The following is a 115,343-nucleotide window of genomic DNA, read 5'->3' on the forward strand; positions in this document are numbered from 1 at the left end:
GATCAGGTAGGCCACCGCCTGCTTCATGACCCGTGCCGACTTGACCACCTGGGGCAGGAACATCTTGCCGGCACCGAACAGGTCGCCGACCACGTTCATGCCATCCATCAGCGGCCCCTCGATCACCTCGATGGGGCGGGCGGCCCGCTGGCGAGCCAGTTCGGTGTCGTCCTCGATATAGGCGGTGATGCCCTTGACCAGGGCGTGCTCGATGCGTTTCTCGACTTCCCAGCTGCGCCACTCGAGATCTTCTTGCCTGGCGCCGCCGGAGCCGTCGCCCTTGTACTTGTCGGCGAGCTCGAGCAGCCGCTCGGTGGAGTCGCTGCGCCGGTTGAGCACCACGTCCTCGACCGCCTCGCGAAGCTCCTCGGGGAGGTCGTCGTAGACCGCCAGCTGGCCGGCGTTGACGATGCCCATGGTCAGGCCGGCGCGGATGGCATGGTAGAGGAACACCGAGTGGATGGCCTCGCGCACCGGGTTATTGCCGCGGAACGAGAAGGAAACGTTGGACACGCCACCGGAGACCATGGCGTGGGGCAGGTGCTCGCGGATCCAGCGGGTGGCCTCGATGAAGTCCACCGCGTAGTTGTCGTGCTCCTCGATGCCGGTGGCGATGGCGAAGATGTTGGGGTCGAAGATGATGTCCTCGGCCGGGAAGCCGATCTCGTCGACCATCAGCCGGTAGGCCCGCTGGCAGATCTCGGTCTTGCGCGCGAAGGTATCGGCCTGGCCGGCCTCGTCGAAGGCCATCACCACCACGGCGGCGCCGTAGCGACGGCACTTGGTGGCCTGCTCGCGGAAGGCGTCCTCGCCCTCCTTGAGGGAGATGGAGTTGACCACCGCCTTGCCCTGAATGCACTTGAGGCCGGCCTCGATGATCTCCCACTTGGAGGAGTCGACCATGATCGGCACCCGGGCGATGTCCGGCTCGCCGGCGATCAGGTTGAGGAAGCGCACCATGGCCTCCTCGGACTCGAGCATCCCCTCGTCCATGTTGATGTCGATGACCTGGGCGCCGTTTTCCACCTGCTCGAGGGCCACCTCCAGGGCGGTGGTGTAGTCCTCCTCCTTGATCAGCCGCTTGAAGCGGGCGGAGCCGGTGACATTGGTGCGCTCGCCGACGTTGACGAACAGCGAGTCGTGCTCGATGTTGAACGGCTCGAGGCCCGACAGGCGGCAGGCCAGGGCCCGCTCCGGCAGCCGCCGCGGCGGGAGCTCGCGGATCGCCCGGTGGATGGCGGCGATATGCTCCGGGGTGCTGCCGCAGCAGCCGCCGATGATGTTGACCAGGCCGCTTGCGGCGAACTCGGCGACGATGGCCGCCATCTCCTCGGGGGTCTGGTCGTACTCGCCGAACTCGTTGGGCAGTCCGGCGTTGGGGTGGGCCGAGACGAAGGTGTCCGCCTTCTTGGCCAGCTCCTCGACGTAGGGGCGCAGCTCCTCGGCGCCCAGGGCGCAGTTCAGGCCCACCGACAGCGGCTGGGCGTGGCGCACCGAGTTCCAGAAGGCCTCGGTGGTCTGGCCGGAGAGGGTGCGCCCCGAGGCATCGGTGATGGTGCCGGAGATCATCACCGGCAAGCGCTCGCCGCGAGCCTCGAACACTTCTTCCAGGGCGTAGATGGCCGCCTTGGCGTTCAGGGTGTCGAAGATCGTCTCGATCAGGATCAGGTCGCTGCCGCCCGCGATCAGCGCCTCGGCGGCCTCGCGGTAGTTGTCCCGCAACTCGTCGAAGGTCACGTTGCGCTTGGCGGGGTCGTTGACGTCCGGAGACAGCGAGGCCGTGCGCGAGGTCGGGCCCAGCACCCCGGCGACATAGCGGGGCACGCCGGTCTCCTCGGCCACGGCGTCACAGACGGCCCGCGCCAGCCGGGCCGATTCGCGGTTGAGCTCGGGGACCAGCGCCTGCATGCCGTAGTCCGCCTGGGACAGCCGCGTGCTGTTGAAGGTGTTGGTCTCGACGATGTCGGCTCCTGCCAGGAGGTAATCCCGATGGATCCGCATGACCAGGTCCGGGCAGGTCAGCGCCAGCAGGTCGTTGTTGCCCTTGAGGTCGCTGGGCCAGTCCGCGAAGCGCTCGCCGCGAAACTCCTCCTCGGTCAGCGCGGCGTTCTGCAGCATGGTGCCCATGCCCCCGTCCAGCATGAGGATATGCTGGCCGAGGCGTTCGGTAAGCGTGGCGGTGAGGGGAGTCGGGGCGGCAGCCATGGGTCGGGTCAATCTCCAGCGTGAAGGCGTCGGGGCGCCTCGACGGCGCGGCACCTGAGGTGTCTTGTAATACGAGCGACCGTCGAGAATCGGCGGGGCGAGGGCCCTATCGAGCAAGGCTGCTATGGTAGCAAAAGCCGGCATGCGGCGGCAGGGGGCCTAGAGCGCGTTAGCAATCGCATGCAGGTAGCGCCGGAACCGGTGGTTGTGCAGATCGCACGTGGCTTGGTGGTGCCAAGTGCGTCGTGAACAACAAAGAGCTGCGCAGCCCTCGGCCCACGATGGTGAACGCGCCCTAAAACCCAGCAAATCACTCGGGATTGTCTCGCGCAGGCCGCTCGCTTACCATGGGCTCATCACCTCATTCCGGCCCTCGGCCGCGGCGGTCGACCCGCGGCGGCCCGGCTCGAACAGCGAGAGCATCATGAGCGACAGTATCCAGATTACCGACAGTGCCCAGGACTACCTCGCCGAACTGCTGGCCAAGCAGAACGTCGAGGGCATCGCCGTGCGCATCTTCATCACCCAGCCCGGCACGCCCTATGCCGAGACCTGCCTGGCCTACTGCCGGCCCGGCGAGGAAGAGCCCAGCGACGAGCGCCTCGAGCTCGACAAGATCGCCGTCTACCTGGACAAGCACAGCCTGCCGTTCCTCGAGGAGGCGGTGGTCGACTTCAATGCCGATCGCATGGGCGGCCAGCTGACCATCAAGGCCCCCAACGCCAAGATGCCCAAGGTCAACGCCGACAGCCCGCTGGCCGACCGCGTCAACTACGTGCTCTACAGCGAGATCAACCCGGGGCTGGCCGCCCACGGCGGCGAGATCAAGCTGGTCGAGCTGACCGAGGAGCAGGTCGCCGTGCTGGCCTTCGGCGGCGGCTGCCAGGGCTGCGCCGCCGTGGACCTGACCCTCAAGGAGGGGGTGGAGAAGACCCTGATGGAGCGCATTCCGGAGCTGGCCGGCATCCGCGACGTCACCGACCATACCGATACCACCAACGCCTACTACCGCTAGGCAACCAGCGCTTCCTCAGTTCTCGGCAGCACCTTCCTTCTCGGGCCCCGCATCGTCGGGGCCCGTCGCGTTCTCGGACGCGTCGCGCAACTGGGCCTGGGTCTCGCGGATCGCCTCCAGCGACGACCACAGGCGATCCTCCAGCCGTCTCTCCAGGGCCTCCACGCGCCCCTGGCGGGATGCCAGCGCCTGCTGGCTGTCTTCCAGCCGCGCCGCCAGCCGCGCCTTCTCCTCCTCCAGTGCCAGGCGGGCCGCCTCGGCGTCGCGACCCGCCTGCTCCGCCTCGCGCCGCCGGCGCTGTTCCTCGACGAACTCCGCGCGCAGCGCCTTCTGCTCGTCCTGCAGCGTCTCCAGGCGCTTCTCCAGCTTGTCCTGGCGGCCGGCATGGGCCTTCTCGGCGGCCTGGCGCTCCCGGCGGGCCTCGTCGAGCAGTCCCATCAGTCGGGCCTCGGCGCTCTCGTGGCGCTGCTCCTCCTGGCGGAGCCATGCCTGGTGGGCCGCCTCCTGGTCGGCCAGCGCCTGGCGGTGGGCCTGGGCCTGGGTCTCGAGCTCCGACTGCAGTTCCTCGAGCCGGGCTTCCAGCCGCGTCCGTATCTCCCGCTGCCGCGCCTCCCGGCTGGCCAGGGCCTCGTGGTCGGCCTGTAGCCGGGCCAGCTCGGTGGTCTGGGCCTCGAGGCGCGCCTCGGTGCGCGTCAGGTGTCCGGACAGGGCGGCTTCGCGCTGTTCGGCATCCTCGGCGCGGCGTTCCGCCTCGGCGGCCTGCTCTCCCGCCTCGGCCACCTTGCCATCGGCCTCGCGGCGATAGTGGGTCAGGGCCTCGTTGGCCGCCTCCTGAGCCTGCTGCCACAGCGCCTCGGCGAGTTCCTGCAAGGCGACCGGCATGCCCCGGGGCGGGGGCACGTCGCGGTTCTCCTCGCGGCGCTTGCGCCACTCCCGGAGGTGTTCGCTGATGGTGGTGAAGCTGCCGGTGCCCAGCGCCTCGCGGATCTTCTGCACGCTGGGCGCCTCGCCCCTGGCCATCAGGGTGTCGATCGCCCGCTGCACATCCTCGTACTGCACCCCGCTGCGTGCCATGCCGTTCTCCCTGCCTGTGCTTTCGCCGCCCGCAGGCGACGCCGATGGCGCAGCATACCCCGGCGGGGTGGGAAAATGAAGAGAATTACATATTACGTAATACGTAACCTACATTATGGTATTGGTAGATAAGTCAAGATTACCCGGCTTATCTTGATTAGTGGCGCCATGACGGGGGACACTGGAGCCAGTCGTCATACGCCGGATTGCGCAGGGAGCGGAGAGGGGATGTCGGAGACCATCATGGGACAGGCGGTCATGCGGGGGCTTTACGAGGCGGCCCCCGCCGCGCCGGCCACGCCGCCCGTCCAGGGCGCCAGCCATATCGCGGCCCGCGACGATATCGAGGCGGTGGGACTGTGGCTCGCGGAGTACCGCGCCAGCCCCAATACCCGGCGCGCCTACCGGCGCGAGGCCGAGCGCCTGTTGCTATGGCTGGCGACCCAGGGCCTGGGGCTCGCCGAGGTGCGTCGCGACCACCTCGACGCCTTCGAGGCGTTTCTCGGCGACCCGCAGCCGCGGGCGCGCTGGGTGGGCGCGACCCGGCCCCGCCGGGATCCGCGGTGGCGTCCCTTTCGCGGTCCGCTGTCACCGGCCAGCCGTCGCCAGAGCCTGGTCATCCTGCAGGGGCTGTTCGCCTGGCTGGCCGAGGCGGGCTGGATCGCCCACAACCCCTTTCGGCTGATGCGCGACAAGCGCCGCCGCCTGGATAATCGCCAGACGCGAGTCGAGCGCTACCTGGAGCGCCCCCTGTGGGACTGGCTCTGGCAGTGGCTCGCGCGCGAGCCACTGCCAGACGCCTCGCCACGGGCGCGCTTCGAGAGCGCGCGCCGACGGATGCTGTTTGGCTTTGCCTATCTGCTGGCCCCGCGGATCTCGGAGATGGCGGCGGCACGCATGAGCGACTTCCAGCGGCGCGAGGGGCGCTGGTGGTGGGACGTGGTGGGGAAGGGCGGCAAGGCGGCGCGCATCCCGGTGCCGCCAGACATGATGCGCCTGCTCGGCGAGTGGCGAGACCATCTTGGCCTGGCAGCCGCGCCGGGCGAGGACGAGGCCACGCCGCTGCTGCGCGGACTGGACGGCCGCCGTGGCCTGGGCGAGAACCGGCTCTACCGGCTGATGCGTGGCGTCTTCGACGAGGCGGCCACGGCCCTGGCGGCCGAGCTCGGCGATGCCGCGACCCGAGAGGTGGCTCAGCTGCGCCGCGCCACGCCCCACTGGCTGCGCCACACGGCCCTGACCCACCAGGCCCAGGCCGGCATCGAGCTGCGTTACCTGGCCGAGACGGCGCGGCATGCCCGGCTCGACACCACGGCGCGCTACCTGCATGCCGAAGACGAGGAGTGGCACCGCCAGCAGTCCCGGCATGGGCTGGCGGGCGGTGCGGCGCGCGTCCCTGCCGGGGAGGGGGCGGACGCGGGCGGCGCCCAGACGTTATAATCGCCACCAATTCACCGAGGAGGCCGCATGAGCACACAGACCACCGCCGAACAGGCTCAGCAGGAACTGCTGGACGAGTTCGATATGTTCGACAACTGGATGGATCGCTACCAGTACATCATCGACCTGGGCAAGCAGCTGCCGTCCTTTCCCGAGGAATGGAAGGTCGCGGAGCTGAAGATTCAAGGCTGCCAGTCCAATGTCTGGATGCACCATGCCCGGGAGGGCGAGCGGCTGCACTTTCAGGCGATCTCCGATGCGGCCATCGTCTCGGGATTGATCGCCGTGCTGATGCGCATCTACAACGACCGTCGCCCCGAGGACATCCGCGCCACCAGCCCGCACTTCCTCCAGGATCTGGGGCTCGACAAGCACCTGTCGCCGACCCGCAGCAACGGCCTCAACGCCATGCTGGAGCGGATCTATCGGGTCGCCGAGCAGGAGGCGGCCTCGGCCTGACGGGCCGCGCTCGCCCCGGCCAGAAAGTCCCCGGCAGTCAGGTCGGCGATGCGTGCCTCCGCAGGGTCGGGAAGAGGATCGTGGCCTCGCTCTGGCGTGGGGGGATAAAAGGGTTGCCCACTACGACTCCCGCTCTGAGTCCGCTCGGCCCGGCCCGGGGCGGCAGCGGAAGTGCTCGTCGAGGTCGGGGTCGTCGCGACACAGCGCCTCGCTGGGCCCACCCGGGACGGGGTCGAGCCCCCCGGCGCAGCCCGGGTGACAGCGCAGCAACCGGCGCAGGGCCAGCCAGCCGCCCCGGGCCGGGCCATGCACCCGAATGGCCTCGATGGCGTAGTGCGAGCAGCTCGGCCAGTAGCGGCAGCGCGGGCCGAGCAGGGGGCTCAGCACCAGCTGGTAGCCCCGCACCAGGCCGATCATCGCCCGGCCCGCCCAGCGTCTCACGCCGCGATCGTGCGGTGCCGACACGAGGGGCTCAGCGCGGCGTCCCGGCGCCGTAGAGGGTGGCGGGATCGACCAGGGGCGCGCTGGTCACACGCGCCTCGTCTCCCTCGAGGGCCACATAGAAGCAGCTGCGCCGCCCGCTGTGGCAGGCCGGTCCCGTCTGGTCGACCTGCAGCAGCAGGGTGTCACCATCGCAATCCAGGGCCGCGGCCCGCAGCCGCTGCTGCTGGCCGGACGACTCGCCCTTGCGCCACAGCCGGCCGCGCGAGCGCGACCAGTAGCAGACCCGGCCGGTCCGCAGGGTCTCGTCCAGGGCCTCGCGGTTCATCCAGGCCATCATCAGCACCTCGCCGCTGTCATGCTGCTGGGCGATGGCGGGAATCAGCCCGTCGGCATTGAAACGGATGGCGGCGAGGATCTCGGGCAGCGGGTGGCGGCTGTCGCGGGCGGCGCCTTCCAGCGCCTTGAAGGTATCGGACATGCGGTCTCCGGCAACGACGGTCAGAGGGCCTCGGCGGCCGAGCGACAGGTATCGCACTGGCCAAGCAGCTCGATGGTCTGGCGCTGGACGGCGAAGCCCAGTTCGCGGGCCCGCGCGCCCAGCTGCGCGTTGATGTCATCCAGGTGCAGCTCCTCGACGCGGCCACAGTCGCGGCAGATCAGCAACTGGAAGCCGTGAGCATGTTCGGGACAGGGGCAGGCGACATAGGCATTGAGCGACTCGATGCGGTGCACCAGCCCCTGGTCGATCAGAAACTCCAGGGCGCGATACACCGTCGGTGGGCGTGCCGCGGCATGCTCCGTGGCAAGGCGGTCCAGCAGGTCATAGGCCTTGAGGCCGCCGCGGGTGTCCGCGATCATCTGCAGCACCCGCTGACGGATGGGGGTGAAGCGCACGCCGCGGCGACGGCACTGTCGCTCGGCCTGGCGCATCAGGTCACGGGAATCGGTCATGCTGGCCATGCGGGTCTCGGGGTGAAGGCCATATTCTACGCGTCACGCCCGCAGGGAGCCAGCCACTGCGCCGCGCCGGCCCCCTCAGCCGGAGGGCTGGCCGGGCAGTCGCCTGGCCCCCGCCAGCCAGCCCCGGGGCCAGTCGCGGGAGGCCAGTCGGGCATCCTCGGCCTCCTGCCCGTCATACGCCGTCACCAGCTCGGCGAGGATGTGCCGCTCGGCCTGCTTCTGGGCAAGCAGGCCGAGCAGTAGCGGCTGCAGGCATGGGGTGGCATTGACCTCCTGCAGGTGCATCGCCACCCGGACCGCATACTCGGCCCAGGCTTCTGCGTGCTTCAGCACGGCCAGCGCCTGGCCTCGGCCGGTAATCAGGCAGATGGTCTTGCCGCTGCCCGCTCGCCCCGCGCGGTCAGGTCCCGCCGAGGACTCGCTGGCCGATGCCCCCGCTGCGAGATCGCGAGCTTGCCGGTGGATATCGCCCAGGCGCCGTTCGCACTCGATCCCCAGGGTGGCCATCAAGCGGCTGATACCGCGTCCGAAGGGCAGGAAGCCGAAGGCCAGGCGGCGATAGTGACCCATCTCCTGACGCTCTTGATCGCTGGCCAGGGCCAGGAGCTCATCGGGCAGCAGGGCGGCAGGTAACGCGGGGGAATGCGGGTGTGACATGAAGCGGCCTCCCATGGATGCGACGTTGTTGTTCTGGGAGGCAAGGGTAGAGGGCAGGGGAGCCGGACTCCTTGATAAAGATCAGGTTTACCCAACGAAGCTAGGGTACTACCTGGATTTAATGCCTGGGTATGAGATTTCTCATACCCAGGCAGGGTCACTCCTGCGGGAAGAGCATTCAGGCACTGGAGGCGGCCACGGGGGGCTCCTCGGTGCTGGCAAGCTCGCTGCGCCGGGCGAAGTGGCGCTGGGCGAAGGTCACCCGCTCCTCGGCGCCGATGCCCTCGGGCTGTTGCTCGATAAGGTCGAGCCGCTGGCGAAGCCCCTCGCCGTTGGCCATCTGGATCGCCAGGCCGGGGCGGGCATTGAGTTCGAGCAGCATGGGGCCATGGTCACGATCGAGTACCATGTCGGTGCCCAGATAGCCCAGCGAGGTCATCTCGTAGCAGCCCGCCGCCAGCAGCAGCAGGGTCCGCCAGTCCGGGATGCACAGGCTGGCCAGCTCATGACCGGTATCCGGATGGTCGTGCCGGGCCCGGTCGAACTGGACCCCGCGGATGGCCGTGCCGGTGGCGATATCGATGCCCACGCCCACCGCCCCCTGGTGAAGGTTGGCCTTGCCGTCCGAGGCGGCCGTGGACAGCCGCATCATCGCCATCACCGGGTAGCCCTTGAAGACGATGACCCGGATGTCGGGCACACCCTCGTAGGTGTACTCGCCGAAGGTCTCGTCGAAGTTGATCAGGGACTCGATCAGCGCCACATCGGGAGAGCCGCCCAGGGAATACAGGCCCGAGAGGATGTTGGAAACGTGCCGCTCCACGTCCTCGAGGGACAGCCGGCTGCCGCTGGGCTTGATGTAGTCGCCGCCATCGACCCGCTCGACGACCAGGATCCCCTTGCCGCCGCTGCCCTTGGCCGGCTTGATCACGAAGCCGGCATGTCCCGTGAGCATCTCGCGAATATGCTTGACGCCGAACTGGGTGGTCACCGTGCCGATCAGTGCCGGCGTGGTGATCGCATGCTGCTGGGCCAGCAGCTTGGTCTTCAGCTTGTCGTCGACCAGCGGATACAGGCGGCGGTCGTTGTAGCGACCGATATAGCGGATGTTGCGGCGATTCATGCCGATGATGCCCTTGGCCCTCAGGCGACCGGGAGAGGTCCACATGGCGTCAGTCCTCCGTGACCGGCTTGAAGCGGCGCAGCTCGAGCAGTCGATAGCCGGTATAGTTGCCCAGCAGCAGGATCAACGCCATCAGGATCAGCTGCACCCCGAGGAAGTTGAAGGTGATATGCCGGATCCAGGGATTGTTCATGGCCAGGTAGGCCAGCACCGCGGTCAGCAGGCTGCCGCCCCCCTGGATCAGCACCTCCTTGGGGCCTTCCTCCTCCCAGAGAATCGACATGCGCTCGATCGTCCAGGAGAGGATGATCATCGGGAAGAAGGTGATCTGCAGCCCCGCATTCAGCCCGAAGCGATAGGACAGCACCGAGAACAGCGAGATGATGGCGATGACCGTGATGATCACCGCCGTGACTCGCGCCACCAGCAAGAGGTTGAGGTAGGACAGGTAGTTGCGGATCACCAGGCCCACCGCCACGACCAGCAGGAAGCCGACCAGCCCGGTCACCAGGGTGGTCTGGATGAAGGCCAGGGCGATCAGCACCGGCATGAAGGTGCCCGAGGTCTTGATGCCCACCAGCACCCGCAGCAGGACCACCACCAGGGCGCCGATCGGCAGCAGCAGGATCGTCTGGAACAGCGCCTGTTCTTCCAGGGGCAGGCTGTGGATCGAGAAGTTCAGCAGCGTGTCCGAGCCCCTGGCCAGCTGGCTGCGCACGGCGGCAGCGGCGGGCTGGTTGCGTGACAGCATGGAGAAGGTCACCCGCGAGTTGGTGCCCCCCTGGACCTCCAGCACCGACTGGCCCGAGGCTTCCCACAGCAGCAGGTTGTCGGGCCGGCCCTGGGCACCGTCGACGGGATTGAACAGCGCCCGCTGGTCGCCGTCATAGACCTGGATCCAGGACGTCAGGCTCTGGCGGCGGCGGCCATGCTCGAGCATCAGGCCATTCACCTCACGGGCCGCCACGCCGGCCTGGTTGAGCAACCGCACCAGCAGCGGCACGCGATCGAACTGCGTCAGCAGCAGCCGGGTGTTCTCGCTCTGGCGCTCGTCGGTGAAATCGCTGATCAGCTCCCGGGTAAAGGTGAACGGATCGGCACTGCGCGACCAGGCGCGCTCGATGACCTCGCTGGCCGCGGTATCATAGGGACGCTCCCAGACTACCGCCGGCAGGGGCTCTGGCGTCGGCCGGTCGGCGTCCCGGGCCTGGGGCGCGACCAGCAGCTGGGCACTGTAGTAGAGCTGCTGGCTGCCGCGCGCCTCACGGACCGACCACTGGGCGCGCCGGCTGCCATTCTCCTCGAGGAAGGTCAGCCCATAGCCCGGCGAGGCCGTATGCTCGGTGAGGACGCGATAGCCGTCCTGGGTGGAAGGCAGGGCCATCTCCACCTTGGCGGGGCCGCCGTCGGCGCGAAAGTTGACCTGCGCCTCGATCTCCCACACCTGGCGCTGTTCGCCGGGCGTCCAGGGCACCTCGAACTCGACATGACGATGCACGCTCATGCCGATACCGATGACAAGCAGCAGGGCGACGACCAGATAGAAGGGCAGTCGGGACATTACGTCTTCCTTGGGGATCAGGGGGAGGCGGAGCCGGTGTCCTGCTCGGCCTCACCGTCGGATTCGTTGGCACCGTCTTCCGTTGCCGGGCCATTGTCGGGGTAGCTGGGACGCTCATGGATATGCTCCTGGGCCACGTCGACCACGGCGATATCCATCAGGAAGCGACGCCCCAGCAACACGGGGTAGTCCAGAGGAATGCGATCGGTCAGGGTGAACTCGACGGTCTCGCGAATCGATCCCAGGGTCATCAGCAGGCGGATGACCGGGCGCGACTGCTCGCCATTGGCCTGGACGATCCGCACGCGGCGCTCCACCGGCGCCTCGATCCAGTCATCGCGCACGGCGACGACGGCGCCGTCGTCGTCGTTCAGGCCCAGCTTGAAGCGCACCCAGTCCTCGCCGTCGCGTTCGAAGGCGGTGATCTCGGTGGCAGACAGCGACGAGGTCCTGGCGCCGGAATCGATGCGCGCCTCGAGATAGGTGCCGACACTGGGCAGGCCGATCCATTCCGTGCGCCCCAGCAAGGTCTTGTTGGCCAGGCGCTCATCGCTCGCCGGGCAGTCGGCGACCACCGGCGACTCGGCGGCGTCGGCGCTGAGGCCCGCGACGTCTTCGCGCAGTCCGCGCAGGACATGGCTCACATCGTGCACATCGCTGGTCAGCCGTTGCTGGTGCTGCTGTTGCTGCCGAACGAGGTTTTCCAGACGGGCATCACAGCGCGCCGACAGGGACGCCTCCAGGCGGTCGATTCGCGCCTCGAAGGCCGGCGTGGTCAGGGGCTCGGGAGGTGCCGGGCGATCCGTTGGCACGAGCGCACATCCCCCAAGCCACGTCAGTCCGAGAAGAGACAGCATCAACGGGGGGCGTAACGGCATGTCGGAAACGTCCTTTATGCAAAGCAGGGAATCGAGCGCCACGGCGCTCGAGCGAACACACGGATGCGGCGATGATAAGGAGACGACCCTTGGCTGTCCACGGCGAGCCGTCATGCCGGCCATCGGCCCAAGGCGAATGAGGGGGTAGTTGCGACACCTCGGAATTCGCCCACCCATAATTTAACATGTATGCACACCATATTATGTACATTCTTTTAAAAACAAAGGCTTACACTGAGATCATCGTCAACTGAGTGGTGGTCAAATTTCCTCCCAGCTAATGGAATACTCATCATGAGAAAACCATCAAATCGGTGAATCAGATCTTCTTTATCATTTCACACAAGCGACAAAAGGCGATTAGGTTGCAAGACATTTTTAAAGATGCTAATTAATATAAAATATCAATGAGTCGATTTTGCGGTCAGTTTTTTGCCACAGCCGCCCCAAGTCATTAACTTGGGTTGTGTGAAAAATGCACCGAAGAGATCTGCTCTTTGCAGATGTTTCTCCGGTGCAGTCTAATTAAAATAATATTAGCTACTGACCAAAGTCTTTCATCTGAGCCCATGACCCCGCAGCATCATTGACGTCATCCTCGCTCAGCAAAAGATATTTCCACTTCCCACTTACTTGCCCGCTATGATTGACTGTGTTAGACCATGTGCGAGCCGCTTTTTTCTTGGCAAGAACATCGGCAGACAGCATCTCCTTATTCATCTTTGTTTCAACAAGCCAGCAGGTGCGAACCCCGTCGATTTCTTCAATGACAACTAAGTCAGGATTGTATTCGCGTCCCTCCTGAGTCCATGTAATTGGGATGTCTCCTCTATGAAGTCGTGCCCACACCACAACATTCTCGTCTGCATCAATTGCTCCTGCGGCCTTATACTCCGGAGAGGAGTCAAACCAAGCATACTCGTAGGCTCCCTTCTGCCAGCCGTTGTAAGCCAGTGAGCGCTCGAAGGTATTCTCATGGTTCGGCTCGTGTCGGCGCCTGGCTTTACGAGGGGCTTTAAGCGTTGCTAGCCGCACTTCCTCACCGAATGTTACGCTTGTGCTAGCGAAGTCTCTTAGCTGATCAGTTACCTGGGCAGCAAGGCGTTTCGCGGCTCTCTCGAAGTAGGCAGAAAGATTTTGGGACGCTGAGCCACCCATGGCACCGATTACGGTATCTACAATGGAGCCTGCAGCACGGAGTTCGTTTGCTCTCTGCTCAACACCGCGAATTTTCATGACATGTTTGATAAGCCCATTCCGAGACGTCTCTAGTGGAGTATCTAGGAATAGGGCTTCTACTGTGTCTTCGGCCCTATGACCTCGAATCTTACCACTCTTAGACTTCAAGACTGTCCGGGTAAGAGTGTCCCCAGCTTCATGCGTCAGTGCTTTTCCTAGGTCCTCAAACGGCTTCATATCGTGAACTTGGTTTAGCGATATCGGCTGAGGTTGAGCTACTCTCTGAACATAGGGGATCTCGATCTGTTCACGAAAGGGGAGCGGCAAATGTGTTTGCTCCTCATGGGGTATGTCGACAGTACGATCTTCTGTCTCCTTCAGCCTTTCCTCAAGTGACCTGATCTTATCCTGGCTATCTGTGCGCTGCTCTTCGGTAGTCGCTGAGGGTGTCTCTTTAAAATGAAAAGAACTTTCCGCTTCGAAGGTTTTCTTACGTGCAACCTTCGTGCCTTCTCCAGTCGTACGTATCTCCGTGAGGATTCGATGATCGATCATCTGCTGTGTTAGGGTATTTCTCTTTGCGAGCAATGCCTCGTATCGCTCGTGAGCTAGGACCTCGACTGTATCGAGCATCTGCTCGCCAGTGTATGAACCATAGGGGAGACGCATGCCGCGTCCAAGCGTCTGCTCAGTGAGCACCTCTGAAACGGACGCTCGCATTGAGGCGATAACATAGACGTTTTTTACATCCCACCCTTCTTTCAGCATTCCGATAGACAAGATGATTCGGACAGGAGAGTCGGGATCTTCCACAGCATCTAGGTCTGCCAGGGCCTTCTCTTTCTCCTCACCTGTCAACTGTGAGTGGACGAGAAGAGTTTTACCGATCCATTTACCATCATCGAAGGCCTCGGAATCAAGAATGTCACGATAGGCTTTTGCGTCGTCAATCGTCTGTGCAATTACAAGCATGACCGGCCTGACTGGAATTCTACCATTCTCGGCCGCCCACGCTTCACTCATGCGCTCCTTATGGTGGAGTAATGTGACTCCATCGAGCAACTTGGTTCGATCATCACTACGGTCATCTTTCCTAGCCACGAGTACAGGCATCTTGACGTACTCGTCTTCAATTGCCTGAGCAAGCGGATAGCGATATACAACCAACTCCTCGTCTGCTGAGGCTGGCGTCGCAGTTACACCTACTACCACTTCCGGCTTGAGGTTCTTGATCGTTCTGGAAAACGCAGGGCCTCGGTAGCAGTGATGCTCATCAGCCAGAATCACCAAGTCATGCAAGTTGCCAAGCCACTCGTACAGGGATGCCCCAAGGAACTCTTGGTAGTCATGGGTCTCTCTGCCGTCCCCCGTCTGGGAGGTAAGAGCTTGGACAGTAAATATGTATATCTTGGTACGAGATGTGTTCTTTATCGCCGCAGCAACAGATGGGGAGTTAAAGTTTTCAGCAGTTACAATGACAGGCTCTGACCGCATTGTTCCTGTGATTGACTTATAATCACCCGGCGTAAAGTTCCGGATAGTTTTGTCACGAATTGTGCGACCCGGAGTAAGAATAAGAAAGTTCCTGGCAGGATTGTCTATGCCTGCAAGGTATTCGATGAGTCCGGCTAAAATGTAAGTCTTTCCAACGCCTGTAGCTGAGTCAACGACGCATTCGAAAGGACCTGCTTTGTTCTCAACATCATAGTGTTGGCTCATCATAAAGGCGACCGATTCCACAGCTTGAGCGTTCGGCTCGCGTAGATCGACACGATGGCGTATTTCCGCAAGGAGGTTGCTATCGACGGTCAATTTACTCATACGCCTTCTCCTTCTGGAAAGGACTTCCATTTGTGGCCTTACGGCGGTATCGGTCAAGCACTGAGTCAGGAATAGCCTCAAGTCGAGAGCCTGGGCGCTCAGTTCGAAGAAGATCGGACGCCACATCATCGTACTGCGTGGCCCATACCTCAACTATGTATCCATCCTGCAATTGGTCTAGGATAGAGAGGATTGTTGATTCTCCAACATGTCCGTCAATGACGATATATCGTGTTTTACCCCTAGATGCAGCAAAAATACCATCTGGTTGATACCAAACTTCTAGCTGAGCACACATAGCTTCTGCTAGTGCTCCGCGTGTTGCCCAGTCTGCGAGAAGGACTATTTCCTCAACCTGCTCGAACATTGACGGCCCTACCTCAAGGTGAGTAAAACTTCCTCCGCCATGCCATAACTTGGTTGTTTTGTTACGAGTTTTAGTGCGTTTGTAGAGTGCGGACTTCGCAGTTTTACCAATATCAACTGGGGCTCCGTCGGGGGCGAACTTCTTGAGAAGTCGGAGTAGCTCTTTCGATTCGTCCTTATCTAAGGGAGAATCTCCGTTCTTCTGAGCGGTTCGGGTCATTTTCGCAAGCTCTGTCGCAAACTGCACTTCGATGGAGTCGTCTGCCTCAGATATCTTGTTCAGAAGTTTGTTAAATTCCTGGGCCTGTTCAGGCGTAATGTCTTTGGGAAGCTCAACACCTTCAGCCTCAACTCGAATTGTCTCAGTGGTGATGCCGCCCGAATCATCTCCTTGTACCACGCGTGTAAGCCGTGATTTGGTAAATGCCTCAACTGTCTCTGAAAGTAGCTCAGAAGTGACCCAGCGACGGCCCATTTTGTGAGCTACCGCTGCAGTTGTGCCTGATCCCCCATAGCAGTCGAGAACTATATCTCCAGGCGAAGATCCAATCTGAAGGATGCGCTGAAGTAGCTTCTCGGGCTTGGGTGTTGCGAACGAAGCATCTTCAGGGAATAGGCGACGCATCTCGTTCTTAGAAGTACGGTTGCTACCAACGTCAGCATGTCGCCAAAGTGTTCTAGGAGTCATGCCTGTGACTTCAGAGAGATAGCGCTTTATACTCGGTCGAGCACTCTTGTCTGGACCCCAAAAAATCCTATTTTCAGCGTCTAATTCCCAGAACTTATCTTCACTAACTCGCCAGAAGCGTCCCTTAGGCGGTTTGAATGTTCTACCTGTGGGCCCAGTGATTTCGTAAAGGCCGAGGCTGTACGGTTTGTTTGCATACGGGTCGCCGGGATACCAGCGACCTCGGTGATCATTGTCTGGGTTTGTATAAATAGCATCAAATGCTGCGCTGCGTGGAAGCCGATTTGGGCGCCATGCTTTCTTATTACGAGCGTAGACAAGAATAGTGTCTGTATCCTTGCTCAGATATCTTGCGGAGTTATTAGGGGAATCAGCCTTTTCCCACATCACTTCTGCGATGAAGTTGTCTGCACCCATCTCCTCGTCAAGGACGACTCGGCAGCGGTGGACTTCTTTATCGTCAAGGTGCACCCATATAGAACCGTCATTCGTGAGAAGTGGCTTAATTTGCCGAATTCGGTCTCTGAGCATCGTGAGCCAGATAGAATGCTCTATGCTGTCCTCGTAATGAAGGAAAGTCTGCTCGGTGTTAAATGGGGGATCTATGTAGACAAGTCTGATCTTGCCCAAATACTTTTCAGCGTATTCAGGCACCTTGGCTAGCGCATCGAGTACGTGCATGGAATCGCCCGTGATGAGCAGATTATCGTTCGTCGGCTCTGGGAGTTCCTTCGGACGATCATAAGGCGTAGGAGCTTCTATTCTTGCGACTTCGTGAAGCAACCTGATTTCGGAGACGCGATAATCGGACGGTTGTACGAATGTGTAGTCGTACTGCCCGTCACCTGTCGAAAGGAGAGTCTTGTCCTTGTCTGTCCAGGTTAGTTCGAGCCGTCCTGTATGCTTATTGCCCATAGTGCTCCGTTTCCCTGTGTTACGTAGGCCTAATCTGGCTGTGTATCTTACCTGTCTCGTACCCTGCGTGTCCTCCGCCGCTATAGCAATCGCCAGGCAATCGTCCTGGAGCCCCTGCCGCTCGCTACAGCATCAGGCGGCTAGGCGGTTGCCTAGCACGGTGATCAGCCTCATCAAGCCTTGGTTGACCGGAGCTCGGACTTGTACCCTTCACAGATATCCTTGGGGAGGGGCTTGGCCCGTTCTTCATGCTAGGCCGGGCCCGATCCTACCAGCCCTTGCTAGAAGCGATCAGGTCATGCTGACGTATCATTCCAGATGCCGTAGTCTTGCCTTTGAAGGTGTCTATGAATAGGGCGGCCTGCGCTAGGAGGTCGGTAGGTACGATGCTCACAGCCTGTTCAGCTTTGGCGAGGCTCTTCACGCTGCAAACCCGGGATAGCAGCATCGACCGACTCAAGGGCTGTTTGATGTCGAGCGAGATACGGCTAGGGAGATCTTGAGGCGGATCGTGGATGGCACAATTTCTCAGTATCGTATGGACAATACGGTAGGGCGGCTGGTGAAGAAGTAGCCTGATAAGCTTAAGAAGAGACGGGAAAAGATGATGAATAAAAAGAATTCACCACTAAATCGGCTGCGGGGAAGTGTGGTCGATTATAAGGGACCATTTGAGCCAGTCGAAGAGGGCTCTTGGGAAGCCCTTAATCCGCCAAACCGTAACATCACTGAAAAAATGAAAGCCGAAAAGAATAATAAGCGCCCTCATAGAGGGCGCAATAATCACTCGGACTAAACTATCCCTTATCAGGAAGCTTAAACCTTCCTACCAAGCCTTTGATATCGACGTTCAAACGCCTCCTTTCCTCCCTCCATTATCTGGCAAACCTCATCTCTCATACGTGTGTCTTGCAAAGATCCGATGTTTTTAATGAAGCACTGGTTGTTAAAGTCAAGAACGTGTATAAGCTCCGCATCCCCATTAACGACTACATTAGGGTTGTGTGTTACAACAATAAGCTGTCGATGAAGCTTGTTAGAACGAATCTGCTGTACCACTAAGTCATATATCAAGTGGTTGTCTAAATCATCTTCAGGCTGATCGAGAACTAAGGGTTCATCTCCGTGGGCTAGTAGAAACGCAAGCATGGCAGCTGCCCGCTGTCCTGCTGAAGCTTGACCAATAGATTGAAAGTCACGACCATCACCTTTACGGCTATACTCTACCTTCAACCCATCTTCTGGAAACCAGCAAAGGATATGATCGATTAGTTCAGGGCGCTTCTCTGATTCTGACTTAAGGAATTTATTAAACCATCCCCCAAACTCAGGCTCCCCTCGAGCTGCATTAATTAACCGATTTTTGACAGTTTGAATGGCCGCCTCTATTTTTTCGACACCTTGGTCATCAGCATTGTTTTGATCAATGCTGGACATTATATCTGAAACCAGTCCTTTTTTGGGACTGCCATCAGAGGGTTCTTGATAAATATCCTCTGCATATTTCCCATCGGATATTCCAAGCATGTCTCTTAGAGACCGCTCAATAACGTATGGATCATTGCCATAAGGAACTAGCTCTATTTTTACGTATGGATTACCTTCGAGAGTAGAGCTTAGAAAATTATGCCTTATCTCACTTTTTGACCTTCTGGCACACTTAACCCCTTCGTACTGCGTTTTCACTTCTCCAAGAACTTGATCGTGCTCTTTTTGGAGTGACTCTAAGCGTAGAGCTTCTTGTTGAATTTTCTGCTTTTCTTCAACTAAGCGCCCATGTTCACTAGGATCATTAACACCTTGTTGCTGCAAATCTTCTTTAAGTTTTTCATATGCTGAAACTGTGTCATTAGCATTTGTTGACCATGGCGAAGCTTTCAACTCTGTTACCAGTGCATGACTTTGCTGTTCAAGCTGTGATGCTATTTGATTAATTTCAGTGCGTGAGCTAGATATCTTATCATGTAGTGCCCTTATTGATTGCAATGCTGCCGCATCATCTGGATCTTGAAATATTCCATCAGGAATATCAGCAGGGACCAGCTCCTCAGACATCTGCTTCAATCTTTTGATGATTGTGTCTGCTGACTGGAATTGTCGATTCAACTCCTGCCGTTTTTGAATTACTACATGATATTTGTTTAGAAGGGAAGCATGGTCAGTTCCTTTAAACTTCGCCAACTTCGCCTCAACATCTTGTAGACTTATAGATAGCGCGTCACGCCCTTTAAGCTTTGTTTGAATTTCACGCAGCTTGCTTAGGGTGACGAAGAATGAGTGTTTTGAGTTCTCAATCTCAGATGTTGTCTCAGCGGTCCCAGCAGCATCATCAATAACTTTCAATAATGACTCTTGACTATCTCCAGCTAATGCAGCAATTTGGCCTTGGCTGAAAAGCCTAATAGGGAAACGCTGTTCATTCACGAGTTGGCTGCCAGAATCTTCAAAGCTGCCAGTGACATCATTCCATTCACTGACTCTGTTGCTGGTCCCATTTTTCTCCCATCTTAAGCAGTGCAAATCCCCATGCCGATTAATATTGACGTCGATGCGCGTTTCATCCCGCAGTCCACCTATGTCGTTTCGGTTCTTTGCTACCTTACTGAAACGATCAAATGTATGTGAAGCATCAGAGTTATCGGGTAGCTCGTGAGTCCGGTTGTAAGCTAATCTCAATGCATGGATTATCGTAGACTTTCCTGTTCCTCGCCCGCCAACAAGAGCGTTAAAATATGGGCTTAACTCAATTTTACTAGGTTTTCCTCGCCCCATAAAGCGAGCGCCAGCTACTTTGATAGACTCAATAAAATGATCAGGTTTTTCGAACGGAGAAAAATTGTTGTCGTCGCTACGCCAGACAGAGACACCTTGCCCATCCAAAAGAGATAAACGAAGTCCATCTATACTAGGCTTAGCCATTTTGATCCACGTGAATCGGGAGCCAGGAGTAGCTTTTCCTCTGAAAGAATGGCAATCGCTTCCAGCTACATATGCAAACTGAGGTGAGAGCTCATCAAGCAACTGGGGGAGTGCAGAATGCCTGTCACACTGCTCTAGTGCCAGTAAACCTGGTACTTGTAGGACCTGGCGGATTGTATTGGAATCTAAGCGGGAGCGACGAGTTCCTGGCTCTACCTGCAATAATCCCTTAGCGCTATCGACATGTGCTGGAATGGCTATGGCACCTACAGAAATTACTTTTTCAACTACTGTGGCAGCGCCATCTCTGGTGACTCCATCGCTATCGCCGTATGTTCCATCATAATCCACTCTAGAAAGTAAGTCATTAATCGTATGACTACTTTTTGATGGGTCAAAAATTGCTAATAGGTGGATACCATTTTGAACTGAAATCTCGACTCCAGGAAATAGGTGTAGCTCACGAAACCCGTCTGGAGGGTTTCCTTGATCAGCTAGCCCTTTCATCTGTGCATAAGAGGTTTTTAGCTTATCAATCCACTCACCACTGTTATGGTCAGTCACTGCTACACAGTCTACCTCAGCAGCCATATACTTTAGCAGCCACATTTCAGGCGTAAGCTCTTCAGGTGTCCCTATAGCTGCCTGCCATGCACTAGTATCTTTGGATGCTGGTGTATGCGTATGGAAGTCAAACTTCCACCACCGTGCCCCAGGATAAGTCCATTGTTCGGTCATATTCCCTCCAGTTGGTTAAGCTCTGCATAAACTAAGTATTGTTGTAATTTATCTTGAGCTTGCTGAGATCCAATTTTTCCTGAAATGTTCAGATCTTCCGCGCTCTTTCTCAAGCTCTTGCTTAAGCCGAAAATTTTCCTTTCGAATAGAACTAAGATCCTGCTTCAAACGATCCACCTTGTTGCGCAACACAGCCTCTATATGACGGTATTCCTCAGGAGTGCGTGAAGGGACGGTCACGCCATCTATCTCTGATGAAGATGAACGTGCATTATCACGCTCAGCTGATATGGATTCCTTGAAATTATTATATAGGTACTGCCTGCTAACCCCGGCGAGAGCAGCAATGTCTTTAAATGTTATGGCCTCATTACGCTCTTTCAAAGTCGCAATAGCTTCCTCTACAGCACGACGCTTCCGCAAACTTCGTTCTTCTCTAGCCTTAGCGAGGCCTTCAGTGGCTTTGTCGCTCATTCGACAAACTCCAGCTTTATCTGTTTGGCTTTCTGTTCAGCACCTTTGTAGATGCCGTCTTCTTCTATGGCTGAAACGATTTTGCCTAAAGAGTCGTAGACTTCTTTGTTCTTTCTGAGGCGTCGGCCTGTGATTTCTGACATTCTTGTTTTTCCTGACTCTGCAAGCTCTTGGGATTCTTCTTGCTGCTCTTGAATGAGAGCGTCAATGGCAAGTTTTTCAGACTTAAAAAATTCAACATCTTTTGCATCAGCCCTGAAATGTTTACATGTATAGCATGCGTTGGCGTGTTCACACCAATCGCCAATTTGAGCAGGCATTGAACAAGCTCCGCCACAGACACGAGTGGCTGCTAGTTGCTCCTTTCTGACAAGAAGCTCACCAATTTTATCATCGACACTGCCATGTATCGTAAAGAACCTTCCGCTACCTTTTTCCAGGAGAGCTTTTTTCTTCAATTCAAGTCTGTTGTTGACATAAACCGTCGCCATATCAGGACTGGTATGGCCAAGCTCCATCATGATATTAAGAATATCATGGCCGTTTTGTGCTAAAGATGTGCCCATTGTATGGCGAAGAGGATGCCAAGAAAAGGTGAGGGGGTTGCCTTCATCATCTCTCACCTGTTGACTTACAACTTTTTTCTTTATCTCACTCGCAGTCCAGTGTTGAGACACAAAACTTTCCCGAGTTCCCGTGACGTAAGGAAAAAGATACTTTGTTGGGCTGCCATGCTTCTGAACTATAGACTTCCTCTGTTCTTCAATGACTTTTATTAATGCCGCGTGAGATTTGTCGCTTTTGGAAAGCGGTTTTCTGTTCCACTTCCTGACCTTGTTCTGCCAGAAGTGGAGGATCATAAAGTTATCATCATCCGGATCATCCTTAAGGCAATCAAAGAGAACTGAATGGCCATCCTCAGCGCGCATGCCCGTGGCAAGGATTAGTATAAATATTTGAGGGATAGGGGAGGGGGCATCCTTGACAGCCATCTGAAGCTCGTCAATGATGCGCTGCGAGTAGGAGCGTCCCACGCCTTCGTTCGCATATCCTATTCGCCCCAGCCCTTCTTTATAGTGTGTCTTCTTGATTTTCTTGACTGCTCTTTTGGATACTGACAAAGAAGGCCATTTGTCAGAGAATTCCCTTGAGGCCGTTTGTAGCATCGCCACAGTGTCTGTAAACCAGTTTTTCCCAGATAAGCCTTTCCTATTACCCCATGCTAAATACTCATCTTCGATCAGCTCATCTGATATAAGAGCAGGAGAGGGGGTCTCAAATTTCTCGTGCATGAAGTCGCGGAAATTTATAAACCTTCCCATGTAACCAACAAGTGTGCTTGGGGCTAACTCACCATGCTGAATCTTTTTTATGACATGAAAGCGGACAGCATCACGCAACCATTCAGGGTAACGGTAAAAATTAAGGTACTTGTCTCTGGTACGCTGTGTGTCTTTGAATCTGTAGTCATCTTCGCTATAAATATCGTTGAGGTAGACAATCATTCGCCTCTGAAGAGGCTTGAATTGCTCCCTCTGCATTATAATGTTTTTGTGGATATCGCCAGCAACTGTAATTCGTGCTGGAAGATACTCCTTTTCAACAATGCTGTTGTCACTAACATAGCTCTGCTTGATTTTCTTTCTTTTAGAATTGTTCGAGTATCTCGAAAAAATATCTAAAAGTTCAGCGTTATGTTTTCTGGTAGTTTTTTCTTCGCTGCTCGAGGTATAACGAGTTGTGAACTCAGGGTGGGGTATATCTGCCAGGCAAGAAACTCCAAAGCGATTGGATATTTCTTTCCAGTCGGTGTTTAGCCATCTCATTGGCAAGCGCCTGCGCTCTACAGAAGAACGAGAGTTGTTGCGTTCATCTGAAAGAAATTTTGCCCAATAGCATTTCAGCTCAAGTTGTGGTGTCAGCGGCAGCCCGGTAAATTCAATAGGTCTGTTTATCCCAACGTGTTCATTCGTAAAGACTTCAATGTCTTTTACAAATCCGTCATCCCACACGTCATTAAAAAACAGTTTGCTGTCATAGGTTTCAATTTTTGCCAAGAGCTGCTCATCATACAAAACCTGGCTGTCGGCACTTCCCTGAATTACCTTTAGATCCATTTTACGCCTCTGTCAGTGATATGTGGCAACTTCCTGAATTCTTCGAGGCGTTTTTCCAGCTTTTCTGGGCCCGTCAGATGAAGCTTTCGCATCTCATGGCTAAACAAATGTTTATAAAAATCCATGGTTGTCTGTGGACTTGCGTGCCCCAGGCGATCCGCTACTTCGAGTAGTCCATAGCCGTCGACAATGGCTTCACTGGCATGCGTGTGCCTGAAATGATGCCAGGTGAAAGCCACAGCTGTTCGTTGCTTTAAGTAGTTCTTTAGATTCTCTGCATAACTACGGGAAAGGGCACGTCCAATGCTGCCTCGCTGAATATTACAAAATACATATTCGGTGCCCGCTTCAAAAGCGTCTTGATACTCATCGCTTGTGATGAAGTCTTCATACATATCGAGCAGGTAGTCCATGACCGGAATGGCACGAACACGTTGTCCCTTAGCCCTGGCACCATTCTCATTGTCGTCCCTAGGGATGATCCATATGATCTTGTCTTCGAGGTCAATGTCTGTGTGACGGAGCCCCAGAGCTTCGCCAATGCGCATCCCTGTGTTGTAGAGCAATGTCACCAGAAAAGCATCTCTCAGCCTATGGCAAGCTTTGATGAGTAATAGGACACTTTCTGGAGACAGGCGCTTTTCAGTGACCTGTTTCTGGATCTTCCCGATGTCACCGCGTAGGTAACGATCTTTCTGCTTGGTTGTGCGCCGGCTGTTGATGTGCTCGAGGAAGGGCTTATAGCTGTTGAGGCCCTGGTGATGCTGTGACTGCGTTCCTCGGACATGCCCGAATGGATCTCGTCCCTGGAGATAGCGATAGAAGGATTTGGTCGCCAAATGCAGCTGGTTTTTCAGCGATGGGGAAAGCTTTTGGAGGGAACGCGCATCAAAGGTTACGAGGTTTTCTGGCGGTGGCTCGTCTTTAGCGCTTAAGGCGTATGGCAGCCACTGAAGGAAGTGATCATAATCGCTCACCGAAATGTCATAGACCGATTTTCCGATCGCGTTGAGATAGCTACCTAGACGAGCCATGTGGCGTGCGTAAGCGACGATCGTATTCGGAGAGAGGTTGGTTTCCTCGAGATGGACGATCCAGTCACGCAGAGGGTCGACGGTACCGCCATCATGATCGAGCACGGTCCACGAGACCGCTGTGTCGCTGTAACGAATTTTGACGAGCCTCATGAGCATCACCATCCATGGAATGCTCCATATTTGACATGGTGAGCATATGAGTCAACCCGAAGGAGCTGATCTCAGCCCTGACACCTTAAGTAGACACAGTTGACATAGACACCCTTGGTGTTCGTATTAACATAATATATATTCTGCGAAGTCCTGGCCGGGAGCATGGCCAAGCCCTCTTAGCCACTATACCTCACGTCAGCCATCTGGCCCCGGTTGGCGAACCGAATGGTGGCGGCCAGGTTTATGGGCTAGGATATCTTTGACATATCCATTACAGGAAAAGGCGGATGTACAAGACGGCTTGGCTGCCACGGACACTGCTAGCATTGCTGGCCACGATGTTGCTCCTGGCCGGTTGCAGCAGCGTGGAGATCGAGCGCTATGCCGGGACCACTCCCCGGCTCGATATCGCGGAGTACTTCGTCGGCGAGACACGAGCCTGGGGCATGGTCCAGGACTACAGTGGCGAGGTGCAGCGTCGCTTCACCGTCGATATCCAGGGCCGACTGGACGGCAATACCCTGGTCCTGGACGAGCGCTTCACCTATGCGGATGGCGACACCGACCGTCGGGTCTGGCGGTTCGAGCGTGCCGGCGAGGATCGCTGGCGTGGCCGCGCCGATGATGTCGAGGGGATCGTCGAGGCCCGCCAGGCCGGCCATGCCTTCCATATGCGTTACCCGCTGGAGGTCCGGGTGGGCGGCCGGGACATCACCTTCACCATGGACGACTGGATGTACCTCCAGCCCGATGCCCGACTGATCAACCGTACCGCCATGACAAAGTTCGGCGTGACCCTGGCGGAGATCACCCTGATCTTCGAACGGCGTGCAGAGACCAAAGAATGACGGATTCAACCCAGCATATCAGGCAGCCTGAATATACTCGGACGATACAAGGTGTTACGCATGGAAGAGACTCGGATCAGCACCGGATGCGGTGGCTTGGATCACATCCTGGGCGGCGGGTTGCCTCCCCGGAAAGCCTACATGCTCAGAGGCGGGCCCGGTCTTGGCAAGACGTCGCTGGGCCTGCAGTTCCTCGCCGCCGCCCGGCACCTCGGCGAGGCGCTGTATATCGGGTTCCAGGAGAGCGAGGCGCATCTTCTTGACAATGCCAGGCGCCAATCCCTGGACATCGCGGGCGTCCATCTGCTGAGCCTGGGGCCAGACGAGACCCTCTTCACGGACCGCCAGCACTATGACATCTTTCATCCTGCGGAGGTGGAACTCGAGCCGCTGGTGCAGCGCATCACCGACGCCATCGACGCCCACCAGCCGCAGACCGTGTTCATCGACTCGATAAACCACCTGAATCTGCTGTTTGCCGATACCTTCCAGTTTCGTGCCCAGATCCTGTCCTTCCTCCGCTATCTGTGCAGTCGAGGCTGCACGGTCATGTTCTCGACGGACGCCGGGAGTCCGGCAGACAGCGAACTGCAGTTTCTCGCCGATGGCGTGATCGAACTCGACGAAGGCTTTCTCCAGGTGCGCAAGCTCAGGGGGGCCTGGTTCATGACCGGACGTCACCAGTACCGGGTCGGCGTGCATGGCCTACAGGCCTTCCCCCATCATCTGCCCCCCGCCGCGAGCATCGCGGCGCCCGTGGGCGAGCCCTTGTCTTCCGGGAGTCCTTGCCTGGACCGCTTGTTGGGGGGAGGCATCGAGCCTGGCACCACCACCCTGATCACCGGGCCCTCGGGTGTCGGCAAGTCGACCCTGGCCGCCAGCTTCGCGCGGCAGGCATCGCGACACGGCCGGGTAGCGATATACCTCTTCGAGGAGGAGCTCCCCTTCTATTTCAAGCGCGCCGATGACCTGGCCATGGGCCTGTCCGCACTGCAGCACGATGGCCTCCTGGCCATCGAGCAGGTGGAGCCGATGCGCTACCTGGCGGACGAGTTCCTGGATAAGGTGCGCCACGAGACCCAGGCGACCGACACGCGACTAGTCGTTCTGGACAGCGTGTCCGGCTTCGAGCTGTCGCTGAACGGCGAGAACCTCAAGGAGCGCGTCCATGCCTTCGCCAAGGGGCTGGCCCGACGCGGTATTTCGGTCCTGCTGATCAACGAGATCCAGGCGATCAGCGGCCCCATGACGTTGACCGAGCGCGGCATCAGCTATCTCGCCGACAATGTGTTGCTTCTCAACTACCGGGAGGAGAACAAGCGAATGGGCAAGATGCTCGGCGTCCTCAAGAAACGCACGGGGAGCTTCGACACGCGTATCTGCCCCTATCGCATCGGCCCGGGCGGGGTTCGGCTTCTCGACGACGAGGTCGAGGCCAGCCTGCTCAATCGCGGAAATCCGTCATGACATCCGCCCAGGCCGCTTCTGCGCTGGGGACAAGCCGGCTGATGCTGCTCATCGAGTCCGCCAGCAACCGGCGGCTGCTCGGCCAGGTGCTCAGGCAGCATTACCAGCCTGTCGAGCCATCCGACGCGAGCTTCCGGCGCGTCGACTGTGATCTGATCATCGCCGATCCCAGGGGGCTGGAGCGCTACCACGCCCGGGTGCGTGAGGCACGATCCATGCAGTTCCCGACGCTTCTTCCGGTCATCCTTCTGGTCACCCGCGGCGAGATTCGCACGCCCCTGGTGCGCTTCCGGGACCTGGTCGACGAATTCGCCGTCCTGCCCGTCGACCGGCTGGAATTCACTACCCGCCTGCACCTCTGGATGCGGGCCCGGCGCCTGGCGCTTAAGCAACGTGACGACCTGGCCTACCTGGTCAACCATGATCGCCTGACAGGGTTGCCGGCTCGGCCGTTGCTGAGCGAATACCTGAACCAGGCTCTGGCGATCGCCGCCGGGGAGGATCAGCAGGTGTGTTTCCAGATTATCGAGGTGTCCGGCAAGACCCTGTTGATGTCCCTCTCGCGCACGGGCCGCGATCAGGCGCTGGTCGAACTGACGAACCGGCTGTCGTCCCTGCTCGATGCCCAGACGCGGCTGGCCCGGCTGGGCGAGGTCCAGTGGGGACTGCTCCATCCCCCCGGCGCCTCGGTCGAGCAGGTCCTGGAACTGGCCCGGGGCAACCGACAGCGCCTGCAGGCTCCCCTGGACATAGACGGCGAGCGGCTCTACCTGTCTCCTCGCATGGGCATCGCCGTGGGCCCGGGTGACGCCCGACATGCCGAGGGGTTGATTGATCGTGCGCGCCAGGCACTAGCGGATGCCGGGGACGGCCCGCCGGCCTTCTTTTCGCCGGACATGCAGCACCAGGCGATGGAGTTCCTGCGCGTGGAGGCCAAGCTACACGAGGCACTCAGCCATGGCGGACTGGAGCTGTGGCTGCAGCCCAAGGTGAGCCTCGATGGACGGCGCTACAGCAAGGCCGTCGAGGCCCTGATCCGCCTGCGCTGTGCCGATGGCCGGCTGCTGCCGCCCGGCATCTTCATCGCCGTGGCCGAGACCACGGGACTGATCCGGGCGCTGTCGCGCTGGGTGATCGAGGAGGCCTGCACGATCCTGGCACGCTGGCACCATGCCGGGACGGGCGTGCCCAGCCTGGCGGTGAACGTGTCGGCCCTCGACCTGGAAGAAGACGACTTCACCGATGTGCTTCTGGAGACCCTGGCTCGACACGCGCTGCCCTGCCATGCCCTGGAACTCGAGCTGACCGAGACGACCCTCTTTGCCATGACCGATCGCAGCCTGGCCGCCCTGAACCGCCTGCGCGAGGCGGGGGTACGTATCGCCATGGATGACTTCGGCACCGGCTACTCGACCCTGAGTTATCTTCACCGCTTGCCCATCGACGTGCTCAAGATCGATCGCGCCTTCGTGCAGGAAGTGCATGACCATCCGGTACGCGCCGGTATCACCAAGGCGATCGTCTCCCTGGCGGAGACCCTGGGCCTGGAGGTCGTCGCCGAAGGTATCGAAAGCGAAGCGGAAGCGGCCTTCCTCACCGAACTCGGCGTGGAGGTCGGCCAGGGGTTCCTCTATGCCAGGCCGATGCCTGAGGCAGAGTTGCTCGCCTGGCTGGACATGGCGCGGCCCTGCGATTCAGGCACTGACTGAAAGGTCCCGCATGGCATGGTGCGGACCGCGGCTGAGTGGCCGGGCGCCCCCGCATCTCGCCTCAGCACACCTCGGCGTCGGAGCAGGCTAGAACATGCCCTTGGCCAGCTCGGCGGCCTTGTGGCGATAGTCGTCCTTCTTGTCGCGCACGTAGGCTTCGGTGGTGGCGGAGTTGGCATGGCCCAGCAGCACCTGCAGCTCCCTGATCGACATGCCCTGATCATGCATCAGGGTGGCGAAGCTGCGACGCAGGTCGTGGGGCGTGACCTCTTCCCCGAGTAGCTGGTGACAACGCTTTCTCGCCTTGTCGAGAATGTAGTTGATCACGCCAAGGGTCAGCCCGTTGTCGCTGATGACGGGAGTCGACCGGTTGTTCCAGTAGGCGCAGAACAGGGCGCCGCTGTCGTAGCCTCGCTCGGTGTCCAGATAGTCGATCAGCTCGCGCCAGACGGGCTCGGGCGGCACCACAAGACGCTCCTTGTTGCCTTTCCCGTGAATATGGACCTCCCGGGTCCTGAAGTTGAGATCCCGGGGAACCATGATCCTGGTGACTTCCTCGCGGCGGATACCCAGGGAGGCCAGGAAGGTGATGATCAGGGCATTGCGTCTCGCGGTCGGGGTGCCATCGGAGGCTGCGGCCTGGATCAGGCCACGCAGGGTGGCAATGTCGTGAGCGCGGCCCGTGGGTTTCTTGGGGTTGCTGGCCGGTCGGATCGCCCGGATTCTCTCGAAGGTGTCGGGGGGCATGGCCTCCATGGCCCATGACTCCTTGGCGGTACCTTTCAGGGCCGCCAGGTAGGCGTTCCGCGTGCTGGCCTTGTAGCCCGCATCCCGCAGGTGAGCGAGGATGAAGTTGATAATCGGCACCCGCAGGTCATGCCAGACGAGATGCTCATAATCCTCGGCGCCAAACAGGCGAGCCACGTGGTTGAGCAGGTAGAGCTTGCTGCGGGCACCGGACGGGGAGTTCTGGGTCTGCAGGTGGACGTGGGCGGGGTTCTCGAGCCTTGGCAGCGGAGTCGACGAGATGCGCATCACGGGGCCACGAGCATCGATGGCGTCGGGACGATGTTGGTGCTCGGCCGGCAGGTGCGAACGGTAGCGAGGCACGGGCCGGCGACCGGCTGGCGCTGTTTCGGTCGCTCGGGATGATGCCGGTCCGAGCACCCCGCCGCTGCCTCGATCGTCCTCTTGGGATCCACTCATGGTATCAGTCCTTGGTCATTCAATGTCGCATATCGGCCTGAAGCGACATGGTCGGTCGAGGCCCACCTGCTCTCTTTCGGGGAGACCGCCTTGCCGCAGCGGGCGGTGCCGCCGCAGGAGAACGTAACAGCATCATTTTACGACTTTTTTCAGGCAAGGCGATGGGCGTGGACGGTCGAGTGCCGATCCGAAGGGGGGAGATAGACGAGTGACGGAGGGGGAAGCGCATCCGGAATCCGCAAGGACGCCTGGATGACATGCACGCGCGCGGCGTGGCGATGACGGATATGACAGGATGCCGTGGCCAGGCTAAGCTTCGGGAAGTCAGCAGATGAATCAAATTGATCATAACGTCAATTATGTTCAAATTGATTCATCTTGCTCGCACCCCGCCACCTGCCGCGTGCCGGTATCAAGCCTCGGGCCTCATGCCGGCCCTTATCGCCTGTCGGCGGCGTCGATGGCGCATTGCCCGGCCGGGTCCCGTCGGCGATCACGATCGCCGACGGGACCCGCCAAACGGCGGGGACGGCGCCCTTTAGAGCGGGGTCTGGTCGTCCGGCTCGTTGGCCGGCGCGTAGGAGCCATCCTCGCGATGCACTTCCGTGCCGGTCAGCCCCGGGGTGAACACGCAGGCCAGGTGCATGGTCTTGCTGGCCCGCAGCAGGTGCTCGTCGTGCTGGTCGAGGATATAGATGTCACCCGGCTTGATCGGCCAGATCTTGCCGTCGGCCAGGGTCTCGACCTCGCCTTCCCCTTCCATGCAGAACACCGCCTCGAAGTGGTGCTTGTAGTGGATATGGGTCTCGGTGCCGGCGTAGATGCGGGTGATGTGGAACGAGCAGTTGCCGCCGTCATCGGCCAGCGACAGACGCGTGCTGTCCCAGTTGCCGTTCTCGGCCCTGACCAGGCGACCCCCTTGGCGGGCTTCCTCGAGATTGCGAACGATCATGTAGGCTCTCCGGTAGTGTCATGACGGGGCGGCCACGGCGGCGCCGCAGCCGACCAATGAGCTGGCCACCGGGCCGTTGGTGCCGGCCCGGCGGCCAATCAGCATATCAGCTGAGGGCCTGCTTGGCGCTGGCCTCCAGGATGTCGAGTCCCTCGAGGAGATCCTCGTCGGTGATGGTCAGCGGACACAGGCACTTGACCACCTCGCCGTCCTGGCCGCTGGTCTCGATGACCAGGCCGTTCTCGAAGGCCTTGGCGGTGATCTTGTCGGCGATGTCGCCGGAGCCGACGTCGATGCCGCGCATCAGGCCGCGCCCGCGCTCGGAGGCGTCGATGCCCTGCTCGGTCAGCCAGGCGGCGAGCTTCTGGAAGCGGTCGGCGACCACCCTCCCCTTGCGCTGGACATCGCGCTCGAAGGTGTCGTCGCTCCAGTACTTGCGCAGGGTGGCCGCGGCGGTGGTGAAGGCCAGGTTGAAGCCGCGGAAGGTGCCGTTGTACTGGCCGGGCTTCCACTTGTCGAGCTCGGGGCGCATCAGCACGTGGGCGAAGGGCAGCCCGAAGCCGGACAGCGACTTGGAGTTGGTGACGATATCCGGGGTGACACCGGCGTGCTCGAAGCTGAAGAACTTGCCGGTACGGCCGCAGCCGGCCTGGATGTCATCGACGATCAGCAGGATGTCGTGGGCCCGGCAGATGCCTTCCAGGCGCTTGAGCCACTCCAGGCCGGAAACGTTGATGCCGCCCTCGCCCTGCACCGTCTCGACGATGACCGCGGCCGGCACGTCGAGGCCGCCGGACTTGTCGCCGAGCAGCTTCTCGAAGTAGTCCAGAGTATCGGTGCCCTCGCCCATGTAGCCGTCGAACGGCAGGAAGGACGCGCCCTGGGTCGGGATGCCGCCGGTGGCCTCGCGGAACTTGCGATTGCCGGTGGTGGCCAGCGCCCCCATGGTCACGCCATGGAAGCCGTTGGTGAAGGTCACGATGTTGTGGCGTCCCTTGGCCACCCGGGCCAGGCGGATCGCCGCCTCGACGGCGTTGGTACCGGTCGGTCCCGGGAAGTGGACCTTGTACTCCAGGCCCCGCGGCTTGAGGATCACCTCTTCCAGGGTCTCGAGGTAGTCGCGCTTGGCGGCGGTCCAGAAGTCCAGCCCGTGGACGATGCCGTCGGAGGCCAGGTAGTCGACCAGTGCCTGCTTGATGTGCGGGTTGTTGTGGCCGTAGTTGAGGGTCCCGGCGCCGGCCAGGAAATCGATGTACTCGCGCCCGTCCTCGTCGGTCAGACGGGCGTTCTGTGCCTTGGTGAAGACGACCGGAAAGGAGCGTGAATAGGTCCGGACATCGGATTCCATGCGTTCGAGGGTCTGGGTCTGCATTGCGACCTCCTGTCGGGGAAAAACGGCGGATAAAGGGGTGCCGTGCCGGCCCGCTTGGGGGCCGGCGCTGCAACATCGGGTATCAGATCTGGTCGGTCTGGAAGGGACCGATGCGGACGAGGTTCTCGGGGTCGTGTTCGCCGCCGAGCTGGTCGGTGGAGAAGTACTCGCGGCTGTTGAGCGGTGCCTGCCAGCGATCGGCGAGGCGCCGGAAGAGCCCCCAGGATGCCTGGTTGTCGGGGGTGATGGTGGTCTCGAGGTGATGCACCTCGACCATCTCCGGGCGACTCATCACGGCCTCGACCAGGCGCCTGGCCAGGCCGGTGCCGCGGGCCTTCTCGCCCACCGCGACCTGCCACAGGAAGTAGGTGTCCGGGGCATTGCTCTTCACGTAGCCGGAGACGAAGCCGACGATCTCGCCCTCCTCGTTGGTGGCCACGGCACAGCTGTCGCGGAACTGGGTCGCCAGCAGCAGGTAGGCATAGGCGGAGTTGACATCCAGCGGGGGGCAGGACTTGACCAGTTCGTAGATCCCCCAGCCGTCGTCGGGGCTGGGCTTGCGGATGAACAGCGGCGTGGCCTGATGGCCGACCACGGCATCGGCCACGCTGGGCCTGGCCAGGTCGGCGGAGGGAATGAAGGGCTCGGTTGTTGCGTTCATTGTGGTGTTCGCTGTAGCGAATTTGAGGGGCATCATAACAGCCGCTTACCTCCATTTCAAAAAGCAGGTTATCCTGCTGCCGACAAACCATAATACGGAATTATAGTATGCCGTGGACTTCCCGGAAGGCACGGCCCTTTTCCAGTCTAGTCCACTCCGCGAATGCCATGCCCCCAACGCAAGCGGGCCACCCTGATGAGGGTGGCCCGCTGGAGTGACGAGGCGATGACAGCCTCGCCGGCCGGGGATCGCTCAGCGTCGCGTGGGACTGCGCATGGTCACGAACTCCTCGGCCCCGGTGGGATGGATGCCCACGGTCTGGTCGAACTGCGCCTTGGTCAGCCCGGCGCGCACGGCGATGGCGATGCCCTGGATCACCTCGCCGGCCTCCTCGCCGACCATATGGGCACCCATCACCACGTCGCTGGCGTCATCGACGATCAGCTTCATCAGGCAGCGTTCGCTGCTGCCGGACAGGGTGTGCTTCATGGGCCGGAAGTCCGCCGTGTAGACCCGGATGGCTCCGCACTGCGCGCGAGCCTCTTCCTCCGACAGGCCCACGGTGCCGATGTTGGGATGACAGAAGACCGCCGTGGCGATCCGCGCGTAGTCCAGCGGCTCGGGCGTCGTCTCGCCATAGTGGTGCTCGACCAGCTGCATGGCCTCGGCCAGCGCCACCGGCGTCAACTCGGGACCGCCGATGACATCGCCCAGCGCCAGGATCGAGGGCACCGAGGTCTCGAACCGCTCGTTGACGCGCAGGCTGCCATCGGGGGTGGTCGCCAGGTCGAACTGGTCGAGCCCCAGCCCTTCGAGATGGGGGCGCCGGCCGGTGGCGGCGAGGACGGCATCCACCTCCAGGGTCTCGCCGTTGGTCAGGGTCACCTTGAGCCCGCCGGCGACCTTCTCGATGGCCTCGATGTTGGCCTCGAAATGCAGGTTGACGCCCTTCTTGGCCATCTCGTCGCGGGTGAACTCGCGCACCTCGCGATCGAAGCCGCGCAGGAACAGCTCGCCGCGATACACCAGGTGGGACTCGCTGCCCAGCCCGTTGAAGATGCTGGCGAACTCCACGGCGATATAGCCGCCGCCCAGCACCAGGAAGCGCTCGGGGAAGGTGTCGAGATCGAAGACCTGGTTGGAATTGAGGGTCAGCTCGCTGCCCGGGAAGTCCGGGACCCAGGGCCAGCCACCCACGGCGACCAGGATCTTCTCCGCGCTGATGGTCTCGCCGGCCACCACGACGTGGTGTGGATCGAGCACCTTCGCCCGGCCATTGATCAGCCGCACCCCGGCATTATCCAGCAGGCGGCCATAGATGCCGTTGAGGCGCTTGATCTCGCCGATCTTGTTGTCGCGCAGGGTCGGCCAGTCGAACTCGGGGGCGCTGGACAGCTGCCAGCCGAAGCCGCCGGCATCCTCGAAGGCCTCGTGGAAGTGCGCCGCATAGGAGTACAGCTTCTTGGGCACGCAGCCCACGTTGACGCAGGTGCCGCCCAGGTAACGGTCCTCGGCCACGGCGACCCGGGCCCCGGTGGCGGCGGCGGTACGGGCAGCGCGCACGCCGCCGGAACCCGCCCCGATGACGAAGAGGTCATAATCGTACTCGGACACAGGGATCTCCTGAGAAGTGGGTGAGCGTGAAGTGGCAGCGATCATACCAGCCGCCGGCAACGCCAGGGAGGCCCGCGGCCATTGACCCACGCTATGCCGGTAATAAAAAATGCTAACAGTCAGATGGCTTGTTCATAAGAGACCTCACCATGAAAACCGAAATGAAGCAGCTGCTCGAGCGCAACCGCGACTGGGCGGAAAGCGTGAGCCGCCAGGATCCCGACTTCTTCGCCCGCCTCTCCCAGCAGCAGAATCCCGATTACCTGTGGATCGGCTGCTCCGACTCCCGCGTGCCGGCCAACCAGATCATCGACCTGCCCCCCGGCGAGGTGTTCGTCCACCGCAACGTCGCCAACCTGCTTCATCACAACGACATGAACGCCCTCTCGGTGGTGCAGTTCGCCGTGGACGTGCTCAAGGTCAAGCACATCATGATCGTCGGCCACTATGGCTGCGGCGGCGTCAAGGCCGCGGTCACCGGCGGCGAGTGCGGTATCGTCGACTACTGGCTGCACTCGGTGCGCGAGCTCTACAGCCTGCATCGCCCGACTCTCGAGCACCTGCCGCTGGAGCAACAGGTCGACCGCATGTGCGAACTCAACGTCCAGGCCCAGGTCAACAACCTGTGTCGCACCAAGATCATCCAGCGCGCCTGGCAACGCGGCCAGCCGCTTGCCGTGCACGGCTGGGTCTACGGCCTGAACGACGGCCGGATCACCGACCTGGAGTGCAGCGTCACCGGTCTCGACCAGGTCTCCACCCTGTATCGGATCGATCGCGTGGCGCCGTCGAGCGACGATTGACCTCCCCCCGCGCCCGGCGACTCATTCGTCGGGCGCATGACGCCTGTCATATTTTCGATTGTGTTATTCCCGCGTTCCTCTCTATCTTGAGGGCTGGACCAAAACGGCCGTTTGCCTCGTCGGCAGGTGCCGGCGAGACAACGCCAACAACAATCCATCCGGCATGGAACGACACATGACAATCAAGAAGACTCTGCTGGCAAGCGTCATCGGCGCCGCCATGACCACCGCGGCGCTCACCCCGGCCGTCGCCCAGGCCGAGACCACCCTGCGCATGGCCTACGACGCCGACCCGGTCTCGCTCGATATCCACGAGCAGCTGTCCGGCGGCATCCTGCAGCTCTCCCACATGACCTTCGACCCGCTGGTGCGCTGGACCCAGGACCTCGAGTTCGAGCCGCGCCTGGCCAGCGACTGGGAGCAGGTCGATCCCACCACCATGCGCATGACCCTGCGCGAGGGAGTCAGCTTCCACAGCGGCAATCCGTTCACCGCCGAGGACGTGGTGTGGACCGTCGAGCGCCTCAAGCGCAGCCCGGACTTCAAGGCGATCTTCGAGCCGATCGCCGAGGTCACCGCCGTCGACGAGCACACGGTAGAGTTCACCACTGCCAAGCCCTATCCGCTGCTGCTGAACCTGGCCACCTACATCTTCCCGATGGACAGCGAGTTCTATGCCGGCAGTGACGCCGACGGCGATCCCAAGGACGAGATCGTCAAGAACGGCAACTCCTACGCCTCGCGCCACCTGTCCGGTACGGGGCCCTTCGAGGTCACCGATCGCCAGCAGGGGGTGCGAATCGCCTTCGAGCGTAACGCGGACTACTGGGACGAGAGTTCCCCGGGCAACGTCGACAAGATCGTCATGACCCCGATCAGCGAGAACGCCACCCGCGTCGCCGCCCTGCTCTCCGGCGACGTTGACTTCATCGCCCCGGTGCCGCCCAACGACCTGGAGCGCATCCGCGAGGACGAGGACGTCGAGCTGGTCACCATGTCCGGCACCCGGATCATCCTCTTTCACATGAACCAGGAGCGCGTCGAGGCCTTCCAGGATCCTCGGGTCCGCCAGGCCTTCGCCTATGCCATCAACCAGGAGGGCATCGCCGACCGCCTGATGAAGGGCTTCGCTACCCCGGCCGCCCAGTTCTCGCCGCAGGGCTACGCGGGCCACGTGGAGAGCCTCGAGCCGCGCTATGACCTCGAGAAGGCCCAGCAGCTGATGACCGAGGCCGGTTACGAGGACGGCTTCTCGATCACCATGATGGCGCCCAACAACCGCTACGTGAACGATGCCAAGATCGCCCAGGCGGTGGCCGCCATGCTGGCGCGCATCAACGTCAGCGTGGACCTCAAGACCCTGCCCAAGGCTCAGTACTGGGGCGAGTACGACGACCGCGTCGCCGACATGATGATGATCGGCTGGCATGCCGACACCGAGGACTCGGCGAACTTCCACGAGTACCTCACCCAGTGTCCGGACGCCGACACCGGGGCCGGCCAGTACAACGCCGGCAACTACTGCAATCCGGAACTCGACCAGCTCATCGCCGAGGCCAACCTTGAGGTCGACCTCGAGAAGCGTGCCGAGATGCTCCAGCAGGTCGAGCAGCAGCTCCATGACGACGCGGCCTTCATCCCGCTGCACTGGCAGGACCTGGCCTGGGCCTCCGCCGACCACGTCGACATCGAGCCGGTCCTCAACGTGATGAACTTCCCCTATCTCGGGGACCTGGTCATCGAGGACGAGTGACGCCTCCCTCGCCGGCAGCCTGCCGGCGAGTCTCCAACCCTGACCCGGTGGCGCGCTCGGGACGAGCGTGCCACCCCGTGTTGCCTACGGGACGCCACCCATGATCGCCTTTCTGATCAAGCGCCTCTTCCATGCGCTGCTGGTGATGTTCGTCATCAGCGTGATCGCCTTCGCCATCCAGGACAACCTGGGCGACCCCATCCAGCAGATGGTCGGCCAGTCCGTGCCGGAGAGCGAACGCGAGGCCCTGCGAGAAGAGCTCGGCCTCAACGACCCCTTCGCGGTCCAGTACCTGCGCTTCGCCGCCAACGCGGTGCAGTTCGACTTCGGCTACTCCTACGTCTTCAACGAGCCGACCACCGACGTCATCCTGCGTCACCTGCCGGCGACGCTGGAGCTGGTGGCCGCCTCGACCTTCCTGATCATCGCCCTGTCGATCCCCATCGGGGTCTACAGCGCCATCAAGCCTCGGGCCTGGCTGTCACGCTTCTTCATGGGCGTGTCGATCATCGGCATCTCGATCCCGGTGTTCCTGACCGCCATCGTGCTGATCCAGCTGTTCGCCATCGGCGTGTCCTGGAGCCCCTTTCCCGCCGATACCGGCTGGGGCGCCTGGCTCAATGACCTGCTGACCACCGACGGCGGCATGCCGGCCTATGGACGCGGCGACCCGGTGCCCGTCTTCGGCACCTGGGAGACCAATTTTGCCTCCCTCGAGGGACTGACCTACCTGGTGCTGCCGGCCATCTCGCTGGCCTCGATCATGCTGCCGCTGTTTATCCGCCTGATCCGCGCCGAGATGCTCGAGGTGCTGCAGTCCGATTACGTCAAGTTCGCCCGGGCCAAGGGCATCTCGCCGCGGCGCATCTACTTCCTGCATGCGCTGAAGAACACCATGCTGCCGGTGATCACCGTCGGCGGGGTGCAGATCGGCACCCTGGTGGCCTACACCATCCTCACCGAGACGGTGTTCCAGTGGCCCGGCATGGGCCTGATGTTCCTCGACGCCATCGAGCGTTCCGACATTCCGCTGATCGTCACCTACCTGATGATCGTGGGGCTGATCTTCGTGATCACCAACACTCTGGTCGACCTGATCTACGGCCTGGTGAACCCCACCGTCAAGCTGACAGGAAAGCCCGCATGACCACCACGACCTCCCCCACGGCGACCCGCTGGGAGCGCCTGCGCGACTCCTACCTGCTCTACAGCTTCAAGCGTGACCTGATCGCCCAGGTCAGCCTGCTGGTGTTCATCGTGCTGGTGGCCGCCGCCGTGCTGGCCCCCTGGCTGGCACCGATGAACCCCTACGACCTGGCCCAGATCGACATCCTGGCCTCGGAGTTGCCGCCCTTCTGGATCGACGGCAGCGATCCGGCCTACGTCATGGGCACCGACTCCCAGGGCCGCGACCTGCTCTCGACCATCCTCTACGGCGCCCGGGTATCGCTGATCATCGGCTTCGGCGCGGTGGCCATGCAGGCCGCGCTGGGCGTGTGCTTCGGCCTGCTGGCCGGTTATCTGGGCGGGCGGGTCGACGCCTTCCTGATGCGCCTGGCCGACATCCAGCTGTCCTTCTCCACCCTGATGGTGGCCATCGTGGTCGGCGCCCTGTTCAAGGCGATCTTCGGCGGCGCCACCTACAGCGCCTACGCCGTGCCACTGCTGGTGCTGATCATCGGCCTGGCCGAGTGGCCCCAGTACGCCCGCACCGTGCGCGCCTCGGTTCTCGCCGAGAAGGGCAAGGAATACGTCGATGCCGCCCGGGTGATGGGGCTCTCCAGCCGGCGCATCATGTTCCGGCATATCCTGCCCAACACCCTGTCACCGATCTTCGTCATCTCCACCGTCCAGGTGGCCAACGCCATCATCTCCGAGGCGGCGCTGTCGTTCCTCGGCCTCGGCATGCCCGAGACCCAGCCGTCGCTGGGCTCGCTGATCAAGTCCGGCTTCGACTACATCCAGTCCGGCTCCTGGTGGATCACCCTGATCCCCGGCCTGGTGCTGGTGATCCTGGTGCTGGTGATCAACCTGCTGGGCGACTGGCTGCGCGACGTGCTCAACCCGCGTCTCTACAAGGGCTGAGGCCAAGGAGTTTTCATGTCACTTCTCGAAGTCAACAACCTCGACGTACGCTTCGCCCTGCGCCGGGGCGACGTCCAGGCCCTGCGCGACGTCTGCTTCAGCCTCGATCGCGGCGAGCGCCTGGGCATCGTCGGCGAGTCCGGTGCCGGCAAGTCGGTGGCGGCCTTCACCCTGCTCAACCTGATCGCCAAGCCGGGCTACATCGCCGGCGGCAGCATCCGCTTCGACGGCCAGGAACTCATCGGCATGCGTGACCGGGCCCTGCGCAAGATCCGCGGCCACCGCATCTCGATGATCTTCCAGGACCCGATGATGACCCTCAATCCGGTGCTGACCATCGGCGAGCAGATGGTCGAATGCCTCAAGGCCCACCGGCGCATCTCCTCCCGCGACGCTCGGGCGATCTCCCTGCGCAAGCTCGAGCAGGTCCAGATCCCCTCCCCGTCGGCGCGGCTCGACCAGTACCCTCACGAGCTGTCCGGCGGCATGCGTCAGCGGGTGATCATCGCCATCGCCCTGCTGCTCGACCCGGATATCATCATCGCCGACGAGCCCACCACGGCGCTGGACGTGACCATCCAGGCCGAGATCATGGCCCTGCTGCTGGAGCTCTGCGAAGAGCACAACGTGGGCCTGATCCTGATCACCCATGACCTCGGCGTGGTCAGCCAGGTCACCCAGCGGATGCTGGTGATGTATGCCGGCCGGGTCATCGAGCAGGGCCCGACCCGGGAGATCATCAACGACCCGCAGCACCCCTACACCCAGGGGCTGATCAATGCCCTGCCACAGATGGCCACCCCCGGCTCGCGGCTCAACCAGATCCCCGGCAGCATGCCGTCCCTGGACAACCTGCCGAGCGGCTGCGCCTTCCACCCGCGCTGTGGCTTCGTGACGCGCGCCGACGGCTCGACGCGCCAGGCCTGTCACGACCAGGTGCCCGGCTTCGTGACGTCCGGCAACTGCCAGGCGGCCTGCCACATGGTCGCCGAGATGATCGAACGCGAACGCATTCCGGCCGAGGAGCAAGACTGATGAGTTCGACCGCGACATCCCCCGCGCCGCAGGCGGCCGACCCGCTGCTGTCGTTGCGCGGTCTGGAGAAGCGCTTCTCGCTGTCCGGGGACTTCCTGGAACAGCTCAAGTTCAAGGGCGGCAAGCTCGTTCGCGAACAGAAATACGTGCACGCCATCAACGGCGTCGACCTCGACATCCAGCGCGGCGAGGCGCTGTGCGTGGTGGGGGAATCCGGCTGCGGCAAATCCACCGTTGCCCGCACGGTGATGGGCCTGATCACGCCCAGCGACGGCGAGATCCACTATGGCGGCGAGCGCATCGACGACCTCTCCAGCAAGGCGCTGATGCCCTATCGCCGGCGCATGCAGATGATCTTCCAGAACCCCTATGCGTCGCTGAACCCGCGCATGACCATCCAGCAGACCCTGGAGGAGCCGATCCGCCTGCACCATCCGGACTGGTCGCCCCAGCGGGTCAGGGACCAGGTCGCCGAGGTGATGGCCTCGGTGGGCATCGCCCCGGACTGGGGCGCCCGCTACGGCCACGAGTTCTCCGGGGGGCAGCGCCAACGCATCGCCATTGCCCGGGCGCTGGCGGTGGACCCGGAGTTCATCGTCGCCGACGAGCCGATCTCGGCGCTGGATGTCTCCATCCAGGCCCAGGTGCTCAACCTGCTGATGGAGGCCCAGCAAGAGCGCAACCTCACCTATCTGTTCATCACCCACGACCTGGCGGTGGTCGAGCACTTCGGCACCCGGGTGGCGGTGATGTACCTGGGGCGGGTCTGCGAGGTGGCGCCCACCGCCACGCTGTTCGCCACGCCGCGCCATCCCTATACCCAGGCCCTGATGTCGGCGATCCCGCGGCTGGAGGACGAGCGTCCCCAGCACCTGCGCCTGCAGGGCGAGGTGCCCACCCCGGTCAACCTGCCCTCCGGCTGCGTCTTCCATGGCCGCTGCCCCCATGCCAATGCGCGTTGCCGCAGCGAGGTGCCCACGCTGATCGCCACCGACGAGGGCGGCCAGGTCGCCTGCCATGGGGTCGAGGAGGGCCGGATCTAGATCATCGAAAAGTGGCTGCGCTCGGCTAGACGGCGTTAACAATCAACTCGTGCGCGAGCCCGGTCAAAGTACTCATTTACGGCTCGTAAACTCCGTCTTTTCGCTGATTTTTGCCTTGTCTAGCCTTCGCTCGTCGACTTTTCCGCCGGGTGGTGGCCGCCATGAAAACCACCCGTCTGAACGGGTAGCCGGTGGGCGCTATTCTGATAGTCCTACCGGCCCCGGCGATCCGGCATAAGGAACACTATGGAACTACGCTGGCTGGAAGACTTCATCGCCCTGGCGCAGACGCGCCACTTCTCGCGGGCGGCGGAGGAGCAGAACGTCACCCAGCCGACCTTCTCGCGACGCATCAAGCTGCTCGAGGAGGAGATGGGCACCGTGCTGGTCAACCGCCAGACCCTGCCGCTCTCCCTGACCCCCGCCGGCGAGGAGTTCCTGGCCCTGTGCCAGGACGTGACCCGACGCGTCGCCACCACCCGCGAACGGCTGGGCCAACTGGCCGAGGCCAGTGCCAGCCGCATCCGACTGGCGGCGCCCCAGAGCCTGCTCGCCCACTTCCTGCCGCAATGGCTGGCCCGCTGGACGTCGCCACCACCGGTGGCCCCCTACCTGCGAGCCACCGGCTGGCTCGCCGACGACTACTTCCAGGCCCTGGCCCGAGACGAATGCGACCTGGCGCTCTGCTACTGGCCGGCCACCCCCTGCCCGCTGGCCTTCGATACCGAGGGCCTGGAGTACCGTGTGCTGGGTCAGGAACGCCTGCTGCCGGTGTCCCTGCCGGATGCCGCCGGGGGCCCGCGCTTCTCCCTGGAGGGTAGCGGACGACGACCGGTTCCCCTCATCGCCTACCACCCGCGGGGACTGATCGATACCGTCATCCGCACCCATCTCCAGCAGCAGGCGGACGCGCCGACCTTCAGCGTGCTCAACGAGAGCATCCAGAGCAGCAACATCCGCGAGCTGATCGGCCTGGGCTACGGGCTGGGCTGGCTGCCGGGCCGCGCGGTCAGGGAGCCCCTGGCCAGCGGCACGCTGGTGCCGGCTGGCGGCTCCCGCTGGGAGGTGCCGCTGGAGATCCGCCTGTATCGCCACCGCGCCACGCCCCATCGTGCGGTGACCGCCCTGTGGCAGGCCCTCGAGCCCCCCCGCGGCGGCACGTCGCGATGATCCCGGGCCGCCACCGCGCGAGCTTTCGCCCCGCCCCGGGGCTCGCCAACCGGCATGTGCAGACGCTCCTGCCGCGCCTGCTGCCGGGGCCCGCGCCGTGCCTGCGGGAGGAGATCCTCGAGCTGCCCGACGGCGACTTCGTCGAGCTGGCCTGGGCCGGCCCGCCCCCCGGCGCCCCCGCGCCGCTGTTCGTGCTGTTCCACGGGCTCGAGGGCTCGGTGCGCTCGCCCTATGCCCGCCAGCTGCTCGCGGCGGCTCGTCGCCGGGGCTGGCGCGCCATGCTGATGCATTTCCGGGGCTGCGGGGCGCATCCCAACCGGCTGCCCCGGGCCTACCACAGCGGCGATACCGCCGATGCCCGGTGGTTGCTGACCCGGCTGGCGCAGCGCTACCCGCAAGTGCCTCGGGTGGCCGCCGGCGTCTCGCTGGGCGCCAACATGCTGCTCAAGCTGCTGGCCGAGGACGCCGACAATAGCCTCGGGCTCGCCGGGGCCATCGCCATCGCGCCGCCCGTGGACCTGGCGGCCTGCGCGGACACCCTGGAGCGGGGCGTCGCCCGGCTCTACCAGCGCCACCTGCTGCAGACCCTCAAGGGCAAGGTGGCGCCGCGGCTCGACGCCGGCACACTGCCCCTCTCGCTGTCTCGCGCCCAGCTGGCGCTTGTCACCACCCTGCGCGGCTACGACGATACCGTGACCGCGCCGCTGCACGGCTTCACCGACGCGGCCGACTACTACCGTCGGGCCTCGGCCGGTCCTCGCCTCGGCGGGATTCGCCTGCCGACGCTGATCGTGCACGCCGACGACGATCCCTTCATGCCACCTGAGCTCTACCGCGACCTTCTCCTGGGGCCCGGCATACGCCTGGAGAGCGCACGGCATGGTGGTCATGTGGGCTTCGTGGAATGGCGCCGAGGATGCCTGGCCAGCTGGCTGGCGCGGCGGGTCGCTCGCCAGCTGGACGACTGGCGGACGACCGCCTGGGGCGGCCAGGGCATGCCGGGCCGCAGTGACGCGGATAACGCCGGCGCCTGAGCTCGGGGCGCGGCAGGCCCATATCGAAAGAAGTAAAAATAATGCAGATTCTTAACCCATGTGGGCAGACCCCAGCGGACATCATCCCTAGGCTGAAGCGTGTCGGGGGCTTGCGAAGAATCACCGAGCGATGCCCCCGATCCACGGCGGCGGCCGGCACTGGGCGTGCCGCGCCGGATCGCCGAGCAGTGACCATGACAACAAGACGGTGGGGCACATCGTGAACAGAACGAACGGAACCATAGGCGACCCTGGCCTCGGGCCAGCGATTCTCTCCTTGCCGGAGGACCTGCTGGCCCTGGCAAACGACCATGAGCACCATGAATACCATCGCTACCGATGGCTGTCCCTGCGCTTCCTGACCTATGACCTCGGCATCAGCCAGCTCATGCAGGCCCTGGCCGGCGAGAGCCGGCAACGGGTCCAGGCGCTGAGCGAGGTGGCGGCTCCCCTGAGTGCCGAGACGCCCTGCCTGCGGGATCCGGCGCAGGCCGCCTGGCAGGATCGCCCGCTTCAGCCCCACTTCTTCATCTTCGCTGACGAGGTGGCGGCTCAGGAACTAAGGCGGGCGTTGCTCGAGGAACACCGTTCCTACCGCTTCTACAAGTGCCTGCGGGCCTGCCACGGCATCGCCGGGCTGGATGGCCTGCTGGATGCCTTCGTGGAGCAGGCCCGGGCTCAGTGTACGATCCTCGAGGAGACTCAGGATCAGCTGCCGGCCCTGCCGCGCGCCGCCCGCGGCGTTGGCCCACGCGACGCCGCGATTCACCGCCGACGTCGCCTCGCCAGCAAGGGCGCGGCGCGCCCGGCCCCGACCGCCGGAAGCCGCTAGTCGACCATGCCCGATCGGCCCCCAGGATGGGAGGCCGGGCCGGCGTGTGGAGGGATGTCACGGGGCCATCCGCCTCGCCGGCGACACCTCGGCGTCGGTGTCGTCGGAACAGCAGTGTGGCCTGGCCGGCTCAGGCGATCGGACAGCTGACCCCGGTGCCCTTCAGCCCGCAATAGCCGCCCGGGTTCTTGTCGAGATATTGCTGGTGGTAGTCCTCGGCATAGTAGAAGGCCTCGAGGGGCGCGATCTCGGTGGTGACCTCGCCGCGCCCGGCCCGACGCAGGGCCTCGGCATAGGCCGCGCGACTGCGTTCGGCGGCCTCCCGCTGGGGTTCGCTGGTGGTGAGGATGATCGAGCGGTACTGGGGGCCGATATCGTTGCCCTGGCGATGGCCCTGGGTGGGATCATGGGCCTCCCAGAAATGCCGCAGCAGAGTGGTGAGGTCGAGTCGTCGGGGATCGAACACCACCCTGACGACCTCGGCATGGCCGGTCCGGCCGGTGCAGGTCTCGCGATAGGTGGGATTCGGGGTCACGCCACCGGCATAGCCCACTGCGGTGACATGGACGCCCGGCAGCTGCCAGAACAGCCGCTCGGCACCCCAGAAACATCCCAGCCCCAGCACGATCTCTTCCATGCCCTCGGGCCAGGGCGGTGTCATGGGCTGCCCGTTGACCGCATGCTGGCCGGCAATGGCCATGGGCGTATCGCGGCCCTCGGGGGCGTCATCGATTCGTGTCGGCATAGCTTGCTCCTTTGCTGGATGCGTGGTCATGGCGAAGGGGGATCGCCGGGCAGGCTGAAGGTGTAGATCAGGTCCACCGCCTGGGCCGCGCCGGACACCGCCTCGACATAGAGGTCTCGCCATAGCTTGTAGCGCAGGGTCAGCTCGGCGATGGGCGAGAAGACACCGACACCATAGCCGACGCTCAGACGGTCGGTCAGGTTCCCGGTGACCACGACCTGACTCTCCTCCCCCGTGCCGGCGGAGTCCAGGCTCAGGTCCTGGATACCGAAGGCCTCGCCGATGGCCCCCACGGCGCCGCCGGTCCTGCCGAGGGTTACCCCGATCAGCGCCGATGTCAGGGCATTGTCCGCCGAGCCGCTCTCGCTGGGTGCCCGTCCGGTCAGCACATAGGACAGCGCCCGCGATTCGTCCATGGCGGGCTCGGCGAAGATCTCCACGCTGGGGCCGGAGGCCGGGCCGGTGACGCGCAGCCCGGCAATGACGTCGTCCTGGGTGCTGGAGGGGTTGCGGATGGCCTCGAAGTTCAGCAATGGCTCCCCCGGGGGGCCACTGAAGTAGAGGATCCCCTCGCGGATGATCAGGTCCTGGCCGAAGGCGCGGAAACGGCCATCCTCCAGGTTGACGTCCCCGAACAGCTGCAGCGGCCCGTTGGACTGGCGAACCTCCAGCCCCCCGGCCAGCTCGGTCTCCAGACCATAGGCCGCGAGGCGCATGTCGGGACCCAGTTGCAGGTCGACCCGGATATCGAGGGCCATGCCGGCACGCTCCATGGCCTCGGCGGTGGAGGCGCCGGGAGCCCCCTGCTCGGTCGCCTGGTCCGCCTGCCGGGCCTCCTCGCGGGTGAGGATCACTTCATCGGGGCTCGGCGACACGGCAGAGGCCGGGACCTGGCCGATTTCCAGGCGGGCCCAGGGGATCTGCACGTCGCCGCGCACCCGCAGGCGCTCCGGTGTGGCACGGATCGACAGGTCCGGGGCCAGGCGCAGGCGGCCGAAACCGGGCAGTGCGGCGAGCAGCGGCTCGTCCCGGGCCTGCAGGTCGATGGCGGCCTGCCAGGCCTCCGGCGAGGGCCAGCGGGCGTCGCCGGTGATCAGCAGGCGGCCCTCCTCGGTGGCCAGATAGCCATCGATGTCGGCCTGCTCGCCGGCCAGCGCCACGGTGACACGGCCATCGGTCACCGAGACCGGCAGGTCGAGACCCGCGGCCCGCAGCCCTGCCAGCTCCAGCTGGCCATCGAGCCGCGGCGTGGTCCGGGTGCCACCGATGCGCACTTCCCCGGCCAGGCCGCCCTCCAGGGTCTCGAGGCCGGCGACCAGCGGGCGATAGGGGCTCAGGCGCAGGTCCTCCACCCGCAGGCGCCCGTCGAGCCTGCCGACGCCGACGGGGTCGTCCACCCCAAGGTCGAGGCGCAGCGCGCCGCTGTCGCCCAGCGTCAGGGCCAGCGCCAGGTCGGCCCGGTCCTGGTTGGCCGCGAGGTCGAGCTCCAGTCCGGTCCCGGGCACCGACCAGGACTGGCCATAGGCGTCCTCCCCCTCGATGGCGGCGCGACTCTGCAGGGCAGCGTCGAGCTGCCATTGGGCCGCGCCCCGGGACCAGCTGGCGACGATCTCCCCGGCGTTGTTGCCCTCGATGCTCCATCCGACGGGCAAGGCCTCGGCGATCAGGTCCATCGGCAGATCGCGGATTGCCAGGACGGCACGGCCCTGCTCGGCGGAGGCCGACAAGGTCTCCTCGAGACACAGGGCTCCGCCCTCGGCCCGGACCAGGCAGAAGGGCTCGACGGTGGCCGCCCCCGCCGCCAGGTCGGCCTCGAAGGCCAGGGCTTCCTCCAGGTCCAGGCGGCCATAGGCGGTCACCGCCTCGAGCGGGCTGAGGCGTCCACGATAGCGCTGACGATCGCTACCCAGCCCGCCCTCCAGGGCCAGGGCCAGGCGCGACAGCGGGCCCCCGGTATCGCCGTCGACGGCCAGGGTCAGGCGGTGCGACGACAGCCGGCCGTCCAGATTCAGGGCGATGGCCTCCAGCCGCTGGCCGCCGGCCGCCACCTCGCTGGCGGTGAGGGCCAGGTCCAGTGTCGGATCCTCGAGGCCGGCCACCTCGCCGGCCAGCGACAGACGGGCCAGGCGGTTCTCGCCCAGGGCCAGGTCCTCGCCTTCCAGGGCCAGCTCGAGCTGGGGCGCCTCCAGGCTCCCCGTGGCCTGGAGGCGGCCGGACAGGGCGCCGGCCAGGGACGGGTAGAGGTTGCCCAGGCGGGGCAGGTCGAGGTCGGCGTCGAGGTCCAGGCGCTCGGGGGCCACCTCCCCGTCGGCGACGAGGCGATTGTCGCCCTGGCGCAGGGTCAGGCGATCGATCCACCAGTGCATGCCGCTGTCGCCGGACAGACGGGCCTGCAGGGCCAGCGGCTGGTCGGCCAACTCCCCGTCCAGGGCCAGCGAGGGCACGCCGAGTCGCCAGCCATCGGCGGTCTGGCTGAACGCCAGTTCGGCCGCGCCGTTCAGGCGCCCGGACAGCCCCTCGACGAAGGCCTCGGGATCGACGTTCTCGAGGCCCAGCCCGGCGGAGACGGACAGGGCGTCGGACCAGTCGACGCGACCCTCGCTGCTGACGATGCCCTCGCCGGTGGCCAGCCGCAGCGGCTGCCAGGCGAAGTGGTCGAGATTGCCGCTCCCCGTCAGGCTCAGCTCGCTGCGCGGCAGCGACGGGCCCTGGGCAGTCAGGGCCAGCCGGGTCCGGTAGTCGGTCAGCTTGCCCTCGGCGGTCAGCGACAGGTCCTCGATGCGCCAGGGCTCGGTCGGCGCGCTGCTGTCTCCCTCCTCGGCCGGTTGCGCGCCGGGCAGCGGCCATTGCAGCGCGGGACTCTGCAGGCTGGCCGTGAAGGGCAGGCTCGGGTCCAGGGCATCGAGGCGCGCCGTGAACCGGGCCTCGACCGGTCCATTGGCCGTGAGATTGACCTCCAGGTCGGCCAGGCTGCCGGCCAGGGCCAGTTCGAGACGCTGCCCCGCCAGGGCCGGCAAGCGTTCCGGCAGGTAGAAGTCGGCCGCCAGCCGCGCCTGCAGCGGGTAGTCGTCGTGCAGGGTGATCCGAGCCATCAGCTCGGCATCGGCCTCCCGGGTTGCCACGGCCAGCGGATCGATGGCGATCCGCTGGTCACGGGCCGTGACGCTCAGGTCGAGGCGATCGATCACGTAGGCCATGGCGCCTTCCAGGGCGGCATCCTCGACGGTCAGGCGGGGCGCTTCCACCGCCAACGGCAGCGTGATCTCGGGCAGTGCCAGGCGGGGCCGCTCCTCGGGTGGTGTGGCATCCCGGCCCTCGACCACCGCCGCAGCCTGGGCCGGCAGCGGCGAACGCACGGCGATGGCGGCATCGATGGCCGACGCCGAAAGGCGCGGCGCCGCCTGTTCGGCCTCGCTGAGGGCGAGCTGCTGGCCAGGCGACAGCGGCAGGCGCAGGCGGGGGCCGGTGAGCAGCGTGGGGGCCAGTCGCAACGTGCCCGCCTCGGCCACCGCCCCCGTAGTGAAGCTTTCCCAGCGGACCTGGGTGCCGTCGGCCAGGTTCACTTCCACATCGCGCAGGGCCAGCTCACGCAGCTCGACGGGAAACGGCAGCTGCATCTCCCCGGGCGGGGCGTCATCGCTGGCCTCGGGCGGTGCCTCCTGGGCCGGCTCCCCGCCAGCGAGCCGGATGCGCGCCCCCTCCACGACGAGCCGGTCCAGGCACAGCCGGCCATCGAGCAGGCAGTCCTCGGCCCAGGCCAGCTCCAGCCGGGCCACGGCGACGCGGGCGGGCCCCGCCGAGAGGCGCAGGTCGTCGATGAGCAGCGTGTCCAGGGGCGCCCCCTCGACCCGGTCCACCTCGAGAAGGCCGAGGCGTTCGCCCTGGCTCAGCAACTGGCCTGTGCCCCAGGGCGACAGGGCGAGGCCCAGGACCAGCATCACCAGGCCGAGGCACCAGAGCGGCAGGAAGATCAACAGGCGGGCCAGGGCCCAGATCAGATGACGGACTCTCACGATACGGCCTCTCAGAATTCCGGGCCAATGGCGAAGTGGATGCGAAAGGCATCCTCGGCATCGAAGGGATGGGCGATATCCAGCCGGATGGGGCCCACGGGCGAGATCCAGCGCACGCCGAGCCCCGCCCCGGTATTGAGCGCCTCGGGCCACCACTCGGTGAAGGCATCGCCGACGTCGACGAAGCTGGCCAGCCACCACTTGCCGGTCAGGCGACGCTGGGCCTCGACGCTGGCGACGAAGCGCTGTTCACCACCGATCAACTCGCCATCCTCGTCCTCGGGGGACAGGCTCTCGTAGGCATAGCCGCGGACACTGTTGTCGCCGCCGGTGAAGAAGCGCAGCGAAGGGGGGATATCGGCGAAGTCATCGGTGGCGATCGCCCCCACCCCGACTCGCCCGATGAAGCGGTTGTCCTCACCCAGCATGCGGATCCACTGGCTGTCGCCGTTGAGCCGCAGGAACTCGGCGGAGGAGCCCCACATTTCGCTGGAGTACTGGAGCGTCAGCTGCTGACGATCCCCCCAGGTGGGAAAGGTGGGGTTGCGCGACCGGGTGCGGGTCCAGCGCACCCCCGGATAGAGCAGGACGACCTGGTTCGACACGCCGGCCTGGGTGAAGTCCTCGTAGGTGCTGCGCAGGTAGATGAGCTGTTCCCAGGCATTGTCGAACTTCCAGCGGCGCCCGAACTCGACGCTGGCCTCGAGGGCACGGGTATCCTCGTTGTCCTTGTTGCGCAGCCCGTACTGCAACTGGTAGCTGTCGCGACGCGGGTTCTCCAGCGGCATGCGGTAGGTGCCGCTGAACTGCTGCTCGGGCCCGGAGATGTAGAGGTCGTGGTCGAGGCTGTGCCCATAGCGGTTGACCCACGGCTGGTCCCAGGCGAAGCGCGCCCGCGGTCCCACATCGGTGGCATAACCCACGCCGACCTCGAACTGGTGGCGATCCGCCGGGGTGACCGTCACATCGATGGGTACCGAGGGCACGGCGGGCGCCTGGACCTCGCCGGCGGCGGCCAGGGCCTCGCGGCTCAGGCGCGGCGCGGGCGGCGGGAGCGGACTGCCCCCCTCGGCGTCCAGGGCACGATACAGCCCCGGCGGCGCCTCGGGCAGGGCCAGGCGCCCGATGCCGGCATCGAGGCGCGGCCGCACGCTGACCGAACCGAACCACTCGGTCTCGCCGAGCCGCTGGTTGAGGGTCGCGATGTCGCTGGCCAGGTAGGGGGCGCCCTCGCCGAACGGGACCAGGCTCTGGAGGCGATCTTGCTCGATATGCTCGCCGCTGAAGCGGACCTCGCCGAAGCGGTGTCGCACGCCGCTGTCCAGGGTCAGCGACAGCCGCGCGCTGTGCGCCCAGGGGCGAATCTCCATGCGCCGCTCATCGAAGCGCCAATCGAAATAGCCGCGTTCCAGGGCCAGGCTCGCCAGGCGACTGCGCAGCGCATCGAAGGGGGCATGGCGCAAGACATCGCCTTCGGCCTGCGGGTAGGCCGCGATGGCCTCGCCAAAGGGCCGGTCCTCGGCCGCCTCGCCCTCCAGACTGAACGCCAGGCGCTCGATCCTCACCGGCTCTCCCGGCTCGATGGCGACGGTGACCTCCGTGGGGGCATCGGCATCGTCGAAGCGCACCCGCAGCCGGGGCGAATAGTAGCCATAGACCCGCAGGGCCTCCTGGCTGAGGCGGCGCACCTCGGCCTCGAGTCGCTCCGGCCGATACTGGCTGGCGTCCAGGCCGTCGAGATAGACCTCGACGTTGTCGGCCAGCTCCTCCTCGACGCCCTCGATGCGGGCATCGATCGCCAGGGCGGCGGGAGCCATGCCAAGGCACAGCAGCACCGCGCCCAGGCGTCTCATTCGGCGGTTTTCCATAAGGCGATGGGTTCCTGGCGGACGTCCTGTCACTCCCGGAGGGCCTCGAGCTGGGCATTCAGGGCCAGCTGGGACTGGCGAAGCTCGCGAAGCTCGGTCTGCATGTCGGCCAGGCGCGCCTCCAGCGAGGCCACCCGACCCTGGGCATCATCGCCTGCCCCCGTCAGGGCTTCAACCTCATCGGCGAGGGCCGTGGTGCGCTCCTCCAGGGCCGACAGGCGAGTGGCGGCAGCGTCGGCATGCTCCTCGAGTCGTGCCTGGAGCCCGGCCAGGCGCGCCCGCGTGGCCTGGCGATCCGCTTCCAGGCTTGCCAGGCGTGACCGGGAGGCGTCCCGGCCCTCCGCGACGGTCGCCAGGCGTTCGCGCAGGGCCGCACGGCCCTCCTGCCCGGCGCGTTCCAGGGCGTCCAGGGAGGTGCGAACGGCCTCGAGGGTCGTGCCGCGCACCTCGCCATCCTCCTCGAGGGTGGCGAGGCGCGCTTCGAGATCCGATAGCGCCTCGGCCAGCGGGGCCAGGCGCTCCTCCTCCCAGGCCGCGAGCCGGGACTCGCGACGCTCGTCGAGACGCTCCTCCAGGCCTTGCAGGCTGGCGAGGCGCTGCTGGATCGCCTCGAGCGCCTCGCCCCTCCCTGCCTGGGTATCGAAGCGGGCATGCACGTTGGAAACCTCGCCGCCCAGCTGGGCGAGGCGCTGCTCGAATCGCTGCCGCTCCATCCACCCCGCCGCGGCCAGGGCGGCCAGGGCCAGTACCAGCAGCAGGATCAACAGCCACAGGGGCCAGAGGCGGGCAGGCGACGGGGCGGGATGCCGATGGCCGGACAGGCTGGCATCGGGGTCCGGAACGATCGGTCGGGGGAACCGGCTGTCTTCCGGGCGCTCTGCCATGACATTCTCCTTGCTCAGTGCGGTGACGGCTTCCGGCCGGCCTATCGGGTCGACGCTACCACAAGTCCGAGCGCAACGATCGGAATTGGCGGGCCCAGACCCGGGTGATATGATGCCGTGAGGACTGGCACAGCATGCTGATAGTGTAAGGTTTTTTATCGACGGAGCGAACGGGGCACGGCCAACGAAGGCCGACGAGACCTTGAATCTCCGTCGAGCAACACCACATCATGGGTCGCCGACCCACAACGCTGACGACGAGGAGAACCGAAATGGCATTCGAACTGCCCGCACTGCCGTATGAGAAGAACGCGCTGGAACCGCACATCTCCGCCGAGACCCTCGAATACCACTACGGCAAGCACCACCAGACCTACGTCAACAAGCTCAACGAGCTGACCGACGGCACCGAAAACGCCAACAAGTCCCTCGAAGAGATCATCAAGACCTCCTCCGGCGGGCTGTTCAACCAGGCGGCTCAGGTCTGGAACCACACCTTCTACTGGCACTGCCTGTCACCCAACGGTGGCGGTGAGCCGAGCGGCGCCCTGGCCGACGCCATCAACGCCAAGTTCGGCTCCTTCGACAAGTTCAAGGAGACCTTCAACACCCAGGCCGCGGGCAACTTCGGCTCCGGCTGGACCTGGCTGATCAAGACCGACGACGGCGGTGTCGACATCGTCAACACCAGCAACGCCGACACCCCGGTGGCCCACGGCCAGACGCCGCTGATGACCATCGACGTGTGGGAGCATGCCTACTACATCGACTATCGCAATGCGCGTCCGAAGTACCTGGAAAACATCTGGAACCTGATCAACTGGGACTTCGTCGCCCAGAACTTCAGCTGATCCGGCGTCGCCGTGCCTGAGCCGGCACGGCGCTCCCCTGCAACGCGAACGGCCCCGCCAATATGGCGGGGCCGTTCGCGTTGCGCCCGTCGAGGGCCGTGACGGCTCAGGGGTCCGCGCGGCGGCCGATCCCGCGGTAGTGCAGGCCCATGGAGGCCACGTGGCCCGGGTCGTAGATATTGCGCCCGTCCAGCAGCAGGCGACCGCTCAGCTGCCCCGCCAGGCGCGGCCAGTCGGGGTTCCAGTAGGCCTTCCACTCGGTTACCAGCATCAGGGCATCGGCGCCCTCGCTGGCCTCGAAGGGGTCGCCGTCGAACAGCTCGAGCAGCGGATGCTCGCCGAGACGCTCGCGCAGGGCGCCGACGGCCGCCGGGTCGTGCAACCGGACGCGCACCCCCTGGGCCCAGAGGGCCCGCAGCAGGGTCAGTACCGGGGCGTGGTCGATGCGTGCCGTGCCCGGCTTGAAGGCCGCCCCCCAGATCGCCACCACCCGGCCCTCCAGCCGACCGTGAAAGTGCGCCCAGAGCTTGCGGAACAGCGTCTCCTTCTTGTGCTCGTTGATGTCGACGACCTGGTCGAGCAGGGCCGAGTGCCGGCCGCTGGCCGACTGCACGTCGGCCAGGCGCATCAGGTCCCGGGAGAAGTTGGGGCCACCGAAGCCACAGCCGGGATACAGGTACTCGTACCCGATGCGGGTATCCGCGCCCATCCCCTGCCGGACATGCTCGACATCCACGCCGAGGGAATCCGCCAGGCCGGCAATCTCGTTCATGTAGCTGATGCGGGTGGCCAGCATGCCATTGATGGCCAGCTTGGTCAGCTCCGCCGCCCGGCGCGGCATCCGCTGGAAGACCTCACGACGACGATTGAAGGCACGCAGAAGCTCGCGCACCTGTTGCTCGGCGGCATCGTCGTCGCAGCCCAGCAGCCAGCGAGACGGCCGGGTGAAGGCCTCCCAGGCGCGGCCCTCCTCGAGCAGGTCGGCCAGGGCCACCGCATGGCGGCCGCCGAAGCCGGCTTCCAGCTGGTCGGTGTCGCCGACCGGAAAGGTCGAGTTGTTGACCAGCACCGCCTCGGACGACAGCGCGGCACTCGCCTGGGCCACCGCGTCGGCAGCGTCGCCGCGCTGCTCCGGCGACAGGGCCAGCCACAGCACGTCGAACGCGGCGCCCTCATCGGGGAACTCGTCCGCTGCGAGGATACGCAGGTGCCCCGTGGCCCTGGCCTCCTCGAGGCGGTCCTTGAGCTGCGGCTCGCTGGTCAGCCAGCCGCTCGCCGTCAGGGTGTCCCAGTCCTCGCTGGCATGGGGCCGCCAGACCACGCTGTGCCCGACCCAGGACAGGGCCGCCGCCGCCGTGGCCGCAGCGAGTTCACTGCCGTGCACCAGTACACGCATGGCTCAGTCCTCGTCGCTGTAGCGGCTCAGCAGCTCGCGGAAGCCCTGGCCATAGCGTGGATGGCGGCGTCCATAGGCGAGAATGGCCTCCAGGTAGCCAAGCTGATGGCCACAGTCATAGGTGCGCCCGCGCATGCGCCAGGCATCCACGCCCTCTTCGCGGCGCAGGGTCTCGATGGCATCGGTCAGCTGGATCTCGTTGCCGGCCCCGGGCGGGGTCTCGGCGAGCAGCGGGAAGATGCGCCCCGGCAGCACATAGCGCCCGATCACCGCCAGGTTGGAGGGTGCCTCCTCCACCGCCGGCTTCTCGACGACGCCGGCCAGCGGGCAGTAGCCACCCGGCGCGGGCGGCTCGCCCTCGGGGGCGACGATGCCGTACTTGTGGACCAGCTCGTGGGGAACTTCCTCCACCATCAGCTGGCTGTGGCCGGTCTGCTCGAAGGCCTCGAGCATGCCCGCCAGGTCGTTGCGCTCGAGGCCGGTATCGTCGACCAGCACGTCGGGCAGCAGCACGGCGAAGGGCTCGTTATCGCCGATCACGGGGCGCGCGCAGAGCACCGCGTGGCCGAGCCCCAGGGGCTCGGCCTGGCGGACGCTGATGATATTGACGTCGTCGGGCACGATCGAGCGGAGCTCCTCGAGCAGCTCGTCCTTGCCCTTGGCCTCGAGACTGGCCTCGAGCTCGAAATGCTTGTCGAAATGGTTCTCGATGGCGCTCTTGCTGCCATGCGTCACCAGCACGATGTCGCGGATGCCGGCCTCGATGGCCTCCTGCACCACATACTGGATCACCGGTCGATCGACGATGGTGATCATTTCCTTGGGGATCGCCTTCGAGGCGGGCAGGCAGCGAGTACCGAAGCCGGCGACGGGCAGAACAGCCTTGCGGATCATGGTGCGGTCCCTGTCTTCTGAGTGCCGAATGGTTCCCGGGCCAGGACAATGGGAATGCGGTCCCGGGAATGCGTAGAATAGGCATGATACCGAACGAGGCCGAGCCTGCCAGCGTGGCAGAGCGGCGACACCTACGGAGATGATAGATGACGGCAAGTCACTCGCAACCGGGCAATGTCGACCAGGCGGAGATCGCCAAGTTCGAGGCCCTGGCCGACCGCTGGTGGGACAAGGACGGCGAGTTCAAGCCGCTGCACGACATCAACCCCCTGCGTCTCGACTTCATCGATGCGCGCTCGGGGCTGGCGGGACGCCGGGTGATCGACGTGGGCTGCGGCGGGGGCATCCTCGCCGAGGCCATGGCCCATCGCGGGGCCACGGTCACTGGCATCGACCTGGGCGAGGCGCCCCTGGCCGTGGCCCGCCTGCATGCCGCGGAGGCCGGCGTGGAGGTGGACTACCGGTGCGTCAGCGTGGAGGCGATGGCCGAGGCCCATCCCGGTGCCTTCGAGGTGGTGACCTGCCTGGAGATGCTCGAGCACGTCCCCGATCCGGCTTCGGTGGTGCGTGCCTGTGCCCGCCTGGTCAAGCCGGGCGGCCAGGTGTTCTTCTCGACCCTGAACCGCAATCCCAAGGCCTACGCCCTGGCGGTGGTGGGGGCCGAATACCTGCTGCGCATGCTGCCGCGCGGCACCCATGACTACGCCAAGTTCATCCGGCCCTCGGAGCTCGCCGGCTGGTGCCGCGCGGCCGGGCTCGAGGTATGCGAGCAGAGTGGCCTGAGCTTCCACCCGCTGACCCGTCGCTATCACCTGTCGGCGACCGATGTCTCGGTGAACTACCTGATGCACTGTCGCCGGGAGACGACATGACCCCGCTTCGCCCCGCGGCCCTGCTGTTCGACCTCGACGGCACCCTGGTGGATACCGCCCCCGACCTGGCCCGGGCCACCAACGCCCTGCGTGCCCATCACGGCCTGCCGGCCCTGCCCTACCCGCTGATCCGTGCCCAGGTCTCCAACGGCGGCAGCGCGCTGGTGACCCTGGCGCTCGGACTCGACAAGGCGCACCCCGAGCACCAGGCGGCTCGCGACTTCCTGCTGGCGGCCTACGGGGAGGCGGTGGCCGTGGACAGCCGCATCTTCCCGCCCCTCGAACGCCTGCTGGCGCACTGGAGCGGCGCCGGACACCCCTGGGGCATCGTCACCAACAAGCCCCGCGCCTACGCCGCCCCGCTGGTCCACGAGCTCGGCCTGGTGCCGGGGACATTGCTTTGCGCCGATGACCTGCCGGTCAAGAAGCCCGATCCGGCCCCCCTCCACGAGGCCGCCCGCCATCTGGCCGTCGCCGCCCCGGCCTGCTGGTACATCGGTGACCATGTCCGCGACATGCAGGCCGCCCGGGCCGCCGGCATGACCGCCGTGGCGGTGGGCTATGGCTATCTCGAGGAAGAGGACGACTACCGGCAGTGGCCCGCCGACCTGTGGTTCGACACCGCCGAGGCCCTCACCGAGGCCCTGCTCCTGTCCTGATCGCGGGTCAGGCAGCGCGAGACAACGCCACGGGCCTCCCCTCTGGGAGGCCCGTGGCATTATCGCCCTGGCAATGTCCTTGCCGGTCAGCGAGGCCGAACGCCGGCTGGCCAGGACCGGGGGGCACAGGAGCGCAGAATGGCGTCCGACAGACTGCTAGGACACTGCGGGCTGGGCATCGAACTTCTCGCCATTGTGCCCGCGACTGTCGGGTCCCATCAGCCACAGGTAGGTCGGCATGATGGCCTCCGGGGTGCGCAGGGTCATCGGGTCCTCCGCCGGATAGGCGGTCTTGCGCATGGCGGTGCGGGTGGCGCCGGGATTGAGGCTGTTCACCCTCAGGCTGCCCAGGTGCTCGACCTCGTCGGCCAGCACCTCGACAAAGCCCTCGGTGGCGAACTTCGATACCGCATAGGCCCCCCAGTAGGCGCGGCCGCGACGCCCCACGGACGAGGAGGTGAAGATCACCGAAGCATCCTTGGAGGCCGTCAGCAACGGCAACAGCGCCTGGGTCATCCAGATCGGGCCGTTGATGTTGACCTGCATCACCTGCTCCCAGAGCTCGGGATTGTACTGCTCGAAGGGGGTGATGCGACCCAGCAGGCCGGCGTTGTGCAGGATGCCGTCCAGGCGACCGAACTCCTTGTCCAGGGTCTCGGCCATGTCATGGAAGTCCTTGAGGCTGGCCCCTTCGAAGTTGAGGGGGAAAATCGCCGGCTGCGGCAGGCCCTCGGCCTCGATCTCGTCGTAGACCGCTTCCAGCTTGGCGATGGTCCGTCCCAGCAGGATCACCGTGGCGCCATGGCGGGCGAAGCTCAGCGCGGCGGTCCGCCCGATGCCGTCGCCGGCCCCGGTCACCAGGATCACTCGATCGGCGAGCAGGTCGCCGGACGGCAGGTAATCGATCTTGCAGCGCATCACGGCTCCTCTAGTTGCCCGACTGGCGCAGGAAGTCGCCGGCGAGGCTGGCGGCATTGCTGTCCGGGTATTGGTCACGGACCCTCTCGAGCAGCTCACGGCTGGCATCCGGTTCGCCCTGGCGCGCCTTGAGCAGGCCCAGCTTGTAGAGGGCATCGGGGACCTTGCTGCTCTCGGGGAAGTCATCCAGCACGTGGCGGAAGGCCGTCTCGGCCGGCTCCAGCTCCGAGGCCGCGGAATGCAGCTCGCCCAGCCAGTAGTAGGCATTGCCGGTCAGCCGGCTGTCGGGGTGCTCCGCGACGAAGGCCTCGAAGGCCTGGGTGGCCGCGGCGAACTCGCGTGCCTGGACCTTGGCGAAGGCGGCCTGATAGGCCGAGCGGGCCGCGGCATCGCCGCCGCCAGTGCCGGATTCCGGCCGCTGCTCGGTCCGACCGGCCGAGCTGCCCTCCCCGGCTGCCTCGTCGAGCCCCTGCTGCTGGCCACGACTGCCACCGGCCGACATGGCGGGCCCGCCCGAGGACAGGCGGTCCTCGATATCCATGTACTGCTGGCGGGTCTGTCGACGCAGCTGCTCGAGCTGATAACGCAGCTCTTCCACCTGGCCGCGCAGCTGGCGAAGCTCTTCCTGGTTGCGCTGCACCTCGTTGAACAGCAGCAGGCGCCCTCCCGCCTCCTCGCGGGTGGTTGCCTGCTCATAGAAGCTGCCACCGCCCCGGGAACTCCCGGAGCCGCCGGAGAGGTCCTCCACCACCGGCTGCTGGGCCAGGGCAGGCACCGCCAGGACCAGCGGGAGCCCGAGGGCCCCCGCCTTGCACAGTCGTTTCAGCCCCTGTGTCATCGCTTGCTCCCTGTCGAGTTGAAGCCGGGCTCAGGCTCAGTAGGCGAAGACGACCCGGCGGTTCTGAGCGTAGGCTTCCTCATTGCCACCACGGGCCGCCGGGCGCTCCTCGCCGTAGCTGACGACCTCCACCTGGGAGGGTGAGACGCCCTGGACGCTCAGGAAGCGTTCCACGGCACCGGCACGGCGCTCGCCCAGCGCGAGGTTGTACTCGCGGGTACCGCGCTCGTCGGTGTGGCCCTGCAGCACCACGCTGGCATCCGGGTTGCCACGCAGGAACTGGGCGTGGGCCTCGAGCACGGACTGGAACTCGGGACGGATGGCGTCGCTGTCATAGGCGAAATAGATGGTGCGCACCTCGGGGATCCGCGCACCGGCCATCTGGTCGGCGCCTTGGCCAAGACCGCTGCCACTCACCTGACCGCTGCCGGCGCCATTGCCGCCCGCAATGCCATCCATGGATCCTTCCTGGGTACCGCCACCGCTGGAACAGCCGGCCATGACGGCCAGGGACACGGCGACGGCCAGAGAGCGGACATAGGGCTTGAGTTGCATCGTAAGACTCCTTGCGTGATACATCAGTTCAGGAACGGTGACCAGGCGGGTTCGCGCACGTCACCCTGGGCCGCGGGCAGGCGGAAGGACGCGCGTCCATCCGCGGTCACGGCTCCCAGCACACCATTGCCTCCCTGCTGGGTGGCGAAGATTACCATGGTGCCGTTGGGCGCGACACTGGGCGATTCTGACTGGCCGCTCTCGCTCAGCTCGACGAGACGCCCGCTGTCGAGATCCTGACGGGCCACCTGGTAGCCGTTGCCGCCGCGATGGATCAGGAAGATGGACTCGCCGTCCGGGCCGAAGCGCCCCCGGGCATTGTAGTTGCCGGTGAAGGTCAGGCGCTCGGCGCCGCCGCCGCCCAATGCATGACGATAGATCTGCGGGCCGCCGCTGCGGTCCGAGGTGTAGATCAGGCTATCGCCGTCCGGCGCCCAGGCGGGCTCGGTCTCGATGCTTTGGCTGTTGGTGAGCCGCTCGAGGTTGCGCGAGCCGATATCCATGACATAGATGTCCGGCTGACCATCCTTGGACAGCGCCATGGCCAGGCGTCGGCCGTCGGGTGACCAGGCCGGCGCGCTGTTGAGGCCCTCGAACGAGGTGACCTGGGCGCGACGCCCGCTGGCCACCTCCTGCACGTAGATCGCCGGCCGACCGGACTCGAAGGAGACATAGGCCAGCTTGCCCCCATCCGGCGACCAGTCCGGCGACATGATCGGTTCATCGGAGCTCAGCACCTGCTTGCTGTTGCGCCCGTCGGCATCGGCGACGAACAGCTGGTAGGACGTCTGCTCGCCCACCCCCTGGGAGGTGACATAGGCGATGCGGGTCGAGAAGGCACCGCGAATGCCGGTGATCTCCTCGAAGATCTTGTCGCTGATGCGGTGTGCCGCGGCGCGCAGCTGGCTGTCATTGGCGGTCAGCACCTCGCCGAGCAGTCGCGACTGGCCGTTGACGTCCATCAGCTCGTAGCGGACCTCGACCCGGCCGGCCTGGTGGCTGACCCGCCCGACCACCAGGTAGCGGGTATCCAGGGCCTGCCAGTCACCGAACTTGACCTCGTCACCGCTCGAGGGGGTGGCGAACATGGCGTCCCGCTCGAGGGGGTCGAAGTAGCCGCTGCGCTTCAGGTCGTCGGCGACGACCTGGGCCAGGTCGACGGGCAGCTGGCCGCCGTCGGCGGCGAAGGGCACCACGGCGATGGGCGTGGCCCGCTCGTTGCCGCGGGTAATGTCGATGGTCAGATCGGACTGGACGAGCGGCGCGCAGAACAGCAGCACGGCCGCCAGCCAGGTGGTCATCAAGGCTCTCATCAGCGGATATCCCCCGGTTGGAATCTGAGGTTGAATTCTCGGTACTGGCGCTGCACCGATGAAGGTAGCTCACGCAGCTCGGCGAAGGGAGCCGCGGCCCTGACCGCCTGGAGGGCCGACCGGTCGAAGGCGCTGTCACCGCTGCTGCGCCCGATGCTGGCGGCGAACAGTTCCCCGGAGGGGCCGAGCCGCACGCGGATCTCGGCGGTGGCATTGCCGGTCACGTTGGGCGGTATCGCCCAGGCCTGCTCGACGGCCTGCCGCACCAGGTTGATGAAGCCATTGGCGGCCTCCTGAGCCTGAGCGCTGTTGGCCACGCTCTCCGACTCGCCGGCGATGGCCTGGTCCAGTCCCTGCTGAGCGGCCTCTGCCGCCCGGCGAGCGGCTTCTTCCCGGCGACGTTGCTCCTCGGCCTCGCGCTGACGCCGGGCCTCTTCCTCGGCCTGGCGCTGGCGTTCCGCTTCGGCCTCCCGGCGACGCTGCTCCTCGGCCTCGCGCTGGCGCCGGGCTTCTTCCTCGGCCTGGCGCTGGCGTTCCGCTTCGGCCTCCCGGCGGCGCTGCTCCTCGGCCTCGCGCTGGCGCCGGGCCTTTTCCTCGGCCTGGCGCTGGCGTTCCGCCTCGGCCTCACGCTGGCGCCGAGCCTCTTCTTCGGCCTCGCGCTGGCGTTCCGCCTCGGCCTCACGCTGACGCCGGGCCTCTTCCTCGGCCTGGCGCTGGCGTTCGGCCTCGCGTTCCTCGCGTAGCTTGGCCTGGTGCTCGGCCTCGGCGGCGCGCCGCTGCGCCTCTTCGGCGGCCTGCTCCGCCGCCTGACGGGCGGCTTCCCGCGCCTCGGCTTCGGCCGCTTCCTCGGCCTGCTCCGCCGCCTGACGGGCGGCTTCCCGCGCCTCGGCTTCGGCCGCTTCCTCGGCCTGCTCCGCCGCCTGACGGGCGGCTTCCCGCGCCTCGGCTTCGGCCGCTTCCTCGGCCTGCTTGGCTGCCGCTTCCTCGGCCTGCTTGGCTGCCTCTTCCTCGGCCTGCTTGGCCGCCTGGGCCGCGGCCTTGGCTTCCTCGGCGCGCTGGGCCCGGTCGGTGGCGGTCTCGGTGCTGACCAGGGTGGCCTGCACGATGGCCCGATTCGGCGGCTCCTCCTCGGCCGCGGGAAAGCGGATCACGCTGACCACCAGGATCCCCAGGTGCAGGGCGATGGCGAGCAGCAGCGGCAGACCATAGCCCACGCGTCGTTGGTGTCTGGCCATGGGCTCTCCTCAGGCGTCCCCGGGGGGCGGTTCGGAGATCAGCCCGACGTTGTCGACGCCGGCGGTCTGCAGGGTGCTCATCAAGGTGACCACTTCCCCGTAGGAGACATTGCGGTCTCCGCGAACCAGCACCGGCGTGCCGGGCTGGCGCTCGAGCAGGATGATCACCCGCTGGCTCAGCTCGTCCAGGCTCACCTCGGTGGTGTCGCTGCCCAGGGTGATGGACAGCTGGCCCTCGCGATCCACCGAGACGACGATCGGGTCGCGCTCCTCGGTCTCCTCGATGGGTTCGGAAGCGACCTGGGGCAGGTCGACCTGGACGCCCTGGGTCAGCATCGGCGCGGTGATCATGAAGATCACCAGCAGCACCAGCATGACGTCGATGAACGGGACCACATTGATCTCGTTCATCGGCTTGCGCCGACCCATGCGATTGAAGGGTCCGTGCATGGCGTGTCTCCCTCAGCCGGCAGCGGCGTCGCCGCGACCCTGCAGGTTACGGTGCAGGATGGAATGGAACTCCTCGGCGAAGTCCTCGTACTTGCCCAGCAGCCGCGAAGACTCTGAGGAGAGCCGGTTGTAGAAGATCACCGCGGGAATCGCGGCGAACAGGCCCATGGCAGTGGCGATCAGCGCCTCGGCGATCCAGGGCGCGACGGTGGCCAGGGTCGCCTGCTGGGCCATGGACAGCGACTGGAAGGAGCCCATGATCCCCCAGACGGTGCCGAACAGCCCGATATAGGGACTCGACGAGGCGACCGTGGCGAGGAAGACCAGGTGCAGGTTGAGGCGGTCCTCCTCCCGGGACCAGGCAACGCGCATGCTGCGCTGGACGCCGTCGAGGATCGCCTGGGGGCTGCGGGTCTTGGGCAGCAGGCGATTGAACTCGCGAAAGCCGGCGCGAAAGATGTGCTCGGCGCCCAGGGTCTCCTGCTCGGAGGGCGTCTCGCGGTACAGCTCGTTGAGGTCGACCCCGGACCAGAAGCGGTCCTCGAAGTGGCGATGGGCCTTGCGGGCGCGGCGCATCACGAAGGTGCGCTGGAAGATCACTACCCAGGAGAGCAGCGAACCCAGCAGCAGCAGCAGCATCACCGCCTGGACCACGCCGCTGGCGTTGATGATCAGGTGGGGAATGGACATGGCGTCGTTCACGGGATTCCTCGTCTCGTCGATCGTGACTGGGTGAGTCGTTAGGGGGTCGGGGCCCGGTCGTCCGGGGCCAGGCCGAAGTGCTGCCAGGCCTGGCGGGTCACCACCCGACCGCGGGCGGTGCGCATCATCAGTCCCTGCTGGATCAGGTAAGGCTCGATGACGTCCTCGATGGTGTCGCGCTCCTCGCCGATGGCGGCGGCCAGGGAGTCGACGCCCACCGGCCCGCCGTCGAACTTCTCGATCATCGCCAGCAGCAGGCGACGGTCCATGTGGTCCAGCCCATGGTGGTCCACGTGGAGCATGTTGAGGGCCTGGTCGGCGATCTCGGCGTCGACGTGTCCGGCACCGCGCACCTCGGCGAAGTCGCGCACCCGGCGCAGCAGGCGATTGGCGATACGCGGGGTGCCCCGTGAGCGTCGTGCCACCTCGCGGGCACCGCCCGTGTCGGTCTCGACGCCGAGCAGCCGGGCCGAGCGGGCGACGATCTCGGTGAGCTCCTCGATGCTGTAGAACTCCAGGCGCTGGACGATGCCGAAGCGATCCCGCAGTGGCGAGGTCAGCAGGCCGGCGCGGGTGGTGGCGCCGACCAGCGTGAAGGGCGGCAGGTCGAGCTTGATCGATCGCGCCGCCGGCCCCTCGCCGATCACGATGTCGAGCTGGAAATCCTCCATGGCGGGATAGAGGATCTCCTCGACCACCGCCGACAGGCGGTGGATCTCGTCGATGAACAGCACGTCGCCGGGCTGCAGGTTGGTGAGCATGGCGGCGAGGTCCCCGGCGCGCTCGAGCACCGGGCCGGACGTCGACTTGAGCCCGACGCCCATCTCGGTGGCGATGATGTTGGCCAGCGTGGTCTTGCCCAGGCCCGGCGGCCCGAAGACCAGGGTATGGTCGAGGCTCTCCTCGCGGCCGCGGGCGGCGCTGATGAAGATGTCCAGCTGCTCGCGGACGCGGGGCTGCCCAATGTAGTCGTGGAGGTGCTTGGGGCGGATGGCGTGGTCGAGGTTACCCTCGCCCTCGCGGGTGTCGGCAGCGATCAAGCGGTCAGTCTCCAGCATGCTGGTCCTCCGCTGGGATCCGGAATTGCAGGGGTGGCCGGGACATGGTCTAGCCCGCCATGCGGCGCGCCAAGGCCGCCTTGATCATTGCCTCGGTGCTGCCCTCTTCCTCGAGGCCGGCCAGCATGCGCGTGGCCTCGGCAGGCTTGTAGCCCAGGCTGACCAACGCCGCCTCGGCATCGGCCTGCGGATCCTGGCGTCTCGCCGCCGGCGACGCTGGGGTCCCGGCCTCGGCGGTCGAGGGCTCGGCGCCTCCCTCCCAGTGGGGAAAGCGATCGCGCATCTCCACGATCAGGCGCTCGGCGGTCTTCTTGCCGACGCCGGGCAGGCGGGTCAGCGCCTTGACGTCGTCATCCATCACGCAACGGATGAAGGCATCCTCGTCCATGCCCGAGAGGATCGCCAGAGCCAGCTTGGGGCCGATGCCATTCACCCGGATCAGGGCCCGGAACAGGGCCCGTTCCTGTTCCCGGGCGAACCCGTAGAGCAGGTGGGCATCATCACGCACCGTGAGGTGGGTATACAACGCCACCTCCTCGCCGAGACCCGGCAGGGCCACCAGGGTCGTCATCGACGCCTCGAGCTCATAGCCGATGCCGGCCACGTCTACCACCAGCCAGGGGGGCTGTTTCTCCAGCAGGGTGCCACGCAGGCGTCCGATCATGGTATGTCACTGTCCTTGGTCAAGAATCCAGCGCGGCGGGGCGCGTCGCGCTCACTATACTGGTCCCCCCCGCGGCATGCCAGTCCAGGCAAACGGCGTTCGATAACGGCCACCCGTCGCCTTTCAGAGACGGTCAGGAGGGCCGGTAGTCCCGCCAGCTATGGCCCTTGCGAGACCGCTTGCTGCCGCCGAAGCTGCCCTGGGTGATCAGGCCCCGCCGCGCATGGGCGTGGGTCAGGGCGATCGCCAGAGCGTCGGCCGCATCGGCCTGGGGGGGCCCCGAGAGGCCGAGGATAGCGGTGACCATGTGCTGGACCTGGGCCTTGTCCGCCGCGCCGCCCCCGGTCACCGCCTGCTTGATCTGCCGCGGGCCGTACTCGCTCACCGGCAGGCCATGGTTGGCGGCGCAGACGATGGCGGTGCCCCGGGCCTGGCCGAGCTTGAGCGCCGAATCGGCATTCTTCGACATGAACACCTGCTCGATGGCGAACTCACCGGGGCCATGCAGGCCGATCACCTCGCTGACCCCCGCATAGACCTGGGCCAGGCGCTGGGCCAGGTCGTCGCCCCGGGTGCGGATGCAGCCACTGGCCACGTAGCGCGGGCTGGACGCGCTGACATCCAGCACCCCGTAGCCGGTGACCCGCGACCCGGGATCGATGCCCAGGATCAGCATCGGCCCCGCTCCGTCGTCCGGGAGAGGTCGCCAACGGCCGTCAACGGCCGGTCCGCCGGGGTGCCCCGCTCACTCCTCCCGCGCCTCCATGATGGCATCGCAGGCCAGTCAAGCGTGCATTGGTGGCGATGCTCACTCCTCCAGTGCCTCCATGATGGCATCGGAGGCCGGTCATGCGTGCATTGGTGGATATGCTCACTCCTCCAGTGCCTCCATGATGGCAGCGCAGGCCAGTCAAGCGTGCATTGGTGGCTATGCTCACTCCTCCAGTGCCTCCATGATGGCATCGGAGAAGTCCGCATTGGTGTAAACATTCTGCACATCGTCCAAGTCCTCGAGCATATCCACCAGCTTGATGATACGCCGCCCGAGCTCGGCGTCGTCGATGGAGGCGTAGTTGTCGGGATACAGCCCGACATCGCTGGCGTCGGGCTCGATGCCCGCCGCGACCAGGGCGTCCTTGACGGCGCCGAAGGCCTGGGGGGTGGTGACCACTTCCAGGCGGCCGTCGTCCAGGGCCTCGATGTCCTCGGGTTCGGCGGCCAGGGTCGCCTCCATGGCGGCCTCCTCGCTGACGCCCTGCGGCAGGGTCAGGCGCCCCTGCTTGTGGAACATGAAGGCCACCGAGCCGGAGGTCCCCAGGTTGCCGCCATGCTTGTTGAAGGCATGTCGCACCGCGGAGACAGTGCGATTGCGATTATCGGTCATCGCCTCCACCAGCACGGCCACGCCCTCGGGACCGTAGCCTTCGTAGACGACCTCTTCCATGTCGTCGCCGTCGGTGTTGCCGGCGCCCCGGTCCACGGCCCGCTGGATGGTGTCCTTGGTCATGTTGTTGGCCAGCGCCTTGTCGATGGCGGCGCGCAGGCGAGGATTGTCGTCGGGCTCGCCGCCGCCCTGGCGGGCGGCCACGCTCAGCTCGCGGATCAGCTTGCTGAAGATCTTGCCTCGCTTGGCGTCCTGGGCGGCCTTGCGATGCTTGATGTTGGCCCATTTGCTGTGGCCTGCCATGTCACGTCTCCTCGGAACGCCCCGCTGACCTGCTGCGCCCGGCGCGTGGCGCAGGGCCAAGCCCGGGGCGTCCTTGCTGGCTGGTGGGTGTCGCGCGCAAATGACACCGGCGCCCTGAGGCGCCGGTGAGAGCTTGCCGGAACGCGCGCCTTATTCGCCGGCGCTGTCCGCCTTGGCCTTCTGGCGCAGACGGATGTTGAGCTCCTTGAGCTGCTCAGCACTGACCTCGCCCGGGGCGTCGGTCATCAGGCAGGCCGCGCTCTGGGTCTTGGGGAAGGCGATGACCTCGCGAATGGTGCGGGCCCCGCTCATCAGCATGACCAGGCGGTCGAGGCCGAAGGCCAGGCCACCATGGGGCGGCGCCCCATATTGCAGGGCGTCGAGCAAAAAGCCGAACTTCTCGCGGGCCTCGTCCTGGTCGATGCCCAGCACCTCGAGCACCGTCTGCTGCATGGCCTGGTCGTGGATACGAATCGAGCCGCCGCCCAGCTCGGTGCCGTTGAGCACCATGTCATAGGCCCGGGACAGGGCGCCGGCCGGATGGGTCTTGAGGGTCTCGACGTCGCAGGACGGCGCCGTGAAGGGATGGTGCAGGGCCTGCAGGCGGGCACTGCCGTCGTCCTCGAACATCGGGAAGTCGACCACCCACAACGGCGCCCAGTCGGCGGTGTAGAGGTCGAGGTCCTCGCCCAGCCGGACGCGCAGCGCGCCCAGCGCCTCGTTGACGATGCGCGCCTTGTCGGCGCCGAAGAAGATGATGTCGCCATCCTCGGCGCCGACCCGGTCCAGCAGTTGCTCGACCACGCCTTCCATGAACTTGACGATCGGCGACTGCAGGCCCTCGAGCCCCTTGGCACGCTCGTTGACCTTGATCCAGGCCAGGCCGCGGGCCCCGTAGATGCCCACGAACTTGGTGTACTCGTCGATTTCCTTGCGCGACAGCGAGGCACCGCCCTTGACCTTGAGCGCGGCGACCCGACCGTCCTCGGCGTTGGCCGGTCCGGAGAACACCTTGAAGTCCACGTCCTTCATCAGGTCGTCGACGTCGGTCAGCTCCAGCGGAATGCGCAGGTCCGGCTTGTCGGAACCGAAGCGGCTCATGGCTTCGGCATAGGGCATGCGCGGGAACTCGGGCAGCTCGACCTGCAGCACGTCCTGGAACAGCTGACGGATCATGCCCTCGGTGATCGCCATGATGTCCTCCTCCTCGACGAAGGAGGCCTCCAGGTCGATCTGGGTGAATTCGGGCTGGCGGTCGGCGCGCAGGTCCTCGTCACGGAAGCACTTGGCGATCTGGTAGTAGCGATCGAAGCCGGACACCATCAGCAGCTGCTTGAACAACTGGGGCGACTGCGGCAGGGCGAAGAAGCTGCCGGCGTGGGTGCGGCTCGGCACCAGGTAGTCCCGGGCCCCCTCGGGGGTGGCGCGGGTCAGGATCGGGGTCTCGATGTCCAGGAAGCCCTGAGCCTCGAGATAGGCCCGCACGCTGTGGGAGATCCGCGAGCGCAGCCGCAGCTTGTCGATCATCTCCGGGCGGCGCAGGTCGATGTAGCGGTGCTTGAGGCGCACCTCCTCGCCGACCTTGCCATGCTCGTCGAGCTGGAAGGGCGGCGTGGCCGCGGTGTTGAGCACCTCCACATCCTTGGCCAGCACCTCGATCAGCCCGGTGGGCATGTTGGGATTCTGGGTACCCTCGGGGCGCAGCCGCACGCGACCCTGGATGCGCAGCACGTACTCGCTGCGGGCGCGGTCGGCAGTGGCGAAGGCCTCGGCGGTATCGGGGTCGACCACGACCTGGGCGATGCCGTCGCGATCGCGCATGTCAAGGAAGATGACCCCGCCATGGTCACGGCGGCGATGTACCCAGCCGCACAGGGTGACCGTCTGATCCACCATGGTCTCGTTCAGCTGGCCGCAATAATGGCTGCGCATGTCGTATCCTGTTTGTTGCGTGATGAAAAAGCGAGAGTGGTGACGGCTCAGGCCGCGGCGCCGCCGTCGGAGGACGTCCCCGCTCCCTGGCTGTCACCGGCCAGGTTCTTCTTGCCACCGGTCTTGAAATCGGTCTCGTACCAGCCGCCTCCGGCCAGGCGGAAGCCGGCGGCCGACACCAGGCGGCCGAGCTCGGCCTGGTCGCAGGCGGGGCAATCGGTCAGCGGCGCGGCGCTGAGCCGCTGCAGCTTCTCCAAGCGATGGCCGCAGGCCTTGCACTCATATTCGTAGATGGGCATGGTTTGGGTCTCCCTGAAACGACGTCCCAGTGGGCGAAGCGACGACGCAACATGGCTCGATCGCGATTGGCGTTCTGCGATATATGGGCAGCCTGCGCAATTCCAAGCCTGCCTCGAAAGCCGCACATTATAGCCTGTCGTGCCACCCGAGGCCCAGCCCCGGGGCCACGCCACCGTTGCCGACCTGCACACAAGGAAACCGCCATGCACGCCGTGATTCTCGACGCCGCCAGCCTGGGGCCGGATATCGACCTCACTCCCCTCGCGGCACAGCTGGACCGGCTCGATGTGCACGGCCACACCGCCCCCGGGGACGTGCCAGCACGGCTGGCCGGCGCCGAGGTCGCCATCGTCAACAAGGTGGTGCTCGACGACGACACCCTGGACCGGCTGCCGGCGCTGCGGCTGATCTGCGTGCTGGCCACCGGCACCAACAACATCGACATGGCCAGTGCCGAGCGCCGCGGCATCGCGGTTCGCAATGTCACCGCCTACGGCACCGCCAGCGTTGCCCAGCACACCCTGATGCTGCTGCTGGCCCTGGCCGCCCGCCTGCCCCGCTACCAGCGCGATGTCGCCCGGGGGCGCTGGAACACGAGCCCCTTCTTCTGCCTGCTCGACCACCCCACCCTGCAACTGGCCGACAAGCACCTGGTGATCGTCGGCCAGGGCGAACTGGGCTCGCGGGTCGGCGAACTGGCCGAGGCCTTCGGCATGCGCGTGAGCTTCGCCGCCCGGCCCGGCGGTGCCGCCGACGATCCGCGGCCGTCGCTGGCCACCCTCGCCCCCGGCGCGGATGCCATCAGCCTGCACTGCCCGCTCACCGAGGCGACCCACCACCTGGTGGACGGGGCGCTGCTCGCGACCCTCAAGCCCGGAGCCCTGCTGCTCAACTGTGCCCGCGGCGGGATCATCGACGAGATCGCCGCCCTGGCCGCCCTGCGCGAGGGGCGCCTCGGCGGCCTGGCCGTCGACGTACTGCCCCAGGAGCCCCCCCGGGAAGGCCATCCGCTGCTCTCGGCTCTCGACGAGGCGCTGAACCTGATCGTCACTCCACACAATGCCTGGATCAGCCCCGAGGCGAGGCAGCGCATCGTCACGCTGACCGCGGACAACCTCGCGGATTTCCTGGCACGGGGCTGAGGCCGCGCCAGCCCAGCCATGTCACTGCACGCCGTCGCCAACGATCTCTGGCTGGTGGAAGGCCCGCTGGTCGACTTCCATGGCTTCCCCTACCCCACGCGCAGCGTGATCGTCCGCCTGCCCGGCGGCGCCCTGTGGATCTGGTCGCCGGTCCACCTGACCGAGGGGCTGCGCCGCGAGGTGGAGGCGCTGGGGACCATCGCGCACCTGGTCAGTCCCAACAAGCTGCACCACCTGTCCCTCTCCGACTGGCACGCCGCCTACCCGGACGCCAAGCTCTGGGGGCTCCCGTCGACCCTCGCCAGGCGTCGCGACCTGGCCTTCGCTGGCGTGCTGGGGGGCACGCCGCGGAAGACTGGGCCGGGGTGATCGACCAGTTTCCCGTGCGTGCCACCCCGCTGCTGGAGGAAGTCGTGTTCTTTCACCGGGCATCGCGCACCGTCATCCTTGCCGACCTCAGCGAGGCCTTCGACGAGGCCTTCCTGGCGCGCCACTGGGCTCCCTGGCAACGCTGGATCGCGCAGCGCTGGGGCATCACCGAGCACCGCGCCAAGGCCCCGCTGGAGCTCAGGCTGACCGCCATCCATCGCCGCCGCGCCCGGGCGATGCTGCAGCGCCTGGTCGACCGGGATCCCCGGGCCGTGATCATGGCTCACGGCGTCTGGCGTGCCACGAACGGGCGAGGCTTCCTGCTGGACGCCTTCGACTGGCTGGATCTCGAACCCCGCACGGCTCGGTGATTTTCGGGTTGGCGATGACATGCTGCATGATAGATAACGGTATAAAGCATCATCGCATCGTCCCGCGCCGGCTTGCACCGCGAGTTCCGGGCCTGGATACTTTTGTCGACCACCTCTTCTTCCATCACACCCGGACCACGGCATGCTGCACAACTTCGGGTCGATCAACCTCGACCATTTCTACCACGTCCCCCACCTGGTCAGGCCCGGCGAGACCCTGGCCAGCCACGACTATCGCGTCGGCCTGGGGGGCAAGGGGGCCAACCAGTCGCTGGCCATGGCTCGGGCCGGCGGCCGGGTCCGCCACTGGGGGAGACTCGGCCGACAGGATGCCTGGGCCAGGGACCTCATGGAGCGCGCCGGCGTGGCGGTCGATGCCCTCGAGCTCGTCGACGAGCCCAGCGGCCATGCCATCATCCAGGTGGATGACCAGGGCGAGAATGCGATCCTGCTGTTTCCGGGCGCCAACCATGGCTTCACCCCGGACGACCTGGACGCGCGGCTCGCCGAGGTCGCCCCCGGCGACTGGCTGCTGGCCCAGAACGAGTGCAACGCCCTGCCCCGGGTGTTCGCCCAGGCTCGGGCGCAGGGCGTGAAGATCGCCTTCAATCCGGCGCCGATGACCGCGGCCGTCGCCGAGCTGCCCCTGGAGGCCTGCCGGCTGCTGTTCGTCAACCGTGGCGAGGCCGAGGCCCTCACCGGCCTCGCCGCCGGCACCCCCGCGGCGACCCTGCTGGACGCCCTGGCTCGCCGGCTGCCCGACACCGAGACGGTGCTCACCCTGGGCGGTGACGGCGCCTGGTACCAGCACGGCGACCAGCGCCATTTCCAGCCGCCGCTGCCGGTCGTCGCCCGGGACACCACTGCCGCCGGCGATACCTTCATCGGCTACTACCTGGCCGCGGTCCAGGCCGACCTGCCCCCCACCGCCTGCCTGGAGCGCGCCGCCACGGCGGCGGCCCTGGGCGTCCAGCGACTCGGCGCCACCGAAAGCATTCCCGACGCCGCCGAGGTGGAACAGGCCCTGCACCACGGCGTCGACGCCCCCTGACCGTCATCGACGAGGAGCCCCATGACACATCCGATCATCTTCGATACCGACCCCGGCGTCGATGACGCCCAGGCCATTGCCATCGCCCTGCGCCATCCCGCCATCGAGCTGCTGGGCATGACCACCACCTTCGGCAATGTCGACGTCGCCACCGCCACCCACAACGCCCTGCTGCTCGCCGAGCTGGCCGGGCGCGAGGTGCCCGTGGCCCAGGGCGCCGCGGCCCCGCTGGTCAAGCCCCGCCACCCGGCCCCGGCGCATATCCATGGGGCCAACGGCCTCGGCGACATCGCCTTGCCGGCGGTCCAGGGCCGGGCCGACCCGCGCAGCGCGGCGCGCTTCATCATCGACACCATCAACGCCCGGCCGGGCGAGGTCACCCTGGTGGCGGTCGGGCCGCTCGGCAACCTGGCCACGGCCCTGCAGCTCGACCCGACCATCATCGACAAGGTCAAGCAGGTGGTGGTGATGGGCGGCTCGGTGCGAGAAGGCGGCAACGTGACCCCGGTGGCCGAGGCCAACATCTTCAACGACCCCCATGCCGCTGCCCGGGTGCTCACGGCAGGCTGGCCGCTGACCCTGGTGGGCCTGGACGTGACCCATCGCTGCGTGCTCGCGCCGGGGCACATGGCACGGATCGCCGCCGGCCAGGACAAGCTGGGCGAGGTGCTGGCCGGCAGCTACGGATTCTACCGTGACTTCTACCAGGAGATGCTCGGCATCGACGGCTGCTGCCCCCATGACAGCTGTGCCCTGGCCTGGCTGATCCGGCCGGAGCTGTTCACCACCGCCCGGGGCCACCTGACCGTGGCCACCCAGGGCGAGGCCGAGGGACAGACCATCTTCGCCCCCGAGAACCGCGGCTATATCGAGCCCCGCTGGTCGCGCACGCCACTGGCGGACGTCTGCCTGGGCGTGGACGGCAAGGCCGTGGTGGAGTGGATCACCGAGACCCTGGCGTAAGCCTCAGGCCGTCGTGAAGGTGTCCGGGTCGTGCTGCTCGACCACCTCGAGCTCCACGTGAGTGACCCGGGCCCCCGGCGGCCCCTTCCACAGCCACTCGCTGAGGTCGCGGACCGCCTCCCGGCGGCCACACAGCAGCACCTCGACCCGGCCATCCGGCAGGTTCCTGGCATGCCCGGTGATCCCGGCCTTGAGGGCCTGCTCCTGGGTGGCGCGACGATACCAGACCCCCTGCACCTTGCCGGTCACCAGGGCCTTCACACAGCAGATGTCCATGCGGCGTCCTCCTTGTCGATGCGCGGGCCGGCGGCCCGCAAAGGGAGAGGCTACGTGCCTCTCTTTCTAGCATCCCGGTCCCTCGCCACCAAGGCGCAAGGCTTCCCCGGACCCAGGCGATGCTCTAGTCTTTAGGGTGTCATACAGACGATCGCTCGGCCAAAAGCCGAGACGATGCCAGGTTTCGCCCCACCCTTGGCGGACCATCCCACAACAACCTTCCTCACAAGGGAGTCACGTCATGCTGGTCTTCGACCACCCCGAGTTCGATCACCATCAGCAGGTCGTCTTCGGCAGCGATGAGGCGAGCGGCCTGCGCGCCATCATCGCCATTCACGATACCCACCGCGGCCCGGCCCTGGGCGGTCTGCGCATCTTCCCCTACGCCAGCGAGGCGGACGCCCTGACCGACGTCCTGCGCCTGTCCCGCGGCATGACCTACAAGTCGGCGCTGGCCGACCTGCCCCTCGGCGGCGGCAAGGCGGTGATCATCGCCGATCCGCGTCGCGACAAGCGCCCCGAGCTGCTGCGCGCCATGGGCCGTTTGATCGACTCGCTGTCCGGGCACTACATCACCGCCGAGGACTCCGGCTCCAGCGAGGCCGACATGCAGATCATCGCCGAGCGCACCGACCATGTGGGCGGACTCGGCCACAATGGCCGCTCCGGCGACCCCTCGCCCTTCACCGCCCACGGCGTGTTCTGCGCGCTGAAGAGTGCCGTGCGTCATGGCCTGGGCCGCGACGACCTCGGCGAGCTACGGGTGGCCATCCAGGGCGTGGGCCATGTCGGTGCCCACCTGGCGCGCCAGCTTCACGAGGCCGGCGCCCAGCTGGTGCTGACCGATGTCGACCGGGATGCACTGGGACGCCTCGCCGACGAACTGGACGCCGAGGTCAGCGCCCCCGAGAGCATCGCCGATGCCGAGGTGGACGTCTTCGCCCCCTGCGCCATGGGCGCCGCCCTTACCCCGGCCGTGGTCGAGCGCCTCAAGGCCCGGGTGGTCTGCGGCGCCGCCAACAACCAGCTGGCTGAGCCCGACGTGGCCCGCCTGCTGCGCGAGCGGGGCATCCTCTACACGCCCGACTACGTGGCCAATGCCGGCGGGGTGATCGAGATCGCCTGGCAGCGGCGCGAGGACTACCGCCGCGAGGATGTCATGGCCCATATCGAGGGCATCGGCGCCACCCTCGACGAGATCTTCCGGCGCGCCGAGCGAGAGGGCCTGAGCCCCGCCCAGGTGGCCGACGACCTCGCCCGGGAACGCTTCCGCGCCGGCTGACGCCCGGCGGCGCCGGGGTCAGTCCCGGCGCTCCGCCCGCGAGGCGGCCTGGTCCGCCGCGTCCTCACGGCCCTGTGCCGCCCCCTCGCCGATGTCATCCGCCGACTCGCGCGTCCCTTCGCCGCCGTCCCCGCTGCTCCGCTGGGCGAGGGACCGGCCGCGATGCTGCGCCAGCGGCTCGTCGACGAGCTCGTGCCTGACCCGTACCGCGGTATTGCGCGGGATCACCTCGCGGCCCCGTGCCAGCAGGTGGCACTTGGTGAAGGCCGCCCCGAACAGCAGGATCAGCGAGGAGTAGTAGACCCACAGCAGCACGACCACCACCGAGCCGGCGGCCCCGTAGGTGGAGGCCGTGGCCGTGTAGGCCAGGTAGGCGGCGATGGCCGACCGGCCGATGGCGAACAGCAGTGCGGTGACCACCGCCCCCACCAGCACGTCGCGCCAGCTCAGCACCACGTCCGGCAGCACCTTGAAGATGGTGGCAAACAGTGCCGAGACCACGGCCAGGGAGATCAGGAACTCCAGGCCGGCCGCCAGGGCGCCGAGAAAGGGCAACAGGCCGTCGGCGGCCTTGAGCACGGCATTGACGGCCACGCCCAGCATCAGCGAGACGAGCAGGATGAAGCCGATGGACAGCACCACGGCCAGGGACAGGGTGCGGTTCTTGAGGAAGATCAGCAGGCTGTTGGAGCTGGGGCGGGCCGTCACCCCCCACAGGGTATTGAGCGAGTACTGCATCTGGCCGAAGACGGTGGTCGCGCCGACCAGCAGGGCCCCGACGCCGAGCAGGGTCGGCCAGAGCCCCGACTCCTGGATCCGCGACTGGGCCACGGCGTTCTGGATCGCCTCGGCGGCGGACGGCCCCATGGTGCCCTGCAGCTGGGCGACGATCTGTCCCTGGGCGGCCTCCTCGCCGAGCACCAGGCCGATCACGGTGACCGCGATGATCACCGTGGGGGCCAGCGAGAAGAGGGTGTAGAAGGCCAGCGACCCGGCATAGCTGAAGGCGTTGCGCTCCAGCCACAGCTTCACGGCAGCGTGCACCACGCCCCACCAGAACAACACGCTCTGCTTGATCATGTGCGTACCTCACAGTCCCTTGTCTGCCCTCCAGCATACCCAAGCCGCGCCCGCCCTGCAGGTCGCGGGAATTGCACGGCCTGGAGCGGGTCACCATAATGGGCGTTTTACCGCATGGAGCGAGCCCCATGAGTCCGCGACCGGACGCCGACAGCCCCCCTCACGACTTCGACTGTCTGGTCTTTATCGGCCGCTTCCAGCCCCCCCATCTCGGCCATCTGGCGGTCATCCACGAGGCCCTCAAGCGCGCGCGCCAGGTCATCGTCCTGGTGGGCTCCGCCTGGCAGGCCCGCTCGCTGCGCAACCCCTGGCGCTTCGACGAGCGGCGCCGGATGCTGCGGACCGCCTTCGACGAGGACGACAATGCCCGCCTCGAGATCGTGCCGCTGCTGGACGCCCTGTACAACAACGACGTCTGGGTGCGCGACGTGCAGCGCAAGGTTCGCGACATCGCCTCGCCGAGCCATGCCCGGCTGCCGCGGATCGGCCTGATCGGGGCCAGCCGCGGCCAGTCGAGCTACTACCTGTCGCTGTTTCCCCAGTGGGAATCGGTCAGCGTGCCGATGGTCGAGGGCATCTCGGCCAGCCAGATCCGCGAGCGGCTGTTTCGCTCGCCGGCCGCCGCGACCGACTATGTCAGCACCGGCGCCTCCCATGACCTGCCGCCGGGAGTGGTGGAGGAAGTCCAGGCCTTCTTCGCCACGGAGCCCTACCAGCAGCTGGTCGAGGAACAGCACCTGCTGGACCAGTACCGCGAGGCCTGGTCCCAGGCGCCCTACCCGCCGATCTTCGTCACCGTCAACGCCGTGGTCGTGCAGTCGGGACACGTCCTGCTGGTGCGGCGCACGGCGGCGCCGGGCAAGGGCCTCTATGCCCTGCCCGGCGGCTTCATCAATCCCCACGAGCGCCTGCTGGATGCCTGCCTGAGGGAGCTGCGGGAACGGGTCCGCCTCAAGGTGCCGGAACCCGTCCTCAAGGGCTCGCTGCGGGGCCAGCGGCTGTTCGACGAGCCCCACCGCAGCTGGCGCGGCCGGACCCTGGCGGAGGCCTTCTACTTCGCGCTGCGTCCCGAGCAGCAGCTGCCGCGACTCAAGCCGGTGAAGGGCGGTGACCATGCCCGCTGGGTGCCCCTGGCCGACCTGGAGCCGGACGGGCTCTTCGAGGACCACTTCTTCATCATCCAGAACTTCCTCGGCCTGCCCGCCGACTTCGGCGAAGCCTGATGCCGGGCAGCGAGGCATCTGTCTTCTCTCAGGCCCGCCACCTCGAGTCCCATACCGTCGGTTCCAAAAACTTGGGGTTCCGTGACGCGCGACGGTCATGCGGGGACGCCGGGGTCGGCCAGCGCCGGAAGACAGCTGGCGGCGTATCGCCGGCCCGATGAGCCAAGCGGCGGCCCGATGTCTCGGGAGCGCCGGTGGCCGCGCCATCGAGCACAACCGGAAAGCACACCGCTCTCAGGCCTGGAGGAAGTCCCTCGGCAGCTTCATCATCTGCCGCCAGAGCTTCTCGACGCCGGGCTTGTGCACCAGCGAGCAACGATAGAGGCGGATCTCCAGGGGCACGTCGAGCTTCTCGTCGCCGGCCCGCACCAGCCGAGCGTCCTTGAGCTCCTCGCGAATGCAGAAGTCGGGAATCCACGCCATGCCCATGCCCTGCAGCACCATGCCCTTGAGCCCCTCGGCCATGGCGGTCTCGTAGACGGTCCGCAGGCGCAGGCGCAGCGGGTCGTTCTTGAGCAGCATGCGCACGCTGCGGCCCAGGAAGGCGCCCTGCGTGTAGGAAAGATAGGGCACCGACTCGTTGCCCTCGAGGGGGAAGCGCGGTCGCCCCTGGGCATCGGGCAGGCAGACCGGGAGCATCTTGACCTTGCCGATGGAGAAGGACGGGAAGACCTCGGCGTCGAGCTGCATGCTGGCGTAGGGATCGTAGTAGGCGAGCATCAGATCGCAGTTGCCCTCGCGCAGCACATGGATGGCATCGCCGACGTTCATCGCCACCAGCCGGGTCGGCAGCTCGCCCAGGCCCTTCTGCAGCCGCGAGATCCACTGGGGATAGAAGCTCAGCGCCAGGGAATGGGCGGCCACGATGTCGAGGGCCTCGTTGGCGATGGACAGGCCGCGCAGGTGGCCGAGGCTCTCGTTGAGCTGCTCGACCATGTTGCGGGCGGTGACCAGGAACAGTTGCCCTTCCGGGGTCAGGTCGACCGGCGTGGTGGAGCGGTCGACCAGGGTCACCCCCACCGCCTGCTCCAGGGAGCGAATCCGCCGGCTGAAGGCCGGCTGGGTGACATGGCGCTGGCGCGCCGAGGCGGAGAAGCTGCGCGTGTTGGCCAGGGCGACGAAATCTTCCAGCCACTTGGTCTCGAGGTTCACCACGACTCCCGATCGCTGATGCATGAGCGGCCCCGCACGGGGGCCAGCCAAGGGCGCTAACTGTACCCCAGCCGCGGCATGGACCCAAGCCGCGTCATTGCACGGGAGCGAACAGATAGGCCGCCCGGGACACCAGCTTGCGCCACAGGGGGCGCGAAGTGATCTCCTCCAGGCTGACCCGGCGACAGTCGGCGAAGTCCCGCTCGAGCATCGCCGCCACCTGGGCGGCGAAGCACCGGTCGGGCAGGAAGGCGGTGATCTCGAAGTTCAGGCGGAAGGAGCGGTTGTCGAGGTTGACGGTGCCGACGCTGGCCGCATCGTCATCGATCAGGATCACCTTCTGGTGCAGGAAGCCCGGCTGGTAGCGGTAGACCTTGACGCCGGCGCGCAGCATGTCGGGCAGGAAGGAGAAGGCCGAGAGGAACACCAGCAGGTGGTCGGGGCGCTCCGGCATCATGATGCGCACGTCGACCCCGCGCATCGCCGCCAGGCGCAGGGCGTCCTGGACGCTGCGATCCGGCACGAAGTAGGGGCTGGTGACCCAGAGCCGCTCCCGGGCGCTGTGAATGGCATGCTGCACCAGCAGGCTGGCGGTCTCCAGGGGATCGGCGGGGCCCGAGGGGACGATGACCACCTTCTGGCATTCCTCGCAGGTCACCTCGGGTGTCCAGTTGAGGCGGATCACCTCCCCCGTCGCCCAGTGCCAGTCCTCCCAGAAGGCCTCCTGCAGGCCGAGCACGCTGGGGCCGGTCAGCTTGAGGTGGGTGTCGCGCCAGTAGCCATGCCGGGCATCCTGCCCCAGGTACTCGACCCCGACGTTGAAGCCGCCCACCCAGCCCTGGCGGCCGTCGACCACCAGGATCTTGCGGTGGTTGCGGAAGTTGAGCTGGAAGCGGTGGCGCAGCCCCCGGGAGGAATGGAAGGCACTGACCTCCACCCCGGCCTCGCGCAGGTCGCGCAGGTAGCGTTCGGGCAGCTTGTGGCAGCCGATCTCGTCGAACAGGAAGCACACCCGGAGGCCCTTCTCCGCGGCGCGCTGCAGGCGGTGCTTGAGCTCGAGGCCCAGGGCGTCGTCACGGACGATGAAGAACTGGATCAGGATGTAGTCGCGCGCCGCCTCGATGCCGGCGAACAGGCTGTCGAAGGTCGCCTCGCCGTCGACCAGCAGCTCGCCGCGGTTGCCGCTGGTCAGCGGCATCATCGCCAGCTTCTCCACCGCCAGCACGTCCGCCTCCCGGGCGCCGGCCAGGTAGGGCGAGACCCGCTCGCGATAGCGGGCCAGCACGCGCCGCAGCACGGTGTCCCGCTCGCCCCGGGCCGACACATAGCCGTAGAAGCGCGGGCGACCGAACACCCAGTAGGCCGGCACCGCCAGATAGGGGATGGTGAGCAGGGAGATGATCCAGGCGATGGCGCCCTGGGAGGTACGGCTGGACATCAGCGCCTGTACCGCCGAGAGGACACCGAGTACATGGATCAGCAGGATCAGCACGCCGAACAGCCAGGAGGCCATGGTCAGTCCCCGTTCCGTGGGAATACGCCGCGGCGCCGGGCGCGCCGCCACCCCCAGCATACCCGTAACAGCGACGGCCCCGCCAGTTGGCGGGGCCGTCACGGTCGGCGAAGCGATCAGGCGCGTTCGGCGATGATCTCCTTCCACTTGGCGGGACCGGTCTGGTGGACCGAGGTGCCGGCACTGTCCACGGCCACGGTCACCGGCATGTCCTCCACCTCGAACTCGTAGATGGCTTCCATGCCCAGGTCCTCGAAGCCGACCACGCGGGCCTTCTTGATGGCCTGGGCCACCAGGTAGGCGGAGCCGCCCACCGCCATCAGGTAGACGGCCTGGTTGTCGCGGATCGCCTCGATGGCTGCCGGCCCGCGCTCGGCCTTGCCGACCATGCCCAGCAGGCCGGTTTCCTCCAGCATGGTGCGGGTGAACTTGTCCATGCGCGTGGCGGTGGTGGGACCGGCCGGGCCGACCACCTCGTCCCCCACCGGGTCCACCGGGCCCACGTAGTAGATAAAGCGGCCCTTGAGATCCACCGGCAGCGACTCGCCCTTGGCGAGCATGTCGACCATGCGCTTGTGGGCGGCATCCCGGCCGGTCAGCAGCTTGCCGTTGAGCAGCAGGGTGTCGCCGGGCTGCCAGGTGCGCACCTCCTCCGGGGTGATGGCATCCAGGTCGACGCGCTTGACATTGTCGCCGGCCTCGCGGGTGATCTCCGGCCAGTCCTCGAGCTTCGGCGCCGGCAGCGCCGCGGGGCCGCTGCCATCCAGGGTGAAGTGGGCATGCCGGGTCGCCGCGCAGTTGGGGATGATCGCCACGGGCTTGTTGGCGGCATGGGTCGGGTAGTCCTTGACCTTGATGTCCAGCACCGTGGTCAGGCCACCCAGCCCCTGGGCACCGATGCCGCTCTTGTTGACCTTGTCGTAGAGCTCCAGGCGCAGCTCCTCGGCCCGGTTCGCTGCCCCGCGGGCCTGCAGCTCCTGGATGTCGATGGGCTCGAGGAGTGCCTCCTTGGCGATCTCCATGGCCTTCTCGGCGGTGCCGCCGATGCCGATGCCCAGCATGCCCGGCGGGCACCAGCCGGCGCCCATCTTGGGCAGCTGCTCGAGCACCCAGTCGACCACGTTGTCGGACGGGTTGAGCATGGCGAACTTGGACTTGGCCTCGCTGCCGCCGCCCTTGGCCGCCACATGGACCTCGACGGTGTCGCCGGGCACCAGCTTGTGGTGGATGACCGCCGGGGTGTTGTCGCGGGTGTTGGCGCGCTGGCCGTCCGGGTCGGCGAGCACCGAGGCGCGCAGCACGTTGTCGGGCAGCTGGTAGGCCCGACGCACGCCCTCGTTGATCATGTCGTCCAGGCTCATGTCGGTCTCCCAGCGCACGTTCATGCCGACGTGCACGAAGACCGTGACGATGCCGGTGTCCTGGCAGATCGGCCGATGGCCGGTGGCGCACATCCGCGAGTTGATCAGGATCTGGGCGATGGCGTCCTTGGCCGCGGGGTTCTCCTCCCGCTCGTAGGCCGCCGCCATGGCGTCGATGAAGTCCTTGGGATGGTAGTAGGAGATGTACTGCAGGGCATCGGCGACGCTCTGGATGAGGTCATCCTGGCGGATCACGGTCATGGGCAAGACGCTCCTTGGCTGGGTCGACACGCCCGCTTCTGGGCCGGTCCGGGGCACCGGCGGCGGGCTCGAACGGGGGCGCATTATAGCGCACTTGCCCTCCTCCCGGCAGCGTCGCCGCCAGCGGCCTTGGTCGTACGCGCCAGCCAGAGAAGATAACGGTATAAAAACGTTCCCTCCAGGCTATGCTGCGGGATCACGCTGGCAGGCCGGGCAGCGATACAGCCGCCGCGACGCCACGCAGAACCGCTCGATGGTCGTGCCGCAGGCATGGCACGCCAGGCCGTCACGCTCGAAGACGGCGAAGCGCCAGCGTCGCCGGCACGCGCCCCGGCGACGCGCGTCGGCCGCCCAGGCCTCGCGGTTGGTCACGCCGCCCGTCGCGTAGGAACGCCACGTCACGGCCAGCATCTGCTCGGCCAGCCGGGTGCGCCGAGCCTCGTCCAGGTCGACGGGCCTGGCCCGGGGCGAGAGGCCGGCAAAGAACAGGATCTCCGAGCGCAGATAGTTGCCGAGGCCGGCGACCAGGGACTGGTCGAGCAGCAGGCCACCCAGTCGGCGCCCGCGCCAGCGAGGGTCCATCAGGCGCCTGCCGATCGCCTCCACCGAGACCCCATGGGTCAGCAGGTCGGGACCGAGGCGCGCCAGGAAGGGGTGCGCGTGCAGCCTTGCCTCGGGCCACAGCGAGACCTCCGAGGCGCTGTAGAGGCTCGCCATGCGCTCCCCCGCGGTCAGTCGCACCCGCAGCGAGCGGGTGGTGTCCGGTTCACGCTCGGCGTCGTGGAGGATCCAGACGCCATACAGCTGATTGTGGGAATACAGCACCCGGTCGTCGTCGAAGCGGGTCAACAGCGCCTTGCCCCAGCTGTCGACGGCCATGACCTCCCGGCCCACCAGGGAGTCGGCCTGCGCGGCCAGGTCGGCAAAGGCGAACCAGGCCGCGTCCAGCCGCCGCCCGGCCAGGTGGGCCTGCAGGCGGTCGGCGACACGGTGGATCTCGGGACCTTCCGGCATCGGCGTTGCCAGGGCGAGCCGGCTCAGCCGACCGCCAGCTGGCGTTCCCGGAGCTCGTGCAGGCGGTCCCGCAGCCGCGCGGCCTCCTCGAACTCGAGGTTCTGAGCCGCCTCGAACATGGCGTCCTCGAGCCGCGCGACCTCTCGCGCCAGCTCCGCCGGTCCCAGGTCGGCGGGGTCGTAGATGGCCGCGCCCTCGGCGACCTTGCGCTCGGCCTTGCGGCCCTTGCCCTTGCGGCCCGGGGCCTGGGCGGCCTCGAGGATGTCGGCCACCGAGCGGGATACCGTCTCCGGGGTGATGCCGTGGGCCGCGTTGTGGGCGAGCTGCTTGGCGCGGCGCCGCTCGGTCTCGTCGATGGCGCGGCGCATGGAGTCGGTGACCCGGTCGCCGTAGAGCACCGCCTTGCCGTGGGCGTTGCGGGCCGCCCGGCCGATGGTCTGGATCAGCGAGCGCTCGTTGCGCAGGAAGCCCTCCTTGTCGGCATCGAGGATCGCCACCAGCGACACCTCGGGGATGTCCAGGCCCTCGCGCAGCAGGTTGATGCCGACCAGCACGTCGAACTTGCCGAGGCGCAGGTTGCGGATGATCTCGACCCGCTCCACGGTGTCGATATCGGAGTGCAGGTAGCGCACCCGCACGCCGTGCTCGTCCAGGTACTCGGTGAGGTCCTCGGCCATGCGCTTGGTCAGGGTGGTCACCAGCACCCGCTCCTCCACCGCCGCGCGGGCCTGGATCTCGGAGAGCAGATCGTCGACCTGGGTGGAGGCGGGCCGCACCTCGAGCTCCGGGTCGAGCAGTCCGGTCGGCCGCACCACCTGCTCCACCACCTGGCCGGCATGCTCGGCCTCGTAGGGGCCGGGGGTGGCCGAGACGAAGACCGTCTGCGGCGATATGCGCTCCCACTCCTGGAAGGTCATCGGCCGGTTGTCCAGCGCCGAGGGCAGCCGGAAGCCGTACTCCACCAGCGTCTCCTTGCGCGAGCGGTCGCCCTTGTACATGCCCCCCACCTGGGGAACGCTGACGTGGGACTCGTCGATGAACAGCAAGGCGTCGGCGGGCAGGTAATCGAAGAAGGTGGGCGGCGGCTCGCCGGGGTTGCGCCCCGAGAGGTAGCGGGAGTAGTTCTCGATGCCGTTGCAGTAGCCCAGCTCGAGCATCATCTCGATGTCGTACAGCGAGCGCTGCTCGAGGCGCTGGGCCTCCACCAGCTTGTCGTGCTGGCGCAGCCAGGCGAGCCGCTCGGCGAGCTCCTCCTTGATGGCGTCGATGGCGCCCATGATGGTCTCCCGGGGCGTCACGTAGTGCGACTTCGGGTAGATGGTCATGCGCGGCACCTTGCCCCGCACCTCGCCGGTCAGCGGGTCGAAGAGGCTGATGGTGTCGATCTCGTCGTCGAACAGCTCGACCCGCACGGCCTCGTCCTCGGCGTCCGCCGGGAAGATGTCGATGACGTCGCCGCGTACCCGGTAGGTGCCGCGCTTGAAGTCCATGTCGTTGCGGGTGTACTGCAGCTCGGCCAGGCGGCGCAGGAAGGCGCGCTGGTCGATCAGCTCGCCCCGGGTGAAGTGCAGGCGCATCTTCAGGTACTGGTCCGGGTCGCCGAGGCCGTAGATCGCCGACACCGAGACCACGATCAGCGCATCGCGGCGCTCGAGCAGCGCCTTGGTCGCCGACAGGCGCATCTGCTCGATATGGTCGTTGATCGAGGCGTCCTTCTCGATGAAGGTGTCCGAGGACGGTACGTAGGCCTCGGGCTGATAGTAGTCGTAGTAGGAGACGAAGTACTCGACGGCGTTGTCGGGAAAGAACGCCTTGAACTCGCCATAGAGCTGGGCCGCCAGGGTCTTGTTGGGCGCCATGACGATGGTCGGGCGCTGCAGGAGCTGCACCACGTTGGCCATGGTGAAGGTCTTGCCCGAGCCGGTCACGCCGAGCAGGGTCTGGTGGGCCAACCCGGCATCGAGCCCCCCGACCAGGCTCTCGATGGCCGTGGGCTGGTCGCCGGCGGGCTGGAACTTCGATTGCAGTCGGAACGGCTTGCTCATCGGCTCTCCTGGTGGCGCCGGGCCGCCATTGCGCCCGGTGAAATGCGACGGGGTCAGTCCCGCTGACGGGTGCTGATCTCCACGGTGGCGCTGGTCATCAGGCGATGGATCGGGCACTTGTCGCTGATCTCCTCGAGCCGCGTGCGCTGCGCCGCGTCCAGGGCGCCATGGAAGGTCATGGCCACGTCGAGTCGATAGACCCCATGGCGCTCGTCGCGTTCATCGCGGTTGACCACCACGCTGACCCCGTCCAGGGGCCAGTCCTTGCGGCGGGCGTACATCTGGGCGGTGATCGCCTTGCACGCCCCCAGGGACAGGTCGAAGTAGTCGTGGGGGTCCGGGGCGCTGCCCTCGCCGCCGAAGGCCTCGGGCACGTCGACGAAGAGGTCCTCGAAGTCCTCGAGTTCGACGCGCTGGCGAAGGACACGGTTGCGTTCGCTGACCACCTGGATGCTGTGCGCCATCAGCTCACCTCGATACCCAGCTTGAGGGCCTGCACGGCCTTGATCAGCGCCTCGCGGCGCACCCGCCCCTCCACCTCGGCCCCGTGGCGTCCCACCTCGACACTCTCGACGCCGTCGAGCATCATCAGAGCCGTGGTGATGCGGTTGACCTGGTCGGCGCTCTCGACGCCCTGGAAACTGAGTGACTGGTACGCCATGGGGCGGCTCCTGTACGGCTGGAATCGAACAGGGCCGAGTCTAGCACGCCGCCCGAAGGCGCGGCAGCGGTTGCAATGCGACCGCCTCGACCGCATGTCTCGACCAACGCCCGTGAACGCACACGACAAGGAACCCTGACATGAACGACTGGATCGCCCACCTCGGGGGCCGGCGCGAGAGCGCCGATCGCGTGGTCTTCGACACCCCCGAGCCGGCACGCCGCGCCATGGAGGCCAACGTGATGACGCCGCTGGCCCACCTGGGCATCCTGGATGTCGCCGGCGAGGATGCCGAGCGCTTCCTCCAGGGCCAGACCAGTGCCCAGCTCTCCCTGGCCGATGGCGAGTTCGCGCCGCTGACCTGCTTCTGCACCCCCAAGGGACGCGTGCTGGCCAATGCCCAGCTGTGGCGCGTGGCCCCCGACCATTATCGCCTGCTGATGCACCGCAGCCTGGTGCCCTCGCTCAGCGACCATCTCAAGAAGTTCGCGGCCTTCTACAAGGCCACGCTGACGCCCCGCGACGACCTGGCGCTGATCGGGCTGATCGGCCGCGAGATTCCCGCCGTCGCCGAGGTCCTGCTGGACGTGATGCCGCCCGCGGTCTGGCACCAGGCCGACCAGGATGACCTCCAGGTCCTGGCCCATCCCGGGCCCCGGCCGCGGCTGCTGGTCTGCCTGCCGGTCGAGCAGGCACCGGCCACCTGGGAGCGGCTGGCGGCCCAGGCCAGCCCCGTGGACACCGCCGTCTGGCGGCTGCACGACATCCAGGCGGGGCTCGCCTGGCTGGAGGCCGCTCAGCAGGACAGCTACCTGCCGCAAATGCTCAACTGGGAGGCGCTCGGCGGGATCAGCTTCAAGAAGGGCTGCTATACCGGCCAGGAGGTGGTGGCCCGGGCCCACTTCCGCGGCCAGGTGAAGAAGCGCCTGGTACGCGGCCAGCTCGACGGCGGCCTGATCCCGGAGGCCGGCAGCGCCATCGAGGATGCCGACGAGAAGCGCCTCGGCGAGGTGCTCAGTGCCGAGCTCGATGCCTACGGCGAGGCCGAGGTGCTGGCGGTGATGAGTACCAAGGAAGCCGCCGAGCCGCTGCGCGTGGCCGGCCAGAAGTTCAAGCGGCTCAAGCTGCCCTACCCGCTCGAGCGCCTGGACCCGGAGAGCCTGGCTGGCAAAACCTGAAGCCGCTTCGGCGCAGGGCCACGACACCGGACTAGGAACGGGCCCTCAGGCCAAATAGCTGCCGCGCGGTGGCGGTGCTGTCCGCCGCCACCTGCTCGGGGGACTGCCCCCGCAGCTCGGCGACCTTGCGACACACCTCCGCCACCCGGGCCGGCTCGTTGCGTTCGCCCTGGCGGCCCGCCAGCGGCATGTCGGGACTGTCGGTCTCGAGCACGTAGCCATCGTCGGGCAGGGCCGCCACGGCCCGATGCAGCCGCCTGGCGCGGTCATGGGTCGCCGCGCCGCCGAGGCCCACCACGAAGCCCAGGTCGAGGAAGGCCCTGGCCTGCTCGGGGGAGCCGGCAAAGGCATGGATCAGCCCGCCCGCGGGCAGCGCCAGCTGGCGCAGTCGCTTGGCCACTTTGTCGTTGGCGCGCACGCAGTGGATGACCACCGGCAGGCGGCGCGTCCTGGCCAGGCGCAGCTGGGCATCGAAGAGCGCCCACTGGGCGCCGAGGGTCTCGTCGAAGCGCGCGTCGATGCCGCACTCCCCCACCGCCACCGCCTCGGGGTGAGCCTCCAGGCACTCGGCCAGCGCCGCGACGTCGCCATCCCGGTGCGCGTCCATGAAGTAGGGGTGCAGCCCCAGACAGACGCTGACCGCCTCCCGCGTCCCCAGCGCCAGCACCCGGTCCCAGTGGCGGCGGGTGGTGCCCGGCACCACGAAATGCGCGACGCCCGCCGCCCCGGCCCGCTCGAGCACCGCCTCGCGGTCGGCGTCGAAGTCGGGAAAGTCCAGATGGCAGTGGGCGTCGATCAACATAGGCTGGAAGCTGGAAGCTGGAAGCTGGAAGCTGGAAGCTGGAAGCTGGAAGCTGGAAGCTGGAAGCTGGAAGCTGGAAGCCAGCTTGAATCCGCCACAAACGGCGTCAAGGGTTTTTCTTCCCGCTTCAAGCTCAAGCCCGCGCAGCGGGCGTGCTTCCAGCTCCCGGGCACAGCCCGGTCAGTGCTCCCGGGTATGGTTGAAGCGGATCTCCGGCCAGCGCTCCTGGGTCATCTGCAGGTTGACCCGGGTCGGCGCGATATAGGTCAGGTAGCCGCCGCCGTCGATGGCCAGGTTGGTGCTGGCCTTGCGCTTGAACTCCTCGAGCATCTTGGCATCGTCGCAGTAGACCCAGCGCGCGGTGTTGACGTTCACCCCCTCGTAGAGGCAATCGACCTTGTATTCCTGCTTGAGGCGATGGGCGACCACGTCGAACTGCAGGGTGCCCACGGCCCCCAGGATCAGGTCGTTGTTGTCCAGCGGCATGAACACCTGGGTCGCGCCCTCCTCGGAGAGCTGCTGCAGGCCCTTCTGCAGGGCCTTCATCTTCAGCGGGTCCTTGAGGCGCACGCGCTTGAACAGCTCCGGGGCGAAGTGCGGGATGCCGGTGAAGCGCATGTCCTCGCCCTGGGTGAAGGTATCGCCGATCTGGATGGTGCCATGGTTGTGCAGGCCGATGATGTCGCCCGGCCAGGCCTCCTCCACATGGGACCGGTCCGAGGCCATGAAGGTCAGGGCGTCGGCGATCTTGACGTCCTTGCCGATGCGCACATGGCGCATCTTCATGTTCTTCTCGTACTTGCCGGAGCAGACCCGCAGGAAGGCGATGCGGTCCCGGTGGTTGGGATCCATGTTGGCCTGGATCTTGAAGACGAAGCCGGTGAAGCTGCCATCCTCCGCCTCGACGGTGCGCTTGTCGGTCTCCCGGGGCTGGGGAGACGGCGCGTATGCGACAAAGCCATCGAGCATCTCGCGCACCCCGAAGTTGCCCATGGCAGTACCGAAGTAGACGGGCGTCTGCTCGCCGCGCAGGTAGGCCGCGTGGTCGAAGGCGTGGGACGCACCGCGCACCAGCTCCACCTCCATGCGCAGTTCCTCGGCGGCGTCCTCGCCCAGCACGGCATCGACCTCGGGATTGTCGAGCCCCTCGATGCGCTTGTCCTCGGGGATGCGATTGCCCTGGCCCTGGGTGTAGAGGTGGATAACATCGTTGTAGAGGTGATAGACGCCCTTGAAGTGGCGCCCCATGCCGATCGGCCAGGTCATCGGCGCACACTGGATGTTGAGCACCTCCTCGACCTCGTCCATCACCTCGATGGGTTCGCGGATATCCCGGTCCATCTTGTTGACGAAGGTCAGGATCGGCGTGGTGCGCAGGCGACAGACCTCCATCAGCTTGATGGTGCGATCCTCGACGCCCTTGGCCCCGTCGATCACCATCAGTGCCGAATCCACGGCGGTCAGCGTGCGGTAGGTGTCCTCGGAGAAGTCCTCGTGGCCGGGGGTATCGAGCAGGTTGACGATACGGCCGCCGTAGGGGAACTGCATCACCGAGGTGGTCACGGAGATGCCACGCTCCTGTTCCATCTTCATCCAGTCGGAGGTGGCGTGACGGTCGTCACGCTTGCTCTTGACGGAACCGGCCATCTGGATGGCGTTACCGAACAGCAGCATCTTCTCGGTGATGGTGGTCTTGCCTGCGTCGGGGTGCGAAATGATCGCGAAGGTACGGCGAAGCCCGGTTTCATGGGCGAGGGTCGAGTTGGACATTGCGTCTCGTCGCTGATTGGTGCTCCCCCGAGCGGCTCGGTGCCGGTCGGGGCGTGTCGGTGTCATCGGTGCCCCGATTGTACCGTCAGCCACGGGATCTGTCGCCGGTCGGGGCCGAGACGCTGCCGGCGGGGGCGGCACGCCGGCCGGCACCGGGTTTCAGCCACCCGGCATGTTGCGGTGGGAGATGCCCCGGATTAACAGGACGCCACAAAGGCAGGGAAGGAACAGCCGGCGGCGCCGGTGAGGATCCGGCACCGCCAGAGGAGACACGGCTAACCGGCGGCGACGCCCATCTCGCGCCACAGGCGCTCGGTGACAAACTCGCTCACCCGCTGGTCGTTGGCGTCGTCGACCTCCACGGCCAGCAGCTGGAGGCCGCACAGCTCGTTGCCGTGGCTGCCGTCATAGATGGGAAACACCCGCAGGTTCGACTTCAGCAACAGGAAGATGCCTTGGCGCGGGTCCACGCCCACCCCCCGCACCTCCTCGTCGTGGGGCATCAAGAACACCACGTCGGCCATATCGGCCTTGAGATGATCGAGGTGCTGCCAGGGTAGTCGCTCCAAGTGGATATGCTGCATTGACCGCCTCCTCTTCCCGACCCGGTGGGACTTCAACATAGTCCATTTGTAGGGGGGTGGTTGGTGACGAAGGCGTGAAAATTTTGCGACGTGGGCGCCCTTGACGGGAGCTTCATTGCTGGATGCGCCGGCGGTAGCGCCACCTGGGCCCCGAACCTTGATCGCCATCAACCGAGACCACCCGGCACCGCATCACCCGGCAGCCGATGAGTGCCCCGAACGGGCGCAGACGCGACCAGCCGCCACGTCAGCCAGGGCCCCAGGCGAGCCCCGGGTTCAGTCCGCCGCGCTCGGCAGGCAGGCGGCCAGGGCCGCCTCCCAGCGGCGATCCCGGACCCCACAGACGATGAAGGAGGGATTGAGCAGGGAGGCCTGCCGGTTGCAGCGCAGCGGTGACAGGGTGCGCATGTCGAGCACCTCGCCGCCCGCCGCGGTGACCACGGCCTGGGCCGCCGCGGTGTCCCATTCGCAGGTCGGCCCGAAGCGGGGATAGAGATCGGCGGTGCCCTCGGCGACCAGGCACAGCTTCAGGGAACTGCCGCGGGTGACCAGTTCATGGGGCGGTAGACGGCGACAGAAGCCCGCCAGGGCCTCGCGCCCGTGGGAGCGACTGCCGACCACGCGCCAGGGCGTCCGCTCGGGATCCGGCAGAGCACGCACCCGGATGGCCCGCTCCTGCCCCCCCTCCCAGCGCCGGGCACCCTGGCCCGCCTGGCCATACCAGCTCACTCCCAGCACCGGCGCATGCACGATCCCGAACACCGGCACGCCCTCCTCCACCAGGGCCACGTTGAGGGTGAACTCGTCGCTCTTGCGGATGAATTCCTTGGTGCCGTCCAGCGGATCCACCAGCCAGTAGCGGCGCCAGCCCCGCCGGGTCGCGAAGGGTAGCGCCTCGGATTCCTCGGAGAGCACCGGCACGCCAGGGGCGACGGCCTCCAGCAGCGCCAGCAAGGCATGGTGCGCGGCCAGGTCCGCCTCGGTGAGCGGGCTGTCGTCGGCCTTGGTCTCGACGGCGAAGGGCCGGCGATAGATGGCCAGCACCTCCCGGCCGGCGGCGTGCACGCCCTCCCGCAGGCGGCGCCGCATCGTCGGGGTCACGAAAGCGCTCATGGCGTCTCCCAGTCGGGTCACGGAAATGGAGGACGTGGCAGCCTGCCTACCAGGGCAAGGCCTCGCCGTTGCTGTGCCAGAAGCCGCCACTGGTCGCCAGGGTCAGCGCGGCGATGCGCTCGGCGATCCCGGCCGCGGCCTCCTCGGGACCGATCAGGCCGCCGAAGTTGACCATGCGCGTCTTCACGTAGCCCGGATGCAGCTGCGCCACGGCGATGCCCCGCGGCGCGAGATCCACCGCCAGGGACTTGCCGAAGGCATTCAGTGCCGCCTTGGAGGCGCGGTAGCCATAGCGCCCGCCGGAGTCGTTGTCGGCGATCGAGCCCATGCGACTGGTGATATTGGCGATCTTGGCGCCCTCGCCCAGGCAGGGCAGCAGGGCCTCGACCACCCGCAGCGGCGCATAGGCATTGATCTCCATCTGGGCGCGGATGGCCTCGAAGTCGAGCTCGCCCAGCACCTCGTCGTGCAGCATGCCGGCATTGTTGATCAGCACGTCGAGTCGCGCCCCGTCGAGGGCCGTGGCCAGCCGGGCGACATCCGCCGGCGAGGTCACATCGATGCCGTCGATCACCTGCCCGGCCACGTCGTCGAGCTCCGGTGACGGGGTACGGCAGACGCCGATGACGTGCCAGCCATCGCCATGGTAATGCTCGGCCAGGGCCAGGCCGACGCCCCGGTTGGCCCCGGTGATCAGGACAGTGGATGTCATGCGTATCGCCTCCCGCCATGAGTTGTCAGCTCGCATACTCTGCCCCCCCGGAGCGGGACGCAAGAGCCAGCGACGAGCGGGATAAGCCAAGAGCAACCCATCGTCAGCAGGCTTATTTTCTGCTTACCCGGCTGCGTTAGTTGTTACAATCCTTCCCCCGACTTCCCCAAACCGCCATCGGATGCAAGGGACGGCACCTTGGCCTCAGCCCCCATGACACCCCAGTTCGGCTCTGCCGCCGTTGCCACGCGCAGGATGCTCTCCCTGCCCACGCTGCGTGCCTGCCTGCCCGACGTCGAGCGCTTTCAGCTGTTCCGCCCGAGGCTGTCGCCTCGCCGGCCGCAGGCGATCATCGGCTGGGGGCACAAGCCCTCCTCTCGCCTGGCGCGCCGCCATGCCGCGCGACATGGCGTCCCCTACGTGGCCGTCGAGGACGGCTTCCTGCGCTCCTGGGGCCTCGGGGTTCATGGCTTCGCCCCCCACAGCCTGGTCGTGGATCACCAGGGCATCTACTACGACGCCTCGCGCCCGTCGGATCTCGAGCGACTGATCGAGGCGGCGGACTTCGCCCCGGAAGAAATCCAACGTGCCCGCCGGGCCATGCACCGCCTGCGCACCCTGCGGCTGTCCAAGTACAACCACGCCCCGGATCGCCCCCTGCCTCCCGGAGAGCGCCCCCGCATCCTGGTCGTGGACCAGACCGCGGGCGATGCCTCCATCGCTGGCGGCCTGGCCGGCGCCGACGACTTTGCGACCATGCTCGAGCGAGCCCTGGCAGAACACCCCGACGCCGAGGTGCTGGTCAAGGTGCACCCGGACGTGGTGGCCGGCAAGAAGCGCGGGCACCTGGATCGCGCCCGGGCGCATCCGCGCTGCCGCATCGTGGGCGAGGACCTCAACCCCTGGGCGCTGCTCGATGCCGTGGCGTGTGTCCATGTCGTCACCAGCCAGCTCGGCTTCGAGGCCCTGATCGCGGGCAAGCGCGTGGTGTGTCACGGCGTGCCCTTCTACGCCGGCTGGGGGCTGACCGACGATCGACGCGACTGCCCGCGACGCGGACAGCCGAGAACCCTCGAGCAGGTCTTCGCCGCGGCCTACCTGCGCTATGCCCGATACGCCAACCCCTATACGGGCGAGGCCACCACGCTCGAGGCCACCATCGACCTGATCGGCGATCAGCTGCGACACCAGCGGCGCCTGCAAGGCCGCTGGACCACCTACGGCCTGTCACGCTGGAAGCGCGGCTTCGTCGGCGACTTCCTGGGCGCCGAGGCCTCGGTTCGGCATGCCGACTCGCCGGGGCCTGGTCCCGTGCGTGATGACGAGCGCAGCCTCTGCTGGGCCAGCCGGGATGACCGCGACCTGCGGGATGCCGGCCGGCATGCGTGGCGCATGGAGGACGGCTTTATCCGCTCCGTCGGCCTGGGGGTCGACCTGGCGCGCCCGCTCTCCCTGGTCGTGGACGCCCGCGGCATCTATTACGACGCCCGTCGTCCCAGCGACCTCGAGCACCTGCTCAACCATACCCCCTTCGATGACGACCTGCGCCAACGCGCCGCTGCGCTGCGACAGCGCCTGGTCCGGCTGCGGCTGTCGAAGTACAACGTCGCCGGGGGGCAGGTCCCGACATTGCCAACCGACCGGCGCATTGTGCTGGTCCCGGGCCAGGTGGAGTCGGATGCGTCCGTGGCGCACGGCTCCCCCGACATTCGCAGCAACCGGGCGCTGCTGTCGGCGGTGCGCGCCGACAACCCGGACGCCTGCATCGTCTACAAGCCGCATCCGGATGTGCTCAGCGGCGCCCGGATCGGCCAGCTCGACGAGGCCTCGGCCGGCCTCTACGACGTCGACGCCAGCCATGCCGATATCACCGGGTTGCTGGACAGGGTGGACGAGGTCCATACCATGAGCTCCCTGACGGGCTTCGAGGCATTGCTGCGCGGTCGCCGCGTCGTCACCTACGGGATGCCCTTCTATGCAGGCTGGGGCCTCACCGAGGATCATCGTGCGTGCCACAGGCGCCAGCGGCGGCTGGCACTGGAGGAACTGATCGCCGGAGTGCTGATCCTGTATCCGCTCTACGTCGACCCCGCGACCCGGCAACTCTGCAATGCCGAAACGGCCGTCTCGCTGCTCGAACACTACCGCCGTGGCGGCGGGCAGCTCACCTGGAAGCACCGCGTCTATCGCTGGTATCGCAACACCTTCATTGGCAGGCACTGATTTGACTGTACCCAAGCGCTCCTTCCTGTTCCTGCAGGGCGTCTGCTCGCCGTTCTTCCAGCGGCTGGCCCGCCAGCTGGTCGCCGATGGCCACCGGGTCACCAAGGTCCAGTTCGCCGGGGGGGATATCGCCTACTGGTCGCGGCATGGCGGACCGGCCTACCGGTTTCGTGAGGCGCTGGAGGCCCTCCCGGCTTTCCTCGCGGAACTCCGGGAGCGTCACGCCGTCACCGACCAGGTGGTCTTCGGCGACCAGCGCCCCGTCCACCGGGCAGCGATCCGTTCGGCCCGCGCCGACGGGGTTCGCAACCATGTGCTCGAGGAGGGCTATTTCCGCCCCTTCTGGATCACCCTCGAACGGGAAGGCGTCAACGGCCATTCCCTGCTGCCCCAGAACGCGGCCTGGTTCCGCGACGTGGCCCCGACGCTACCGCCGCCGGCCAGGCCGACGCGCTTTCGCTCGCCGTTCCGGGTCCGCGCCACCCATGACGTGCTCTACCATCTGGCGGGGCTCGCCAACCCCGTGCTGTTTCCCCGCTACCGCAACCATGCGCCGGTCACCGCACCGGTGGAGTATGCCGGCTACCTGAAGCGCTTCGCCCAGCTGCGCCGCTGGAAGCCCCGGGATGCCCGGCGGATCGAGCGCCTCACGGCCGGTCGGGCGCCCTACTTCGTGCTGCCGCTTCAGCTCAACAGCGACGCCCAGATCCGCGACCATTCCCCCTTCTCGGGCATGCCCGAGGTGATCGACTACGTGATGGCCTCCTTTGCCCGCGAGGCCCCGAGCGACAGCCGGCTGTGCATCAAGAACCACCCGCTGGACATGGGGCTGATCGACTACGCCGGCCTGATCGGGCGCCTGGAGCGGCACTATGGCCTCGAGGGACGGATCACCTATCTCGAGTCAGGGGATCTCAACGTGCTCCTGAAGGGGGCGGCGGGCACCATCACGGTCAACAGCACCTCGGGGATCGTGGCCCTGGAGCACCGCTGCCCGACCATCGCCCTCAGCCGGCCCATCTACTGCCTGGACGGCCTGACGTTCAAGGGACCGCTGGACGCCTTCTGGCGCCAGCCCCCGCCGCCCCAGGATGACCTGTTCCACTGCTTCCACAAGACTGTCATGCATACCGTGCAACTTAACGGGGGCTTCTACTGCCGCCCCGGCATCGACCTCGCCCTGACCCATGTGGTGCGTCGTCTCGAGGCCGAGGTATCGCCACTCGAGGCCCTGCTGTGAGCCGATTCGCTTCCCATGCCATGAGCATCCTGATCACCGGCGCCAGCGGTGCCATCGGGGGCGCCCTGGCCAGAGCCTACGCCGCGGACGGGGTCCACCTGGTGCTGCACGGCCGCCGCCGTGACGCCCTCGAGGCCCTCGCCGACGAGTGCCGGGCCAGTGGCGCCAGCGTAGCGCTGGCCAGCGTCGACCTCACCGATGACGGTTCGCTGAGCCAATGGCTGGACGCGCTGCCGCTGCCGGATATCGTCATCGCCAACGCCGGGCAGAACACCCATGCCGCCCAGGACCGCGAGATGGAGGACTGGACGGCGAGCAGCCGACTGCTGGCCATCAACCTGCGCGCCCCGATGGCCATGGCCGAGCGCCTGGCCCCGAGAATGGCGGCCCGGGGACACGGCCAGCTGGTCTTCGTCAGCTCGCTCGCCGCCTGGCATGGCCTGCCCCTGACTCCCAGCTACAGCGCCAGCAAGGCCGGCATCAAGGCCTATGCCGAGGCCCTGCGTGGCTGGCTGGCGCCCCGCGGCGTCGGCGTGACGGTGATCATGCCCGGCTATGTCAGCTCGCCCATGTGTGCCGCCATGCCCGGCCCCAAGCCCTGGGAGCTCCCCCCCGAGCGCGCCGCCCGCCGCATCGTCCGCGGGGTCGCGCGCAACCGGGCGCGAATCAGCTTCCCCTTCCCGCTCAATGTCGGCTGCTGGTGGCTGGCGGTGCTGCCGGCCGGGCTCTCCCAGCGGCTGCTGGCCTGGATGGGTTACGGGAGGCGGCAATGAGTCACGCGCTGCTGTGGCCCTGGCTGGTCGGGCTGGGCCTGACCCTCGGGCTGGAGGCACTGCTGCGGCCCCCGGTGGCCCCCGTCTGGCGACGTCCCCTGGCCACCCTGGGCGTCCACCTGGGCACCTGGAGCCTGTTGTTCGCGCTGGTCGTGCTCGTCGTGCAGCGGCCCTGGTTCGCCCTGACCGTTATCGCCGCCTTGCAGCTCGTGGTGGTGCAATCCAGCAACACCAAGTGGCAGACCCTGCGCGAGCCGTTCCTTTGCCAGGACTTCGAGTACTTCCTCGACGCCCTTCGCCACCCTCGCCTCTACGTGCCCTTCTTCGGCATCGGGCTGGCGCTGGGCGCGATCGCCGCCGGCGCCCTGGCCATCGGTGGCTTCCTGATCCTGGAACCGTCGGCGGTCGGCCGCTTCGGCCCCTTGGCCTTCCTGGCAACGACGCTGGCCGCGGCCGGGCTCTCGGCCCTCCCGCTGGGCCTGGGGCTGGCGCGGCTGCCGCCGTGCTCGCTGGCACCGCAGACGGACCTGCAGCGCCTGGGGCTGTTCAGTGCCCTCTGGGCCTATGGGCGGCTGGCCCGGCAGCCGGTATCCCTGCCCCAGCAGACGCCGTTCGCGGTCGCCGACGGACACCGTGCGGCCCGGGAGGCCCTCCCCCATGTGGTGGCGGTGCAGAGCGAATCCTTCTTCGATCCCCGCGACTGGTGCCCGGCAATCCGCCCCGAGCTGCTGGCGCATTATGACGCCATGGTGGGCGCGGCGATCGCCCATGGCCCGCTCAGCGTACCGGCCTGGGGCGCCAACACGGTGCGCACCGAGGCCGCTTTCCTGACCGGCCTCGATGACCAGGCGCTGGGTATCCACCGCTTCAATCCCTATCATCAGCTGGCCAAGCGCTCGGCTCCCTCCCTGGCAACCAGCCTGAGAGCGCTTGGCTATCGTACGGTCTGCGTGCACCCCTATCCCGCCAGCTTCTATGCCCGGGATCGGGTGATGCCGCGCCTCGGCTTCGACGACTTCATCGACATCCGGGCCTTCGACGCGGCGGACTACTGTGGCCAGTACATCGGCGACCTCGCCGTGGCCGACACGGTTGGCAAGCTGCTCGCCGACCACGACAATAGCCCCCTGTTTATCTTCGTGATTACCATGGAGAATCATGGCCCCCTCGCGATGGACACCCTGGCGAAGGGCAAGGCCGACGAGTGGCTCAAGCCGAAGCATGCGCCGCTGCCGAGCGAGTGCGATGAGCTCGCCAGTTATCTCGCGCATCTGCGCAACGCGGACCGGATGACCGACCGGCTGCGCCAGGCGCTCTCGCGCTCCCCCCGTGAGGGGATACTGTGCTGGTACGGCGACCATGTGCCGATCATGCCCGCCGCCTACCGGCACTTCGGCCTGCCCGAGGGCACCACCAGCTATACCCTGTGGTCGACCCGCCAGCGGCGCGGGGCCACTCGCGATCACGAGACATTGAGCGCCAGCCACTTGGGGTACCGCCTCTGGCAGGCCGTACTGGAGGCCGCAACACGCGCCACCGACCAGGACGTCAAGACACCGCATCACCAGGAGCAAGCATGACAAGACGCGTGGCCATCATCGGCGTAGCCCATCGTATGCCGGGCACCACCCCCGAATCCTTCTGGGATGACCTGAAGGCCGAGAAGGACCTGGTGACCCAGGTGGCCGCCGACCGCTGGAGTCATGACGCCTTCCAGCACCCCGACCGCCGCCATCCCGGCACCAGCGTGACCTTCGCCGCCGGCAGCCTGGGGGACATCAGCGGCTTCGATGCGGACTTCTTCGGTATCTCCCCGCGGGAAGCCGCCCACATGGACCCCCAGCAGCGCATGCTCCTGGAGCTGACCTGGGAGACCATGGAGAGCGCCGGGCTGGCACCGGGTCGGCTGCGCGGCAGCCAGTGCGGCGTCTATGTCGGTGTGGCCAGCCTGGACTACTCCTATCGCATGGCGGACGACATGGCCGCCATCGACGCCCCCACCGCCACCGGCAATACCTCGAGCATCGCCTCGAACCGGCTGTCCTACCTCTTCGACCTGCACGGCCCGAGCATGTCGGTGGACACGGCCTGTTCCTCCTCGATGGTGGCCTTCCACCAGGCCTGTCAGGCGATCCGCGCCGGCGAGACCCCCATGGCCCTGGCCGGCGGCATCAGCCTGCACCTGCACCCCTACGGCTTCATCATCTTCTCCAAGGCCAGCATGCTCTCGCCGTCGGGGCGCTGCCGCGTGTTCGACGCCGACGGCGATGGCTACGTGCGCTCCGAGGGCGCCGGCCTCTTCCTGCTCAAGGACTACGACCGCGCCGTGGAGGACGGCGACCCCATCCTCGCCGTGGTGGCCGGTTCCGCCGTCAACACCGACGGCCACAAGCAGGGCCTGACAGTGCCCAACCCCGAGGCCCAGGTGGCCCTGATGCGCCAGGCCTATGACCAGGCCGGCATCGCCCCGGACGAGATCGACTATCTCGAGGCTCACGGCACCGGGACCGCGGTCGGCGATCCCATCGAGACCCGGGCGATCGGCGAGGCCCTGGCCCGCCAACGCCGCCATCCCCTGCCCATCGGCTCGGTGAAGAGCAATCTCGGCCACCTGGAGACCGCCTCCGGCGTGGCCGGGCTGGCCAAGGCGCTCTACAGCCTGCGCCATCGGGAGGTGCCGGCCACCATCGGCATCCGCCGGCTGAACCCGAAGATTCATTTCGATGAGTGGAACCTCGAGGTGGTCACCCGGGCCCGGCCCCTGAAGGCCGACGGCCGGCTGGTGATCGGCGTCAATTCCTTCGGCTTCGGCGGCGCCAATGCCCATGTGATCCTGGCGAGCCCGCCGGAACGGGCCTCAGCCACGCCGGCGAGTACCACGCCCGCCGCCAGCGCGCCGTTGCCGCTGCGGCTCTCCGCCCGGGGCGAGCCCGCCCTGAAGGCCATGGCCGCGGCGCTGGCCGAGCACCTGCGCGACAGCGACGACAGCCTCTACGACATCGCCCACACCCTGTATCGCCACCGGGAACACCACCGCGATGGCCTGCTGCTGTTCGCCGACAGCAAGCCGGCGGCCGCTCAACGGCTCGCCGCCTGGGCCGCCGAGACCGGCCCCGCGGACACGGCCCTCGGCATCACCGAGGGCCAGCGGCTCGACGGTGCCCAGGGACCGGCCTTCGTCTACGACGGCAACGGCTGCCAGTGGGAGACCATGGGGCGCGACCTGCTGGCCGCCTCCGAGGTCTTCGCCGAGGCCGTGGACGAGGTCGACGCCCTGTTCGCGCCGCGGGCCGGCTTCTCGCTGCGCGCCGAACTCGAGGGACGCAACGGCCAGGACCGCTTCGATCAGACCGAGATCGCCCAGCCCGCGCTCTTCGCCATCCAGGTGGGCATCACCCGCCTGCTGGCGGCACATGGCATCCGGCCCAGCGCCGTGACCGGCCACAGCGTCGGCGAGGTGGCCGCGGCCTGGGCCAGCGGCGCCCTGCCGCTGGCCGATGCCGTCACGGTCATCCACCTGCGCAGCCACTACCAGGGGTTGACCCGGGGCCAGGGCGAGATGACCGCCGTGGGTCTCGGGGAAGCCGACATCGCCCCCCTGCTCGACCGCCCGCAGCACCGAGCCATCAGCCTCGCCGGCATCAACAGCCCCAAGGGCGTCACCGTCGCCGGGCCCGCCGAGGCCCTGGGGCGGCTGGAGGCCAAGCTGGCCGACCAGGGCACCTTCGCCAAGCGCCTGCCCCTGGACTACGCCTTCCACAGCCCGGCGATGGATCCCATCGAACGCGATCTGATCGGCGCCCTGGCGTCCCTGCGCCCGGAGCCGACGCAGGTGCCGTATGTCTCCACCGTCACCGGGGCCCACCTGACGGGCGACGCCCTGGGCGCCGACTACTGGTGGCACAATGTGCGCCAGCCGGTGCGCTTCGCGGCGGCGGTGGCCACCCTGCTCGATGCGGGCACCGACGTGTTCATCGAGATCGGCGCGCATCCCATCCTGCGCCGCTACCTGAGCGAGGCGCAGACCCAGGCCGCCCGACCGGGCCAGGTGATCACCACCCTCGAGCGCGAGCAGGATGGGGCGGCCTGCATCGAGCGGGCCATCGGCCAGGCCCTGCTCAGCGGCATCGCCCACGACGACAGCGGCTGGTTCCCGGTGGCCGGCTGCCGGGTCGAACTGCCGCGTTATCCCTGGCAACACCGACCCCACTGGGTGCCCGGCACGCCAAGCGCCGCCGGCCTGCTGCAGCGCCATTACGAGCATCCCCTGCTGGGCTACCGCCTGGCCCAGCAGGCCCTCACCTGGGAAAGCGAGCTCGACACGGGCCGCCAGCCCTGGCTCGGCGACCACGTGGTGGGCGACGCCCCGGTCTTCCCCGGCGCCGGCTACGTGGAGCTGGCGCTGGCCGTCGGCGCCCTGTGGCGGGCGCCGGCCACCCTGGATATCGAGGAACTGGAGATCCAGGCGCCGCTGATGCTCGACGGCCCCCACGGGCGCACCCTGCGCCTGGCGGTCGAGCCCGCCGATGGTCGCCTGGCGATGCGCTCCCGGGAGACCGGCGCCGACGGCGACTGGCAGCTGCATGCCACCGCCCGGATCATGGAGCAGAGCCGCGGCCTGATGCTGCAGCGCCGCTGCCCCGAGCAACCGGCGCGGGCGCCGGATATCGAGCTGGATGCCCACCTGGCGGCGGCCGCCCGGCTGGGGCTGGCCTATGGGCCGGCCTTCCAGGCCATCGATCGCGCCTGGCTCGCGGGCGACGAGGTGATCGGCGCCATCCGCCCCAGCGAGGCCATCGAGGCCCACCGGGAGGCGCTCTGGCTGCATCCCGGCATCCTCGACAGCGCCTTCCAGCTGTTCCTGCCGCTGCTGGCCCAGGATGACGCCCCGCGGGACGGCCTGGCCTTCGTGCCGGTGCGGGTCGGTCGCGTGCAGTTCGACCCCGCCGCCGGGCCACCCGCCCTGGCCCGGGCCCGGCTGGTCAAGCGCGCGCCCTACTCCTTCACCGCCGACTTCGAGCTCTTCGATGCCCAGGGCCGGGCGGTAGCGGTGCTCGCCGGGACGCGCTTCAAGGCGCTGCGCCTCACCCCGTCCGGCCAGGCCCCGCTGAGCTATCTCGACGTGGCGCTGAGCCCGGCGCCGCGTCCCGAGCAGTGCCCCCTGCCGCCGCTCGCGGCCCTGCAGGCGGCCCTGCCCGGGCTGGTCGACGGCTACGCCGAGGCCACCGGCCACCGCTATGCCCAGGAGGTGGCGCCGCTGCTGGACCGCCTGGTCGAGGCCTTCGCCGAGGAGGCGCTGCGCCCCGAACTGGACGGCCAATGGCTCAGCCAGGCGCGCTACCAGGCCCTGGCCGGGCGCCACCTCCAGGCGCGCCCCTTGCTCGACCAGCTGCTGCACCTGCTGGAGGACGCCGGCCGGCTCGAGGCCGGCGATGGCGGCTGGCGGCTGGCGGCTGGCGAGGTGGCGCCCGCCGCCATCTGGCAGCTGCTGAGCCGGGACTACCCCGGGCATGGCGCGCCCATCCAGCAGGTCGGCCGCTTCGGCCTGCACCTGCGCGCGCTGCTTGCCGGCGACGCCGACGCCGGGACCATCGGGCTGACCCGCGAGGGCCTGACACGGCTCAACCGGGAGCTGATCGGCCACCACGGCTGGCGGGCCCTGGCCGAACCCCTGGCCGAGGCCCTGACCCGCACCCTCGAGGCCCTGCCCGCAGGACAGCGCCTCGGCCTGCTCGAGGCCGGGGTCAGCGTCCCGGCGCTGGGCGAGCGTCTTGCCGCGCAGCTCGACCCGGACCGCTGCGACGTTCGCCTCCTCGCGGCGGGGGAGCTGGCCTGGCAGCAGGCCGAGCAGCTGCGCGACCGCGAGCCGCGCATCGAGGTCGAGGCCCTGGACGCCCTGGCCGAGGCCCCCGCGCGGGCCCAGCTGGCCCTGGTCAGCCTCGACGTCAGCCAGCGGGACACCAGCCGCCGCCTGCTCGAGGCCCTGCCCGAGCGCCTCGCTCCCGGCGCGTCGCTGCTGCTGCTGGGCCTGGCCCCGTCCGCCTGGCTGGATACCCTGCTCGCCACACCGGGACTCGGCGAGGACCAGCGGCCACCGGCCGCCTGCGAGCACGAGGATGTGGTCGGCTGGCTGGAGCGCCTCGGCGCCGAGGACATCCAGCCCATTCCGCTGGAGGGTGACACGGGCGCCTACCTGCTGCATGCCCGCCTGCCCCAGGCGGCGGTCTCGGCGGCCCCCGCCCCGCGTCATCGGCTGCTGGTGAGCGACGCGACCTGCCACCCGAGGGCCCAGGCCCTCGGGGAGGCCCTGGAGCAGCAGGGCGACCCGGTCACCCTGCTGGCGTCACCACCGACCAGCGAACAGTGGCAGGCCCTCCAGCAGGCCGCGATGGACGCCGACGCCGCCCTCGATATCCTCGACCTGGCCGAGTCCGGCACCGCGCGTTGCCAAGCCGCCGCCGACTGGGCCCGCCGGCTCGAGACAGCGACCGCCGAGACCACCCTCTGGCTGGTCACCCAGGGCGTGGCCGCCATGTGGGGCCCGACGGCGGTGGAGGCGTCCGAGGATGCCGCGCTCTGGGGCTTCGGGCGCAGCCTGGCCAACGAGGCCGGCGCGTTCGCCGTCAAGCTGGTCGACCTGCCGGGCGACGGCCCGAGCGAGGCGGCGCTCCAGGCCCTGGCCCGGGAACTGCGCGCCCCGGATGCCGAGAACGAGCTGGTCCTCGATGGGCAAGGCCAGCGCTTCGCCACGCGCCTGCGCCCCCTGCCCGCCCCCGACCCCCGCCCGGCCGACGCCGCGGGCGACGCGCCGGCCATGACCCTCGGCTTCCCCCTGCCCGGCCAGCTGCGCCACCTCAGCTGGCGGCCCCGCGCCCTGCCTCGTCCCGGCGCGGGCGAGCTCGAGGTGCGGGTCGAGGCCACCGGCCTCAACTTCCGCGACGTGATGTACACCCTGGGCCTGCTCTCCGACGAGGCCATCGAGAACGGCTTCGCCGGCCCCACGCTGGGCCTCGAGTTCGCCGGGGTGGTCGAACGGGTCGGCCCGGAGGTCAATGACCTGGCCCCGGGCGATGCCGTGGTCGGCTTCGGCCCGGCCAGCTTCAGCGACCGGCTGATCGCCAGCCGCCAGGCCGTCGCACCGCTGCCGGGCGGGCTGGACTTCGCGGCGGCGGCGACCATCCCCACCACCTTCTTCACGGTGTACTACGCTCTCAAGCACCTGGCGCGCCTGGCGCCCGGCGAGCATGTGCTGATCCATGGCGCCGCCGGCGGGGTCGGCCTCGCCGCCATCCAGGTCGCCCGCTGGCTGGGCGCCGAGATCCATGCCAGCGTGGGCTCGGCCGAGAAGCGCGACTTCCTGCGCCTGAGCGGCGTCGAGCGGCTGCATGACTCCCGCGCCCTGACCTTCGCCGAGGAAATCCTTGAGGCGACCGACGGCCGCGGGGTGGACGTGGTGCTGAACTCGCTGGCCGGCGAGGCCATCAACCAGAACCTGCGGGTGCTGCGCCCCTTCGGTCGCTTCCTGGAGCTCGGCAAGCGCGACTTCTACGAGAACACCCATATCGGCCTGCGGCCCTTCCGCAACAACCTCAGCTATTTCGGCATCGACTCGGATCAGCTGATGAAGGCCTGCCCGGAGCTGACCCGGACGCTGTTCGCCGAGATGATGGCGCTGTTCGAGGACGGCACCTTCACGCCGCTGCCCTACACCGCCTTCGGCAACCATCAGGTCGTCGAGGCCTTTCGCTACATGCAGCAGGCCCGCCAGATCGGCAAGGTGGTGGTCACCCAGGAGCGCCCCCTCGCCGATCAGGCCACACCACCGGCCGCCGCGCCCCCCGCGCTGCGGCTGCGCGAGGACGCCAGCTACCTGGTCACCGGCGGTCTCGGCGGCTTCGGCCTGCACACCGCCGAGTGGCTCGCCGAGCGCGGCGCCCGGCACCTGATCCTGGTCGGCCGTCGCGGGGCCGGCTCGCCGGAGGCCCGCGAGGGCCTGGCGCGCCTGCACGCCCGGGGCGTGAACGTGGAGGCCGCGGCCTGTGACGTCACCGACCGCGACGCCCTCGCCGCCCTGCTGGCCCGCTGCCGCGACGCGTTGCCCCCGCTGCGCGGGGTGGTCCATGCCGCCGCCGTCATCGAGGACGCGCTGATCCGCAACCTCGAGGACGAGTGCCTGGCGCGGGTGCTGGCGCCCAAGGTGGAAGGTGCGCGCCACCTGGACGTGCTGACCCGCGACGACCCGCTGGACTTCTTCGTGCTCTACTCCTCGGCCACCACGCTGTTCGGCAATCCGGGCCAGGCCGCCTACGTGGCCGCCAATCACTGGCTGGAGGCCCTGGCGGCCGAGCGCCGCGCCCGGGGACGGCCGGTGACCTGCGTGCGCTGGGGGGCCATCGAGGATGTCGGCTTCCTGGCCCGCCACACCCGTACCCGCGACGCCCTCCAGGAGCGCCTGGGCGGCTCGGCCCTGCGCGCCGACGAGGCCCTGGCCGTGCTCGAGAAGATGCTCGCGACGGATGCCCCCAGCCTCGGCGTGCTCGAACTGGACTGGTCCGCCCTGGCCCGCTTCCTGCCCACCGCCGAGGCCCCGCGCTTCCGCGAGATCGCCCATGGCGCCGGACACGACGACCACCAGGACGACAGCGGCCAGGACATCGCGCGCCTGCTCGCCGAGCTGTCGCCCGAGCAGCTGCATGCCACCGTCACCGAGCTGCTCAAGGCCGAGCTGGCCGGCATCCTGATGATCGAGGAGGACAGGATCGACGTGCACCGCTCGGTCTATGACATGGGCTTCGATTCGCTGATGGGCGTGGAGCTGATGACGGCCATCGAGGCACGCCTCGGCGTGCGGGTGCCGGTGATGGTGCTCAGCGAGGCCTCGACCCTCGACCGACTGAGCGGCGTGCTGATCGAGCGGCTGACCCGCGACGCCTCGCAGGCCGACAGCCAGGACGCGGATCTCGCCGCCCTGGCCGCCCGCCACGGCGCCGACACCCTGTCCGACACCCCCCGGGAGGCCACCCCCTCATGACGCAAGATAACCGTCACCTCAAGCAGCAGCTGCTCGACGAGGCCAGGGGGCGACGCCGCACCCGCGCCCGGCAGGCGGCGTCACCCGACGCCCCGCAGGCCGGCGGCGGGGCCGTGGCGGAGCACCTGACCCGCTTCGACAGCCATCCCGGCTACCAGCAGCTGAGCCTGATGCGCGAGGGCGCGCGCCGGCTGGGCCTGAGCGATCCCTTCTTCAAGCGCCACGACGGCAACGCCGGCGCCACCACGGTGATCGAGGGGCGCGACTACCTGAACTTCGCCAGCTACAACTACCTGGGCTTCTCGGGCGATCCCCGGGTCAACCAGGCCGCCCGGGAGGCCCTGGAGCGCTATGGCAGCTCGGTCTCGGCCAGCCGTATCGTCTCCGGCGAACGCCCGATCCACGCCGAGCTCGAGGGGGCGATCGCCGAAGCCTATGGCGTGGACGATGCCGTGGCCTTCGTCAGCGGCCATGCCACCAATGTCTCCACCCTGGGCTACCTGCTCGGGCCGCGGGACCTGATTCTCCACGACGAGTACGTCCACAACAGCGCCCTGGTCGGAGCCCAGCTCTCCGGCGCCCGGCGCATGGCCTTCGCCCACAACGACCCGGCGGCCCTGGACGACCTGCTGCGCCGGCACCGGCCACAGTTCGAGCGGGTGCTGATCGTCATCGAGGGCCTCTACAGCATGGACGGCGATCTCCCCGAGCTGCCGCGCTTCGTCGAGATCAAGCGCCGTCACCAGGCCTGGCTGATGGTCGACGAGGCCCACTCCTTCGGGGTGCTGGGCGAGCATGGCCTGGGCCTCGGCGAACACTACGGCGTGCCCAGCCACGACGTGGACATCTGGATGGGCACCCTGAGCAAGACCCTGGCCGGGTGCGGCGGCTATATCGCCGGCTGCCAGCCGCTGGTCGACACGCTGCGCTACCTGGCGCCGGGCTTTCTCTACAGCGTGGGCATGCCCGCCCAGGTCGCCGCCCCCTCGCTGAAGGCGCTGCAACTGATGCGCCAGGAACCCCAGCGCGCCCGGCGCCTGCGCGAGATCTCGCGCTACTTCCTCGACCAGGCCCGCCGGCGGGGGCTGGATACCGGGCACAGCATCGGGGCCGCGGTGGTGCCGGTGATCCTCGGCAGCTCACCGCGCGCCGCCGGCCTCTCCCATGCGCTGTTCGAGCGCGGCATCAACGTGCAGCCGATCCTGCACCCGGCCGTGCCGGAGAAGAGTGCCCGCCTGCGCTTCTTCCTCTCCTGCGACCACAGCGAGGCCCAGGTCGACCACACGCTCGACGCCCTGGTGGCCCTCATGGCCGAGCCGGTCGAGGCCCCCCGCGGCTAGTCCCGCCACGCGACCTTCCCGGCCGCCCTGCCTGGCCCCGCCCGTGCGCGGGGCCAGGCAGATGCCCTTGCCCGCCAACCGCCGACTCGCGGCGCTCCTCGCGGGCGGCGCATGACCCCGCCTCACCATCGCCGGAACCGTCGTGCTGCCAGCGGGTCGTCCCTGTCGATGCAACGTATGAGTTTCGCCAGTCTTCTTCAGCAGGCGTTGGCCCATACTTTTCCAGGCAAGTACCAAATATATCACTTAATTAGCTGATTTTTAAGGCAAATCGGCCATCCTGTAATCTTTTGTTACTGAGTGTTGCTAGTGTGATTCAACAGCAGCATCACTCAGGCCTTCGAGTGATAACAAGGAATGAGAAAGGCCAGGCATCAGTGACGAGTCCTCACCCCTACTCGCTCTCGGGAGGTGTCGATGAACAGGCACACCGTCCTGGCCACGGCCTGGCTCATGACCGCGCCAGCCCTTGCGGTCAACGCCGCCGCGGCGGATCTCTATCTCTTCGCGGACGCCGGCTTCGCCGAGCCCGACCTTGACACCCTGGACCGCCGCCACCAGCGGATGGCCGAGCGGATGACCGACAACGGCGGGGTCGCCCTGGTGGATGTCGACGACCAGAGCGGTGCCGGCGTCATCGGCGTGGGCATCCAGCCCTTCCGCTACCTGGCCCTCGAACTGGGCTACTACCATCTGGGGGACTACCGGCTCGAGACCCGCGGGGCGCTCACCACGCCCACCCACGACCTCGCCTCGCGGACGGTAACCGATGTGGAAGTTCGCGGTTGGGGGTTGAACGGCAAGCTGCTGCTGCCCATCAGCGAGGCCCTCAGCGGCACCTTCACCACCGGGATCGCCCGCATCGACACCGACATCACGGCGGTGACGACGCACCGTGGCGAGGTGCTCGGCGAGCCGTTCTCGACCCGGGAGACCACCGAACACCGCTTCGAGGACACCGTCGGCATCCTCGGCATCGGCGCCTGGTACCGGCTCGGCGACCATCTGGGGCTGCGAGTCGACTATCGCTACCTGGGCGGCTTCGGCCAGGGGGAGGACGGTGGCGACAGCGACCTGGACCTGTTCACCGCCGGGGTGGTCTACGTCTTCTGATGCCCGGAGACCGGCTGGCCAATGCTGCCACCTCGCCGCCGCCAGAACGCGGCCGCCGCCTGCGGGTCGCCGACCCGGCGGGCGGTGACGGCGGCATTGGCGGCCATCCGGCGCGCCTCTCCCGGATGCTCCAGCAACCAGCTCAGGCAGCGCTGCCAGTGACGCGGGTCGTCGTCGGCGAGCAGCCCATTCACGCCATCCTCGACGATCTCCGTGTAGGGCGGACGCCGCGAGTAGATGCCCACGCCGCCCATGGCGGCGATGTCCAGGAACTTGATGAACGACTTGCCGCGATTGAACGGGGTATCGAGCAACGGCGCCAGGCCGATATGGACGCGCCGCCGTGCCTGATAGACACGAAATTTGCCCCAGGGAAGCGGCGCCGGACAACACGTACGAGGCAGGTCGGTCAGCGCCAACGGCACGTGTTCCCCCAGCATCAGCTCGAGTTCGCTATCGACCCGTTCGCTCTGAACGCGCGCGAGCGCCGGGGCGAGATGGGCGAGATCCGCCAGGTGCGCCCGAGTGCCGTGAAAGCCGATCCGCCAGGGAGCGTACGACGTGGGGCCCCGCTCGAGATGCGCCAGGTCAGGCAGCGGCGCCAGAAGCGGCGGCGTCAGCACCGCGACCCTGGCGTGGCGGCGGGCAAGGCGTCCGGCCAACGCCTCGCTGCTGGCCACGACCTCATCGGCCAACGCCAGCAGGCGCGGCTGCTGGGCGGCGGCCGACGCCATGCGCGCTCGATAGGCCGACGGCAGTGTTGCATCCTCGGCCGCCGCCCCGAGCTCATCATCGATCAGGTAGAGGATGCGCCCGAAGCGGGCTCGCTCACGCTCGAGCCAGCGCAGCGCCACGGTTGGCAAGGTGCGGCACAGCACCAGGTTGGCCCCCAGTTGCCGGGTCAACACCCAGCGCGCCAGTGGCCAGCGCCAGCCGCGCACATCCAGCCGGCCCACCTCGTGGCCCTCGGAACGCAAACGGGGCGCGGCCGACGCGAGAAAGTAGATATCCTCGGTCGGCCGCGCCCCATCGCTCAACACCAGCCAGCGCTCACCTTTCACCATTTACCACTCACTATCCACTCCTCCAGGACGCTCGATGCCCCCCTTTTACCGCTTGAAGCTTACGGCTTACCGCTCCCGGCGCCGCCGGGTTCAGCGTAGCGAAAAATCCTCGTGCACCAATGTCAGGTTGGGGTTGTAGGCCGGGTCATTGTCGAGCTGCTCCTCCCAGGTGCGGCGCATATAATCACATTCCGCCAGCCATCGGGCGCGCTTCTTCGGGGTATCATCGGCGCCCCGGGACACCGACTCGTGATGGTAAAGCTCGGCATGCGGTGTCCACAGGTTGCGATAGCCCGCCTCGCGCACCTTGAGGCAGAGATCGACATCGTTATACGCCACCGCCAGATCGGCCTCGTTCAGCCCGCCCACTTCCTCGAAGACGCTCCGCCGCAGCAGGAGGCAGGCCGCCGTGACCGCCGAGAGGTTCTGGGTCAGCTTCAGCCGCCCCTGAAAGCCCTCCTCGTCGCGCTGGAAGAAGCGATGGCCGTGACCGGCGATGCTGCCCAGCCCGAGAATCACGCCGCCATGCTGAATCGTCCCGTTGGGATAATAGAGCTTGGCCCCCACGCAGCCGATCTCCGGCCGGCCTGCCTGGCCGACCATCTCGGTCAACCAGTCGCTGTTGATCGGCTCGATGTCGTTGTTGACCAGCCCCAGGAGCTCGCCACGGGCTTGGCTCGCACCGAAGTTATTGATCGCCGAGTAGTTGAAGGGGTGGTTCCAGCGCAGCACGCGCACCCTCGCATCCCGCGCCTCCACCTCGGCCATGTAGGCCAGCGTCTCCGGGCAGTCGCTCTGATTGTCCAGGATCAGCAGCTCGAAATGCCGATAGGCGGTCCGCTCGAGGATGGCATCCACGCAGGGCCTGAGAATCTCCACGCCGTCGCGGGTCGGCACCAGCAGGCTGACCAGGGGGGCGGGCCGGGGAATCGGCCAGCACACTCGCACGCTGCCCGGCAGCAGCCCGAGGTGGGCCCGCGCCTCGGGGGCCTCGGCATCCAGGTAGGCCTGCACCCGGTTGACGACCCGAGGGTCCGCTTCCACGAGGTCATCGCTGCAGCGGTGCAGCAGAATCCAGGGCAGGTGGGTCACCCGGCGGCCGGCATTGCGACCGAATGTCGCCAGGAAACGCAGCGCCGTCGCGTGCATCATGGCCTGCCCGTCGGTCTGTCCCGGCTCGGCCGGGAAGCCGCCCAGCGCCTCCAGCGTCCGGCGCGCGACACATGCCATGTGCCCAAGGTAGGCTCGCGAGAGGAGCAGGTCGGGGTTCCATCCGGGCTTGAAGTTGGGCGTATGCCGCCGCCCGTTGGCATCCAGGCGATCCTCATCGGCATAGAGCAGGCCGAGCTCCGGACGTTGGCCGAAGGCCAGGGCGAGCCGATGCAGGGCATCACTGCTCAACCGATCTCCCCGAGTGAGCACCGCCACCAGCTCGCCGTCGCAGGCCGCGAGACCGGCGTTCAGCATCGCCCCGCCGTTGTCCGGGGTCGCCTCGATCCACTGGACACGCGGCTCTGACGCCACCCGCCTGGCCACGGCGTCCCGCGCCTCGGGACTCAATGACGTCGCCAGGATGACGCAGGCCTGCCAGCGGCCATGGGTCTGACAAGACAGCGTCGCCAGGCGCGCCTCGAGTTCCGCCGGGTCGTCCGAGGTGACCGGCAACAACAGGCTGATCCGCGGCAGGTCCTGCCGCTCGACCACGGCGGCGGGCTCCGTCCGGTCGTCCTGTCGACGGGGCATTTCCACCTGCTCGATCCACTGCCGATAATTGTGCTTCGAGCACAGGCTCACGAAGGTCGTCTCGTAGTCCTCCATCGCCAGCGCCGTCCAGGCGCGCTTCGCCTGTCGGGCACGTGCCCGGAGGTCACGCCTGACCTCGTGCTTGGTCCGCCCCCGGTAGTGCCGATGGCTATGGGTCAGACGCTGCAGCAGCCGGTCATGGGCGAACCAGGGGGTCAGCCAGACGCAGCGAAAGTGGGTCAGACGAAACCGCCCCCGGGCATTCATCGGGCAAAAGACAATGCGTCGCGTGTCGAAGGGCACGCGGACCAGCCGCTTGGTGACCTTGCCGGCTCGCAAGGGCAATTCGACCGTCGTTGTCCCGCGTGGCGTCTCGAAGGTCAGGCTCGCCGCCACGCCGGTGACGGAGCGCTCGCCGGCGATCTCGATCATGTTCCAGCCGGGGAGCGGCAGTCGTCCTTGCCAGCGAAACGCCGCCTCGCTTCCCGTGACCTGCCACTCTTCGCCATCCCCCCGCTCGAGATGGCGCTCCGGCAACAGCGAGGCCGGGTGACGGAGATGGAGTTGCCAGGGCTTGGCGGGATGGCTCAGGGGGGGAGACATGGACACTCGATACGAATCTGGTTCTATGGGCATGGAAACGAGAATACCAGTCGATATTTCCCGTCAGGGGCGAGACTTACGCGAGAAATCCCCGCTATTCAGGCATTACGTCGGGCCGGCAGGCGTTCTTCCAGGGTCCGTTCCCAGGCCGCCAGCCCCCAGGCCTCGAGACGGGAAGGCTCGGCCATGAGACGGCGTTCGTCGACCCGTTCACGCTCCGCGACACTCAACCGGGCCACCTTGTCGCGAATCATCCCCGACAGTGACTGGTCGAGCGCGGGCACCTGCACCAGGAAGCGCGCGTTGGTCTGCACCACCAGGTAATCGGGCCGCGTCGCCTCCACCACTGCGGGATCGAGATTGCCCGCGCTATGGATGAAGATGACCCGACGGAACAGCCGGCTCAGGAAATGGAACATGGAGCTGGTGGAGGACGAGCCGAAGATCAGGCAGGTGCCCTCCATGAGCGCTTCGGGATACTCGATGACCAGCAGGCGGCCGAAGTTGGGCAGGCCATTGTCGTACACCCGGTACTTGAGGTGGCTGAACGACCTGAGCATCGCCGCCTCGCAGGTCTGGCGCGGCGTCAGCTTGTTGCCCAGGTCGCCTCCCATGGCGCGCGTCCGATAGCGATCCCCGGCGAAGACCGGCTCGACCGACGGCCGGGCGAGCCCCAGCGAGGCGGCCAGCTCGACGCTTGCCGCCATGGCACCGCGCTGCGTCCAGTGGGTATCCGTGCGAATGAAGGCGTCATCCCCCAGCGCCTGCAGCGCCGCCACGGGATGGACGACGCCGGCCGCCTCGGGCAGGGCCAGCAGCTGGTCGATCGGCTGGCTCTGGCCCTGCACCTGGGGATGATAGCGGGGGCCCATCACGGTTTCCTTGGCGGGCGCCACCAGCATCGCCCAGGGACAGCCGACCGTCTCCGCCAGCCGCCCGAGTCCGCTCAGATACGCCTGCCAGGCCATGAGCCCCCGTGACGTGAGATGCACCCGCCCCCGGTACTGATCCACGCTGGCGTTGGTGTCGTTGTCCAGGAACAGCCAGCCCGAGCGGCCCTCGATCACCTTGAGCGAGCCGGCCGCGTCGGCCTGCGCCGGCTGGCATCTCACCTCCTGCAGCGGCCAGCATCGATCCTCCAGCAGCAGCTCGAGATGAAAATGCGCCAGCCGCGGCGGAACGGTGAAGCGAAAACCGCAGTGCAGTTGCGGATGCCCCTCGGGCCGCTCGTTGAGCACCGCCTCGATCACGTCCGGCCGCTTGATCTCGAGGGGATGGCGCACCTCGTGCTCGGGCAGCCAGCGGGCCACGATGCGCAGACGCGACGCCGCCTCGGCCATCTCGGCTGGCAACAGCACCCAGCCCTGAACGACGCGGCCGGACGCCAGGCACCAGGGCTCACGCTGGTCGGACGGGTAGTCGAGCGCCCAGCGGTGCACCGGTGCGGCGTCCGTCGGCCCCACCGCCTCACGCACTCTCCGGCTCAGGCGACGCATCACACCGAGAGGCCACTCCGGCGCCCTGGCCCGCGGGGACGACGCCTCCCCGGGCGCTGCCATGGCGGCCTTGAGGCGGGGCGCCAGTGATGCCGCTCGCTCGCAGACCTCGTCGTTGCGATCATGGCGCTCGAAGTACTGCCGCCCTTTCACGTATCCCGCCTTGGCGGCGCTGCCCCGCTTCGACTTGCCGGCCAGGAACTCCTCCACCGACTTGACGATATAGTGGTTGACCCGCGCCCCTTCCCACACCACCGCCTCGCTCAGGCCACGGCGCTCGCGTCCCTCGCGATCCTGGCGGAAGCGCAGGGGGTCGCCCCGCGCGTCGACGTGGCGGCCACGGCTGAGCCTCACGTGATGGGGGTTGTCGAAGCCCGCCACCCATCCAGGCCGCACCAGGCTCTTGTAATGGCGATTGGGCCCGAAGGACATACTCGCGCGGCGGGTAAAGCGCTCGGTGACCAGCCCTTCCTCGCGAAACACCTCACCGGCAGAGCCGAAGCAGGCCCAGTTGAGCACCACGGCCCCCACGCTGTCGTCGGCGAAGCGCGTCTCGAGCCAGGGCAACAGCGAGGGCCCCGATGGCTCGCCTGACGGGGATGTACCCGCCTCGGCCATCGGCAGCAGGAACTCGTCGGCATCGATGAAGGCCAGCACGTCGATGTCCTGCGGACAAGCCGCCAGCAGGCGGTCATAGGCCCCCAACTGGGGCGGCGCCCTGCCCGCGGTGGGCACATCGAGCAGCGTCAGCTCGCCCCGCCCGGCGCGTTCGGCCAGCAGCTCTCGGGTGCCGTCGGTGCTGGAGTTGTCAGCGATCAGGAAATGGCTGGCACCCACCAGCCGGTGATAGGCCAGCCACTCGGGGAGGCAATCCGCCTCGTTCTTGACGATTGCGGCCACGGCAAGCTTCACGCCGGTCTCCTTTCTCTGGTTGGGGTGGCGGCACCGGCCGCGGGGGCCGCACAGGGCAACAGGGCCTCATAGGCCTGGTGCAGGGCCGAGGCCATGGCGGCCTCGCCGAAGCGCTCTTGCGCCCGGCGGCGCCCCGCCTCTCCCATGCGGGTACGTCGGGCGGCATCCTGCGCCAGTTCGGCCACGCTTCGGGCGGCGGCCTCGGCGTCACCGAGCGGCACCAGCAGGCCGGTCACGCCCTCCTCCACCAGTTCCGGCAGCGCGCCCCAGGCGTAGCCGACCACCGGCCGCGCCGCGGCCATCGCCTCCAGCACGGTGCGACCGAAGGCCTCCTGGAAGCGCGACAGGTTGACGACGAGATCCAGCTCGGCCAGCGCGTCGGCCGGTGACGCGACATAGCCGCGATCGACCAGGTTGGCCGGCGCCAGGCCGCGGGCCTGGCGGGCCAGCAGGGCCTCAAGCGCCGGGGTCCGCGGGCCATACAGGGCGATATCCACCTGCGGGGCCAGAGACGCCAGATGGCGCGCCATGACCTCCAGGTCCGCGAGGCCCTTCTTGGGCAGGTTGCTGCTGAGCATGCCCACCGTGAGGCTCGCCGGCTCTCTTCGCGCCGGCAGTGCCAGCAGCGGCGCCATCTCGATGGTATTGGCAACGATCGCCACCCGGCCCGTCGCCGCGCCCCCGGCCAACAGCCAGTCCGCCACGCAGCGAGACGTGGCGATGCCCCCATCCGCCAGGTCCAGAACCCGGTCACGCAGGTGGTCGGGCTGGGCATTGAGCGTCTCGCACAGGGCGCGGTCGTGCTCGGGCAGTTCCCGCACGTGCATCAGCGCCGGAACTCCGCATTCGCGAGCGGCGACCAGCGGCTCCTCCAGCACCAGGGTATTGGCATGCACCGCGTCGATCGAGAAGCGCTGGATCAGCCCGCGGAAATGGCGCAGGGTCGCGGGCTCGGGCGTGCGCCCCTGCTGCCACCAGCCATAGGGCAGCACCGCCACCGCCAGCGCCGCCTCCTGGAGGGCCTCAAGATAGGCCCCGTTGACGGCTGACGGCAGGCTGACGACCACGTTCCAGCCGAGTCGACGCATCGCCCTGAGCACGTCCAGCAGGCTGCGCTCCGCCCCGTAGAGCCTCTCGCCGGCCTGATGGGCGCACAGCAGCACGGTGCGCGCGCCGGGCCGGCGGGTGGCTCGCCCCGGGAAGAGCGGCCAGGGCGCATATCCCTCGCGCCGCCCCCGGCTCAGGTAGTGCCAGAGGGGCTCGACGCCCTGCTCGGCCACGTCGGGATAAGCGTAGCGATAGCCGGACGCGCTGAAGTGCGGCCCCGGGTCGCGCCCCTCGGCGCTGCCGGCCTGCCAGTAGTGGGCCAGCGGCTCGATGGCCACCTCCTGCAGGTCGAGGTGGGTACGCAGGTACCAGCCGGAGTCGAACAGCCCCGAAGCTTCCAACACATCCAGCGAGTGCGAAAAACGCACCGGCAGTGCCTGGCGGCAGAGCGCCGCCGGGGCGGCGAAGGGTCGCCAGGGCGCTCGATACGGCAGGTGCAGGTCCGCCGGACGCTCGGCCGCCGCGTGCCAGCGCCGGGCGGCGGCCATGTAAGCCTGGCGCACCCCGGTGAACTGAGTGACCAGATGGGTCGTGCCCTGCTGGCTGAGCGAGCCGCCATCCGCCCGCCCGACGGCCAGCGGCACTCCGGGCAGCGCCTCGACCACGGCCGACTCGCCGAAGACCGCCAGCAGCCGCTCATGGTACTCGGTGTCGGCATTGACGGTGACCTCGTCCCAGACGCCAAGCCGCTCGACCGCCTCGCGGCGCACCATCAAGGAGGAGATATTGCGGTACACCCAGCCCTCCTCCTCCACCCGCCAGCGGTGGAAGCGCAGGGCCGGGGTGGCCCGCACCCAGTGCGACAGGCTCGCCATGGCCTCGGGCGCCGCCTGCAGCGCCTCGACCTGACGGGCGAGCTTCTCGGGATGCGACCAGTCATCGCTGTCGTGGGTGGTGATCAGCACCCCCGCGGCCTCCATGAGGCCCGTGTTGCGCGCCGCATAGGCCCCGCCGTTGACCGCGTGGCGAAACACGCGCATCCGCATGTGGGCGGGGCACTCCGCCTCGAGGGCCTGCAATACCCGCCAGGTCGCGTCCGTGCTGGCATCGTCCACCACCAGCAGCTCCAGTGCCGGCCAGGCCTGGGCGAACAGGCTGCGCAGCGCCGTGGCGACGCTGTCGGCGGCGTTATAGACCGGCAGGATCACGCTGACCAGGGGGGAAGGGTCAGCAGTGAGTGAGGAATGGTGAGGAGTGAATTGTGAGGAGTGAGGCGTGAGGCGTGAGGCGTGGGGCGTACCAGGCGCCAGGTTGTCGAGGGTCAGCGACCGGCCAGGCACCCGGTGCGTGATGGGCAGTAGCCCCTGCGCCTGCCACATCCGATTGATCCAACCCAGCCGTTCGGCATCATCCTCCGCGGCATTGGCATGGGCCAGCGCCGTATCCGCCCGCGCCGGAAAGCGCCGATCGAGATCGGCCAGCACCATCGGCAACCACGCCGCTGCCTCGTCGACACCGGAGCGGGCTGCCGAACGCCCCGCACCGGCGGCGACCGACGACCGGCACAGCGCCTCCACCGCCAACAGCGCCGGCCCGATATGCCCGGGCTGCGTGATCAATCGCCCTGCCGGCAGCAGGCACTCGACCACCCTGGGCCATTCCGCTCGCCAGGCCCACCAGCGCGCCAGGGCCCAGGCCGCCTGCTGGCGCTCCTCGACGCTGGCCGCCTCGGCCCGGCGCAGGGTTTCCAGCCGCGGCACCATCACCGCCTCGGCGCCGCGCCATAGGTGATGCTCCCAGGCCAGCGCCCGGTTGCAGCGGGGCAGGCGGCCCTCGGCCCGGCCATGGCGAAGATAGTGCACCAGCGGGTTGAGCCCCGCCTCGGCCACATCCGGATACTGGGCGAGATACCAGACCCCGTCGAACCCCGGGCCCGGTGCCAGGCCGGCGGCGGCCCCCCGGGCCAGGTAGTGGCCGACCGGGTTGCGCGCGGCCAGGGGATCACCCGCCACGCCCGGCTGGCGACGATACCAGTCGGCATCGAAGAGCGTCGACGCCGCAACCAGCCGTTGCTCGCCGGCGGGACCGGGGCCCGTTGGCCGTCGGCCCCGCCAGCGGCGCCAGGCGGCCTTGATCCGCCGCCTTCCGTTCATGCTAACGGCTCCGGCCCACTGCGGGTGTCTCCCATAACGCGTGTCTTGCTCATTCCACCGTCACGCTCTTGGCCAGGTTACGCGGCTTGTCCACGTCGGTGCTCGCCCTGCGCCACCGCATCGGCAGAGAGGGGGATGCGACCATTTCACATTCGATGCCATGCCTTCAAGTAATCATCTGTTTGGTGTTGTAGGCCGCCCGCAGAATCGTTTTCTCGGCATCTTTCCAAGGTAACCGCCTGCCCCGTTGTTTCATCCTGTGTAGCGCCGTCAACGCTTGCTGCTGCGTCAACAATCCGAATTCAATCACCTCAGAGAAAATCCATAATGTACCTCGCACATCAGCCTCCTCTTTGGCCGCCAGCATGCGGAGGTTTCCGTCCCCGGTCACAAGCGGGCAGGACTCCTGCTTGGCCAAAGCCAAGGCAAGCCGGTCGTTGAATCCCGGCTCATCGCCGTACTGCTCACCGAGCCTTGCCGCGTACTCCACATATTCGCCGCTGACCACCAGCATCTTGAGGCCCATTGCGATCAGATGGGGGCTGCCCTCCTCGATCTCCTCTTCGTAGAGAATATCCGGCATCGCGAAGTGATATGGGAGCTGGAAGAGCGTATCCAGTATCTCACCAGCCTCCAGGTCGATGATGATATTGGCATCACTGATTAGCAGCAGCATCCAGCGGCTCCATCCAGCGGCTCCATCCAGCGTTCACGATAGAACTGCATCCGCGGAATGCCGAGTAACTCAGCCGCTTTTGCCTCCGAGATCAGTTGCTCGGCCAGCGCTCGATACACTAGCTGCTCAAACAGCTGCGGAGTCTCCGTCGCCAACGACTCCCCCGGCTCGTTCCGGTTCCACCCACGAGTGGAGAACAGCTTCATCAGCGACTGAAAGTGAGCGTAGGGGATGATCCCACATTGCAGGGCACGAATCGCCCAGCCCCGCATGGAGAGGCCGTATTCATGCTTCAGCCGGTATAGCTCCCGTGGCTCCAGGCGGTGGCGCTTCTCGCCGAGCTCATGGGTCACCGCCGCTTGTGG

General features: G+C 66.6%; 92 protein-coding genes (2 of these 92 only partly in view). 33 read left to right on the top strand and 59 right to left on the bottom strand.

The window, feature by feature from the left end:
* Window positions 1-2,205: the 5' portion of a methionine synthase gene (gene metH / locus EKG36_RS08000; protein ID WP_126482853.1), read on the bottom strand. The gene continues 1,497 nt to the left of window position 1, outside the view; 2,205 of the gene's 3,702 nt are visible here — the first part of the coding sequence; it begins with the start codon at window positions 2,203-2,205; the stop codon falls past the left edge of the window.
* A gap of 424 nt (window positions 2,206-2,629) precedes the next feature.
* Between metH and nfuA the strand changes: the two genes are divergently transcribed.
* The gene (gene nfuA / locus EKG36_RS08005; RefSeq protein ID WP_126482856.1) at window positions 2,630-3,220 is read left to right on the top strand and encodes a Fe-S biogenesis protein NfuA; all 591 of its coding nucleotides are present in this window, start codon (window positions 2,630-2,632) and stop codon (window positions 3,218-3,220) included.
* A gap of 15 nt (window positions 3,221-3,235) precedes the next feature.
* Here nfuA and EKG36_RS08010 read toward each other — a convergent pair whose 3' ends face one another.
* Complete coding sequence (locus tag EKG36_RS08010; RefSeq protein ID WP_126482858.1) at window positions 3,236-4,294, bottom strand: DNA-binding protein; 1,059 nt, start codon at window positions 4,292-4,294, stop codon at window positions 3,236-3,238.
* A 228-nt stretch (window positions 4,295-4,522) separates the two neighbouring features.
* Between EKG36_RS08010 and EKG36_RS08015 the strand changes: the two genes are divergently transcribed.
* Both EKG36_RS08015 and EKG36_RS08020 read left to right on the top strand, forming a co-directional pair.
* Complete coding sequence (locus tag EKG36_RS08015) at window positions 4,523-5,734, top strand: tyrosine-type recombinase/integrase (RefSeq protein WP_126482860.1); 1,212 nt, start codon at window positions 4,523-4,525, stop codon at window positions 5,732-5,734.
* A gap of 27 nt (window positions 5,735-5,761) precedes the next feature.
* Complete coding sequence (locus tag EKG36_RS08020) at window positions 5,762-6,193, top strand: SufE family protein (RefSeq protein ID WP_126482862.1); 432 nt, start codon at window positions 5,762-5,764, stop codon at window positions 6,191-6,193.
* A gap of 120 nt (window positions 6,194-6,313) precedes the next feature.
* On the opposite strand, the gene yidD is transcribed toward EKG36_RS08020, so the two are convergent.
* The 13 genes from yidD to EKG36_RS08085 all read right to left on the bottom strand — a co-directional run bounded on the left by yidD (window position 6,314) and on the right by EKG36_RS08085 (window position 24,232).
* Entirely contained in the window at window positions 6,314-6,610 is a 297-nt protein-coding gene (yidD, locus tag EKG36_RS08025; protein WP_126483036.1) for a membrane protein insertion efficiency factor YidD, read from the bottom strand.
* 55 nt (window positions 6,611-6,665) lie between these two features.
* Window positions 6,666-7,115, bottom strand: coding sequence for a phosphoribosyl-AMP cyclohydrolase (gene hisI / locus EKG36_RS08030; RefSeq protein WP_126482864.1), 450 nt, complete (start codon window positions 7,113-7,115; stop codon window positions 6,666-6,668).
* A 20-nt stretch (window positions 7,116-7,135) separates the two neighbouring features.
* Window positions 7,136-7,588: a Fur family transcriptional regulator gene (locus EKG36_RS08035; protein WP_126483038.1), complete on the bottom strand. Its 453-nt coding sequence runs from the start codon at window positions 7,586-7,588 to the stop codon at window positions 7,136-7,138.
* Between the two features lie 84 nt (window positions 7,589-7,672).
* Window positions 7,673-8,254 carry a hypothetical protein gene (locus EKG36_RS08040; protein WP_126482866.1) on the bottom strand — a complete coding sequence of 194 codons (582 nt, stop codon included), beginning with the start codon at window positions 8,252-8,254 and terminating at the stop codon, window positions 7,673-7,675.
* A gap of 178 nt (window positions 8,255-8,432) precedes the next feature.
* Complete coding sequence (locus EKG36_RS08045) at window positions 8,433-9,422, bottom strand: alpha-L-glutamate ligase-like protein (protein WP_126482868.1); 990 nt, start codon at window positions 9,420-9,422, stop codon at window positions 8,433-8,435.
* Between the two features lie 4 nt (window positions 9,423-9,426).
* Window positions 9,427-10,938, bottom strand: a complete 1,512-nt coding sequence (locus tag EKG36_RS08050) for an inactive transglutaminase family protein (RefSeq protein ID WP_126482870.1) — start codon at window positions 10,936-10,938, stop codon at window positions 9,427-9,429.
* A gap of 17 nt (window positions 10,939-10,955) precedes the next feature.
* Complete coding sequence (locus EKG36_RS08055; RefSeq protein WP_246007457.1) at window positions 10,956-11,750, bottom strand: ATP-dependent zinc protease family protein; 795 nt, start codon at window positions 11,748-11,750, stop codon at window positions 10,956-10,958.
* Window positions 11,751-12,356: 606 nt separating this feature from the next.
* Window positions 12,357-14,816 carry a DEAD/DEAH box helicase family protein gene (locus EKG36_RS08060; protein ID WP_185827513.1) on the bottom strand — a complete coding sequence of 820 codons (2,460 nt, stop codon included), beginning with the start codon at window positions 14,814-14,816 and terminating at the stop codon, window positions 12,357-12,359.
* On the bottom strand, window positions 14,809-16,653 hold the full coding sequence (locus EKG36_RS08065) for a site-specific DNA-methyltransferase (protein ID WP_221766059.1): 1,845 nt from the start codon (window positions 16,651-16,653) through the stop codon (window positions 14,809-14,811). The genes EKG36_RS08060 and EKG36_RS08065 overlap by 8 nt, the downstream gene beginning before the upstream one ends.
* A 948-nt stretch (window positions 16,654-17,601) precedes the next feature.
* Complete coding sequence (locus EKG36_RS08070) at window positions 17,602-20,442, bottom strand: TrlF family AAA-like ATPase (RefSeq protein ID WP_126482878.1); 2,841 nt, start codon at window positions 20,440-20,442, stop codon at window positions 17,602-17,604.
* A gap of 48 nt (window positions 20,443-20,490) precedes the next feature.
* On the bottom strand, window positions 20,491-20,916 hold the full coding sequence (locus EKG36_RS08075) for a DUF6262 family protein (RefSeq protein WP_126482880.1): 426 nt from the start codon (window positions 20,914-20,916) through the stop codon (window positions 20,491-20,493).
* Window positions 20,913-23,033 carry a tyrosine-type recombinase/integrase gene (locus tag EKG36_RS08080; RefSeq protein ID WP_126482882.1) on the bottom strand — a complete coding sequence of 707 codons (2,121 nt, stop codon included), beginning with the start codon at window positions 23,031-23,033 and terminating at the stop codon, window positions 20,913-20,915. The genes EKG36_RS08075 and EKG36_RS08080 overlap by 4 nt, the downstream gene beginning before the upstream one ends.
* Window positions 23,024-24,232 (bottom strand): tyrosine-type recombinase/integrase, encoded by a 1,209-nt coding sequence (locus EKG36_RS08085; RefSeq protein WP_246007458.1) that lies wholly within the window; start codon window positions 24,230-24,232, stop codon window positions 23,024-23,026. Before EKG36_RS08085 ends, EKG36_RS08080 begins: the two co-directional genes overlap by 10 nt.
* Before the next feature lie 278 nt (window positions 24,233-24,510).
* Between EKG36_RS08085 and EKG36_RS08090 the strand changes: the two genes are divergently transcribed.
* From EKG36_RS08090 to EKG36_RS08100, 3 genes are read left to right on the top strand one after another with little or no spacing between them, the layout of a single operon-like run.
* A complete protein-coding gene (locus EKG36_RS08090) occupies window positions 24,511-25,071 on the top strand; it encodes a DUF3833 domain-containing protein (RefSeq protein ID WP_126482884.1) in 561 nt (186 codons plus the stop codon).
* A gap of 60 nt (window positions 25,072-25,131) precedes the next feature.
* Complete coding sequence (locus EKG36_RS08095; protein WP_126482886.1) at window positions 25,132-26,538, top strand: ATPase domain-containing protein; 1,407 nt, start codon at window positions 25,132-25,134, stop codon at window positions 26,536-26,538.
* Window positions 26,535-28,247 (top strand): putative bifunctional diguanylate cyclase/phosphodiesterase, encoded by a 1,713-nt coding sequence (locus EKG36_RS08100; RefSeq protein WP_126482888.1) that lies wholly within the window; start codon window positions 26,535-26,537, stop codon window positions 28,245-28,247. The genes EKG36_RS08095 and EKG36_RS08100 overlap by 4 nt, the downstream gene beginning before the upstream one ends.
* A gap of 87 nt (window positions 28,248-28,334) precedes the next feature.
* Here EKG36_RS08100 and EKG36_RS08105 read toward each other — a convergent pair whose 3' ends face one another.
* The 5 genes from EKG36_RS08105 to gorA form a co-directional block, all read right to left on the bottom strand.
* Entirely contained in the window at window positions 28,335-29,357 is a 1,023-nt protein-coding gene (locus tag EKG36_RS08105; protein WP_185827514.1) for a tyrosine-type recombinase/integrase, read from the bottom strand.
* 634 nt (window positions 29,358-29,991) lie between these two features.
* Window positions 29,992-30,405, bottom strand: a complete 414-nt coding sequence (locus tag EKG36_RS08110; protein WP_126482892.1) for an ectoine synthase — start codon at window positions 30,403-30,405, stop codon at window positions 29,992-29,994.
* Between the two features lie 106 nt (window positions 30,406-30,511).
* Window positions 30,512-31,777 carry a diaminobutyrate--2-oxoglutarate transaminase gene (ectB, locus tag EKG36_RS08115; RefSeq protein WP_126482893.1) on the bottom strand — a complete coding sequence of 422 codons (1,266 nt, stop codon included), beginning with the start codon at window positions 31,775-31,777 and terminating at the stop codon, window positions 30,512-30,514.
* An 82-nt stretch (window positions 31,778-31,859) separates the two neighbouring features.
* Window positions 31,860-32,438, bottom strand: a complete 579-nt coding sequence (ectA, locus tag EKG36_RS08120) for a diaminobutyrate acetyltransferase (RefSeq protein ID WP_126482895.1) — start codon at window positions 32,436-32,438, stop codon at window positions 31,860-31,862.
* A gap of 252 nt (window positions 32,439-32,690) precedes the next feature.
* Entirely contained in the window at window positions 32,691-34,052 is a 1,362-nt protein-coding gene (gorA, locus tag EKG36_RS08125; protein WP_246007459.1) for a glutathione-disulfide reductase, read from the bottom strand.
* Window positions 34,053-34,201: 149 nt separating this feature from the next.
* Here gorA and can point away from each other — a divergent pair, with 149 nt between their 5' ends.
* The 9 genes from can to EKG36_RS08170 all read left to right on the top strand — a co-directional run bounded on the left by can (window position 34,202) and on the right by EKG36_RS08170 (window position 43,807).
* Entirely contained in the window at window positions 34,202-34,855 is a 654-nt protein-coding gene (gene can / locus EKG36_RS08130; RefSeq protein ID WP_126482899.1) for a carbonate dehydratase, read from the top strand.
* A gap of 175 nt (window positions 34,856-35,030) precedes the next feature.
* Window positions 35,031-36,608 carry an ABC transporter substrate-binding protein gene (locus EKG36_RS08135; protein ID WP_126482901.1) on the top strand — a complete coding sequence of 526 codons (1,578 nt, stop codon included), beginning with the start codon at window positions 35,031-35,033 and terminating at the stop codon, window positions 36,606-36,608.
* A gap of 100 nt (window positions 36,609-36,708) precedes the next feature.
* A complete protein-coding gene (locus tag EKG36_RS08140) occupies window positions 36,709-37,755 on the top strand; it encodes an ABC transporter permease (RefSeq protein ID WP_126482903.1) in 1,047 nt (348 codons plus the stop codon).
* A complete protein-coding gene (locus EKG36_RS08145) occupies window positions 37,752-38,693 on the top strand; it encodes an ABC transporter permease (RefSeq protein WP_126482905.1) in 942 nt (313 codons plus the stop codon). Before EKG36_RS08140 ends, EKG36_RS08145 begins: the two co-directional genes overlap by 4 nt.
* A 15-nt stretch (window positions 38,694-38,708) precedes the next feature.
* Window positions 38,709-39,728 (top strand): ABC transporter ATP-binding protein, encoded by a 1,020-nt coding sequence (locus EKG36_RS08150; protein WP_126482907.1) that lies wholly within the window; start codon window positions 38,709-38,711, stop codon window positions 39,726-39,728.
* Window positions 39,728-40,771 (top strand): ABC transporter ATP-binding protein, encoded by a 1,044-nt coding sequence (locus EKG36_RS08155; protein ID WP_126482909.1) that lies wholly within the window; start codon window positions 39,728-39,730, stop codon window positions 40,769-40,771. The genes EKG36_RS08150 and EKG36_RS08155 overlap by 1 nt, the downstream gene beginning before the upstream one ends.
* A 246-nt stretch (window positions 40,772-41,017) precedes the next feature.
* Entirely contained in the window at window positions 41,018-41,941 is a 924-nt protein-coding gene (locus EKG36_RS08160; RefSeq protein WP_126482911.1) for a LysR family transcriptional regulator, read from the top strand.
* Window positions 41,938-42,975, top strand: a complete 1,038-nt coding sequence (locus EKG36_RS08165; protein ID WP_126482913.1) for a hydrolase — start codon at window positions 41,938-41,940, stop codon at window positions 42,973-42,975. Before EKG36_RS08160 ends, EKG36_RS08165 begins: the two co-directional genes overlap by 4 nt.
* A 277-nt stretch (window positions 42,976-43,252) precedes the next feature.
* Window positions 43,253-43,807: a hypothetical protein gene (locus EKG36_RS08170; RefSeq protein WP_126482915.1), complete on the top strand. Its 555-nt coding sequence runs from the start codon at window positions 43,253-43,255 to the stop codon at window positions 43,805-43,807.
* 130 nt (window positions 43,808-43,937) lie between these two features.
* Here the strand turns inward: EKG36_RS08170 and msrA are convergent, their stop codons facing one another.
* Genes msrA through EKG36_RS08190 form a run of 4 tightly spaced genes read right to left on the bottom strand, consistent with a single transcriptional unit; the run spans window position 43,938 to window position 51,317 of the window.
* The gene (msrA, locus tag EKG36_RS08175) at window positions 43,938-44,552 is read right to left on the bottom strand and encodes a peptide-methionine (S)-S-oxide reductase MsrA (protein WP_221766061.1); all 615 of its coding nucleotides are present in this window, start codon (window positions 44,550-44,552) and stop codon (window positions 43,938-43,940) included.
* Window positions 44,553-44,578: 26 nt separating this feature from the next.
* Window positions 44,579-48,565 carry an autotransporter assembly complex protein TamB gene (gene tamB, locus EKG36_RS08180; protein WP_246007460.1) on the bottom strand — a complete coding sequence of 1,329 codons (3,987 nt, stop codon included), beginning with the start codon at window positions 48,563-48,565 and terminating at the stop codon, window positions 44,579-44,581.
* A gap of 11 nt (window positions 48,566-48,576) precedes the next feature.
* The gene (tamA, locus tag EKG36_RS08185) at window positions 48,577-50,418 is read right to left on the bottom strand and encodes an autotransporter assembly complex protein TamA (RefSeq protein ID WP_246007461.1); all 1,842 of its coding nucleotides are present in this window, start codon (window positions 50,416-50,418) and stop codon (window positions 48,577-48,579) included.
* 44 nt (window positions 50,419-50,462) lie between these two features.
* Window positions 50,463-51,317, bottom strand: a complete 855-nt coding sequence (locus EKG36_RS08190; protein WP_126482921.1) for a hypothetical protein — start codon at window positions 51,315-51,317, stop codon at window positions 50,463-50,465.
* 272 nt (window positions 51,318-51,589) lie between these two features.
* Between EKG36_RS08190 and EKG36_RS08195 the strand changes: the two genes are divergently transcribed.
* Entirely contained in the window at window positions 51,590-52,168 is a 579-nt protein-coding gene (locus EKG36_RS08195; RefSeq protein WP_126482924.1) for a superoxide dismutase, read from the top strand.
* Window positions 52,169-52,274: 106 nt separating this feature from the next.
* Here EKG36_RS08195 and EKG36_RS08200 read toward each other — a convergent pair whose 3' ends face one another.
* Both EKG36_RS08200 and galU read right to left on the bottom strand, forming a co-directional pair.
* Window positions 52,275-53,564, bottom strand: coding sequence for a nucleotide sugar dehydrogenase (locus EKG36_RS08200; RefSeq protein ID WP_126482926.1), 1,290 nt, complete (start codon window positions 53,562-53,564; stop codon window positions 52,275-52,277).
* 3 nt (window positions 53,565-53,567) lie between these two features.
* On the bottom strand, window positions 53,568-54,458 hold the full coding sequence (galU, locus tag EKG36_RS08205; protein WP_126482928.1) for a UTP--glucose-1-phosphate uridylyltransferase GalU: 891 nt from the start codon (window positions 54,456-54,458) through the stop codon (window positions 53,568-53,570).
* Window positions 54,459-54,604: 146 nt separating this feature from the next.
* Here galU and ubiG point away from each other — a divergent pair, with 146 nt between their 5' ends.
* Both ubiG and EKG36_RS08215 read left to right on the top strand, forming a co-directional pair.
* Window positions 54,605-55,330, top strand: coding sequence for a bifunctional 2-polyprenyl-6-hydroxyphenol methylase/3-demethylubiquinol 3-O-methyltransferase UbiG (ubiG, locus tag EKG36_RS08210; RefSeq protein WP_126482930.1), 726 nt, complete (start codon window positions 54,605-54,607; stop codon window positions 55,328-55,330).
* The gene (locus EKG36_RS08215) at window positions 55,327-55,989 is read left to right on the top strand and encodes an HAD-IA family hydrolase (RefSeq protein ID WP_126482932.1); all 663 of its coding nucleotides are present in this window, start codon (window positions 55,327-55,329) and stop codon (window positions 55,987-55,989) included. Before ubiG ends, EKG36_RS08215 begins: the two co-directional genes overlap by 4 nt.
* Window positions 55,990-56,145: 156 nt before the next feature.
* Here the strand turns inward: EKG36_RS08215 and EKG36_RS08220 are convergent, their stop codons facing one another.
* From EKG36_RS08220 to EKG36_RS08280, 13 genes are all read right to left on the bottom strand, one after another.
* Window positions 56,146-56,907 carry a YciK family oxidoreductase gene (locus EKG36_RS08220; RefSeq protein WP_126482934.1) on the bottom strand — a complete coding sequence of 254 codons (762 nt, stop codon included), beginning with the start codon at window positions 56,905-56,907 and terminating at the stop codon, window positions 56,146-56,148.
* A 10-nt stretch (window positions 56,908-56,917) separates the two neighbouring features.
* Window positions 56,918-57,745 (bottom strand): tol-pal system protein YbgF, encoded by an 828-nt coding sequence (ybgF, locus tag EKG36_RS08225; protein ID WP_126482936.1) that lies wholly within the window; start codon window positions 57,743-57,745, stop codon window positions 56,918-56,920.
* Between the two features lie 36 nt (window positions 57,746-57,781).
* The gene (gene pal / locus EKG36_RS08230) at window positions 57,782-58,300 is read right to left on the bottom strand and encodes a peptidoglycan-associated lipoprotein Pal (protein ID WP_126482938.1); all 519 of its coding nucleotides are present in this window, start codon (window positions 58,298-58,300) and stop codon (window positions 57,782-57,784) included.
* A 23-nt stretch (window positions 58,301-58,323) separates the two neighbouring features.
* Complete coding sequence (gene tolB / locus EKG36_RS08235; protein WP_126482940.1) at window positions 58,324-59,613, bottom strand: Tol-Pal system beta propeller repeat protein TolB; 1,290 nt, start codon at window positions 59,611-59,613, stop codon at window positions 58,324-58,326.
* Complete coding sequence (gene tolA / locus EKG36_RS08240) at window positions 59,613-60,848, bottom strand: cell envelope integrity protein TolA (protein ID WP_126482942.1); 1,236 nt, start codon at window positions 60,846-60,848, stop codon at window positions 59,613-59,615. The genes tolB and tolA overlap by 1 nt, the downstream gene beginning before the upstream one ends.
* 9 nt (window positions 60,849-60,857) lie before the next feature.
* Window positions 60,858-61,298: a protein TolR gene (gene tolR, locus EKG36_RS08245; RefSeq protein ID WP_126482944.1), complete on the bottom strand. Its 441-nt coding sequence runs from the start codon at window positions 61,296-61,298 to the stop codon at window positions 60,858-60,860.
* A 12-nt stretch (window positions 61,299-61,310) separates the two neighbouring features.
* Window positions 61,311-61,988: a protein TolQ gene (gene tolQ, locus EKG36_RS08250; RefSeq protein WP_185827516.1), complete on the bottom strand. Its 678-nt coding sequence runs from the start codon at window positions 61,986-61,988 to the stop codon at window positions 61,311-61,313.
* A gap of 50 nt (window positions 61,989-62,038) precedes the next feature.
* Window positions 62,039-63,058, bottom strand: a complete 1,020-nt coding sequence (ruvB, locus tag EKG36_RS08255) for a Holliday junction branch migration DNA helicase RuvB (RefSeq protein WP_126482948.1) — start codon at window positions 63,056-63,058, stop codon at window positions 62,039-62,041.
* 49 nt (window positions 63,059-63,107) lie between these two features.
* Complete coding sequence (gene ruvA / locus EKG36_RS08260; protein ID WP_126482950.1) at window positions 63,108-63,722, bottom strand: Holliday junction branch migration protein RuvA; 615 nt, start codon at window positions 63,720-63,722, stop codon at window positions 63,108-63,110.
* Window positions 63,723-63,855: 133 nt separating this feature from the next.
* Window positions 63,856-64,398 carry a crossover junction endodeoxyribonuclease RuvC gene (gene ruvC, locus EKG36_RS08265; protein ID WP_126482952.1) on the bottom strand — a complete coding sequence of 181 codons (543 nt, stop codon included), beginning with the start codon at window positions 64,396-64,398 and terminating at the stop codon, window positions 63,856-63,858.
* Window positions 64,399-64,656: 258 nt separating this feature from the next.
* Window positions 64,657-65,409, bottom strand: coding sequence for a YebC/PmpR family DNA-binding transcriptional regulator (locus tag EKG36_RS08270; RefSeq protein ID WP_126482954.1), 753 nt, complete (start codon window positions 65,407-65,409; stop codon window positions 64,657-64,659).
* A 150-nt stretch (window positions 65,410-65,559) separates the two neighbouring features.
* A complete protein-coding gene (gene aspS, locus EKG36_RS08275) occupies window positions 65,560-67,341 on the bottom strand; it encodes an aspartate--tRNA ligase (RefSeq protein ID WP_126482956.1) in 1,782 nt (593 codons plus the stop codon).
* A 47-nt stretch (window positions 67,342-67,388) separates the two neighbouring features.
* Window positions 67,389-67,640 (bottom strand): FmdB family zinc ribbon protein, encoded by a 252-nt coding sequence (locus EKG36_RS08280; RefSeq protein ID WP_126482958.1) that lies wholly within the window; start codon window positions 67,638-67,640, stop codon window positions 67,389-67,391.
* Window positions 67,641-67,844: 204 nt separating this feature from the next.
* Between EKG36_RS08280 and EKG36_RS08285 the strand changes: the two genes are divergently transcribed.
* From EKG36_RS08285 to EKG36_RS08300, 5 genes are all read left to right on the top strand, one after another.
* The gene (locus EKG36_RS08285; protein WP_126482960.1) at window positions 67,845-68,783 is read left to right on the top strand and encodes a D-2-hydroxyacid dehydrogenase; all 939 of its coding nucleotides are present in this window, start codon (window positions 67,845-67,847) and stop codon (window positions 68,781-68,783) included.
* Window positions 68,784-68,801: 18 nt separating this feature from the next.
* A complete protein-coding gene (locus EKG36_RS20720) occupies window positions 68,802-69,152 on the top strand; it encodes a DUF4336 domain-containing protein (RefSeq protein ID WP_246007462.1) in 351 nt (116 codons plus the stop codon).
* Window positions 69,149-69,523 (top strand): hypothetical protein, encoded by a 375-nt coding sequence (locus tag EKG36_RS20725; protein WP_246007463.1) that lies wholly within the window; start codon window positions 69,149-69,151, stop codon window positions 69,521-69,523. The genes EKG36_RS20720 and EKG36_RS20725 overlap by 4 nt, the downstream gene beginning before the upstream one ends.
* A gap of 142 nt (window positions 69,524-69,665) precedes the next feature.
* A complete protein-coding gene (locus tag EKG36_RS08295; RefSeq protein ID WP_126482962.1) occupies window positions 69,666-70,574 on the top strand; it encodes a ribokinase in 909 nt (302 codons plus the stop codon).
* A gap of 21 nt (window positions 70,575-70,595) precedes the next feature.
* Window positions 70,596-71,537 carry a nucleoside hydrolase gene (locus EKG36_RS08300; RefSeq protein ID WP_126482964.1) on the top strand — a complete coding sequence of 314 codons (942 nt, stop codon included), beginning with the start codon at window positions 70,596-70,598 and terminating at the stop codon, window positions 71,535-71,537.
* A gap of 3 nt (window positions 71,538-71,540) precedes the next feature.
* Here the strand turns inward: EKG36_RS08300 and EKG36_RS08305 are convergent, their stop codons facing one another.
* Window positions 71,541-71,813, bottom strand: a complete 273-nt coding sequence (locus EKG36_RS08305; RefSeq protein ID WP_126482966.1) for an acylphosphatase — start codon at window positions 71,811-71,813, stop codon at window positions 71,541-71,543.
* A gap of 241 nt (window positions 71,814-72,054) precedes the next feature.
* Here EKG36_RS08305 and EKG36_RS08310 point away from each other — a divergent pair, with 241 nt between their 5' ends.
* Window positions 72,055-73,095, top strand: coding sequence for a Glu/Leu/Phe/Val family dehydrogenase (locus tag EKG36_RS08310; protein ID WP_126482968.1), 1,041 nt, complete (start codon window positions 72,055-72,057; stop codon window positions 73,093-73,095).
* An 18-nt stretch (window positions 73,096-73,113) separates the two neighbouring features.
* On the opposite strand, the gene EKG36_RS08315 is transcribed toward EKG36_RS08310, so the two are convergent.
* Window positions 73,114-74,175, bottom strand: a complete 1,062-nt coding sequence (locus EKG36_RS08315) for a YihY/virulence factor BrkB family protein (protein ID WP_126482970.1) — start codon at window positions 74,173-74,175, stop codon at window positions 73,114-73,116.
* Between the two features lie 128 nt (window positions 74,176-74,303).
* Here EKG36_RS08315 and EKG36_RS08320 point away from each other — a divergent pair, with 128 nt between their 5' ends.
* Window positions 74,304-75,398 carry a bifunctional nicotinamide-nucleotide adenylyltransferase/Nudix hydroxylase gene (locus EKG36_RS08320; RefSeq protein WP_126482972.1) on the top strand — a complete coding sequence of 365 codons (1,095 nt, stop codon included), beginning with the start codon at window positions 74,304-74,306 and terminating at the stop codon, window positions 75,396-75,398.
* A gap of 234 nt (window positions 75,399-75,632) precedes the next feature.
* On the opposite strand, the gene EKG36_RS08325 is transcribed toward EKG36_RS08320, so the two are convergent.
* From EKG36_RS08325 to EKG36_RS08355, 7 genes are all read right to left on the bottom strand, one after another.
* Window positions 75,633-76,550, bottom strand: coding sequence for a LysR substrate-binding domain-containing protein (locus EKG36_RS08325; RefSeq protein ID WP_126482974.1), 918 nt, complete (start codon window positions 76,548-76,550; stop codon window positions 75,633-75,635).
* A 94-nt stretch (window positions 76,551-76,644) separates the two neighbouring features.
* On the bottom strand, window positions 76,645-78,063 hold the full coding sequence (gene cls, locus EKG36_RS08330; protein WP_126482976.1) for a cardiolipin synthase: 1,419 nt from the start codon (window positions 78,061-78,063) through the stop codon (window positions 76,645-76,647).
* 116 nt (window positions 78,064-78,179) lie between these two features.
* Entirely contained in the window at window positions 78,180-79,685 is a 1,506-nt protein-coding gene (locus tag EKG36_RS08335; RefSeq protein WP_126482978.1) for a fumarate hydratase, read from the bottom strand.
* Window positions 79,686-79,868: 183 nt separating this feature from the next.
* Entirely contained in the window at window positions 79,869-80,699 is an 831-nt protein-coding gene (gene nei / locus EKG36_RS08340; RefSeq protein WP_126482980.1) for an endonuclease VIII, read from the bottom strand.
* A 23-nt stretch (window positions 80,700-80,722) separates the two neighbouring features.
* Window positions 80,723-82,744, bottom strand: coding sequence for an excinuclease ABC subunit UvrB (uvrB, locus tag EKG36_RS08345; protein WP_126482982.1), 2,022 nt, complete (start codon window positions 82,742-82,744; stop codon window positions 80,723-80,725).
* Between the two features lie 53 nt (window positions 82,745-82,797).
* Window positions 82,798-83,208, bottom strand: coding sequence for an OsmC family protein (locus EKG36_RS08350; RefSeq protein WP_126482984.1), 411 nt, complete (start codon window positions 83,206-83,208; stop codon window positions 82,798-82,800).
* Window positions 83,208-83,405 carry a hypothetical protein gene (locus tag EKG36_RS08355; RefSeq protein ID WP_126482986.1) on the bottom strand — a complete coding sequence of 66 codons (198 nt, stop codon included), beginning with the start codon at window positions 83,403-83,405 and terminating at the stop codon, window positions 83,208-83,210. Before EKG36_RS08355 ends, EKG36_RS08350 begins: the two co-directional genes overlap by 1 nt.
* A 140-nt stretch (window positions 83,406-83,545) precedes the next feature.
* On the opposite strand from EKG36_RS08355, the gene ygfZ reads away from it, so the two are divergent.
* Window positions 83,546-84,583, top strand: a complete 1,038-nt coding sequence (gene ygfZ, locus EKG36_RS08360) for a CAF17-like 4Fe-4S cluster assembly/insertion protein YgfZ (RefSeq protein ID WP_126482988.1) — start codon at window positions 83,546-83,548, stop codon at window positions 84,581-84,583.
* 31 nt (window positions 84,584-84,614) lie between these two features.
* Here the strand turns inward: ygfZ and EKG36_RS08365 are convergent, their stop codons facing one another.
* From EKG36_RS08365 to EKG36_RS08390, 5 genes are all read right to left on the bottom strand, one after another.
* On the bottom strand, window positions 84,615-85,385 hold the full coding sequence (locus tag EKG36_RS08365; protein WP_126482990.1) for a TatD family hydrolase: 771 nt from the start codon (window positions 85,383-85,385) through the stop codon (window positions 84,615-84,617).
* A gap of 180 nt (window positions 85,386-85,565) precedes the next feature.
* On the bottom strand, window positions 85,566-87,155 hold the full coding sequence (locus EKG36_RS08375) for a peptide chain release factor 3 (RefSeq protein ID WP_126482994.1): 1,590 nt from the start codon (window positions 87,153-87,155) through the stop codon (window positions 85,566-85,568).
* 275 nt (window positions 87,156-87,430) lie between these two features.
* On the bottom strand, window positions 87,431-87,739 hold the full coding sequence (locus tag EKG36_RS08380; protein ID WP_126482996.1) for a hypothetical protein: 309 nt from the start codon (window positions 87,737-87,739) through the stop codon (window positions 87,431-87,433).
* A 276-nt stretch (window positions 87,740-88,015) separates the two neighbouring features.
* A complete protein-coding gene (cysQ, locus tag EKG36_RS08385) occupies window positions 88,016-88,852 on the bottom strand; it encodes a 3'(2'),5'-bisphosphate nucleotidase CysQ (RefSeq protein ID WP_246007464.1) in 837 nt (278 codons plus the stop codon).
* A 46-nt stretch (window positions 88,853-88,898) separates the two neighbouring features.
* Window positions 88,899-89,564, bottom strand: coding sequence for an SDR family oxidoreductase (locus tag EKG36_RS08390; protein WP_185827515.1), 666 nt, complete (start codon window positions 89,562-89,564; stop codon window positions 88,899-88,901).
* Window positions 89,565-89,777: 213 nt separating this feature from the next.
* Here EKG36_RS08390 and EKG36_RS08395 point away from each other — a divergent pair, with 213 nt between their 5' ends.
* From EKG36_RS08395 to EKG36_RS08425, 7 genes are all read left to right on the top strand, one after another.
* Window positions 89,778-91,787 carry a capsular polysaccharide biosynthesis protein gene (locus EKG36_RS08395; RefSeq protein WP_126482998.1) on the top strand — a complete coding sequence of 670 codons (2,010 nt, stop codon included), beginning with the start codon at window positions 89,778-89,780 and terminating at the stop codon, window positions 91,785-91,787.
* 1 nt (window position 91,788) lies between these two features.
* Window positions 91,789-93,027 (top strand): capsule biosynthesis protein, encoded by a 1,239-nt coding sequence (locus EKG36_RS08400; protein WP_246007465.1) that lies wholly within the window; start codon window positions 91,789-91,791, stop codon window positions 93,025-93,027.
* A 20-nt stretch (window positions 93,028-93,047) separates the two neighbouring features.
* The gene (locus EKG36_RS08405; RefSeq protein ID WP_126483048.1) at window positions 93,048-93,800 is read left to right on the top strand and encodes an SDR family NAD(P)-dependent oxidoreductase; all 753 of its coding nucleotides are present in this window, start codon (window positions 93,048-93,050) and stop codon (window positions 93,798-93,800) included.
* A complete protein-coding gene (locus EKG36_RS08410; protein ID WP_126483002.1) occupies window positions 93,797-95,380 on the top strand; it encodes an LTA synthase family protein in 1,584 nt (527 codons plus the stop codon). Before EKG36_RS08405 ends, EKG36_RS08410 begins: the two co-directional genes overlap by 4 nt.
* Window positions 95,377-102,831: a type I polyketide synthase gene (locus EKG36_RS08415; RefSeq protein ID WP_126483004.1), complete on the top strand. Its 7,455-nt coding sequence runs from the start codon at window positions 95,377-95,379 to the stop codon at window positions 102,829-102,831. The genes EKG36_RS08410 and EKG36_RS08415 overlap by 4 nt, the downstream gene beginning before the upstream one ends.
* Complete coding sequence (locus tag EKG36_RS08420) at window positions 102,828-104,171, top strand: aminotransferase class I/II-fold pyridoxal phosphate-dependent enzyme (RefSeq protein WP_126483006.1); 1,344 nt, start codon at window positions 102,828-102,830, stop codon at window positions 104,169-104,171. The genes EKG36_RS08415 and EKG36_RS08420 overlap by 4 nt, the downstream gene beginning before the upstream one ends.
* 417 nt (window positions 104,172-104,588) lie before the next feature.
* On the top strand, window positions 104,589-105,284 hold the full coding sequence (locus tag EKG36_RS08425; RefSeq protein WP_126483008.1) for an outer membrane beta-barrel protein: 696 nt from the start codon (window positions 104,589-104,591) through the stop codon (window positions 105,282-105,284).
* Here EKG36_RS08425 and EKG36_RS08430 read toward each other — a convergent pair.
* From EKG36_RS08430 to EKG36_RS08455, 6 genes are all read right to left on the bottom strand, one after another.
* Window positions 105,272-106,348, bottom strand: a complete 1,077-nt coding sequence (locus EKG36_RS08430; RefSeq protein ID WP_126483010.1) for a glycosyltransferase family protein — start codon at window positions 106,346-106,348, stop codon at window positions 105,272-105,274. The two genes, EKG36_RS08425 and EKG36_RS08430, sit on opposite strands and share 13 nt — an antisense overlap.
* 90 nt (window positions 106,349-106,438) lie before the next feature.
* Window positions 106,439-108,694 carry a glycosyltransferase family 2 protein gene (locus EKG36_RS08435; protein WP_126483012.1) on the bottom strand — a complete coding sequence of 752 codons (2,256 nt, stop codon included), beginning with the start codon at window positions 108,692-108,694 and terminating at the stop codon, window positions 106,439-106,441.
* A 98-nt stretch (window positions 108,695-108,792) separates the two neighbouring features.
* Window positions 108,793-111,102 carry a glycosyltransferase family 2 protein gene (locus EKG36_RS08440; RefSeq protein ID WP_126483014.1) on the bottom strand — a complete coding sequence of 770 codons (2,310 nt, stop codon included), beginning with the start codon at window positions 111,100-111,102 and terminating at the stop codon, window positions 108,793-108,795.
* Window positions 111,099-114,302, bottom strand: a complete 3,204-nt coding sequence (locus EKG36_RS08445; RefSeq protein WP_126483016.1) for a glycosyltransferase — start codon at window positions 114,300-114,302, stop codon at window positions 111,099-111,101. The genes EKG36_RS08440 and EKG36_RS08445 overlap by 4 nt, the downstream gene beginning before the upstream one ends.
* Window positions 114,303-114,468: 166 nt before the next feature.
* Window positions 114,469-114,978, bottom strand: coding sequence for a PIN domain-containing protein (locus EKG36_RS08450; RefSeq protein ID WP_126483018.1), 510 nt, complete (start codon window positions 114,976-114,978; stop codon window positions 114,469-114,471).
* On the bottom strand, window positions 114,966-115,343 hold the end of the coding sequence (locus EKG36_RS08455) for a helix-turn-helix domain-containing protein (protein ID WP_126483020.1). It continues 708 nt past the right edge of the window; only the last 378 of its 1,086 coding nucleotides appear in the window; its start codon lies off the right edge, out of view; the stop codon is at window positions 114,966-114,968. Before EKG36_RS08455 ends, EKG36_RS08450 begins: the two co-directional genes overlap by 13 nt.

This window comes from Halomonas nitroreducens (assembly GCF_003966155.1).
GTDB classification, from domain to species: Bacteria; Pseudomonadota; Gammaproteobacteria; order Pseudomonadales; family Halomonadaceae; genus Halomonas; species Halomonas nitroreducens.

Coding starts and splice junctions, on each gene's coding strand:
- EKG36_RS08355 (WP_126482986.1), bottom strand. CDS start 83,405: ATGGCGTACCAGTCACTCAGTTTCCAGGGCGTCGAGAGCGCCGACCAG.
- EKG36_RS08190 (WP_126482921.1), bottom strand. CDS start 51,317: ATGGCAGAGCGCCCGGAAGACAGCCGGTTCCCCCGACCGATCGTTCCG.
- can (WP_126482899.1), top strand. CDS start 34,202: ATGAAAACCGAAATGAAGCAGCTGCTCGAGCGCAACCGCGACTGGGCG.
- EKG36_RS08390 (WP_185827515.1), bottom strand. CDS start 89,564: ATGACATCCACTGTCCTGATCACCGGGGCCAACCGGGGCGTCGGCCTG.
- EKG36_RS08150 (WP_126482907.1), top strand. CDS start 38,709: ATGTCACTTCTCGAAGTCAACAACCTCGACGTACGCTTCGCCCTGCGC.
- EKG36_RS08300 (WP_126482964.1), top strand. CDS start 70,596: ATGACACATCCGATCATCTTCGATACCGACCCCGGCGTCGATGACGCC.
- EKG36_RS08200 (WP_126482926.1), bottom strand. CDS start 53,564: ATGCGTGTACTGGTGCACGGCAGTGAACTCGCTGCGGCCACGGCGGCG.
- EKG36_RS08295 (WP_126482962.1), top strand. CDS start 69,666: ATGCTGCACAACTTCGGGTCGATCAACCTCGACCATTTCTACCACGTC.
- EKG36_RS08335 (WP_126482978.1), bottom strand. CDS start 79,685: ATGACCGTGATCCGCCAGGATGACCTCATCCAGAGCGTCGCCGATGCC.
- EKG36_RS08095 (WP_126482886.1), top strand. CDS start 25,132: ATGGAAGAGACTCGGATCAGCACCGGATGCGGTGGCTTGGATCACATC.
- EKG36_RS08415 (WP_126483004.1), top strand. CDS start 95,377: ATGACAAGACGCGTGGCCATCATCGGCGTAGCCCATCGTATGCCGGGC.
- EKG36_RS08310 (WP_126482968.1), top strand. CDS start 72,055: ATGCTGGTCTTCGACCACCCCGAGTTCGATCACCATCAGCAGGTCGTC.
- yidD (WP_126483036.1), bottom strand. CDS start 6,610: ATGATCGGCCTGGTGCGGGGCTACCAGCTGGTGCTGAGCCCCCTGCTC.
- EKG36_RS08435 (WP_126483012.1), bottom strand. CDS start 108,694: ATGTCTCCCCCCCTGAGCCATCCCGCCAAGCCCTGGCAACTCCATCTC.
- EKG36_RS08110 (WP_126482892.1), bottom strand. CDS start 30,405: ATGATCGTTCGCAATCTCGAGGAAGCCCGCCAAGGGGGTCGCCTGGTC.
- EKG36_RS08010 (WP_126482858.1), bottom strand. CDS start 4,294: ATGGCACGCAGCGGGGTGCAGTACGAGGATGTGCAGCGGGCGATCGAC.
- EKG36_RS08395 (WP_126482998.1), top strand. CDS start 89,778: ATGACACCCCAGTTCGGCTCTGCCGCCGTTGCCACGCGCAGGATGCTC.
- nei (WP_126482980.1), bottom strand. CDS start 80,699: ATGCCGGAAGGTCCCGAGATCCACCGTGTCGCCGACCGCCTGCAGGCC.
- EKG36_RS08140 (WP_126482903.1), top strand. CDS start 36,709: ATGATCGCCTTTCTGATCAAGCGCCTCTTCCATGCGCTGCTGGTGATG.
- EKG36_RS08270 (WP_126482954.1), bottom strand. CDS start 65,409: ATGGCAGGCCACAGCAAATGGGCCAACATCAAGCATCGCAAGGCCGCC.
- ectA (WP_126482895.1), bottom strand. CDS start 32,438: ATGAACGCAACAACCGAGCCCTTCATTCCCTCCGCCGACCTGGCCAGG.
- EKG36_RS08015 (WP_126482860.1), top strand. CDS start 4,523: ATGTCGGAGACCATCATGGGACAGGCGGTCATGCGGGGGCTTTACGAG.
- EKG36_RS08040 (WP_126482866.1), bottom strand. CDS start 8,254: ATGTCACACCCGCATTCCCCCGCGTTACCTGCCGCCCTGCTGCCCGAT.
- EKG36_RS08350 (WP_126482984.1), bottom strand. CDS start 83,208: ATGGCGCACAGCATCCAGGTGGTCAGCGAACGCAACCGTGTCCTTCGC.
- EKG36_RS08050 (WP_126482870.1), bottom strand. CDS start 10,938: ATGTCCCGACTGCCCTTCTATCTGGTCGTCGCCCTGCTGCTTGTCATC.
- ubiG (WP_126482930.1), top strand. CDS start 54,605: ATGACGGCAAGTCACTCGCAACCGGGCAATGTCGACCAGGCGGAGATC.
- EKG36_RS08375 (WP_126482994.1), bottom strand. CDS start 87,155: ATGTCCAACTCGACCCTCGCCCATGAAACCGGGCTTCGCCGTACCTTC.
- EKG36_RS08075 (WP_126482880.1), bottom strand. CDS start 20,916: ATGAGCGACAAAGCCACTGAAGGCCTCGCTAAGGCTAGAGAAGAACGA.
- EKG36_RS08090 (WP_126482884.1), top strand. CDS start 24,511: ATGTACAAGACGGCTTGGCTGCCACGGACACTGCTAGCATTGCTGGCC.
- EKG36_RS08085 (WP_246007458.1), bottom strand. CDS start 24,232: ATGGTGATGCTCATGAGGCTCGTCAAAATTCGTTACAGCGACACAGCG.
- EKG36_RS08020 (WP_126482862.1), top strand. CDS start 5,762: ATGAGCACACAGACCACCGCCGAACAGGCTCAGCAGGAACTGCTGGAC.
- EKG36_RS08135 (WP_126482901.1), top strand. CDS start 35,031: ATGACAATCAAGAAGACTCTGCTGGCAAGCGTCATCGGCGCCGCCATG.
- EKG36_RS08430 (WP_126483010.1), bottom strand. CDS start 106,348: ATGGTGAAAGGTGAGCGCTGGCTGGTGTTGAGCGATGGGGCGCGGCCG.
- galU (WP_126482928.1), bottom strand. CDS start 54,458: ATGATCCGCAAGGCTGTTCTGCCCGTCGCCGGCTTCGGTACTCGCTGC.
- EKG36_RS08420 (WP_126483006.1), top strand. CDS start 102,828: ATGACGCAAGATAACCGTCACCTCAAGCAGCAGCTGCTCGACGAGGCC.
- ygfZ (WP_126482988.1), top strand. CDS start 83,546: ATGAACGACTGGATCGCCCACCTCGGGGGCCGGCGCGAGAGCGCCGAT.
- EKG36_RS08070 (WP_126482878.1), bottom strand. CDS start 20,442: ATGACCGAACAATGGACTTATCCTGGGGCACGGTGGTGGAAGTTTGAC.
- ruvA (WP_126482950.1), bottom strand. CDS start 63,722: ATGATCGGACGCCTGCGTGGCACCCTGCTGGAGAAACAGCCCCCCTGG.
- EKG36_RS08215 (WP_126482932.1), top strand. CDS start 55,327: ATGACCCCGCTTCGCCCCGCGGCCCTGCTGTTCGACCTCGACGGCACC.
- ruvB (WP_126482948.1), bottom strand. CDS start 63,058: ATGCTGGAGACTGACCGCTTGATCGCTGCCGACACCCGCGAGGGCGAG.
- EKG36_RS08445 (WP_126483016.1), bottom strand. CDS start 114,302: ATGAACGGAAGGCGGCGGATCAAGGCCGCCTGGCGCCGCTGGCGGGGC.
- EKG36_RS08145 (WP_126482905.1), top strand. CDS start 37,752: ATGACCACCACGACCTCCCCCACGGCGACCCGCTGGGAGCGCCTGCGC.
- EKG36_RS08280 (WP_126482958.1), bottom strand. CDS start 67,640: ATGCCCATCTACGAATATGAGTGCAAGGCCTGCGGCCATCGCTTGGAG.
- tamA (WP_246007461.1), bottom strand. CDS start 50,418: ATGAGACGCCTGGGCGCGGTGCTGCTGTGCCTTGGCATGGCTCCCGCC.
- tolQ (WP_185827516.1), bottom strand. CDS start 61,988: ATGTCCATTCCCCACCTGATCATCAACGCCAGCGGCGTGGTCCAGGCG.
- nfuA (WP_126482856.1), top strand. CDS start 2,630: ATGAGCGACAGTATCCAGATTACCGACAGTGCCCAGGACTACCTCGCC.
- EKG36_RS08425 (WP_126483008.1), top strand. CDS start 104,589: ATGAACAGGCACACCGTCCTGGCCACGGCCTGGCTCATGACCGCGCCA.
- EKG36_RS08045 (WP_126482868.1), bottom strand. CDS start 9,422: ATGTGGACCTCTCCCGGTCGCCTGAGGGCCAAGGGCATCATCGGCATG.
- EKG36_RS08405 (WP_126483048.1), top strand. CDS start 93,048: ATGAGCATCCTGATCACCGGCGCCAGCGGTGCCATCGGGGGCGCCCTG.
- cls (WP_126482976.1), bottom strand. CDS start 78,063: ATGGCCTCCTGGCTGTTCGGCGTGCTGATCCTGCTGATCCATGTACTC.
- EKG36_RS08220 (WP_126482934.1), bottom strand. CDS start 56,907: ATGCGCTGCAAGATCGATTACCTGCCGTCCGGCGACCTGCTCGCCGAT.
- EKG36_RS20720 (WP_246007462.1), top strand. CDS start 68,802: ATGTCACTGCACGCCGTCGCCAACGATCTCTGGCTGGTGGAAGGCCCG.
- EKG36_RS08100 (WP_126482888.1), top strand. CDS start 26,535: ATGACATCCGCCCAGGCCGCTTCTGCGCTGGGGACAAGCCGGCTGATG.
- EKG36_RS08165 (WP_126482913.1), top strand. CDS start 41,938: ATGATCCCGGGCCGCCACCGCGCGAGCTTTCGCCCCGCCCCGGGGCTC.
- EKG36_RS08195 (WP_126482924.1), top strand. CDS start 51,590: ATGGCATTCGAACTGCCCGCACTGCCGTATGAGAAGAACGCGCTGGAA.
- pal (WP_126482938.1), bottom strand. CDS start 58,300: ATGCAACTCAAGCCCTATGTCCGCTCTCTGGCCGTCGCCGTGTCCCTG.
- EKG36_RS08320 (WP_126482972.1), top strand. CDS start 74,304: ATGAGTCCGCGACCGGACGCCGACAGCCCCCCTCACGACTTCGACTGT.
- EKG36_RS08315 (WP_126482970.1), bottom strand. CDS start 74,175: ATGATCAAGCAGAGCGTGTTGTTCTGGTGGGGCGTGGTGCACGCTGCC.
- msrA (WP_221766061.1), bottom strand. CDS start 44,552: ATGCCGACACGAATCGATGACGCCCCCGAGGGCCGCGATACGCCCATG.
- EKG36_RS08155 (WP_126482909.1), top strand. CDS start 39,728: ATGAGTTCGACCGCGACATCCCCCGCGCCGCAGGCGGCCGACCCGCTG.
- EKG36_RS08305 (WP_126482966.1), bottom strand. CDS start 71,813: ATGGACATCTGCTGTGTGAAGGCCCTGGTGACCGGCAAGGTGCAGGGG.
- tolA (WP_126482942.1), bottom strand. CDS start 60,848: ATGGCCAGACACCAACGACGCGTGGGCTATGGTCTGCCGCTGCTGCTC.
- EKG36_RS08035 (WP_126483038.1), bottom strand. CDS start 7,588: ATGACCGATTCCCGTGACCTGATGCGCCAGGCCGAGCGACAGTGCCGT.
- hisI (WP_126482864.1), bottom strand. CDS start 7,115: ATGTCCGATACCTTCAAGGCGCTGGAAGGCGCCGCCCGCGACAGCCGC.
- ybgF (WP_126482936.1), bottom strand. CDS start 57,745: ATGACACAGGGGCTGAAACGACTGTGCAAGGCGGGGGCCCTCGGGCTC.
- EKG36_RS08060 (WP_185827513.1), bottom strand. CDS start 14,816: ATGAGTAAATTGACCGTCGATAGCAACCTCCTTGCGGAAATACGCCAT.
- EKG36_RS08160 (WP_126482911.1), top strand. CDS start 41,018: ATGGAACTACGCTGGCTGGAAGACTTCATCGCCCTGGCGCAGACGCGC.
- uvrB (WP_126482982.1), bottom strand. CDS start 82,744: ATGAGCAAGCCGTTCCGACTGCAATCGAAGTTCCAGCCCGCCGGCGAC.
- EKG36_RS08080 (WP_126482882.1), bottom strand. CDS start 23,033: ATGGATCTAAAGGTAATTCAGGGAAGTGCCGACAGCCAGGTTTTGTAT.
- EKG36_RS08365 (WP_126482990.1), bottom strand. CDS start 85,385: ATGTTGATCGACGCCCACTGCCATCTGGACTTTCCCGACTTCGACGCC.
- ruvC (WP_126482952.1), bottom strand. CDS start 64,398: ATGCTGATCCTGGGCATCGATCCCGGGTCGCGGGTCACCGGCTACGGG.
- tolB (WP_126482940.1), bottom strand. CDS start 59,613: ATGAGAGCCTTGATGACCACCTGGCTGGCGGCCGTGCTGCTGTTCTGC.
- EKG36_RS08450 (WP_126483018.1), bottom strand. CDS start 114,978: ATGCTGCTGCTAATCAGTGATGCCAATATCATCATCGACCTGGAGGCT.
- EKG36_RS08285 (WP_126482960.1), top strand. CDS start 67,845: ATGCACGCCGTGATTCTCGACGCCGCCAGCCTGGGGCCGGATATCGAC.
- ectB (WP_126482893.1), bottom strand. CDS start 31,777: ATGCAGACCCAGACCCTCGAACGCATGGAATCCGATGTCCGGACCTAT.
- aspS (WP_126482956.1), bottom strand. CDS start 67,341: ATGCGCAGCCATTATTGCGGCCAGCTGAACGAGACCATGGTGGATCAG.
- EKG36_RS08380 (WP_126482996.1), bottom strand. CDS start 87,739: ATGCAGCATATCCACTTGGAGCGACTACCCTGGCAGCACCTCGATCAT.
- EKG36_RS08410 (WP_126483002.1), top strand. CDS start 93,797: ATGAGTCACGCGCTGCTGTGGCCCTGGCTGGTCGGGCTGGGCCTGACC.
- cysQ (WP_246007464.1), bottom strand. CDS start 88,852: ATGAGCGCTTTCGTGACCCCGACGATGCGGCGCCGCCTGCGGGAGGGC.
- tolR (WP_126482944.1), bottom strand. CDS start 61,298: ATGCACGGACCCTTCAATCGCATGGGTCGGCGCAAGCCGATGAACGAG.